This is a genomic window from Acholeplasma hippikon (assembly GCF_900660755.1).
Lineage (GTDB): Bacteria > Bacillota_I > Bacilli_A > Acholeplasmatales > Acholeplasmataceae > Acholeplasma > Acholeplasma hippikon.
This window is the reverse complement of record NZ_LR215050.1, coordinates 346,029-461,371: the sequence shown is the minus strand read 5'-3', so window position 1 is coordinate 461,371 and position 115,343 is coordinate 346,029. Positions and strand designations below refer to the sequence as shown.

Sequence of the window (115,343 nt, the reverse complement as noted above, 5' to 3'; positions counted from 1 at the left end):
AGAGAAGAGTTTAAATCTTCAAGTCAATAAAGAACCTATTGATGAGCAAAAAATAACTTATATAAATGACTTGAATTTCTCACAAGAAAAAGTTGTAGAAATGTTAAATGAAGAAAAGAAGGTAGTGATTTGGGGGCCACCTGGAACAGGTAAAAGTCAAACAATTACTTCATTAATTGCTTCTTCTGTATTAAAAGGAGAAAATGTATTAGTTGTTTCTGAGAAGAAGGTCGCTTTAGATGTGATTTACTCACGATTAAAAAAAGTCAGCAAATACGCAATGTTTATTGATGATGCTGAAAATAAGCAAGACTTTTATTATAAATTAAAGAGATTCTTAGAGCCGGAACCTCCTGTTAGAACACTTAACAATGATGTTTATGCTCTTGATCAAAAAATCAAATCAATAATAGCTGACATGGATCATTCATTAAAGTTATTATATGAATCAAAAATAGACGATGTGCCACTTCATAAATTGTTTGAAAGATATATTAAAGATAAAGATGTTATTTTAAATTTGACACCAAAAGTTGTACATCAAACTTTTATGAAGTATTATTCTAAATTAAGTTTTAAATTGATTGATTCTTTAGAGAAAGTCTTTGATACAGACCAGCACCTTAAAAAGTATCTAGAACTAGCAAAAGTCTATTTTAAGTATCCTTGGATATTGAAATTAGAGACTAAAATTTCAAGAAGCAGCAAGGTTGAATTTAAAAGTTTTGACGAACGCTACGAAAACTTTAAACATGAACTTCAATATAAAACCTTCTTTGGTAAGAAACGCTTCATAAAGTCATTTATAACTGAAAATAGAATGATTTTAAACTTCTTAACTAAAAAGAAATCATTGGATAATATATATTTAAAAACTTTAATTAAGGATGATAGTTTACATCAATATATTAAAGAAAACCTATCAAGTTTAGATAAGTACTTTTATCAATTTAATCTTTTAACATTTGAACAAAAAATGTTTTTAAAGATGATTATAAATGAACCAATGTTTAAAGAAATTGATGATATTACTAAACTAAGAAAATATATTTTCGATTCATTCTATTCAGGCTATTTAGAAAAATTTATTGCTGACAATCAAAAACATTTATATGTAATAAATGAGTATAAAGAAAAGGCTGAAGCATTAGAAGTATTAATGGAAGAAAAGCGTCAGTTATCTATTGAGTCTTTTGAGATGGAACTTTATAAACAAGCATTGGCATTTTCTAATACAAGACGTATTATGGATATAAAACGTATTTTAGAATCTAATCAAAAACCAAGTGTGAAAACATTTATTGATACCTATTTAGTTGAGGTGAAAAACCATATTCGTTTATGGATGATGACACCAGAGGTTGTATCAGCAGTTCTTCCTTTAGAACATGGTATGTTTGACTTAGTCATCTTTGATGAGGCAAGTCAAATGTATGTTGAAAAAGGAATTCCATCAATCTATCGCGCCAAAAAAGTTGTGGTTGCAGGTGATCCAAAACAATTAAGACCATCAAATTTAGGTGTTGGAAGGGTTGAAGATGAAGATGAACTTTTTGAGGATGATGTTTTAAAAGATGTATCCCTTGATGCCAAAAGTTTACTAGATTTAGCAAGATATCGTTTTAAAGAAACGTTATTAAATTACCATTATAGAAGTCAATATGAAGAATTGATAGCATTTAGTAATCATGCATTCTATGATGCAAAATTAATTGTTTCACCTAACCAAACACCAAGTAGTGAACCACCAATTGAGTATGTTTATGTAAAGAATGCTACTTTTGATGCTAGAAAGAATATGTCCGAAGCTAAAGCAGTAGTTGATTTAGTTAAAAAGATATTTAATGAAAGAAAGCATAATGAATCAATTGGAATTATTACTTTTAATAGCTCACAGCGTGATGCGATTGAAAATTTAATTGATAAAGAACTCTTTAAAAAAGGTATTTATCAAAAACAATTTGAACAAGAGATGTTTAGAAAAGATGATAATGAAGATACATCTTTATTTATTAAAAATATTGAAAATGTTCAAGGTGATGAAAGAGACATTATTATCTTTTCAATGGGTTATGCAAAAAGTAAAGATGGAAGATTGATGCGTCGATTTGGATGGTTGAACCATGAAGGCGGGCAAAATAGATTAAATGTTGCAATTACTCGTGCAAAAAAGAAGATATATTTTGTTTCAAGTTTATATCCAGAAGAATTTAAAGTTGATGATTTAACTTCAACTGGGCCAAAGCTTTTAAAAGACTTCATGCGATATTGTTATTTTGTATCAAATAGAAATCATGAGATGACAAAAGAAGTCTTAAACCAACTATATCAGACCGAAGTAAAAACCCAAGAAGCATTAAAAAACTTAATGTCTGAAGAAATCAAAAATAGAATTGAAAAAATAGGTTATAAAGTTGATAGTGAAGTTGGAATTGGTAAGCATAAAATAAACTTAGCAGTTAAAAGTAAACAAAATAATGGATATTTATTAGGTTTAGTATGTGATTTAAATGTAGATAGTCCAAATGCAAGACGTGATTTAATTCATCAAGATAAATTCTTAAAATCTAGAAATTGGAATTTATATCATGTTTTTGAATCAAATTGGTATACTAATTCAAATAAAGAAATAAAACAAATTAGAGAATTGATTAAACAAGCAGAAGTCAATGATAAATAAAGCCTAGCACTAGGCTTTATTTTATTTTTTATAGTTGATTATAATCATAATAAATTGAGGTTACTTATGTTTAAACCTTTGATAAAATGGTATAATTTCATTATAGAAAAACATTCATAGTGGGGAAAATAATGTTTGGAAAAAACAATAGAAAATTAACTAAATATGATGTAAATCATTTATATAATCAAAATAAAGACTCAATTCACGAATTTAATGTGCAATTTGTACCTAAGGCATTTACAATAGTCATTTTGGCACTTATATTAGGTATTCTTTTGTCTTTTTTTAGACCTACAATGAAACAAACATTACCCATCTATTTGATGGCACTATTGCTAAGTTCTATTTTATTAGCATTAACAAAACTTAAACAACTAAGAGATCGACCACTCATTGTTGCATATGCATTTGTATTTGAGATGTTTACTTTTGTTACGTATTTAAGTATATTTAAGTTTCCTGATAGAGCTGCATCAAGTGCGCTTATTTTCTTTGTTGTTGTTCCACTTCTCTATGTTGATAAATCATGGCGTGTGAATACATTTTTATTTTCTATGTATCTAGGTCATTTAGTAGTTAGTTTTATTTTTAAAGATATGTTTGTTGCGACTGCTGATTTTGTAAACACAACAGTGAGTGTTGTTTTAGGTATGTTATTTGGTAGAACATTTTACTTAAATAGACTAGAAACATTTGAGATAAAAAAACAACTTACAAAAGAAAAAGAAACAGACTTCTTAACTGGATTGTATAATAGAAGAAAACTTTATCATGATATAGAAGAACTTTCTATGCAGCCTAACCACAATGTAAACATTATGATGATTGATATTGATTTCTTTAAAGAATATAACGATAAATATGGTCATGTAAATGGTGATTTATGTCTAACTAATTTTTCAAATCTACTAAAAGATATGGCGGAAAAGTATCGAATAAAATTTTATCGTTTTGGTGGAGAAGAATTTGTTGGGGTTAATACAAATACTAATCAAGATTACTTCATTTCTATTGCTAAAGAAATAAGTGAAGAGGTTAAAGTAATGAAAGAACTAAAAGAAACACTAACCGTTAGTATTGGTATATCAAAAACATCATTAAGTAAAATAGATGATTTAGTTGATCAAGCAGATAAAGCACTATATAAAGCTAAAAAAATGGGCAGAAATAGAATTGAAATCATATAAACTGAACATAAAATTATATAGGAGTAAATATGGCTACTTCAAAAGAGTTTAAAACTTTCATTTTGGAACAACTTTCATTACTAGATAATATTAAATGTCGACCAATGATGGGAGGATATCTACTTTATTATAAAGATTGTTTATTTGGTGGATTATACCAAGAGCGCCTCATGGTAAAGAAAGTTGAAGAAAATAAAAAATTTAATCTAATTGAGGATAATCCTTATGAAGGTGCAAAACCTATGTACTTAATTGAAGAACTTGATAATCGAGAACATTTAAGAGACATCATCATATCAACTTATGAAGGACTTATCAATATAAAATAATGGAAATACTTATCAATTTCATTTGATAGGTATTTTTTTATATTTTCACATAATAAATTAGCTAAATTTGATCATTAATATAACATTTAGGGAATAAAAAGTGCCATTTACGACATTTGTTACATATCTATAATCAAATTTTGTATATTTTAAATTGTAAGAGTTTTATTAAATTAAAGGAAATCAGCCATGCTAAGTGACTGATTTACAATTGATTATTTATATAGTTAGTTATGTTCTAGCCAAATGTAACTAACTATGTATAATCAAAACTTTATACGAAAGGAAATTATCCTAGTGAAAAAAACAATCGCAATTTTTATCATCACACTTATTTTATGTATGGCATCACTTGGTGTAGCATATGCAGTTTTTGAACCAAAATCGAAAGAAAGTATTAATCATAATTTCACCACTAAAGCAGGTTTTCAACTATTTGATTATGGTCAATTTACAATTCAATCAGTAACTTATACAAATAATGAAAATATCTTAATATCTAGTAATCCAAGTATTTCATATGCAACAATCGTTTTTGAATATAAACAAGCATTAGTATCAGTTGGTATATTAGATACGATACAATTGACTACTGTATTTGAGAATGCATATTTTTCAAATGAATTATTAAATGAATATTTTAATATCAATTTAGTGTTAGTTAATTGGAGTAACCCCACAGAAATTGATCATAAATATCACCTCTTTACAGGGACTTATCAAGTAAAAATTACAACAAAGCCGATATTGGATGAATTAGATGAAGAAACATATGAAGAAATTCAAAGTTTAATTAACGAAGTTGAAGAAATAACTATAAATATTAAACCAAATTTATTAGGGGTGATTGAATGAAAAAATTACTCGTGTTATTTGCAACAGTAACTATATTAATCGCAACGATTACAGTTGCATATGCGGAATTTCAGTTCACAAATCGTAGTGAAAATTCAAAAATTAGAATTAATATTGAAGATTATCACGTAACTGATATGGGTGAGTTAAGTATATATCAGGTCACTTATTATGTGGATGGAAATATAAGTGCTACCAATGAATTTATTATTCCTGAACCACATCATAATGATAACTATATGGTGATTACTGTTGATCATTTAAGACCAGATGAATCACTATGGCCAGTTAATGGATATCAACAATCATGGACTAATAATTTTGATACAACAGAACTTAAAGATTATTTTAATATTGAAATTACTTTACTTGAAGCGCCTTATATTGTTTCAAATAATTTATATAGATCAACATATAAGGTTTCTATAAACTGGATTTTAGAAATGATTCCTCAATCAGTTGATTCTTACTATGAGCTCATAGGTAAAGATTTTAATATCAATGATGAACTCACATTAACACTTCATCTATCTGGTGTTGAATAATATAATAATTTATAGGAATGGTTTGATAGGTATCTATCGAACCTTTTTTGTTTGTCTTGTTGTGAAAAAAGTTTAAATAAATAGCGTTAGGAAAACTATAAAATCAGAAAATAGAGCCTTAAGAAAGTTTGAAGTTTATCTTTGACTCACTATACTATGCAATATATAATATGTCGTGTTGGGAGGTATGAAAGATGAAAGTTCAAATAAAAAAAGGTTTACTAGATTTTTGTGTGCTAGCCGCATTATTTAGTGAAGATAGTTATGGTTATAAACTTATTCAAGATACCAGTGATCTTATTGAAATTTCTGAATCAACGCTTTATCCAATTTTAAGAAGATTAGAAGAAAATAAGTATTTAGTATCATACACTAAAGAATATCAAGGTAGATTGAGGAAATACTACGGTATTACATCTAAAGGGAAACAACAAGTTCATCAATTTCTAAATGAATGGAAAGATATGAAAAAAATTTATGATTTTATTGTGGGGAAGGTAGAAAATGAATAAGCAAAAATTTATTAGAGAGTTACAGTTTAATCTAAGTAAGTTTGAACGATCAGAAGTAGAAGAAATTATAAATTATTATGAAGAACTAATTGCGGATAAAATGGAGAATGGTTTATCTGAAGAAGCGACAATTCGTTCATTAGGTAACATCACCGATATAATAAATGAAATGAAAATGAATATTGTGTCTAAAAGAATAGATACAAAGAAGTCAAATTCAACAAAAAACTTTTTAATAATTTTAGGTATTTGTTCAACTCCTATATTATTACCTTTAGGCATTACATTTGCGACATTATACTTTGTCATGTTTATTGTCTTATTAGCATTAATTCTAGCTTTTGGAGTATCCGGTATCGCAACAATTATTACGGTTGTTTTTCAAGGTGTATCTAGTTTATCAATTGGGGGTAACGTAGCACACACATCTGTACAAATAGGTTTAGGTTTTATTATTGGTTCAATTTTAGTTTTACTTTCTATATACCTAAACAAAATTACAAAATATTTATTGAACCAGACAAATAAATGGTTCACAAAAATCATTAAAAGGAAATCGATTAAGGGGGAAGAATTATGATTAAAAAATTATTTATGTTTATTTTACTTATTGGAGCATTATTTATTACCGTAGGAATTATTTCTGCTGGTGGCAATATCAAGAAGTTCCTAGAAGAATTTAGTAGTGATGATGACTTTGTTTATGGTGAAAAAATAGGTAGTGAAGAAGTTTTAGCGATAGATGTTGATCTTCAAAGTGCAAATCTAGTCATTCATCAATATGACAAAGCAGGTTATAAAGTAGATTATTATGAATCTGAATATAATACAAAAAATGTAACATATGATGACGGAAAACTTTATATTAAAAATGAAGTTAAACCAAGATTAAAATGGTTTAAATTTAACATGAACTCAAGAACATTAAATACGATTAACTTATATATACCAGAAGGATTTAATGGATTCGCGAATATTCAAACATTATCAGGCAATGTAACAATTGATAGTTTTAATTTTGATAAATTAGTCATTGATGTAACAAGCGGAAATATAAAAGTTTCTAATCTTGATGTTCTTACTGATACAAAATTAACAACAACTTCTGGAAATATTAGTGTAAGTACATTAAAGACAACTTCTTTAGAAGTAAAAGCAACTAGTGGGAAACTAAATTTAAGTCAAATTGAAACTGAAGCAGAACTGAAAATAACGACAACATCAGGTGATATCCAGTTAAATGATAGCAAGACACCATCACTTGTTGCACGTGCATCAAGTGGTAATATCCATATTATTGATGTAGATACAGATTCAATTAAGGCTAGTTTATCTAGTGGTAATGCAAAAATAAAAGTCTTTGGTTATATAGAGGATTATCAAATTGATGCAGAAACATCATCAGGTAATGTTTATTTCCAAGGTAGAAAAATTAATGGAAGTATAATTTCAACAAAGGGTCCAAAAATTTTAAAAGTAAATTGTTCATCAGGTAACATTAGAATTGACTAAAATTTAAAGAAGAAATGATGATGAAAATGATCGTTTCTTTTTTTTATACTAAGTCATTTAAAGTAACTAAAGTAAATATACTTGATATAATGAGGCTAATTAAAGGGGGATAGAATATTGGAATACACATGTGAAGTAACCATTGATTCAACACTTGAAAAAGTCTTTAAACTGTTTGAAGATAACATGTTAGTTGGTAAAAGAGCAGTTCCAGGGAATGTAAGTCAGATGGTTTTCACTTATGATGGTATAGAAAGAACAATGACAGAAACCATAGAGAGTGTGTATAAACCATATGAAATAGTCTCTGTTTATGAAGTTGAAGATACTTACAATCGATGTGTTATTAAATTCAAGGTAGATCATTTATCTGTTGTTTTTAGAATGGAAGTGGAGTTTAGGTTTAAAGAAGAGCTCAATCAGGATATTGAAAAATATGCTGAAAGTACTTTAAATCAAATGACTGAATTTAAAAAATTTGTAGAAAGCATCGAAGAAAATTATTAACGTAAGGTAAGTAAATTTATATGGCGGAATTAAAGACAAAAGTAAATGATAATGATGTATCAATGTTTATTGAAAACTCTGTAGAAAAAAAAGAGAAAAAAACAGATACATATGAATTATTGGATTTGTTTAGAAAAATAACAGGCTATGAACCGAAGATTTTGGGAAGCTCAATCATTGGATTTGGTTCATATTTTTATCAGTCTGAAAGAAGTAGTCAAAAAGGAAATTGGCCACTTGTGGGCTTTAGCCCAAGAAAAAGTGCTATTTCATTATATGTATATGTTGATACAAAAAAGAATAATGAATTGTTAAGCGATTTAGGCGAATTTACGATGGGAAAATCTTGTATATATGTTAAGAAGTTAACACAAATAAATTTAAAAGTTTTATCGCAAATGATTAAAGAAACTATGTCTTTTCTTCAAGAAAAATATAAATAAATTATACTTAATAAAAAATATGTGTATAATAGAATAAGTATAATGAAGGCGGTTTAGTCATGAAAGTTTTTAAAATTACTTGGATCATTTTATTTGTAATCGCAGCAGGATGTTTAGTTGTGAGTGTTGTCTATCCTCATGTTGTAATTAGAGTTACAGGAATTGTTGCTTTAGTATTAGCTGCGATTGCATCATTTGTTTTAAATTTTAAAGAAGAAAAAGCTAAACGTAAAAAATAATAAAGTTACAAAAAAAGACAATAAAAAAAAGACTTATTGAAATAGTAAGATGTTAGTAGACACAAAAAACTACTAGCATCTTTTTTTGTATAATTTATTTATCAGGAGGAACAATTAATGGGAAGACCTAAAGGTGTTAAGAATAAAACTGAATCACGTTACTGGAGTAAAGAAGCAAAATATGAATATGTTAAGCTGGTTCTATCGGGTGAATATAGTGCCATAGAACTAGGAAGAAAAAATAATGTATCTTATGGAATGATATCAAACTGGATTAGAAAATATAATGAAGGTGGAATAGAGGCATTAGAGAATAAAAGAAAACCAGGAAATCCACTAACTAAATTCAGTCGTAAGAAAAAACTCTCAGAATTAGAACAACTTCAATATGAAAATATGAAATTAAGAATAGAGAATGAACGTTTAAAAAAAGGATACACAACCGAGGAGGTGATGGAAATAAAATTAAAAAGACAATCCAAAGTGAATACGAAATCATAGATTTATTAAGTAAAGAAATGAATATTGAAAGCTTATGTCTATATATGAGTGTATCGCGTTCTGGATATTATAAATGGGTAAAAAGAAAAGGTATCATAAACAGATACCAAGCAAATAGATTATGGTTAATAGAAGAAATTAAAGAAACTTATGTTAAACATAAGATATGGGGATATAAACATAGAGCATCGTATATTAGAAATAAAACAAATCGATACTTTTCAGATCTTTTATGTCATAAGTGTTGTAAGTTATTAGGTATTCGTTCAAAAGCAAGAATAAAGCGACACAAGGCTGGAAAAGAACATGAGATTTATCCAAATTTACTACATGACTTTGATGCAAGTCGTCCATTTGAGAAAGTATGTACAGATACAACAATACTCACTCATAAAAGTGGTAAATATGACTGGAATCTATATATTGATTTATTCGATAATACAATTATAGCCTACGATATAAGACGCAGTAATTATGGTTTAAGTCCAATAAATCATTATAATGCTGCAAAAAACTTTATAGATGAAAAAGAAAAAAGAGGATATATGAACCTTGACACGATTGTGCACTCTGATCAAGGAGCAATATATACCTCAAGAGGCTTCAACTCTTTATTTAATCATACCATAAAAAGATCAATGTCGAGAATAGCAACCCCTACAGATAATCCAATTGTTGAATCACTTAATGGTTGGATTAAAGACGAACTTAAATATGAGTATGATTTTTATCATAGTGATAAACCATTAGAAATTATTAAAAAGTATGTAGCATATTTTAATAATGAAAGACTCGCATACTCATTAAAATATAAAACCCCAATACAGTATAGAACTGAATTAGGGTTTAGATAATTTTTTATGTCTACAAAGTATTGACTACTTCAGTTTCGTCCTTTTTTATTTATAAGTGTATATTTTATCAAGATGTAAGCGTTGACATTTTATTTCAATAAGCATAAAATATAGTTACAAAACAATTTGTAAAGTTACGAATTAATAGGGGTGGTGGATTAAAATGAAAAAACTCATGGCACTTATATTAGTCTTTTTTGGAAGTATTGTTTTGATATCATGTCAAAACAGTAAACCTTCGAATGAGTTTACAATTGCAACTTGGGCAGCTGGAACTGAGCTAGCTGAGTTTAATGCAATTGTTAAACAAGTGAATGAGGAAGCGGAGGGGAAGTATGTTATAAAAGTACAATCAATCCCATCTGATTACTACATCAAGTTATCAACACAAATTGCAGCAAGAAAAGCACCTGAATTTTTCTGGTTAACTCAAGAATTAATTGCTAAGTATGCGCATCTAGGTGCTATAACGGATTTAACGCCTTATCTAGATAAAAGTGAAAACTTAACAGTTGATGATTATTATGAGGGTGTTATTAAAAGTGCATATTTCAAGGAAAAATATTGGGGACTTCCTTGGATTGCAAATCCATTTATTGTGTACTATAACAAGACAATGTTTGAGGCACTAGAGGTTACACCTCCAAGTGCGACTGATGATTGGACTTGGGATGATTTTATTGCGGTTTCTCGTCAAATAGCTGGTAAGCAATATCGAAATAAAAGTGTGTTTGCAACAGTTATAGAAGGAAATCCAAATATTGAAACGTTTATCTGGAGTGGTGGAGGAGATATCCTTGCAGATGACGGTAAAACTGTGATTTTAGATTCTGTAGGAACAAAACGTGGGGTTGGTAATTTAGTTACGCTCTTTAGAGAAAATTTAATTCCTAGATATAATTCAATCTCATATGCTAGAAATGTTTACTTTGAAAGACAAGAAGTTGCAATGTATATGGGAGGTATTCAAGATGATTTTGAAAGAAAAATATCATTAATGCCTGAAAATGATAAGTTTGAATTAGGATACGCTCCAATTCCTTCAGATCCAACTGGTCAATCAAATCCATTCGACTGGACTGCATCAACTGTAATGAGTCAATCTGTAAAAGATAAAGATTTAGCATATGAGGCATTAGAAGCTTTAACGCTAGCATTCTTTAGATGGAAGATTGCACCTCCAATAAAAGGAACAATTGAAAATATACCTTTGATTGCACCTGATAAAGAAGCAGCATTACCAACAATTCAACATGCATTAGAACATGCTAGATCAGCGAAATACACAGAAGTATGGACTGAAATATCTGATTTATATTTATGGCGTGGGTTATATTTACCAATTTTACAAAATCCTGATGTTGACTATGAAGATTTAATTGATAAAGCAGCAGCTGGAATGCGTAACAAAATTGGAACTTAGCATATGAAAAATAAAGAACGAGTTGGTTTTTACTTTGTATTACCGTGGTTTATTGGATTAATTCTATTTACTTTATTTCCAATGATTGCGGCAATATTCATTGGATTTACCGACTGGTCGATTGTAGGTACTAACATTAATTGGGTTGGACTCCAAAATTACAGAGAGATATTTTCAGCAGATCAATTTTGGCACTCTTTATGGATTACATTTAGGTTTGCGATTATTTCCATTCCACTTGTCGTCTTTACATCATTTGTTATTTCTGTAATGTTAAGTAAAAACATTAGAGCAGTTGGAATTTATCGAATTTTATACTATATGCCTGCAATTGTTTCAGGGGTTGCAGTTTCGATTGTATTTAGATGGATTTTAGATCCGAATAATGGACTGATTAATTTAGCTTTATCCTGGATTGGTATTAAAGGTCCAAACTGGTTATATGATCCAGAATGGGTTTTACCATCCTACCTAATTATGGCAATTTGGGGTGCTGGAGGAGGTATTCTAACTTACTTATCAGCATTAAAAGATGTGCCTGCATCATTATATGAATCAGCAGAAATTGATGGGGCAACTCAACTACAGAAGACATGGTATATTACATTACCAATGATGACACCAATTATTTTCTATAACCTAATCATTGGTATTATTTCATCATTTAGAAAGTTTACAGATGCGTTTATTTTAGGTGGAGCTGGTGGTGAGGGTGAGTTCTATATGGTTTATTTATATGAACAAGCATTTAACCACTATAACATGGGATATGCAACTGCGCTTGCATGGGTATTATTTATCATCATTATGTTCTTTACAGTTATCGTGAATATTACACGTAAATACTGGGTACATACGAATTAAGGGGGCATATAATGACAGATACAGTTAAAACAATTAAACAAGCGCATTTTAGAAAAAAACTTATAAAAGAAGTAATCTTGCATATTTTCTTAATCTTAGGTTCGATTGCTATGCTCCTTCCATTCATGTGGATGATTTCAACATCATTTAAAACAGAAGCAGAAATTATTACATCGGAAATGACTTTCTTCCCACGACATTTCTTTTTCGGAAATTATGGTCGTGCATTAGAAACTATACCAATCTTTAGTTACATGTGGAATACAGTTGTTATTGCATTGCTAAAAATATTTGGTGAAGTCTTTGTCTCAGCATTAGTAGCATTTGGATTTGCAAGATTTAGATTTAAAGGTAAAAATATACTTTTTATGATTTTACTTGCAACTATGATGCTTCCTTATGAAGTGACAATGATCCCAACATTCATTATTTGGTCATTTTTTGGTTTAACTGACAACTATACACCACTGATTCTTCCTGCATATTTCGGAAGTGCTTCATTCATATTCTTCTTAAAAATGTATTTTGAAACTTTCCCGAGAGATTTCGAAGAATCAGCGGTGATAGATGGCGCAAACTATCTTCAAATCTTTACTTACATTTTTATTCCACTAGCAAAACCCGCATTAATTACCATCGCGTTATGGTCATTTATGGGAACGTGGAACGACTTGCTTGGTCAATTAATTTATATTAATGACCCAGCCAAGTATACGATTCAATTAGGATTGGCTTCATTCAACTCTATGACCGGTGAGATCATTTGGGGTCCGCTAATGGCAGCAAGTTTCATTGCCTTAGTTCCGATCATAGGCATCCTATTATACGCTCAAAAGTACTTTGTTGAGGGCGTTAAAATGTCTGGTATCAAAGGTTAAAATAAAAAAAGGAGAGAAAAAAATGAAAAAGATTTTAACTTTAGCAGTTGTTATGTTAGCGATGCTAACGTTGGTAGCTTGTGGTCAGGGGACACAAGATACATTAAAGGTAGTTGAGAAATTCTCAGCTAAGGATATTGGCACATGGACAGGATCAGTTACATCTGATGAGTCAGCATTTGGTACAGCAACTTATAATGCTGAAGGTGATTTCACTGTAGTTAAAGTTGGTGCAGAATCTTGGGGTGGAGTAGAGTCTCCTACAGTTAAACTAGATTTAACTAAACAAACTTATGTTGCAATTCGTATTAAAGAAGTAAACGATGCATTCAAATGGACAGTTAAATTTGTTCCAGACAATCCACTTGAAGGTCATGAATGGGGTTTATACGTATTTGAAGACAATGGAATGAAATGGAATAAGTTTGTCATGGCAGATATTAATGCACAATTCGGTCAAGATATTATTGATGCTTATAATGGAAAGATTGAAGGTAAATTCTGGATTTGGGCTGTTGGTGCTGCAGATGCGCAAGTAGAAGTGTTATCATTTACTATTTTCCAAGGCGAATTAAGTTAATAAAATGATCAAAAAGATCAGTTTGGTTATGCTTGTGGTGCTTACTTTGGTAAGCATCACAGCTTGCCAATCTTCTAATCTAGAGAAGATGGCTACCTATCAAAAATCAATATTTAGAATTGACCAATTTTCAAGTGAATTACCTCAAAATTATGAAATCATAGATTTTAAATCGCGTGCTCATCTTTATGATAGTTTTGTTTATGATTTTGAAAAAACAGGTACATTTTTACCACTCATTTGGGAAGATGAAACATTTGATACATATGGAATTGCTGCATATGTTGGTGATTATAGAAATGGTCAAGATGGAACGCAAGAAGCAGTAACTAGTATTGCTGCAGTTTTAAGTGCGTCCTTACTGGGTATTGATAAGTCCAATCAAAATGGATTTAATTTTGTGCATGCATTAAACGTCTTTTTCAATCAAGAAGAAAAAGTTGTTATTAATAATCCAAGCGGAAATAGTAGAAATATTTCAATGTGGTATATGATTTATCCCGCTATTTTATTTACACAAGTATCTTTATTATATGAAGATGAAGTTTTATTAAGAGAAAATGCTTTAACAACTATTGAATCTTGGTATCAAGCTTATACAGTCATGAATAATCAAAATAATTATGATTATACCGGGTTTAACTTTCAAACAATGCAACCTTATAAAAATAATATTTGGACAGAACCAGATAGTGCAGTTGGTATTTCATTATTAATGTATTATGGTTATCAGTTAACTGCTAATGAAAAATATAAAACAGCTGCAATTGATACAATGACTTATATTGATAAAAAGTATTCAGGTTCACCAATGTATGAAATTTTATTATATTTCGCACCTTATTTAGCTGCAAGATATAATCAAGAATTTGATACAAATTTTGATGTAAATCGATTATTTAATTTAGTATTTAATGGTAACTCAATTCCACGTGGTGGATGGGGGATGTTAAATGATAATTATAATGGATTTGCTGTTTCTGGCCTAATGGGATCTATTACAGACGGTGGTGGCTATGCGTTTAGCATGAATTCATTTGCCGCAGCATTTATCATGGCTAAAACAGTTAAATATGATACAAGATTTGCTTCAAGTGTTGGTAAATGGTTAAATCATTTAATTTCTAACTCAAGATATTTCTTCCCTGATTATGCAAAAGATGAAAATGAAACAATGTATCTTTCTGAATTTAGTGAAGATACGATTAAATTTAATGATTTAGCAAATAATATTTTTCCTTATGAAGGCATAAGAAAATCAGGTAGTGCAAAAACTCCATGGTTTGGTGGAGATCCAACGGTATATGGATGGGCTCAAACAGACTTTTCTATATATTCTGGTGCTTCAATAGGGATGCTAGGCTCTTTATACGAAAAGACAAATGTAGATGGTATCTTAAAAATTGACCTAAATCAAGGTGATTTCTTTAATGAAGAAGAAAAAACTTATCTACTTTATAATCCATATGAAACAAATCAAACTGTAAATTATATAGTTGACGGGACAAAAACTTTATATGATAAGGTGACAGATAAAATCATTTCAGAAAATGTGAGCGGCACTTATCAATTAGAGTTATCTCCTAAACAATCAGTAATTATTGTGGAATTACCTGTGAATGCGAATCTTACAAAAACTGATAAGTTAGTTATCTTTAATGATAGAGTAATTAACGCATATCAAGCAACATTAAGTGTTATCAGTCATGAAAATAATGCTGAAGTAAGTAAAAAATTTAAATTAAAACTTCAAACTGTCATCAATAATAAAAATGATACAGTTGATTATTATGAAGTTATTCTTGATGGGAAACTATTAACATTCAAAACAGATGAATTCCAATTGGAGACAACAAGTGGTTCAAAAACAATCACCATAAAGGTTTATACAAAGGGTGGATTATTTGATCAAACCACATTAAGAATAAGTGTATCGTAGGTGACTTTATGAGAAGGGCGAAACAAAATCCACTAATCACAATTAAAGATATAAAACCAACACATCCAAGTTTAAAAGTTGATGGTGTATTTAATTGTGGGGCAACTAAATATAATAATCAATATATATTGTTACTTAGAATTGCAGAAAGCGCAATTTCAGAGGACGGTTATATAAAAGTGCCTGTATTAGAAAATAAAAAGTTACAAATTAAATTAATTGATAAAAATGATAAGAATTTAGATTTTAGAGATTCAAGAACAATTAAAAATACAGAAAGTAAAGTTGAATACTTAACTTCGCTTTCGCATTTTAGAAGAGCATATTCAAACGACGGCATTCATTTTACAGTTGATAAAGAACCTTGGATTTATCCAGAGTCAGAAATGGAATCTTGGGGTATAGAAGACCCAAGAGTTACGCATGTATTAGATAAGTATTTAATTACATATACTGCAGTTTCAAAACATGGTGTTTCTGTGGGGTTAATTGAAACAAAAGATTTTATTTCCTATGAAAGAAAAGGAATTATTTTGCCTGTTGATAATAAAGATGTATCAATTTTGCCAGAGAAAATCAATGGAAAATATTTTATGTATCATCGCCCTGTGCCTAATGATATTGGGTATCCAAATATGTGGAGTGCCTCTTCTTTAGATTTAACACATTGGGGAGAGCATAAGATACTTTTAACAGTTGATGAAAATGATTGGGAAAATGGTAGGATTGGTGGTGGGGCACCGTCAGTGAAAACCAATCGTGGATGGTTGCATATTTATCATGCAGCAAATAAAGATTCTGTTTATAAATTAGGTGCATTTTTAACTTCACTTGATGATCCTACAAAAATACTTTATAAAACAAGTGAACCAATTTTATCACCTTTTGAAACGTATGAATTGCATGGTTTCTTTGGAAATGTAGTTTTCACTTGTGGCATCATCTTAGAGTCAGATGAAATTAAAATTTATTATGGTGCAGCGGATGATAAGATTTGTCTAGCGACAATTTCATTAGATGAAATCTATCAAAAACTAAAACCTTTTAGGGGTTAATAATGAAACAGACAATTACTGAATTATTAAAAGAATTTAAGAAAGATAAATCTCCAACCCATCCTAAGACAGTTAAATTTATAGGTGTAGATGGAAATGATGTTTATAATCCAAGTGCACCATTTTTATATCAAGGTAAAGAACTTATTTTAGGACGTGTAGAAAAAAGAGATTCGGAACTAAGTGAAGCAGTATTCTTTGAAAAAGTAGGAGAAGTTTATCAAAGAAGAAGTGATTTGAAACCGTTAAATCTTCAAGATCCTTGTGTTACTGTCATTCAAGGTGAGTTCATTATTGGAGGTACTTTTGTATCCTTTAAGGGAAAAAATGTTGAATGGTATACAAAGTTTTATAGAGGAAAAGACTTGAATCATTTAGTGCCATTCTTAGATGCGCCAATGGGAATGAAGGATGTGCGCTTATTAGAATTATCAGATCATAGAATTGCAGTCTTTTCTAGACCGCAAGGATTAAAAGGTGGACGCGGTAAAATTGGATTTGATATAGCAAATTCATTAGCGGATGTTACAACAGAGTTTATTGATCAAGTACCTTTATTTGATCAGTTTATAGATGATGAATGGGGTGGGGCAAATCACTTAACGTTAATTGATAAACATACGATTGGTGTTTTAGGTCATATTGCAAACTTTAGTGAAGATAATGTTAGACATTATTACGCAATGACTTTTAAGGTAGATATTAAAACCAAAAAAGCATCGCCAATGAAAATAATAGCTGTTAGGGATAACTTTAATCCTGGTCCTTCAAAACGACCTGATTTAGTAGATGTCTTATTTTCGGCAGCTTTAGTAAAAAAGAATGATGAAGTATATACTTTATTTGTTGGAGTATCAGATGCTGAAATACAGACAATTGAGGTAACTAACCCATTCTAAGGTTATTTTTTCATTAGAAACATGATAAAATGAGGGTAGAAATGTTTAGAAGAGGTCATCATGCGAAACAAAAATTTTAGTTTTATTACATTATCATTCATTGTCTTTTTAGTAAATGCGTTTGTCTTTTTATCGATGGGTCAATATGTCAATGAACATCCTGATTTTATGAATTTAGTTATGTATTATTTATCATTTGTCTTTATTATATGTTCAATAATTGTTTCGTTTATGGGTTACCGTCATTTGAATGGATTAACAAGTTCTAAAAAGATAATTGCACATATTATCTTTTGGACACATTTATTATTAGTTGGTATTTTTTTGGGAAGTTTTATATTCTCATTAAATAGCTAGGAGGAAACTATGTCGAAAAAAGTTTCGATGCAAGACATCGCTAATCGCTTAAATATTTCAAGAATGACTGTTTCTAAAGTCTTTAATGATGATAAAGATATCTCTAGTGAAATGAAAGATAAAGTTAGATTAATGGCACAGGAAATGGGATACCAATATAAAAAGAATGATCAGTTTAATTTAGTCGTTTTAGTACCTGAAGTATTCCTAGCTGCGACTGAAGACTTTTATACAACACTTTATAAAAGATTAAATGAAAATGCAGTTACAAAAAATGTAAGTTTAGTTTTAAAAATTGTAAATAAACAAGATGAAAATAATTTAAATTTGAATTTTAATGTACAAGGTAAAGACGGAATTTTAATGTTAGGTCAATTCAGTAAAGTATTTGTGAATGAAGTGAAAAAATTTGATTTACCAATTGTATGCATTGACTTTTACTATGATGATTTAGCATTAGATAGTATTGTTTCAAATAACTTTAATGCAGGATATATAGCAACAAAATATTTAATTAAAAAAGGTCATCATGATATAGGGTTTATTGGTAAAATTCCATCCACAAATTCAATTATTGACCGTTACTTAGGTTATTCCAAAGCATTATTAGAATATGGACTTGATTTAAAAGAAGCAAAAATTATTCCAGATAGAGATGAATTAGGTAATATGATTGATTTGAAATTACCAGAAAAATTGCCATCAGCATTTTTATGTAATAATGATCATATTGCATATTTACTTATTCAACAATTAGAAAAAATTAATATTAAGGTTCCAGAAGAAGTTTCAGTCATTGGATTTGATGATGTTATTTATTCAAAGATATCTAATCCTCAAATCACAACGATGAAAGTATCAAGAAAATATATGGCAGAACAAGCAATGTACTTAATGTTAAGACGTATTCATAATAAAAAAGCTAAATTAATTAATATGACTTTGGAGTGTCTCATGGTTGAAAGAGATTCTGTAAAATCATATGAAGGAGAAAAATGAAAAAACTTCTTTTATTTGTTTTAAACTTAATGTTATTCGTTATAGTAAGTTGTGGTAGTGAAAAAGATACCACAAAACCAATTATTCTTTTAAGTGGTGGTAAAACCGCAATCATTGTTGGTGATGATTTTATTGGTCCTCAAGTATCTGTTACAGATAATGCAGATGATTCAATTGAAGTTGTCATTAGTGGTGATACAATTGATACAACTAAACCAGGAACTTATACGCTTTATTATGATGCTACAGACAGTGCAGGAAATAAAGCGAATCAAAAATCATTTACGGTTACAGTCTATGCATATATATCAAACATGGATATTTTAAATGGTGGATTTGAAACTGGAAATTTAAGTGGGTGGACAATCGAATCAATCGATGGTAAATCAGACGCATTCAAAGATGAATATGTCATCTCAGCAAATAATAGAAAAGAAGGAACTTATTTCTTTGACGGTTCAAAAACTGATGATGATAAAGTAGGAGCAATTCGTTCTTCGAACTTTATTTTAGGCGGTAGTGGTTGGATTAATTTTAGGCTAGGTGGAGGAAATGACGTAGAACATTTATATTTAGCTATTTACCGCGCAAGTGATGATGTGATGATTGCGAAATTTGCGAATACAAATCCTCAAAAGTATGGAGGAAATGAAATTCTAGTGAGCTATAAATTCAATTTATTAACTATACCAAATGTTAAATTAGGTGATGAATTATATATACGTGTAGTTGATACAAAATTAGAAAATTGGGCAATTATTAAAATAGATGATATTAAGACTTTTAACATAGAAGAACCAAGCCAAACAACATACGAAACTGTATTAAATCAGCTTTAAACAATAACAGAGTCTAAAAGGCTCTGTTTTTTAAAATAAACATTATTTATTTATTAATACTCAAACAAAAACAAAATGAACTTTACTGTTAGTTAGAATTTTAAATTCACTTTTAATTTTCAAAGTTTTTTCTCCTTAATTTTTATAAAATAAGATTAAGCGAGGGATTTAGTATGGATGTTATTATAAGAAAGATTTCAAGTTTGGATGCAGATAAGTATATTGAGTTTTTTGATTACACAGCACATGATACAAAATTAGAAAAAGATAAATGTTATTGTGTTGGGTGGAACGATTCAAATGACAACTTAACTTATTCTGATAAAGACACAAGAAGAACATATGCACATAAGTATGTAATAGAAGAGAAGATTACAGGATATATTGCAGAATTAGATAACAAAATTATTGGTTGGGTAAATGTGAATCATAAAACTAACTGTAGCCAATGTGCCAATTGGAAGAATTATATGAGTTATGTACCCATGGATCAAAAGAAAGTATTATCAATATATTGTTTTGTTGTTAATGAGAAATATTATAGACAAGGTATTGCTAGTCAATTATTAAAAAAAGTAATTGAAGATGCAATTGTTGAAGATTATGATCTAATAGAATCTTATCCATATGAAGAAAAACTTCATGGATATAGTAATTTTGGAGGCTATGTATCCATGTATGAAAAGGAAGGATTTAAATTAACTTTAAAAACAGAATATGGCCTAGTGATGCAAAAAAAATTAAAGTGAGGTGCTTAAAATGATTGGAATGCAATATAGAATATCATTTGAATCAAATTTTGATATGAATAAAATAAGGGAAAGAGTTTTTAATAACGGATATAAAACAGATGATTTTCCTAATTTAATTTTCAAATTGTATCTGATTAAAGACGGTTTAGATAATAAATTATATGCACCATTATATTTGTTTGAGAGTGAAAAAGGGATGAATAAGTTTATTTTTGAAGGGTATTACAATAATATTCTAACTTCTTTTGGTTGGCAAAAGATTGATACTTTAGTTCCTTTAACTTATAACATTGAAAATATAAAAATTACGAAATTTGTCTTAGAAGATGTTTATCGAATAAAGCCATGTTTGGATTTGCGTTATCCAATTGTTGAGTATCGTAAAGATGCTATTGGCTTCATTAGTTATTATGATACAAAAACTTGGGAACAAAAAAACTATTATTTTTATGAAAAAAGACCATTATTAACAGAAAATGGTATTGTATTTGAGTGTTTACACGTCTCACAATCTACAAAATAATTAATTATTAAAGGCCTAAATATAGGTCTTTTCTTTAATATATAACTATAAGTAAAACTTATATAGGGGAAAATATATATTTACTTTATATAAAAACAGTGGGATAATATATATGAAGATAAGTAAATATAAAATATTTAGAGAAAAGGGATATTATGAATTTATATGAAAAACTAGGGGTAACATCAAATGTTGCCATCGTCATTCTATCAGTTGGTATCATGTTATCGCTAGGCTTCTTGATGACTAGACTAACAAAAAAATTAAAACTACCAAATGTAACGGCTTATATCGTAGTTGGAATCTTAATTGGGCCATTTGTGCTTAATTTAATTCCAAGAGAAGTCGTAAGTGGTATGGACTTTTTAGCAGATATCGCTTTAGCGTTTATTGCATTCTCAACAGGTGAGTTTTTCAAATTATCAATTTTAAAGAAAAATGGACTAAAAGTTGTTGTAATTACAATATTTGAAGCTTTGTTTGCATCAATTTTAATTTTCTTTGTCACATTTTATTTATTAAAAATGACATTAGCATTTTCAATCGTGTTAGCGGCTTTAGCAGCTGCAACAGCTCCTGCATCAACTGTCATGACAATTAGACAAACTGGTGCAAAAGGAGATTTTGTTGATACATTAATTCAAGTAGTTGCTTTAGATGATATTGTAGGATTAGTTGCATATTCAATTGCAATTTCTGTGGCGATCGCTTTAAACAGTGGTGGAAGTATTAGTTTTGGATCAATTTTACAACCAATTGCAATTAATATTGGGGTTGTTTTAATTGGTGGCTTATTTGGCTATTTTATGAAATTATTAATGACCGCTAAACGTTCTACAGATAATAGACTTATTATTGCACTTGCTTTAATCTTCTTATTCTGTGGTATTTGTGCATTATTAGACATTTCTCCATTACTTGGATGCATGTCAATGGGGACAGTTTATATTAATATTACAGATGATGACAAACTCTTTAAGCAATTAAATTACTTTAGTCCTCCAATTTTATTATTATTCTTTGTAAGATCTGGAGTAAATTTTAAATTAGATGCGTTACTAAGTACATCAACGTTAGTTGGAACAACACCACTTTTACTTATTGGTATTATCTATTTCATCGTAAGAATTATTGGTAAATATTTTGGGGCTTATTCAGGTTCTGCTGTAGTAGGTAAATCAAAAGAGGTTAAGAATTATTTAGGTTTAGCCTTAATTCCTCAAGCAGGAGTTGCTATCGGGTTAGCAGCACTAGGTGCTAGAGCACTTGGTGGTGAAAGTGGCCAAGCACTAGAAACGATTATTTTAGCATCAAGCGTTCTCTATGAATTGATTGGACCTGTTTGTGCTAAACTAGCATTATATCTATCTAAATCATATTCTAATAAGTTAGAAGATATTACTGAAGTCGTAGAAGTTAAAGCTGATGGTACGAAAAAGTCAGATGTCGAAATCTTAATTGAAAGAATTAATGAAATTAAAGAAAAAATACCTAAGCATGAAAAAGCATTAATGCAAGAAGAAATTGCGTTCACAGAAGAAGCTGAACAGTACTATCAAATGCAATCAAGAGTGGGACTCTTGAATAGAAAGAAATAGGGGGGATTAGATTATGATAAACGATCCAATTGGAAACTTATTAGGAAATTGGGCACTGGATACTAACTTATACAGTATTTTATTTAGATTAGTTATCTCTATTATCTTCTCAGCTATTGTTGGATGGGAACGATCAAGTAAGCGCCATGCAGCAGGTATTAGAACCTTTATGATTGTTACATTAAGTTCAACACTAGCCATGCTGCTGGATATTAAATTAATGAGAGAACAAGAAGGTGGCTTATGGTTAATTTCAACGGCATCGATTATTGCAATTGCAATTATTTCAACCAACACAATTCTCTATAGTTCTAAAAACCAAATTAAAGGGTTAACAACTTCAGTAAGTCTTTGGGCAAGCGGGATTATAGGACTTCTAATTGGTGCCGGAAACTATACAGTAGTTTTAATCGTAGGTACTGTATTTGTGATGTTATTATCACTGGTTCCGCCACTTGAAATATATTTAAAGAACCGTTCAAACCACTTTGAGTTTCAGTTAGAGTTAATTGATGCTATTTACTTAAAAGACTTTTCAACAATTATTCGTGAACTAGGTTTAAGAATTGATGGTTTAGAGTCAAATCCTGCTTATATAAACAGTGGTTTAAGTGTTTATTCAGTAAGTGTTTCAATTGTTAAAGAAGAATTAAAAAAGTTTAAAACTCACGTAGAAATCATTGAAGCATTACGTTCACTAGATTATGTTCATTATATTGAAGAAATGAAATAATAGAAAAAGACATCTTTTTATAAGATGTTTTTTTATTATAAAAAAATAATCAAAATTGATGTGTTAAAATAAAGTTAACAAGTCGCTAGGAGTAAATAAGTTAATGGAAAAATTACTAGAAAAACTAAACATTAAACATCAAGTAACTAAATTTATTGAAAGTAATGAAACAGTATTAGAAGGGCACACGCTTTATTATAAAAATATTCCAAGTGCGCTATATCTTTTGAATCATTATAATCATCATGGAACAATTGTTAAAGATGATGGATTTAAAGTTAAAGGAACAATGATTGATTTATCTAGAAATGCAGTCTTTAAATTAACATACTTTAAATCAGTTATATTAAGACAAGCACTTTTGGGATACAATGAGATTTGGTTATATATGGAAGATATCTATGAACTTGAAGACTATAAAAAATTTGGATATCTAAGAGGTAAGTATAGTTTAAAAGATATTCGTGAACTTGATCAATATGCGAGCGAATTAGGAGTAACTTTAGTTCCTTGTATTCAAACCCTAGGTCATATGGGACAATTTTTAAAATGGCCAGGTAGTGGTAAGTATCGCGATCAATCTGATGTCTTAATCATTTCTGATGATACGTATAAGTTTATTGAAGCAATGATTACTTTTTGTAAAAGTGCCTTTAAAACACCTAAAATCCATGTAGGCATGGATGAAACATTTGGATTTGCATTAGGAAGATACTATAAAGTCAATGGATATAAAAACCCAGAAGATTTATTCTTAAATCATCTACAAAATGTTTATAATATTGCTAAAAAGATGGGATATGGAGAAGTATGTATTTGGTCAGATATGTTTTTCCGTCATCGCTCAAAAGCAAATTATTATTATGATTTAGAAATTCAATTTGAAGATGATTTTATTAATCGCATTCCTAAAGATATAACACTAGTTTATTGGGATTATTATAGCAAAGATGAAAATATATATCGTGGTATGATTCAAAATCACCAAAAGATGAATCGTAAAGTGATTATGGCTAGTGGTACTTGGATTTGGACTAAACTTTTTTATGATCAAAATAAAACATTATCTACTGCAACGCATGCGATTAAAATGTCTCAAGAAAACAATGTACAGGAGATTATATTTACACAGTGGAATGATGATGGAGCGTATTGTGACTATGAGTCGTCATTCTTAGGATTGTTTGATGTAAATCAAGTAATTGATGAATCAATAAATGAAAACTATTTAGAAAAAATCAAGTGTAAATCATACTCGGTTTTAAAGACTGCATCCAACATCAATGCCTTGGGTTATGAACCAGTTTTATTATTATGGGATGATTTATTACTAGGAATTTACTTAAATAATCATGTTGGATATGACTATCATTTATTAACACCAATGCTTGAAAATACAATTGAGTTTATTAAAGAAGCGGAAAAAACAAATTATAACCATTTAATTTGTATAGCTAAACTATTAAAAAATAAACTTGCGTTAAGAAAGATTTTATTAGAAGGTTATTTTGAAACAAAAAATTTTGACGGTGCTAAAGAAGAATTAAATGAAATGAGAAAAAATTTAATCGATGTCGTAGAATCTTTTGAAAAGAACTGGAATGAACGTAATAAAATGTTTGGTTTAGAAGTTATTCAAAATCGATTATTTAGTCAACTTAGAAGGATTGACACTTATGAATCATTGGTGAACAACTACCATTTTGACGAAAAATTAGAATTTTTAGAAGAAAAACTAGAAAAAGATCCTTGGAATAATGTTAAATTTATTGATGTTGCTTTATCTAGTAAACAATAAATTTGTAGAGGTTAATCATGAATATAAAACTTGTTCGTTTAAATGAAAAGTATAAAATGCACTTATTTGAAATGATGGATGAATGGTATCAAAAGGAACCTAAACCTATTCCTTCGGCAATTAGAAAGGTAGATTATCATGATTTTGATAATTATATCAAACATATTGATAATGCCAATACAAATGGACTCATCCCAGATACAACTTATTTTTGTTTAGATTGTGATATAAATAAGTTTGTTGGAGCTGTTAATATCAGACATGACTTGAATGAGGCGTTATTAATGCATGGTGGTCATATTGGGTTTGGGGTTAGACCCTCTATGCGAAGTAAGGGTTATGGTAAAGCTATGTTGAAAGAGACACTTAAAAAATGCCAAAAATTAGGTATTTATCGTGTTTTAATGACTTGTGATAAGGAAAATATAGCATCTAGTAAAGTAATTCAATCAAATGGTGGTATTTTAGAAAATGAATTAGTTTTTTTAGATAAAATTATTCAAAGGTTTTGGATAGAAAACAAAAAGGAAAATATATGACAAATCGTGTAAAATTAGCATGCTTAATGTTACTACCTGTATGGGGCTGTTTTATTAATCTCTACCAATTTATGGTAAACAATCAAAAATATACTTATGAATATAAAAAGAAACCACTTGTCTTAATGACTTTGGTGATTTTGGTAAGTTATGTTTTATTAATTGGCTTGAATAATTATTTAATTAATTCAACGTTTAATGTTCCAGATTATAACTTTATTGGCTTAATTATTGTTGGATGGTTAGTGAATATTATTCATTATTTCCATTACACTTTAGTTTACCTAAAAAAGTAAATGATTTATGAATTTTGTATAATTTTAAAAGAGGTGCAATATGGTATTTGAAAGGTTAAGTGAAGCTTTCGACTTTGTGGGTACAATTGATGTTGATCGTTACTTAAAAAAGAAGTTTGATCATAATTTAGTTGGGTTTGAATCCGTTTTTGTTGTTGGACTTGCATATCCTAATAAATACTTAAGACACGAAAAAGATCGTTTAACTGCATCAATGTATACATATGGTTATGATTATCATGATGTATTAAAAGAGTTAATGCATGAATCATTAAAGGATATAGACGATGAGTTTAAGTTTTTAGTAGATAATCATACCATTGATGAGCGTAAATGTTTAGAAATGACTGGATTAGCATTTCGTGGAAAAAATAACTTGATGATTAATAAAGACTTTGGAAGTTTCTTCTTTATTGGATTGGTACTAACTAAAAAGAAATACCCTGAAGTGATTATTGAAAATACATTGTCATGTGGTGAATGTACAATTTGTATTAAATCTTGTCCAGTTAAAGCTTTAACAAATGGTTTTGATTGGGATAAATGTATGAGTGGTTATAACCAAGAAAAAAGAAGTTTAACAGATGAAGAAATTGACAAAAATCAATACTTATTAGGTTGTGATATATGTCAAAGAGTTTGTCCTTTTAATAAAGGGGTTAACTCAGAACGCATTGAGGCCTTTAGAGAAAAACCAACTTCATATGTTATCATTAATGATTTGTTTGACTTATCTAATAAAGCATTTTTAGAAAAATATGGGAAGCATGCATATACTTGGCGTGGAAAAACCATTCTGCTTAGAAATGCACTTACCATTCTATTAAGACAAAAAAATACGAAATACAATGATAAAATTAAAGAAACCATCAATGATGATAGATATCCAACTTGGTATAAAGATGATGCGAAAAAAATATTATCTAAATTAGAAAGTTTGGAGATAAAATAAATGAATGAAGCTAATCATAGATTAATGAAAATGAAATATAAAGATGTTTTTCCTATGTTACTTCAAAAAGCAATAAAGAAAAATAGAACTGCTGAAGAAGTATATGAAATAACGTCCTGGCTAACAGGCTATACAAAATCTGAGCTAATTTCGTTTCTAGAAACAGATTTACTTTATTACGATTTTTTTATGAAAAGTTCTAAATTAAATCCTAATCGTCATCTCATTACGGGCAAAGTCTGTGGTGTTAGCTTGGAAGAGATTATGGATCCTTATGTGAAAGAATTTAGATATTTAGATAAGTTAATTGATGAGCTTGCTAAGGGCAAGCCTTTAGAAAAAATTAAAAGGACGTAAATGTCCTTTTTCTTTCTGAAAAAATAAAGAGAGATAATTATTTTGATTGTGGTATAATTTTATTGGTGATTTTAATGGAAATATTGGCATATAAAGATTTTATGCTCTATGTTGGTAAAACAATTGAATATTGTCAGACCATTGAGCATGATATTAAATGGTTATATGCCTTGATGAAAAATGGTGACCCATTACAAAATATGAATGTGATTTCTAGTTGGACATTAGGTAATACAGTGTTTGAATTAGAATCATTAGATAACTCAGATAAGAATCCTTCTTTAGGAAAAAAAGAGTATGGCTTACTTAAGCAAATAACAGGTGAAAGAAATTATATTTGTCATCAAATATTTAGAGACTTTTTATATGAACCAAATTTCATGGAATCTAAAGCATATTATGATGCATGCTTAAGGTTACTTACCTTTTACAAAAAAATCGAAAAACTTCAAAAACAGATTGAAGATTTTAGATTGTTATATGCAAAAAAAAGAACTTAGTAATTTTTTAATTGAAAAATTGAAAATCAATATACCTTTTAAAAAACTCGAGTTTAAAATTTAGAGTTTTTTATGGTGCATTCAAATTAATTTATTGTATAATGAAACGGACACATTATGTCAAACATCACATAATTACACCGAGAATAATAGAGAGAAAATGGAATAAATATGAATAAACCCACTTACAAAGAACTATTAGGTTTGACTGAAAAGCAAATCAAACCTATGGATATGCAGATGAAGCCTAAAAAAGAGAAGTTTTATCTTACTCCAATTGCATGGGCATTATCTTTTTTAACAACAAAAGCAAGGAAATTAAAAGTTAATAAAGTGAATATGGATGGATTAAAACCACCATATTTATTACTATGTACACACCATTCATTTGATGATTTTAAAGTTCAAACACACGCAATTTTTCCGAACCGCTCAACATATGTTATAGCGGTTGATGGCTTTATTGGTCGTGAAGGACTACTTAGAAATGTTGGTGGAATTCCTAAACGCAAGTTCACACCTCAAGATTTACAATTATATAAAAGTATTCGATATAGTTTAGAAAAACTTAAGCGTATTACAACAATTTATCCTGAAGCTGCTTATTCAGTTATTGGAACAACAGCAGCATTACCAGATTCTTTAGCAAAAATGATTGTAAATTTAAAATATCCTGTAGTGACTTTAAATATGCACGGAAACTTCTTAAATCAACCAGTCTTCATGTCTAAACGTAAACGTAAAGTAAATTTAACGGCTGATTTAACACAAGTAATCTCTAAAGCGGATTATGATTCAATTACGGTTGAAGAAGCTAAAGAACGCGTAACGAATGCTTTAGCATATGATGAGTGGAAATATCAACTTGATCATAAGATTGTAATTGATGATCCTGATCGTGCTGAAGGATTAGAAAAAGTATTGTATCAATGTCAAAACTGTTTAACTGAACATGAGATGGAAGCTAAAGGAACGAAGATTTGGTGTAATCATTGTGGTGAAACCCATGAACTTGATGTTTATGGTCAATTAAACAACATTAATGGAAAAACACGTTTCAAACACGTTCCAGATTGGTATGAACAACAAAGAGCATTTGTTAGACAACAATTAATTGAAGGCACTTATCATTTTGAAGATGAAGTCTATATTGATTCCTTAAGAAACGCTAAGGGGTATATAAAACTACCTGATGGTAAGTTGGAACAAACTATTAACGGCATTAAATTAATTGGTACTGATTTAGAAGGTGAATTAAATGTTTTCCGTGAGGCTAAGTCTTTATATTCAATTCACATTGAATTTAATTATCATATGCGTTCTGATAAACAAAAAGCAGATGCAGTTGTTATCTCTACTTTAAATGATACATATTATTGTTATCCTAAAAATGCTAAAAATGTGATAACAAAGATTAGATTTGCAGTTGAAGAATCATATAAATTAATGAAAGCAAAAATCAAAGAGTAGTTTAAAGACTATTCTTTTTTTCTAAATTTTGTAAAAGTGTTGTCTGTGATGCAAAGTTAATTTTTTATAAATTACTTAGTGATATCATGGTTATATATGATTGTAGAAGAAAAGGAAGAAACATATGTTTGAAAATTATAAAATAGATAGCGTTCAAAAAGGTTTACTATATGTAGTGACAATTTTAGTTATCGCATTATTAATGTTTTTATCAAAGAAAAAAGTTAAATTTGGATTTAAAGTTTTAACTGGTATGGCATTAGGGGTATTAGTTGGGTTAATTTTTGGATCAACTAAAACCATAGTTGATAGTAAAGAAATTACAATTGTTGAAACAATAAGACCGATTGGACAATTATATTTGAAGTTAATTCAAATGATTGTCATACCTTTAGTATTAACATCAGTGATTAAGAGCTTCACATCAATTAATGATATGACTAAGCTAAAAAGAATTGGCTTTAAGTCATTATTCTGGTTATTATCAACAACAGCAATTGCAACTTTAATCGGATTTGGGTTTGCAACTTTATTTGGTTTAGGTAAAGGTATGCCAACCGAAGTACCTTATACACCAAGAGAAATTACAATGATTGAAGATGTTATCTTAGGGTTCTTCCCAAATAATATCGTTCAAGCTTTAACTGGTACAGCTGTCATTCCAGTCGTTGTATTTGGTTTATTTGTAGCAATTGCGATTTTAGGAGAATCTAAAAAGCATCCTGAAAGAGTTAAACCATTCTTAGACTTTAATGAATCATTCAATAGAATTATGATTCGTATCACAAAAATGGTAATGAAATTAACGCCATATGCTGTATTTACATTTATGGCATTTGCGGTTGCAAGAAATGAAGTCTCTGTATTAAAAGACTTATTGATTTATATTTTAGTGATTTATGGTGCAATGACATTCCACTTTATCGTTGTTCAAATGGGATTAATTACAACACACAAATTGAGTCCAAAACAATTCTTAAAGAATTTTGGTGAGGCAATGGCAGTTGCATTTACTACACAAAGCAGTTATGGTACATTACCTGTAACAAGCCGTGTATTAAAAGAAAAAGCAGGGATTACAGATACAGTAGTTGATTTTGTAGCACCAATTGGTGCAAATGTAGGAATGAATGCATGTGGAGGTATTTTCCCAGCTGTGGTTGCAGTAATGACTGCAAATGCATATGGTATTCAATTTACATTTGTACAAGTATTAGTATTAGTTTTAACTACAACAATTGCAAGTATCGGTATTGCTGGTGTTCCAGGAATTGCAACCATTGCTGCAACAGTCACTTTATCAGCACTTGGTTTACCAATTGAAGGTATTGCATTAGTAGTAGCTGTAGATGCATTAGTTGATATGGGTCGTACAATGATTAATGTCACTGGTGCAGGTGTAGTTGCGACAATCGTTGCTAAATCTGAAAACGAAATTGACTTGTCGGTGTATAATAATAGTAAGGAAACAGAAATTCATAGCGAGGTGTAAATATGTTTACATTTAAAGAAGATGAAATGTACTTACTTGATAATGATGGTCAAAAAATAGCTTTTATTAGCTATCCATTATTTAAGGATAATGTAAGAAACATTAGAAAAGTATTCGTAGATGAATCACTTAGAGGTCAAGGTATCGCAGGTAAAGCAATGCTTGCATTATATGACCATTTTAAAAAAGAAGGCATCAAAACAATTGCGACTTGTCCTTATGCAGTTGCATGGTTTGAAAAAAATAAGGATAAGACTGATATTTTAGTAAAATCAGACGAACCAGTTGCCTGCGCCTTATAGTTTTACAATAAAGATGACTTACAGAGTCATCTTTTTTTATATAAAGTTATAAAAACATCATGGTATTAATCTGAATAAAATGCTATCATAAATGTATATACAATTCAAGAGGATAAACTTATGGAACATAAAATTTTCGATATTCATACTGATGTTATTTATGATATTTATACACATGTAAAAGAGGGCAATTTAACCCGTTTTGAGGATATACATGCTAATCAATACAATCAAAGTATAGTCAAAGCTGCTGTTTGGACATTGTATAGTCCAAATGACTTTGATCTTTTGGATGCATACCAATCTGCTTTAAATCATATTGACTTTAAACTTATTAAAGACTTTAAGGTGATTTTAGGTTTAGAAGGATTAAGAAACTTAAAAGATTTAAATGAATTTAAAATGCTCTATAACTTAGGTGTTAGACATGCAATGTTAACATGGAATGAAGAAAATAAATATGCAACTGGAGTGTTTGGTAATCCGGACCGAGGGTTAACTAAAGCAGGTTTTGAAGTCTTAGACTTTATGATTGAGCATGATATGATTATTGATCTTTCACACCTTAGTGATAAATCTTTTTACGAAGTAGTGAATTACACAAGTAAAAATCTAGTTGTATCTCATAGTAATGTTAGAAATTTATGCAATCATCCGAGAAATTTAACGGATGATCAGTTAAAGTTATTAAAAGAAAAAGATGCACTTGTTGGACTAACCAATGTGCCAAAATTTATTGCTGAAGATATTAAAGATAGAAATCTAGATAAATTCATAGAACATATTAAATATGTAGTTAAAATCATGGGAATTGATAATGTATGTTTAGGTTTTGACTTTATGGATTACTTTAATCCAAATGTGATTTCAAACTTAAACGAAATACCTAATGTTACAAAAGCGCATGTTTTAATTAATGCATTAAAAGAAAATGAATTTAATGATGAAGACATTGAAAAAATAACATATAAAAATTTCTATAAACGTTACAACAAACATATACTAAAAAAATAAAAAGGGAAAAGGTTATGTTCATAAATTTTGAAAAAAAGTATCTTGATCAAATTATAGAAATTTGGAATCAAGATGTGTATAAGAAAACAATATACAATTCATTTACAAAAGAGTCATTCACAAACAAGTTTTTAATGAATCCCTTTTATGACAATAATCTATTCATATTATTTGTAAATGATGATGAATTAATAGGATTTGGACACGCAATGTATAAAGATAAATCTGATGAAACACCAGGTTTTATTACAATGATTGTTGTTAAAGAAAAGTACCAAAGACAAGGTATTGGTACAAAAATATTATTAGAACTGGAAAATAGATTAAAAGTCATAGCAAATAAAAATTATATTAGACAACTTTTTATGAGCCCAGTCAATTTAGAATGGTTAATTCCAAATAAAAAAGCATATCATCCTGGAGCGCCAGCAGTAGCATTTAATTCGCCATTTTATTTATTTTTGATTAATAATGGATTTATTAACAATGGACAACAACAAGATGCATTTTATCAAGATATTAGGCAATATGAAAAACCAAAAAAAATATTAGCTAATAACTTGAAAAATGAAACTGATGGTTACATAATTACGTTTTATGATAAAGAACAACATGATGGATTTGATGATTTGTTTACTGCCTTAAATAATCCTAACTGGCATCAGGTGGTAATAAATAATTTAAATAAGCATAAACCTAATCCGATGCTTGTTATTGTAAAGGATCGTAAGATTTTAGGGTGGACCGGTCCACTTTATACAGAGGAATCTAAACGAGGTTACTTTGCAGGAATTGGAGTACATCCAAAATGTCAAGGTAGAGGACTAGGTAAGTCGTTATTTGCAGAACTCATCTATCAATCAAGACTAAATGGAGCAGAGTATATGACGTTATTCACTGGGCATGAAAACTCAGCTCGTAATATATATTTAGACGCAGGATTTAAAATTGTTCAATCATTTGCAGTACTTAGAAAAGACATAAAATAGGAGAAAACGATGAATATAGCACTTATAGCACATGACAAGAAGAAAGAAAAAATGATAGACTTCGTTGTTAAGAATGAATCATACTTTAAAAAACATACACTGTTTGCAACAGGAACAACAGGTACTAAAATCATGGAAAATACTAATTTAACAATTAGTTTAAAGAAGTCTGGACCACTAGGTGGCGATCAAGAATTAGGCGCTATGGTTGCAAATCAACAACTTGATTTGATTATCTTTTTTAGAGATCCATTAACAGCTCAGCCACATGAACCTGATGTTAGTGCATTATTAAGGTTATGTGATGTGTATAATACACCACTTGCAACCAATGAAAGAACTGCAGAACTATTTATACACCATATAAAAAAAGATTAAGAAGTCTAAAGTGACTTCTTTTTTTTGTAAAAAAAAACACCCAAAGGGTGTTATTTTGCGTAAATCATGATTTCAAATGGTTTTTCTTGTATCTTACTGTATGAAGGGATAACTGTAATCTTGACTTTATTTTTATCATTGATATGATTGATAATGCTAGCAAGTAAATTTACATCAATAATATGGTTACAAGCGATTGAAGCAACAATGTGCTCGAATCTACCGATTTCATTAATAAAGTTTGTATCAAAGATTGACGCATAAGAATCGAATGTATAAGCTTTTACGAAAGTGGGGGTTGGGTAAAAGACTTTTTTGAGTTGTTCTAACTTAATAACAGTTGATCGATTGAAAGAAACTGTTAAATGATAGAGTAATCGATCGATGTCAGCCAGTTCTTTGTTTGATTCGTTAACGATTAATAACATTTGATTTTTATTAATAATCGTATCAATTAATAACTTAACACAATCAGTAACTGAATCAGCATATACAATAAACATAATATTTGTATTTTGATTTATGTTGCGCTTAGTCACTATCGTGTCAATGTATTTATTTAATTCGATTCGTCCAATATCGTTTGCTGATAGCTTATAAATATTTAATGGACTAAAACCATATTGAATAACTTTTTCGATAGATGAACTACCATAGTTATCTATATCCAATATGATTGGTGTTAGTTTATTTTTGTTTTTGTTTTCCTCCCAATAGAGATGTTCAAATTTATACAAACTGTGATCTTCATTTTGGAATTCAATCAAAGGTGCTAAAGCGTGAGGTGTGATTTCTTTTAGTGTGATTGTTGTATTTATCTTTTGATAATTTTTAGGAGAAACATTGAATGTTCTCTTAAAAGCTCTTGAGAAAGAATCATGACTATTATATCCGTATTTTAAATATAGGTCTTTGACAGATTCTATATTTGTTTTCAAGTCAAAGAGTGCATAAGTCATCTTTCTTTGTGTGATATACGGATGTATAGATACATTTGTTTGGTTTTTGAAAACCCTGCGAATATGTCTCTCGCTATAATTGAAGTTTGATTCTAAATTCTTTATGCTGAGATCTTCGAGAATGTTTTCTTCAATAAATTTTACTAAATTTTTTATAGTGTCTCCCACTAGTACCACCCATCCTATAATAACTGCCGACAATATCGGCCAAATATTTCCCAATTATCCCTATTAATCCTTGCAAAATATAGCCAAGTGTCTAAATGATATAACAAAATCGGCTATATTGTAAAGGGAAAAGACTGACATGAATGTCTTTATAAGGACATTTTACATTATCGATTTTCTCCTTTTACATAAATGTATTTAATTGTTTTACAAGTGTATCGAAAGTAAAAATAATACGATTTTCTCGCATTTTTTTAAATTAACATTGTTATTTAGTGAATATTTTGAAAAAGAATAGCAATTTAAATCGTGATTTAGTTTTTTTAATCGTGTTTACAACTATATTATATACTTTATTTTTAATGTTGTCGACTAAAAATAGGGAAACGTTTCTATATTCTAATATAAATTAAGACATTATAGTCAGGGGAATATCTTGTTAGTTATATTGCTAAATTAGTTCTATGAAGGTATCAAATGTCGTTCGAAAATAAAAAAATGTTACAATTTATTTGAGAGGAGATGCAAAAGATGAATTTTGAAAATATCTCTGGCATTTTAATAGCACTAATTAACAATGCTTTCATTATGTTGTCGCTTGTATTCTTTTATACAGCGAGTAATTATGATGTAAATGCTAAAAGTAAAAAATAACATATATTTGCCGGTATCGTTATTGGTTTAGCTTCAGTATTGATTATGGTTCAGCCTTTTAAATTTTCAGAAGGTCTTTTTATTGATACAAGAACAGTTTTATATGTTATTGTTGGTCATTTCTTTGGGCTTATTCCTACAATCATATCATCCATAATCGGAATTACTTATCGAATGATTATTGGTGGTGAAGGTGTCTTTTTAGGCGTTATTGCAATTATTATGAATGCACTAGTGGGTTTATCTTGGAATACGATTAGACAAAAATTGAAGTTTAGAAACATATATCTTGATTATTATCTTATGGGACTATTATCTCAAGTATTAACAATGTTGTTGTTTGCATCTTTACCAAATGCAACCAATATTTTTGGTCCAATTTTAGTAGCTTATATTGCTGCTTATCCACTAGTAACACTCATCTTGTCAATTATTGTTGTTCGTCAACGTGATAAACGATTAATGAATGAGTATATTAACAATCAAAAAACATTGCTAAAAAAATCAATAGATTCTACTGAAACCATAGAGATTTTTACAGTAGATAAGAATTATAATTATTTAACATATAATGCATTTCATCTTAAACAAATGCGTAAATATAACAGTTTAGAGGTTGGGAAAAATTCGAATTTTATCGAAGCAATTAAAGATCCATATATACAAGAAGTGATGAAGGACAAAATTAATAGAACTTTATTAGGTTTTTCAAGTATTAAAGTGCTTAATATGGGAGATCATTATTATGAATATACATTCACCCCGCTTGTTGATAAAAATCATGTGATTGGTGTTACATGTTTTGCTAAAGATGTTACCGAACAAAAGACTTATGAACAAACAATTATTCAACAAAGTTATCAAGATGCATTAACGGGATTAAGTAATCGTAGACATTTCATGATGAAAAAAGATGAACTACAAATTTATGAGAAAGTTACATTTGTTACTTGTGACGTGAATGGATTAAAAGTTATTAATGATGCCTTTGGACATGCTAAAGGGGATTTAGGATTAAAGATGTTTGCGGACATTTTAAAAGATATTTTTGATAGAGAAGGTTATATCTTTAGAATGGGAGGGGATGAATTTAGCATCATCGTTCCAAGTAAAGATAAAGTATATGTTACTAAATTGATGGAAGAGGTAAATTATCGATTAGAAAAACGTAATAATTCAATGTTAAGATTATCTGTTTCTTATGGTATAGCAACAGCTGATAAAAATACTTCAATTGATGTTGCAATTAGACAATCAGAAGAACAAATGTACAAACAAAAATTATTTGAAACAACATCTTATCGTTCAAAGTTCATTGAGACAATTCTACAAAGTTTATATGAAAAAAATCCTAATGTGGAGATTCATTCTGAAAGAGTATCTGTAATATGTGTTGAAATTGGTAAGAAGTTAAAAATGAATTCATATGAGTTAAAGCTGTTAAAAGTTATTTCATCCTTACATGATATTGGAAAGATTGCAATTGATGAAGGTATTTTAAATAAACCAGGTAAATTAACTGATGAAGAATGGATACAAATTAAACGACATCCAGAAATAGGATACAGAATCATTTCAAGTTCACCAGAATATCAAGAAATTGCATATGACATTCTTTGTCATCATGAACGTTACGATGGTAAGGGGTATCCTCAAGGATTAAGTGGCGAAAATATTCCAATTCGTGCAAGAATTATTAATCTAGCAGATTCATTTGATGCAATGACTTCAAACCGTTCATATCGTGAACCGATGAGTATAGATGATGCAATTTTGGAAGTTAAACGATGCAGTGGAACACAGTTTGACCCACGGATTGTTGATGTCTTCTTAGAACTTATCAAGGAAGGTTTTATAGAGACTTTAAAAAGCTAATGTTATTTAGCTTTTTCTTTTATTTAAATGTCTTTGTGATACAATGGTAGAAAGAGAAAAAAGGAGTACATTATGAAGAAACAATTACCAAAAAGAAGTGAGGTAGACGTTAAGTATACTTGGGACGTTTACACAATCTTTAAAAATGAAGAATCATTCAATCAAGCACTTATTGATTTAAAACAACAAGTTTTAATTTTTAAAGAAAAACACCAAGGCAAATTAAAAAATCCAGAAACTATCAATCAAGCGATTGATGAACTCAAGGATATTCAAGGAAAGTTAGTACGTATTAATGCGTTTAGTTCACTACAAGCAAGTGGTGAATCTACAGATGAAGTCAATCAAATGCGTGTTGGAAGAACTGGATTAGCATTCCAAGAAATTTCCAAAAATTTAACATTCGTTTCAATTGAATTAAAAGAAAATTCAGTTGAAACATTAAATGATGCAATTAAACTTAGCGAGGACAATAAATTATATATAGAAGATGTTATAGATGAAAAAAATCATGCATTACATCCTGAAGTGGAAAAAGCAATTCAATCATTAAGTGGGGTAATTAATGCACCTTATGGGACGTATAATCGTTTCAAATTAGCAGATATGAAATTTAATGATTTTGAAGTAAATGGTGTTAATTATCCTAATTCATTTACTTTATTTGAAAATGAGTATGAATATGATAATCATACTGAGGTAAGAAGAAAAGCATATGAGTGTTTCTATTCAAAACTAGGTGAGTACCAAAATGGTTTTGCGAGCAACTATTATGCACATCTTTTAAAAGAGAAAGCAATGTCAGAATTAAGAGGATACTCATCAGTTGTGGATTATCTACTTCATGATCAAAAAGTAACCAAAGATTTAATGGATCGTCAAATTGATGTGATTATGAGAGATTTATCACCAGTAATGAGAAAATATGCTCGCGTCTTAAAAGAGATTCATGGTTTAGATAAAATGACATATGCGGATTTAAAGATTGCAATTGACCCAGAATTTGAACCTAAAGTATCGATTGAATCATCAAAAGACATGCTTTTAGAAGGCTTATCAATTTTAGGTGATGAATATTTAGAAATAGTCAGACGTTCATTTGATGAAAGATGGATTGACTTCCCACAAAATGTAGGTAAATCTACAGGTGGATTCTGTTCTTCGCCTTATGGAGCTAACTCATTTATCCTCATTAACTGGAATGGACAAATGGATGAAGTGATGGTTTTAGCACATGAATTAGGACATGCTGGACACTTCCAATATGCAAATAAACACCAATCAATTTTTAATACACGACCTTCTTTATATTTTATTGAAGCTCCTTCTACAACAAATGAGTTAATTATGAGTAGAACATTAGATAAAAATGCAAAAGATTTAAGAACTAAACGTTGGATTAAGTCCGTTATGATTTCAAGAACTTATTATCATAACATGGTAACTCACTTACTGGAAGCTGCTTTCCAAAGAGAAGTTTATAAGAAAATTGATGCTAAAGAACCTATCTCAGCTAATGTTTTAAATAACATTAAATTAAACGTGATTAAAAATTTCTGGGGAGATGAAGTTGAAATTCCTGTTTATGCTGGACTAACATGGATGAGACAGCCTCATTACTTCATGGGATTATATCCGTATACTTATTCAGCTGGTTTAACAATTGGTACAGAGGTTTCTCGTAAAATCTTTGAAGGGGAATTAGATCCGACAAGATGGATTGATGTTTTAAAGGCTGGTGGAACTAAACGACCATTTGACTTAGCTCGTATGGTCGATGTAGATTTAAGTACCGAAGCGCCATTAGTAAATACAATTAAATTCATTGATGAGGCGGTTGAAGAAATCATAGCAATCACTAAATCACTAAAACAGCAATGATATTTCTCATTCTGTTATCATGTTTTTAAATAATAAAATATAATATACATATATAACTCTATATAGGGGGCCAAAATGAAATTTTTATTAGGATTCATATCGTTTTTAGGATTTATTGCACTTCTAGGCAGTGGTGCTTATCTTGGATATGGTTTAATTACAGAAAAAGTTCAAAATAAAATGGAAGAACAAAAAGAAGTATTACTAAGTGAATTATCTATTATTGAACAAGCGTTAGTTTCAGATGTTGTAATTGATGAATTATATTATGCAAAAAACTTCAAAGATGTTGTAATCAAAGTGACTTTTGAGAAGACACTGATTGAAGAAGAAGTATTTTATTCAGCGAGCATTTCTAACTTAGATGAATATACTGAACTAACTGATTTTGATTCAACTAAATATCATAATTTTTCAAGAGTATTAACAGATAATCCTGGTGAGGTGAAGGGGAATGCTATCACATTCTTAATCATTTCATTAAGTACTTGGCTTGGTTTTTGGATTTTAAAGAAACTTGCTTAAAGAACCTTAAACGGTTCTTTTTTTTAAACTAAAGACATAATATGTTTACCAAAAATAAACCATGTTAAGTTTAGGTAAGAATTATTCAATTTAAGTTCAGTAAATATCATTAATGATATAATGGATTTGAATAAATATTTGAACGGAGTTTTAAAAATGATTAATACGATTTTATTTGATTTAGACGGAACGATTTTAGATACCTTAATGGATTTAACAAATGCCGTTAATCATACTTTGAGAAAATTTGGATATAAAGAACGTACTGCGAAACAAGTTAGATCTTTTCTTGGCAATGGAGCAAAGCAATTAATTTTAAAGTCATTAGATGGTGATGAATCACAATTGGATGAAGTTTTATCATACTACATGCCATATTATGAGGCTAACAGTGAATGTTTGACAAAACCATATGAAGGAATTGAAGAGTTATTAAAAAAACTTAAACACAACTATAAATTAGGGGTTGTTAGTAATAAACATCAAAAAGCAGTTGAAAAAATAATTGAAAAATATTTTCCCAATATATTTGATGTTGTTATAGGTGAACAACAAGGCGTACCTAAAAAACCAGCACCAGATATGCTATTTAATGCTTTAAAAGGTTTAAATGCAAATATAGAAAACACAATTTTCATTGGCGACAGTGAAGTTGATATCCAAACTGGAAAAAATGCTGGTATGGATGTAATTGCTGTAGCATGGGGCTTTAGAGATAAAGATGAATTAATTGATCATGAACCAAATTATTTAATTGATGAAGTAAATGATATATTACTTTTATTAGAGGGGATAGATAAATAATGGCATTGATCAAACTAGAAAATGTATCAAAGTATTATAAATCTGGTGAAGGCGTATCAGTTGGTATGCAAAAAGTTTCACTTTCATTTGATGCAGGCGAATTTGTCGCAATAATAGGGGAATCTGGAAGTGGTAAATCCACATTACTTAACGTAATTTCAGGTTTAGATACTTATGAAGATGGTGAAGTATATTTAAATGATGAAGAAACTTCACATTATACGATTAAAGATTGGGAATCATATCGTGCAAAATACATTGGATTTATTTTCCAAAGTTATAACATTATTGATTCATATACAGTATTTCAAAATGTAATGTTAGCTTTAGAGGTCCAAAATTATCCAAAACATTTAAGAAAAAAACGTGCTTTAGAACTCATTGATAAAGTTGGACTTACTTCACACAAACATCATAAAGCTGCTAAGTTATCTGGAGGGCAAAAACAAAGAGCAGTAATTGCCCGTGCACTTGCTAAAGATTGTCCAATTATTGCCTGTGATGAACCTACAGGTAACTTGGATAGTGAATCTAGTAAACAAATTATCGAATTGTTACATGAGATTTCAAAAGATAAATTAATCATTATTGTGACACATAATTTTGATGAAGTGAAACAATATGCAACTAGAAAAATTAAAATTCATGATGGTGAAGTTGTTGAAGATAAAGTACTTAAACGTGATGTTGAAATCGTTAAAGTAGAAGAACCGAAAACTTCAAAAATGACAGTTGGAAGTGTTGCAAGATTTGCTATTCGTAATATTTTTTCAATTCCAAGAAGATTTTTATTATTCTTATTTTTACAACTAGCGATTATGGTTCTTTTCACCAATATATTTGCAAGTTTCATGCGAACTGCAAATTCATTTAATCCATTTGACTTATTTATTGGTGGAGATAGTATCAATAGCGTTTATAAAGATCATTTCTCTGATAATCGTTTTTTAATCTTGAGACAAGATAATCAACCACTCTCAGAAGCAGACTATGAAGCAATAAGTAGTGTTAGCGGTGATTTTGCCTTATATAAAGATGCTTTCGAACTAGATTTTGCTTCAAATTACACATTCATTTTTGGTGGAAGTTACTATGGTAATGCATTTTTTGATAGTGTATATACCATTAAAGATAATCCAAGTCTATTAATTGATGGAACCTTAAATTTAGCTGCAAATGAAATTGTTGTATCAAATGCTTTTACTGAAGCAGTAGTTGGCCAAAATCTTGAAGTAAGTAGCTTTGAATATTCAACACATAATACTGTATTAACGAATATTACTTCTGATTTACTGAATTATGATGCTAAGTTGTATGATTCATATGTAGAACTAGAAATTAATACAGATTTAAAATTTTATTATTCATTTGCTTCTAAAGATTTTCCAATTAGTTTAAGTTCATTTGATATCAATTATCAAGATGTTACTTCAATTATTGTGAGAGAATATGGCAGACATGAAGGGAAAACTTATAAAGTTGTTGGCATATATAATGATAACTTTAGCGAAAAAATATATTTTTCCGAAGCTGCTTTAGCAGTAGAAAATATAGGTAGTGGCTTCATGTTAGTTGCTAAAAATAAGAGTGATGCCACAAGAATTTTTAACAGAATTGATAAATCAGTCTATCGTGTCATTTATCCAGAATTAGAATTAGGAGAATTAGCTAGTATAACAGAACCAATTAAGTTGGTTGTTAAAGTATTCTTCTATGCATTAGCGTTTGCTATTGGCATATTCTTATATTTCTTATTAGCAACCGTTACAAAGAATATCATGCATTCAAGAATGAAAGACTTTGCAATCTATCGATCAATTGGTGCTAACCAACAAAAATTAGCATTATTAGTCATTTTTGAACAGCTATTTTTAATGTTAATAGCCTTTACGCTCTCAATGCTTATCCTGTTCTACATTACAAGAGTGGATTATTCAATATATTTAACATTTAGTTATTTAAGCAGAATGGACTATGTTGTCTTATTCGCATTATTTGCAATCTTAACATTCAGATTAGCTTCTAAGTTCAATAATAAAACATTTAAGATTTCAGTTATTGAAAATATCAGTGAAAGTAAGGAGATGGGATTATGATTAAAGTAAGTCATTTAGATAAAACATTTAACAAACGTAAAAAGAATAAAATCCATGTACTTAATGATATCTCCTTAGAATTTCCTGAGAAGGGCTTAATGGTCTTATTAGGTGCATCAGGTAGTGGGAAGACAACATTACTGAATGTTATTGGCGGGCTTGATAGAGTTGATAATGGAGAAATTCAGTTTTATGATAAGCACATTGAAAGATATAAATCAGGGTTATGGGATAGTTTAAGAAGAGAAGACATCGGCTTTATTTTCCAAAACTATTATTTAAAAAATGACTTGAGTGTATTCGAAAACGTAGCATTTGTTTTAAGATTAATTGGAATTCATGATGAAAAAGCAATTGAAGATAGAGTAAATTATATCTTAACGCAAGTTGGTATGTACAAATATCGTAAAAAATTAGCCAGTCAGCTTTCAGGGGGACAACAACAAAGAGTTGCTATTGCTCGTGCATTAGTTAAAAACCCAAAAGTTATTATTGCAGATGAACCTACAGGAAACCTAGACAGCAATAACACAGTTGAAATTATGAACATCATTAAAAATATTTCAATGAATAAATTAGTTGTCTTAGTTACGCATGAACAAGATTTAGCAGAGTTCTATGGTGATCGAATTATTGAAGTTAAAGATGGAAAAGTAATAAAAGATTATCAAAATGAAAGTCAAACTGATCATAATTTTGTGAATGATAATGCAATTTACTTAAAGGATCTATCAAAAATTTCAGATTTAAAAGACAAAAATTTAGAAGCAGCATTTTATTCGGATAATGATGAAATTGAACCTGCAAAAGTCAAATTAATCATAAAAAATAAAACACTTTATATCGATGTTGATACATCAATACAAAAAGTGAAGCTAAATGATAGTACGTTAAATCTTCAAATTAAAGATGAGCATTTCAAGAAAAAGACACGTGAAGAAATGCTTGAAACAACTTTTGATGTTGAAAGATTAAAGCATGATGATTTACATAAGATAAATAAATTAAATGTGTCATTCAAAACAAGTTTATGGATGGCATTTAAGAAATTTTTAAGATATGGTAGAAAAGGTAAATTAATGTTATTCTTATTTGCTATATCAGGTTTATTTATAGCCTATAGTGTAATGAATAACTATACAATTCTTACTGAAACGGTAGATAATAGACTAACCTTATCTAAAAATATAGTTGCTGTTGATACATCAATGACTTCACCAGCGGAACGAAATAAATTAATTGATGATATTATTTCGATAGAAGGAACAGAAGTTTATTTTGCTAAATTAAGTGGAAATTATCTGTCAATTGAGGTTCCTGGTAAACAATTTAGTATAAGTCCTGATTCTATTGAACATATCGCTATAACTGATGCCAAAATTTTATATGGTAGAGAACCTTTAAATAAATCAGAAGTCGTCATCAGTTATGGAATGTACAAAAGAACATCTGTAGGTTTAGGAGAAGCAGATTTTACAAGCATTGGTATTTGGGATGTTAGACAAATGCTTGGTCAAAAAATTACAGTTGGCAATCAAATTAAAGTTACCATTGTAGGTATTGTCAATGAAAATAAAAAGACAATTTATACTTACAATCATGAGGGATTATATGAGTTAACAGCCGGTAATGTTGTTAATACTACTTGGACAATTAAAGAAGCATATAATCAACTATTTATGGGGCTTGGAAATACAGTATACTTTAGCAGTCATAATCCTAAACAAGCAGCAAACCAATTAACTTCAGAAGGTTATGATGCTGTTAGATTTATTGATTCACTTGAACAGCAATTAAGTATTGATAAACAGCGATCTTTCTTACAAAGTATTTCTATTTCAATTGTTTTTGTCGCATTAGCACTTGTTGTATTCTATTTTGTGATGCGTTCATCAATGATTTCAAGAATATATGAAATAGCAGTTAATCGTGCATTAGGTGTTAAGAAATTTGAAATTATACTTTCATTTGTTGCTGAAATACTATTGATTGTTACAGTTAGTACCTTTATTGGATTCTTGGCAATGTCATATATTTTACATAGTGTGTCAAATACTTCATTAGCAAGTTTTGTTGTTTTTAGAGTAGATCTTGTATCACTTTTCATTGGTACGCTTGTGGTCTACGGATTAAATCTAATTGTTGGTGTATTACCTTTATTAACCTTACTAAGAAAAACACCATCACAAATTATTTCAACATACGATATGTAAGAAAAAGGGTAGAACAAACATGTTCTACCCTTGTTTTATTATTTAATGAATTGAGTCGTTTCTTTAGCTGATAATCTAACTGATTTGAAGCCTTCTTCATCAGCTTTACCTATAGAGATTAACAATGCTGGAATTAAGTTTTCTTTTATGCCTAGATTATCCATAATAGTTTTTTTATCAAAACCACCAATTGGATTTGTATCATATCCATGAATTTTGGCTGCTAACATGAAGTTCATTGCAACTAATCCGGCATCTAAAAATAATCTGTTTGTATGGCCGGGCTCTTCTAGTGTAGCATGTTTTTCAGCAATATGTTTTAATTGACGTTCCTTAACTTCAATTGGCATGATACCTTCTAAAACAGCACGATTAAAGATAATTTCAGCTTTTTCATGTCTCATAGGATCTAATGCTAATAAAATCATGTGAGAAGAAGTTTCTAATTGTGTTAAGTTATAAGTCATTGATTTTTTAAGTTTTTCTTTACCTTCAGGTGTTCCAATGACAAAGAACCTCCAAGGCTGTAAGTTTTGTGTTGACGGTGCTTTTTGAGCAAGATCAATAATATCTAAAATTTCTTCATCAGAAATCTTAAAATCTGTATATTTTCTAATTGATCTACGATTTAAAATAATCTCTTTCATGTTGTTTTCTCCTACATAGTATACCTAAGTTATGTTAACATTAATGAGATGAGATTTAAAAGATAACGCATAAAAGGACTTGAAATATGGAATATTTAAGATTATTTGAATGGTATCATGAAAATAAGAGGGATTTACCTTTTAGAAAAACAAAAAATCCCTATGATATTTGGGTAAGTGAAGTTATGCTACAGCAAACCCAAGTTGAGTCAATGTTACCTTATTTTGATAAATTTATGAAAAAGTATCCTACTATTCATGATTTGGCAAACGCAGAGTTAGAAGAAGTGCTTCATACAGTGCAAGGTATTGGATACTATAAAAGATTTAGAATGCTAAAACAAGGTGCTATTTATGTTGATCAAAACTTTAATGGTGAGTTACCAAATGATTATAAAGAACTATTAAAAATACCGGGAGTTGGTGCATATACAGCTGGTGCAATTGCGTCCATTGCATTTGACTTACCGCATGCAGCAACCGATGGTAATGTCATTCGTGTTTTATCAAGAGTTTATGGATTTGAAGATGATTTTAGATTAGAAAAAAATCGTAAGAAATTAAATGATTTTAATACGAAATTAATAGAAAAAGCACCAAATTATAATGATTACACACAAAGTGTCATGGAATTAGGAGCGAAGGTTTGTAGACCATTAAATCCTAAATGTGAAGTGTGTCCTTTAAAAGACATTTGTGTTGCTAATAAAGAGGATAAAATAGAAAAATATCCTTACTTAAGTCCATTAAAAAAACAAAAAGAAACATTATTCTATGCCTTTGTTGTTAAATACAAAGATAAATTTGTCTTACGAAAAAGAACAGAGGAATTATTAAATGGATTCTATGAATTTATTCAGGTTGAGGCAGATAGCTTAAATGGTGCTTTAAATCAAATGAATGAATTAGGATATGATATTGAAGTCGTTGAAGAACTGAAAGATGTAAAACATGTCTTTACACATTTAATTTGGCATATTAAACCAGTCATTGTTATTGCAAGTAAAATTCCAGATAATGTTGAAATATATAGTGATTTCAAAGGATTGCCAATTGCGACTGTACATCAAAAAATACTTAAACAATTATGAAAAATAAAAGACCCTATAGTTACATAACTATAAGGTCTATTTTTATTTAACTAATTCATTAAGTAGTTGATTTTTTTCAAACAATAATTTGAGTGGAATTCCAAGTACAGTAACAACTAATAATTCACCAAATGCAACATAGAATCCAAACACAACAAAGTTTTGCCATGTCGAAGTCATGAATGCATCAATTCCAGCTACGATTATCCCATTAAATAAGGCTGGGAAGATTAATAAACTAATTAACCAATTTCGTTTGCCAAGAAGGATGAATGATACACATACCAGTGTGGTTGCAACTGTTCCAAAGATTGCATCACTAATGCCATATGGACTATTTAGGTTGGCTACGAATGTTCCAACAATAATCCCGATTGCGTTCTTCTTATTGAAAAACACCAAAATTAGAAGTGCTTCAGCGATTCTTACTTGAAGGCTGGCACTGAAAGATATCCATGGCAGAAGTAAGACAAGTACTGTATAAATACTTGCGATCATCGCCTGAACTGCTAAATCTTTAACAGTAAATTTGTTATTCATTTTTAGTCTCCTTGTTTTTTTATAGCGGGTTAATCGAGGTACCGCTTTATTTTTAACGTATCTATTGTAACATTTTATGTTATAATTGCAAGGCGGAAGGTGATTTATTTGATAAAATATGAAGTCTTACACATTTGTAAGCAAAGTGGCGCAAGATTAGGTAGATTAACAACTCCTCATGGGGTTTTTGAAACACCTCTTTTTATGCCAGTTGGAACCTTGGCTACTGTAAAAACTTTAACTCCTGAAGAAATTAGAGAAGTTTCTGAAGGCTTAATTTTAGGTAATACTTATCATTTATGGCAACAACCAGGAAATGATATTGTTAAAGCACACGGTGGTATTAGAGGATTTATGAAATGGGATGGTGCACTTTTAACAGATAGTGGCGGATTCCAAGTTTTCTCTTTAGCTAAACTAAGAGATATTAAAGAAGAAGGTGTTACATTTAAACACCATAAATCAGGTGCTCCATTGTTCTTATCACCTGAAATTGCAATCAAAATACAAGAAGATTTAGGTGCAGATATCATCATGTCATTTGATGAATGTCCACCTCCATATGAAAGTTATGAATATCAAAAGAAATCTGTTGAAAGAACGATTCGTTGGGCTAAACGTGGCAAAGAAGCATTAACAACAGACCAAGCATTATTTGGTATCGTTCAAGGTGGATTAAATAAAGATTTAAGAGAATTTTGTGCTAAAGAATTAGCTAAACTTGATTTCCCTGGTTATTCAATTGGTGGATTATCAGTTGGTGAAACAAAAGCCGAAATGTATGAAATGACTAAGTTCTTAAATCCAATCTTACCATTTGATAAACCAAGATACTTAATGGGTGTTGGTGCGCCAGAAGATTTACTTGAAAATGTAATTAATGGCGTAGATATGTTTGACTGTGTCTTACCGACAAGAAATGCACGTCATGGTACGGCATTTACAACTTATGGAAAAGTTCAAGTTAAAGCTCAAAAGTTTGAACGCGATATGAATCCATTAGACCCTGGTCTAGAAACATCTATTTCAAAATACTCAAAGAGTTATATTAGACACTTATTTAAAGCAGAAGAAATTTTAGGTCAAAGAATGTTAACAATTCAAAATTTAGCCTACCTAAAGTATTTAATGAGTGAGATTAGACAAGCAATCAAGGAAGACCGATTATTAGACTTCAAAAAAGAGTTCTATGCGAAAACGAATTATCCTGAAGTAAAGTATTAAACACTTTATTTTTTAATAAAAATAGTTTACAATGAGAATGATAGGAGGGATATCTATGGTTTTTGGATATTCAGATGAATTTAATCAGAAACCGGTTATTAAAGTCATTGGTGTTGGTGGTGGAGGAAACTCTGCAATTAACAGAATGATTGAAAACGATGTTAAAGGGGTATCCTATGTAGCGATGAATACTGACGCACAAGTGCTCAAAGTTTCAAAAGCTGAAGAAAGAATTCAACTAGGAAAAAAATTAACTCGTGGACTTGGTGCAGGTGCAAAACCTGAAGTTGGTAAACAAGCAGCGCTTGAATCTGAAGAAGAAATTAGAGAAGTATTATCAAATGCTGATATGGTATTTATCACATGTGGTATGGGTGGCGGAACAGGAACTGGTGCAGCACCAGTTATTGCTAGAATTGCTAAAGAAATGGGTATTCTAACAATTGGGATTGTCACAAAACCTTTTAAATTTGAAGGGCCATTAAGAATGCAACATGCAATCATGGGTCTAGAAGAATTAAAACCAAATGTTGATACTTTAATTGTTATTCCTAATGAACGTCTGTTTACAATTGCTGACCATACAATGCAACTACTTGATGCGTTTAGAGAATCAGACAAGATTCTACGTCAAGGTGTACAAGGTATTGCTGAAATCATTTCAGTGCCTGGTATGATTAACGTTGACTTTGCTGACGTTAGAACAGTGATGGAAAACAAAGGTACTGCTTTAATGGGAATCGGTATTGCAAGTGGTGAAACACGTGCAGTAGAAGCTGCTAGAAAAGCAATTCATTCAAAATTATTAGAAGTTTCAATTGATGGTGCTACAGATGCTATTGTAAATATTACAACAGGACCATCTGTCTTACTATTTGAAATTGAAGAAGCATTAACTGAAATCAGAAACGCAACCGAATCTGATTTAAATGTTATTTATGGTCATACAGTGAACGTTGACTTAGATGATGAAATGATCGTTACAATTATTGCAACTGGTTATGAATTAAAATCTAAAGAAAATACTGTAGAGAACTTAGCTTCTGAAATCTTTAAAAAGAACACAGTTGAACAAGTAAAAGTTACTAAAACCGGACTTGAACCAGTTGAAAGTACAGAAGAAGAAACACCAAAAGGAAGAAGAATTCCAGACTGGTTAAAGAAAAAATTTTAAAAGGCGATAACGCCTTTTTTAACGGGAGAATATTATGTTAAGTATTGGAATTGTAGGTTTACCAAATGTTGGTAAATCAACACTATTTAATGCAATTACTAACTCAGGAGTATTAGCAGCAAACTATCCATTTGCAACTATCGATCCAAACGTTGGTGTTGTACAAGTTAATGATGATAGACTAGAAAATCTAGCTAAAATTTATAAATCTGCAAAGATTATTCCAACAGCAATCGAATTCATTGATATTGCTGGTTTAGTAAAAGGGGCTTCAAAAGGTGAAGGATTAGGTAACCAATTCTTATCACACATCCGTCAAGTTGATGCGATTGCACACGTTATTCGTTGTTTTGAAGATACAAACATTACACATGTTGAAGGTAGAGTTGATCCGATTCGTGACCTTGAAATCATTGAAATGGAATTAAGATTAGCTGATTTAGAATCAATCGAAAAGAGATTACCTAGATTAGAAAAAATGTTAAAAGTTAAAAACGCTGAAGCAATGGTAGAAGCGTCTGCATTAACAAAGGTAAAAACAATGATTGAAACAGACGGTAGACCAAGTGATTTAGATTTTTCTGATGAAGAAAAGAAAATTGTTAAAAATCTTAATTTACTGTCTTTAAAACAAAATTTATATATCGCAAATTTAGCTGATACTGATTTAGCAAATCCAACTGCTAATAATCACTTCAATGCATTAGTAGAAAAAGGTAAATCATTAGGAATTGATGTAATTCCGATTTCAGCTCAAGTAGAATACGAAATTTCTACCATTGAAGATAAAGAAGAACAAACTATTTTCTTAGAAAGTTATGGCTTAAAAGAATCTGGTTTAGATTCAGTAATTAAAAAAGGTTATGAAATCTTAGGCTTAAAAACTTACTTTACTTGTGGACCACAAGAAACAAGAGCGTGGACATTTGTTGCAGGGACAAAAGCCCCTCAAGCAGCAGGTATCATTCATACTGACTTTGAAAAAGGATTTATTAAAGCTGAAACATTATCATATGATGATTTAATGGCTTGTGGATCTCCAGTGGCAGCTAAAGAAAAAGGTAAAGTTCGTTTAGAAGGTAAAGATTATGTTGTGCAAGATGGTGACATTATGCACTTTAGATTTAATGTATAATGAACTTCTTAGATTATAAAGATAATATTGTATGTGCTTCTAAATATTTTACGGTAGAAGAAATGAATAAAATATATGAACTAGGTATTAGAAACTTTGGTGAAAATTATGTTCAAGATCTTCTATGCAAAAAAGAAGCAGTTAATCATAAAGATATTATTTGGCATTTAATAGGACATCTTCAAACGAATAAAGTGAAACAAGTAATTAATGAAATTGATTACCTTCATTCACTAGATTCTATTAAATTAGCTAAAGAGATTCAAAAATACCGTATAAATCCGTTAAACTGTTTTATTCAACTTAATATTTCACATGAAGAAAGTAAATCTGGGTTAATTGTCGAAAACTTAACCGACTTTATGGAAGAGATAAAAAAATATGATAAAATAAATATAATCGGGTTTATGGCCATGGGTGTAGATAATAATTTAGTTGCTACAGAAAATGTCTTTAAGACATTGAATGATTTAAAAAAGCAATATGGATTAGAAAAAACATCAATGGGTATGAGTCATGATTTTGAATTAGCACTTAAATATCAAAGTGATTATTTAAGAATTGGATCACTATTCAAAGGGGTAATCTAAATGGGTCTATTTGGTAAGAAGAAGCAAAATGAAATTGAAATCTTAACTGCTGAACGCATTTTGATGGAACAACTTCGTAATGATGATGATGCATATATTACTAAGTTAGCACGTCAAATGATGGAAGGCGCACCATTAATTTTAAACTTTGATCAATTACATATCGATCGAGCAAATAAAGTCATTTCATTTATGTCTGGTGTTGTTTATGCAATTTCTGGTCAAATTGTAGAAATTAATGAAACAACTTATCTTTTTGGAAATAAAGACCTTTATACAGATGGTTCTGTTGAAGCGTGGCTAAGAACTAATTTAAATTAAATATTGCGATGACTAGACCAAGGTAGTATTGTAAAGGTTTAAAGCGAGTAAGGAAATGGTGTAAGCCTTACAACAAACACAATAACTATTATCAGCTACGAGCAAAATCAACTTAAATAAGTGCGTATATAATATGTATACGAACTAAGGTGGTACCGCGGAATTTTTAATTCGTCCTTAGAATTGATTTTTAAGGACGATTTTTTTATTTATTGGAGGAAATAAGAATGGATTTTAAAGATACATTATTAATGCCTAAAACCGATTTTGAAATGAGAGGTAATTTAGGTGTTAGAGAACCATTAATCCAAGCAAAATGGGCTGAAATGGATCTCTACAAAAAAGTATTAGAAATGAATAAGGACAATGAGCCATTTGTTTTACACGATGGTCCTCCTTATGCAAACAATAATATTCACATTGGACATGCTTTCCAAAAAACTTTAAAAGACTTTGTATTACGTTATCAAACAATGTCTGGTAAATATGTACCCTATATTCCAGGATGGGATACACATGGTTTACCAATTGAAAATGAAGTAACTAAAAAAGGAGTTAATCGTAAAGAGTTATCACGTTCAGAATTTAGAAAAATCTGCCGTGAATACGCATTAAGCCAAGTAGAAGTTCAAAAAGCACAATTCAAACGCTTAGGTATTTTAGGTGATTGGGATCATCCTTATCTAACACTAGATAAGACTTTTGTTGCTGATCAAATTAGAGTATTTGGTCAAATGGTAGAAAATAGATTAATCTATAAGGGATTAAAACCAATTTATTGGTCACCATCTTCAGAATCTGCTTTAGCAGAAGCTGAAATTGAATATCATGACAAACAATCAAAATCAATTTATGTTGCATTTGATGTTGTTGATGAAAAATTCCCAAATACAAAATTATTAATTTGGACAACTACACCTTGGACTTTACCTGCAAATTTAGCAGTTTCAGCACATCCAAACTTAACTTATGTATTATTTGAATCAAATGGTACAAATTATATCTGTGCTAAAGACTTATTAGAAAAATTAACTTCACTATTAAAATTTGAAAATGTAAATATCATTAAAGAATTCAAAGGTGAAGCATTAGAATATGTTCAATATAAACACCCATTATTTGATCGTGTAAGCCCAGTAATCTTAGGTGAACATGTTACCAATGAAGATGGTACTGGTTTAGTACATACTGCACCAGGACATGGTGTAGATGACTATATGGTTGGTAAGAAATATAAATTAGATTTATTATCACCAGTTGATGCTCAAGGTCATATGACTGCTGAAGCATTCCAATATGAAGGCTTATTCTATGAAAAAGCAAATGATGCAATCATTGCTGATTTAGAAGCTAAAGGTGCATTATTAAATCTAACTGTAATCACTCACTCATATCCTCATGACTGGAGAACTAAAAAACCAGTAATCTTTAGAGCAACGCCTCAATGGTTTGCAAGTGTGGAAATGATTAGAGAAGAATTACTTGAATCAGTTAAAACAGTTAAATGGAATACTGTATGGGGTGAAGTGAGACTTTCAAACATGTTGAGAGACCGTGAAGACTGGGTAATTTCTCGTCAAAGAGCATGGGGAGTTCCAATTCCTGCATTCTATAAAGAAGATGGCACACCAATCTTAGACAGCAATGTAATTAATCATGTTGCTGATATCTTTGAAAAACATGGTTCAGATGTTTGGTATGAATGGGAACCTAAAGATTTATTACCTGAAGGATATGAATTTGAAGGAAAATTAACAAAAGAATTAGATATCATGGACGTTTGGTTTGACTCAGGTACTTCATACCGCGTGTTAGAACGTCGTGGATTACCATTCCCAGCTGATTTATACTTAGAAGGTTCTGACCAATATCGTGGATGGTTTAACTCATCATTAACTACATCAATTGCAACTAAGAAGATTGCTCCATATAAAGAAATCGTTTCTCATGGTTTCGTATTAGATGGTCAAGGCAGAAAAATGAGTAAATCATTAGGTAATGTTATTGACCCATTAGCAGTAATGAAAGAACAAGGTGCTGACGTATTAAGATTATGGGTAGCATCAGTTGACTATGAAGCAGATGTTAGAATTTCTAATGATTTAATGAAACAAGTTTCTGAATCATATAGAAAAATTAGAAACACATTTAGATTTATGTTAGGTGTTGTCAATGATTTTAATCCTGAAACAGATTATGTAGGTTGGTCAATGAGAGGTCAATTAAACCGTATTGTGACTGATAAGTATTATGAATTAGCATCTAAGACAAACGAAGCATATAAAAACTATAATTTTGCTGAAGTTACACGCTTAGTGATGCCATTTATTATTAATGAATTATCAGCATTCTACTTAGACTATACAAAAGATACATTATACTGTGATGATCAAAATGATTTTGAACGTCGTGCAATTCAATCAACAATTTATGATATCTTATTAGGTTTACTTGCAATCCTTACACCAATCATTCCACATACAACTTCTGAAGCATATAGCCACTTACCTTATAAAGCTGAAGAAGATATTTACTTAGAACGTATGCCAGTTGGTGGCAGAATGAAAGAGCCCAAATTACAAGAAAATTATGTTCATTTCGTAACCTTACGTGATGAAGTATTAAAACACTTAGAATTAGCTCGTGCATCTAAATTAATTGGTAAATCATTAGAAGCTAAAGTTACAATCAATGTGACAAAAGAAATGATGGACGCATTAACATACTTACAATTGACAGAAAACTTAAATAAAGTATTAATTGTTTCAAAAGTTAACTTAATCTTAAGCAATGAGTTCAGCGTATTAGTTGAAAAGGCTGATGGCGTTTTATGTGAACGTTGCTGGAACATTGTTGATGAAGTCAATGGTGATAAACTTTGTCACCGTTGTGAACATGTAATTGGAGGAAGAAGATGAATATTTTAGTCGTAAATGATGATGGTATTGAAGCAGAAGGTATTAAAATCTTAGTAAAGGCTGCTAGTCATTTTGGCTCTGTATTTGTCGCTGCGCCAAAATATCAACAAAGTGCAATGTCAGCTGCAATTTCATATAAAGGAACAATGGAAATTGAAGAAGTTGAACCTTTATTTGCATCAGCAAGATCAATTGCAGTCACTGGAACACCTGCAGACTGTATCAAAGCTGGTTTAAAATTATTTGATCAAGAATTTGATTTAGTTTTATCTGGTATTAATCATGGCGTAAATTTAGCAAAAGATATTCAATATTCTGGAACAGTTGCAGCAGCAATGGAAGCCTCAATTTATGGTATTCCTGCGATTGCTTTCTCTGCTCCAGATATTAAGGTTCCTTATTTATATGATGAAACAGTAAAATTATTAGATGAGTTAATTGAAACTGAATTGTATAAAAATACAGGAATCTTAAATGTAAACTTCCCGCACACTTCATTTAAAAAAGTACAGGGAATCCGTGTAACAAAATTAGGTCAACGCCTACAATATAGTGAATTAATGAAGACCGATAAACCTAATGTTTATAGACTTCACGCATCAGATGTTCATTTTAAAGAAGATGAAGATAGTGATATGACAGCTTACTATGAAGGCTATGTTTCTATCACACCAATGCAGTTTGATAGAACTGACTATAAAAAATTAAAAAATATCTTTAGTGAAGAGAACAAGTAACTCATGTTAAAATAGAAATAAAGGGGAGATTACGTTGAGTCAATTTTATCTACATTTTTTTAAAGAAAAATCAAGAACAATTGATATGGAACAAGTCATTGAGCATTTTGAATCCGAAGAAGGATTTGAAGTTGAGATGGATGATAAAGCCGTAAGATTTTTATATTCACATCCTAGATTAGGATATGTATGTGCTTTCTATATCACAAGAAAATCACAAGTTCCAAATATTCAAAGAGTATCTCCTAAATATTTAGAAGTGAATTTTCACTTAGAACTACCAATTTTAAGTCCAAATTACTTTGTAAAACATGTCATTCAACTTGTTAAAAAGGTTTGTGATAAGTTTGATTTATTCGTCTTATCAGAAATGTTTAACGATGTCTTAGAGTTTAATGCAGATAGAATCTTTAGAGTTTATCAAATGGTTAAAAAGGCATATTTAGAAAAATATCCTGAAGAACAAGATAAATATTACTTCTTTAGAGAAGAAAAATTAAACTCAGTATTAAGATATATGGATGAAATGGTTAGTTTACAAGCATATTATGATGATTTAGATACAATTGTTCCTAAGTATCACTTCATTAAAGATGAAGAAGATAATCCATATCTAGCTGTTGAGTGGAAGGAGAATTCGTTAACTGTATTCCCTCCATATGTTGATTATTTATTATATCGACAAGCAGATGATATGGTTAAAGTGATTGATTATAATGAATTCTTAAAGAAAACTGAAAAATTATTGCTAGATGTACCTGGTTTTTTACAAGGAACTAAAGTTGTTAGTAAAAAGGCAAACAAGAAACTTAATAAAATCGCAAGAAAAGGTAAGTTTACTCCAGTAGCTAAGAGTTTTTCTAGATATCATTTACATCAAGTGTTAGACGCTTAAAACAATCAGTTAATAAAATATCAATCTAAAGACATACGTCTATAAAGAATTAAAGGAGAAACAATATGTTATTAAATACATATATTGATCATACTAAATTAGGACCAATCGTAACAAAAGAACAAATTGACCAATTAATCGAAGAAGCAATCAAATATCAATTTAAGAGTGTTTGCGTAAGTCCAATTTGGGTAAAATATGCTAAAGAAAAACTTGAAGGAACAAACGTATTAGTATGTACTGTCATTGGATTTCCTCATGGAACTCATTTACCAAAGGTAAAAGCATATGAAACAAAAGAAGCCATTAAAGATGGTGCTGACGAAATTGATATGGTTATTAATGTTTCAGCAGTAAAAGAAGCTAATAGAAAAAATGTATTAGCAGATATTAAAGCAGTTGTTAAAGCTGCAAAAGGTAAAACTGTTAAAGTTATTATCGAAACAGCTTATTTAGAAAAGAAAGAAATTACTTTTGCATCTAAATTAGCGATCAAAGCTGGTGCTCAATTCGTTAAAACATCTACAGGTTATGCGTCTCGTGGTGCTTCATTAGAAGATGTTATTATTATGAAGAAAGCAATCAAAGATACAGGATTTATTAAAGCTTCAGGCGGCATTCGTACAAAAGAAGACGCTTTAAAAATGATCGAAGCAGGTGCTGATAGATTAGGCACATCTGGAGGGGTTAAATTAATGGAGGGGGAAACAAATGGCAACACCACATATTGAGTTAGAAGATAAAAGCAAAATTGCAAAAACTGTTCTAATGCCTGGAGATCCACTTAGAGCTAAGTTTATTGCAGAAACATATTTAGAAAACGTTGAACAAATCAACGGCGTAAGAAATATGTTTGGATATACAGGAACTTATAAAGGAAAGAAGATTTCTGTTATGGGTTCTGGCATGGGTATGCCTTCAATTGGTATTTACTCATATGAATTATTTAAATTCTACGATGTAGAAACAATCATTCGTATCGGTTCAGCGGGCGCTTATACTGATAAGTTAAACTTATACGATGTTGTATTATCTACAGCAGCATGGAGTGAATCTTCATACGCTAAAACAATGGGCGTATCTTCTAAGAAGAAACTAAATGCTACAAAATCAGTAAATAGCGCATTAAAGAGAAGTGCTAAAAAATTAGGCATTGAAATTCATGAAGGTGTTATTCACTCATCTGACGTATTCTACCGTATCAATGGTGATGAATTCAAAGATATTCATGAAAAACATGGTTGTCTATGTGTCGAAATGGAATCATTTGCATTATTCGCTAATGCATTAGCAACAGGTAAAAAAGCTGCTTGTTTATTAACAATTTCAGATTCACTTGTTACACATGAACTAACTTCTGCTAAAGAACGTCAAGAAGCATTTACTAGAATGATGGAGATTGCTCTTAACGCTAAAGTATGACCATTTTAAAAAATAGTCGATTTAAAACGATACATTTATCATTCTGTTTCATCGATAAAAATGAAAAAGATGCGTATTCGTATCGTTTTTTATTAGCCCGCATTTTAACAAGTTACTCAACTAAATATCCTACAAAAAAATCACTAATCAATGCATTTTCTAATCTTTATGGTTCATATGTGTCATCTAAATTGAATGTAATGGGGCAATATTCTATGCTCCGTTTTACAATGTCATTTGCGAGTCCAAAATTTATTGATGACTTAAATTATGAAGATGATATCATTGATTTAATTAAAGATATGCTTTTTGATCGAAAGTTATTCGATGAACAGATTTTTAATGAGACAAAAAGAAGATTAATTGAACAAATTGAAACATTACCTGAACGTAAATTTGAGTATGCTAGAGATATGTTTTTAACGCATAATTTTGGTAATCACTATATTGCGCATCCAAGTTATGGGACACTAGAAGAAGTAGAAAAAATAACAGTAAATGATTTATATCAGTATTATTTAGAACATTTCTTAACAAATGATATTAAAATTTATGCCACAGGTGATATTTCTGAATCGCTTCAATCAAAAATTGATAACCTAAAGTCATTTGAACGTGTAACCTTGAAAGAGCGCTTAATGATTGAAGACTTCAATAAGTCTTATACACACCATGAAACAAAGTTACCAATGGGACAATCATTTATATTCTTGGCATATAACTTGAATATTAATCGTTTAGATAAATTATATATACCTGCAATCTTAGCATCCTTAATGTTAAGTGGATATCCGGATAGTATTTTATTTAAAGAGTTTAGAGAAGAATTAGGTTTAGCTTATGAAGTAGATGCTAGATTTGAATATGATAAAAAGTACTTATTTATTTTTGCTGGTGTTAATAATGAAACGCGATTAGACAGTTTTCAAGCTTTAAAAGAAATTGTTGAGCGTTATATCCAAAATGGACCAAGTGAAGAAATGTTATTTAATGCCAAAAAGGCATTAATTAATCAAACAATTCTTGCAGAAGACTATCAACAAAGTTATATTCCTAAATTAATTGCAAATGAACTTTATCAAACAAACTCAACTTTAGAAAATGATATTGAAAATATCAAGCGTGTTACAGTTTCAGAAGTAAAAGAAGTTTTAAGTATGCTAAAACTAACAACATCATTTATTGTGGAGGGTGAAAATGAATCCGAAAGTATTTGAAAACCCTATTCACAAATTTAAATTAAATAATGGATTAAATGTTCATTTAATTCCAACAAATTCTCAAATTACATTTGTTCAATTGGATATACCAATTGGGGGAATTACCTTAAGATATGAAAAAGATGGCATTATAAATCAAGTGATACCGGGATCAGCACACTTTTTAGAACATAAGATATTTGCAACACCAGAGGGTGATGGTTTTCAAAAACTATCTACATTTGGTGTAAGTGCAAATGCCATGACAACTTATCAAACCACAAGTTATACCATTAATGGCCATGAAAATATCTTATTGTCAGTAATTTATTTAATTAAAATGTTAGATGAACCGTATTTCACTGATAAAAATGTAGCAAGTGAAAGAAAAATCATTAATGAAGAAATTCAAATGTATGATGATGATCCTGATACAATCATTGATAGAAAACTATTTAGTCAACTTTTATACAATCATCCATTATTAAATGATATTTTAGGTACTAAAGCTGATATAAAAGAAATATCAAAAGAAAGTTTATTAAAACTTCATCAAGATTTTTATTTAAATGAAAATCGCCAACTTTTAATTATTGGTCCAATTGATGTTTATGAATATGAAAAAGTATTAAAAGAAAACTTTAATACGTATAAGGAAACATCAAGCGTAATCATTAAAAAAACAGAAGAGCCAAAAGAAGTTAAACTTAAACAAGATAAGCTATATTTAGACGTTTTTATGCCAAGTATTTCGATTGGGTTTAAATATATCCATCAAAAATTAGATTATTTAAGCCGTTATAAAAATAGCATGATCATGAGTTTTTTAATGAGACTTTTATTTGGTAAGCAATCAAGTTTTAGTGACCAAATGATTAAAAAAGGTTATATGAATTCAAATTTTGACTTCGATATGACAAATGAAGAACAACTTTTACTCTATGTCATCGATGTTAATACGAAAAACTATGAAAAAATTAAAGAGGAATTTATTAATTACTTCTTTAATGAGGCGTTAAACGAATTAACGCATGAAAACTTTGAAATCATGAAACGTGGATATCTAGGTGGATATTTAATGGAACTTGATGATATTGAAACAAAACTATATCTTTATGGTAAGTTCAACTTAAATCAGATGACAATTGAAGATGCGATACAAACCATAAAAGATATTACACTAGATGATGTCATTGCGTTATATCAATCATTTAATGATGATATGATTTCATATTTATTTACTTTACCAAAAGACAAAAAATAATCTTTATTTTTAAAAAAAATCATAAAAGAATAGGTGATGGAAGATTCCATCACTTTTTTTATGAAAAAATATTTATATTACCCATTTTAAACATAAAAGTAGAATTTTTATTTAAAAAATGAACGTTTTATAATGATTGATGTAAAGGAAAGAGGTAATTAAAAATGACATTTGTTAATTTAATTGGAAGAGTTGTAAGTTTCGAAGCGAAACAAAGTGAAAATGGAGTGAATTATACAGACTTAAGAGTATCTGTGATGAGACCATATAAAAACTATCAAGGACAATATGAAACAGACTACTTTAGAATGAATTTATTTGATGCTTTACATAAAAAAGCTCAAGATTATTTATATAAAGGAATGGGGATTGCTATTAAAGGACGTTTAGAAACTTCTAAGTGGGTTGATGAACATGATCAAAATCGTTCAAGCATTAATATTATTTGTGAAAGATTGATTTTCTTACCTAAAGAAGGTGAAGAATTTAGTGCAAATTTGAATGAAGAATAACAAATAAATTATGTTATAATGATTACAATAAGGAGGAGAATATCATGGTATTATGGATTCTTTTAGGTTCAGCAATATTCCTCATGATTCTACTTTATTTAATCATTGGACCACATAAAGTTTATTTAACATCAGCAATTTATGGTGCAATTGCAATTGCAGCTGCGACATTATTAATTGTTTTCTATAAAGATTTATATATCTTTGATTTATTTGCATTATTAATGCCGTATATTATTTTAATGCCAGTACATATAACGATTAAATACTTTATTAATAGTTATGTCCTTCAAGACGATCAAAGAAGTCAAAATTATATTTCAGCTGTTTACAACAAAGTCAATAATGTTTTATGGATTATAGAAGCTTTCTTATTAGTGCTTTTAACATTTGCATTAGTTGACGCGATTTATGATGGATTTGACGGATTAAGTATTTCAATGATCTCAGTTGTTGGTGGGCTCATGATCATTATTTTATTTATCGTTATCTTCCAAGGATATAATAAAAAGTTTAATTACGTTATTGTTGTTGGTGATGATAAAAAGATTTATAAATTTAAAACAAATAAAAAACGCTTCTTCGTAAAACAAGTTCTAGGTAATGAAGTAAAAGTTTATCCAAGAGGTATTTACTTTGAAGAAGGTGAAATAACCTATTTGTTCTACATTAAAGATAATATTAAAGTTATAGAAACATTCTTTAAACCATATAAATCTGAACTATTCAGCTATTTAAAAAAATACATTGAATCAAGTCATGATTTGGAAATGGAATATAATAACTATATCGAAATGAAACAAAATAAGTCTAATTAGTTTAGACTTATTTTTTTATTATTGAAATTTACTCTATTTATAACATAGTTATAAAGAAAAAGTAAAAAAGGTAAGTATGTAGTTGTTTGAAAAATATTCATTTAGTGGTAAAATCTAAGGAAGGAGTGATGATTATGAATATCGATTTTAAAGCGTTAGTGCTTAAATATAAAGACCAAATGATTAAAGATACTCAGGACTTATTAAGAATTGATTCTGAATTAACTACATTTGATCCAGAAAGAATTGGTGCGCCTTTTGGAGAAGGAAATAAACAAGCACTTGATTTCATGCTAAATATGGCAAATAAAGATGGTTTTAGAACTGAAAATGTAGATGGGTATGCTGGTCACATTGAATTTGGTGATAGCGAAGATTACATTGGTTCAATTGGACACTTAGATGTTGTGCCTGCAGGAACTGGTTGGACTTATCCTCCATATGGTGCTGAAATTCATGATAATAAAATTTATGCTCGTGGTGCTGAAGATGATAAAGGACCTACAATGGCAGTTTATTATGCTATGAAGATTTTAAAAGAAGAAGGTATCAAGTTATCTAAACGTATTAAATTAATTTTAGGTATTGATGAAGAATCTGGATGGAGATGTGTGAACTATTACTTTAAAAAGTATCCTCAAGCTCCAGTAGCAGGATTTATTTCTGATGCTGACTTCCCATTAATCTATGCAGAAAAAGGTATTACATCTACAATTATTCGTGGGTCATTTGATAATTCAGTGGTTCGCAAAATTGAAGGTGGTTTACGTTCAAATATGGTTCCAGAATCAGCAAGAGCCTATATTGTTAAAGATTTAGCATATAAAGAAAAATTTGAAAATTATTTAAAAGAACATAATCTAGTTGGAAAAGTAAGTGTTGATGATGAAGAATTAATCTTAGAAGTAGAAGGTAAATCAGCACACGGTTCATTACCACAAGATGGAGTAAATGCAATTCACTTAATGTTCAATGCATTAAATTATATGGGTATTTCTAATGAATTCATTGAATTTGTTAATAAATACTTAAATAATGACTATCTTGGAGTTAAATTAGGTATCGCTTATACAGACAAAGAAATGGGCGAATTAACAGTTAACTGGGGTACATTAAAAACTGAAGGTAATCGATTTGAAATTGTCTTAAATCTTCGTTATCCAAATGGTGTAAATTACCAAAAAGATGTATTTGAACATATCGAAACACTATTAATTGAAGACTACAAAGTAACTGTAGAACATCATCAAAAATTATTATATAAAGATCCAAACTCTCACTTAATTAAAACATTAATGGGAATTTATAAGAAACATACTGGCGATGAATCACCTGCAATTTCAATTGGTGGCGGAACTTTCGCAAGAGCAACTGATAATGTTGTTGCTTTTGGTCCACATTTCCCAGGTAAGCCAACTTATATTCACCAAAAGGATGAATTTATTGACATTGATGATTTAATTACAGCGACAATCATTTATACAGAAAGTTTCTATGAACTAGCAAAATAAACTATGATAAGGGGATAAATTATGAAACAGTACTTAGATTTAGCAAGGCACATCATGGAACATGGCATTGAAAAGACTGATAGAACAGGTACTGGTACGAAATCAATTTTCGGATATCAGATGCGTTTTGACCTAAATGAAGGATTCCCGCTTGTTACAACTAAAAAAACATTTTTAAAAGGTATTATTCATGAATTATTATGGTTTATTAAAGGTGATACCAATATTCGTTATTTAGTTCGTCATGGTGTAAATATTTGGACAGATTGGCCATATAAAAAATATAAAGAATCAAATGAATATATGGGTGAAACCATGAAAGAATTCCAAGAAAAAATCATTAATAGTGATGAGTTTGCTGCTAAATGGGGCGATTTAGGTCCTGTTTATGGTTCTCAATGGCGCAATTTTAATGGTGTTGACCAACTCCAATATATTTTAGACCAACTTAAAAATAATCCGGATTCAAGAAGAATGGTCTTATCTGCATGGAATCCTGCTGATATTGATAAAATGACCCTACCACCATGTCATACGCTAATCCAAGTATATGTTGTTAATAATAAATTATCTCTACAACTTTATCAAAGAAGCGGTGATGTCTTCTTAGGCATTCCGTTTAATATAGCATCCTATGCATTATTTATGATGATGCTTACACAAGTTACAGGGTTAGAACTTGGTGAATTTGTTCATACAATTGGTGATGCGCATATTTATAAAAATCACTATGATCAAATTAACCTACAATTAACACGTACGCCTCGTCCATTACCGAAACTAAAGATTAATCCAGAAGTTAAAAGCCTTTTTGACTTCAAATATGAAGATTTTGAGCTCGAAGGGTATGACCCATATCCAGCAATTAAAGGTGAAGTAGCCGTATGATTAAGTCAATTTGGGCAATGGATGTTAACTGGTTAATTGGAAAAGACAACGAACTTCCATGGCATTATAAAGAAGATTTAGCATTTTTTAAAGAAAAAACACAAGGGAAAACTGTTTTAATGGGAGATGCAACTTACCGCTCATTAAAAAGTTACTATAAAACAAAACCATTACCTTACGGTAAAATTTATGTAGCTAACCTTGTAGATGAGGTTTATCCAGATGCAACATTAGTAAAAGATGTTGTAGATTTTGTTAAAAACTTCAAAGATGAACTTTGGATTATTGGTGGAAAAATGATATATCAGTTAACCTTACCGTATGCTGATATACTCTATATTACACATGTACTTAATTTTCATGAAGGTAATGTGTATTTTACAAAGTTCAATTTATCAGATTATAAACTAGTTGAGAAAAGAATGAGCAATGGCTTAATCTTTGCAACTTATAAAAAGTAGGTTTTTATGTTTATAGCATTATTTTTCATAACAATTTTAGCTTTTGCAGTTCCAATGTCACTATTTGTTTTAGGCGGCTGGTATATTGCATTATGGATAGCAATTGGTATCTTTTTAGGATATTTCATGCTTGCCTTTGGCTTAATTGCATCAACATACATCTTAGAGCGAGTATCTATTCATAATCGTTTTAAAAACTATGTGTTTAGATCAGCAGCATTTGCTATTGGCAGATTTTACTTTAATCTTCGTATTAAAGTCATAAATAAAGAAAAAATTCCTTTAACTGGTGGTATGGTTGTTTATGCTAACCATAAATCGGCATTAGATCCTGTGATTTTATTACAAATTATTAAACGTCCTACAGGTTACACACCGAAAGACTCACTATTTAAAATTCCCTTTTTACGACGTTTCATGTTAGGGATTGGTAGTATGCCAATTTATCGTGGAGATGACCGTAAGACGTTAAAAGGGTTATTAAAAGCCATTGAAAATGTCAAAGAAGGATTCGCAATGTGTGTATTTCCTGAAGGCGGCAGAAAAAATCGTGAAACTGATGAAGTAAAAGAAACCAAAGCAGGTTCATTTAAAATGGCATTAAAGTCACAAGCGACTATTTTACCAATGACAATTAATGGTAGCTCAAAAATTGCTAAACAAGCGCCATTTAGAAGAACTAAAATTACAGTAGTTGTTTCAGATCCTATTCCATATGAAGTCTATAAAGATATGACAACACAAGAAATTGGTGAAATGGTTCAACTAAAGCTCAATGAAGGTAAAATTTAAAAAGCACTTAGGTGCTTTTTTTCTTTAAGACTCTGTTTTAACAATGTTATAATGAAAGAAAGAGGTCTAATGATGAAGATAAAAGAATTATTTAATATATTAAATAAAAATGATTTACTGGTCTTAAATAATGCAATTAAAAATGAATTTATTGCGTATAAATCAACATATGAACTAAAAAATAGAAAAATACTTCCTTTTAAAGTGTTAGGCGAAAAGGACTTTTTAAATTATATTACCTTCAGTTGTGATGATGAAGTTATTTTAAATGCACTAGAATCATTAAACTTACCTATTTCTATTATTAATGAAATGTTGTCATTTATTCAATATGATATAAAAAATCATGAAGCATTAATGAAGTTTTATGAAGCAAATGAAAAATTCTTTAATAAACATCAAAAGTTTATGAACTATATCCAAGATAAAAAAATATATTTTATCGAAGAACCAATCTATTTAAAAGAAGTACTTAAGAAACTAAACATTTCATATGAAGTAATCCATTTGACTTATGAAAACGAAGTAAATGTAAAAAAATTCACCTCAAAACAACATGAATTACTTCATTTGTTTGAAGATATCCTAAAAGAACTATCAAATGGGACTAGATTAGGTGATCTTTATCTATCGAATGTAACAGAAGCTGATCTTAAAGAAATTAAAAAATATGCATCAATTTATCAAATTCCAATTAACCTGAATGAAAAAGTTAATCTTTTTGACTATAAACTAACAAAGGAACTTGCTAAACTTAGCATAAGTGAATTAAGAATATTATTAAACGATGAATTAACATTAAAAAAGAAATATGAAGACTATATTAACTTTGATGAGAATTTATTTAATCAAATTATTGATCATTTTATAGAAATTATTAATAAATATCCAAATGATTATGAAGAGAAACTCTTACATCAAGTTTTATTGTATGAATTAAAATCAAGGAATATTCAACTAGATTCAATCAAAGATGCAATCAATGTTGTTTCTCTTGATAGCATTCCATATTTGGTTGATAAAAAAGTATATATCATTCATGCTGTTTATGAAGTTTTCCCTTCAATTTATAAAGATAACGCATATCTTTCAGATAAAGAAAAAAAACTTATTGGGTATCCAACAAGCCAAGAACTCAATCTACATACCTATAATTATTTAAGTAATTTAATCAAGCATGAAAATATTAAGTATATTTCATTTTCAATTAAAGATAAGTACACGACTTATGCTCCAAGTGACATCATCTTACCATATGTAAAAAAAGATTTTGATGATTTAAATATAAATGATTTAACATCAAATAGAGCAATTAGTATATATAAAGACTTATTTAAAAATAATGAATCTGGTAAAAATTTGGTTATGTTTACTCCTGGTTTTAAATTGAATCCGGATGAAAAGCGTAGGATGGATTTATATCTAAAACAAAGTATAATTAAGTTTACTCCAACACAATTAATTGAATACATCAAAAGTCCATTTATGTTTTACATAAAACACATATTATTGTTAAGTAATTATAAAATTGATGTTTCAACTAAGATTGGTAATTTTTTCCATACATTAGTTGAAGTGATGTATCTGATAAACTTCAAAGATGTTGTTGAAGTAGAAAAATCATCGTTAAATGATCCGGAATTAATTATTTATATTGAAAAGCATATCAATCTTGATGTTGATTCAAATAAACTTTTTGAGGATGTTAAAACAATTTATTTTAAACACGAAATAAATTTAGTGAATAAAATAGTCTATGAAAATGACTTTATCTCGTTAGATAAAAAGTTAGCTATTGAGACATTATTCTTTGTCGATAAAAATAAAGAACGTATGATTCGAGCCTTAACATTACTTTTAGAGTTAGAATCAGATGAACCATCATATAAACTTTATGTAGAAAAAGAAATAAGCTATCAAAACTATAAAGGTCGCGCTGATTTAATTAAAGTACATCCTGATGAAAGGTCATTTAGTATTATGGACTTCAAATCAAGCGCAAAAGAATCATTTAGTAAGGATAAAATTATTGAGTTATTAACAATATTAGATGAAAACTATGATGCTAAAATAAACCTCAAACAACTTAGTTTACTTCAATTAATTATTTATGCTTATTTGTTAAGTGTAAACGATGAAAAATTAATCTTTAGAGATGTCTCGTTCTTTAGTTTCTTAGAAAGTGATTTGAAATTAAATTCGCTTCAAACAACTGATTTAAATACGAAATATTACATATCAAGGGACAATAGAAAAATAGAATCATATGAATTAACTGATTTATATCAAAAACTAGAATCACTATTAGGTGAAGTCGCATATCGCATTAAAAACTTATTGTTTGAAAACGAAGTAAGAAAATCAACTGACTATAAGCATAATTTAAAAAATGAAGACTATAAAGCATTTCAAGCAATTACTTTCTATTCTAAATATAGTTTAGAACAATTGGAGGATTCACTTGAAGACGATTGAACAATTAATTAAAGAAGGGTCTAATCCTTTCCAAGCAGAAGTTATTAATAATCGCAGTAAAGAGTTAATCGTTCCTGCAGGGGCAGGTAGTGGTAAAACGAAAACACTGGTTACTAAAATGATAGAAATCATTTATGATGGCGCGTCATTAGATGATTTTTTAGTGTTAACATTTACTAAAAAAGCAGCAAATGAAATGAAGGAAAGAATTAAGAAAATATTACTTCAAGGTCCTTATAAAGATTTAGCAAATCGTGTGGATAGTGCATATGTTTCAACCTTTGACTCATATGCATATAACTTTGTAAAACAACACGCTTCAAAAATAAATTTGGATTCAAACTTAGAATTACTTGATCAAGCAGTATTTAACATCACGAAACAAGAAATAATGGAAGAACTGATGCTTCACTATATGATTCATGGTGATAATGCTGCTAAAGATTTCTTATACAATTTCACTGATAAGAAATCAAGTCAGACATTAATTGAGAATTTAATCAATTTACATGATAAATTAAGTAGTGATATAAGTTTAGAAAATATAAACATTGAAACACTCATACTAAACATACCTTTAATTGATTTATCTAATTTTAAACAAAAATTATTAGATATTGATGAAACTTTTGTTGAAGACGAAAAGAATGAAGAAATACTAATTTCTTACTATGAATATATTCGTTATTTAAATGGTGAAAGAACAGAAGATTGTGATTTAAGCAAAAAACGTTTAAATTGGACGATGTTTGATGAATCTGTTAAAGAACTTTATCAAGATAAAATTAATAAAGTTTTAAAGAAAGTTAAAGATTTAAAGAAAAACTTCACCAAAAGAGATGATGTCATTTTTTATCACCAAATTCGTTTGACATATACAGAAGTTTTAGTCAAAATATTAAAAGACTTTGATCAAAGATTAAATCAATTTAAAAAAGAAACAAATAAGTATGAATTTAAAGATATTTCTAATTTCTTAAATAAAATATTAAGAGAAAATATTGATGTAAGAAACCGATTAAAAGAACAATTTAAATATATCTTCGTTGATGAATACCAAGATACCTCTCAAGTTCAATCTGACTTTTTAGACATGTTAATTGAAAATAATGATCATATTCATGTGATGTACGTTGGGGATATTAAACAAAGTATTTATAAATTTAGAAATGCCAAGCCTGAAACATTTATTCGTAAACAAGAAGAGGCATCAGTGATTTCTTTAAACACAAACTACAGAAGTCATAAAAAAATTATTGATTTTGTAAATCAAATATTTATGCGTATTTTAAATGATAAGCATAAATACGACATTAACTATAATGAAAACCATGCGATGTTAAGTGGCTCGACTAAGTTTAACAACGACCCATTAACCGGGGTATACTTAGAAGAATTACATAAAGATTTAGAATTAAAAACAGATATTGCTGAAGAAGCGTTTGTTGTAGGTAACAAAATAAAAGACCTCATGGCTAAAGGACTAATTAAAAATTATAAAGAAGTAGCTGTGCTTGCACGTAATACAACTAATTTTAAAGCGTTTATTGACGTTTTTAACTATTTAGGCATTCCACTTCAAGTCCAGGTCTCTTTAGACTTAAATGAGACATATTTGCTTAAATTAATGGCAAATATCCTCATGCTTGCTAAACTACTGAACACATTTGATAGAGAATCACAAGATATTAAGCGCTTTGCCTATGCAAGTATTTCCCGTAGTGAGCTATTTAATTTAAGTGACTACGAAATATTTAATGACTTAATTGATAGTGATCTAAATTCAACAAGGACTAAACGTCTAGAAATTCATCCTTTAATCTTTGAAAAACTGAATAATTTAAACAAGTTTATCTATACACGATCAAATACTGAGATTGTTTTTTACATGCTTGAAACATTTGAAATAGAAAAAAATATTGTTGAGACTGTTGATAGTTCATTAAAACAATTCCAAATTGATTATCTAGTAAAACTTTGTCAACCAATGAGTGATTTAGGTATTATTGGTGATGAGTTTGTAGAATATTTTTATAAGATTGCTTATGATGACAAGAAATTAGAATTATCTATCTTACAAGAATCAAGTGAAAATAGTGTGAAGATGACGAACATTCACCAATCTAAAGGGTTAGAATATGAAGTATTATTCTTAGTTGGTTTAAACAAATCGTTTGGTGTAAAGAAAACACCTAATTTAAAATATTCATCAGATAACTTATTAGAAATTTATCCTTCATTTGAAACACACGAGAAAAAAGAAGTACTAAAACAAATTGGTCAAACCTATAAAGATGAATTAAAGTCTCGTGAGGAAGTTAGTCAACTAAAAGAGGAATTAAGATTACTCTATGTTGCCTTTACAAGAGCTGAAAAAGCATTGTTTTTAGTGACAACAAAAGAAGATGATCATTCAAATTTAAAGAGTTTTGCTGATTATTTATATGAAAATGACTTTACTGATTTCATTGAAAGTGAAAATATAACCCGACGTAGTGTATTTGAAACACAAGCTGACTTTAGGGATTATTTAAAAGAAAAGAATTATTATTATCCAATTGAAATTGATTTATTAAAGGATGATCAAATTATTTTTGAAAAAGAGGTCATTAAAGACTTAAAGGCATCACGTCATATACAGAGTATACTAAGTGAGGAAGAAAAAAAGAATCTGAAACAAGGGACCAAACTACATGAAAGTTTTGAGTTCTTTACAAGCGAAACAAATGAAACACTAGTAAAAAGATTTATCACGAAAAAATTCGGTCAAAAATCGATTTTAAACGCATCTTTCTTACATCATGAGTATGAATTCATCTATTTTGAAGAAACAAATAAAATAAACGGAATAATTGATTTACTTGCCATTTATGAAGGTGAAATTCATGTGATTGATTATAAAACAACAGATATTGACCCTGATAAGTACAAGAACCAATTATTAACCTATAAAAAATACTTAGAAAATATATTTACATTGCCAGTTAAGACATACCTTTATAGTATTACTCAAGATAAAGTATTAGAGGTTAAACATGATTAGAATTGTTGACATACATGATATTGAGTATAGTCTTGCAGTTAAATATGTAAGAGATGAAATAAAAACAATCGGTAAGAAAATATTAGTGATTATTCACGGATATGGTTCAAGTGGTAGTGAGGCCACATATAAAAAGTTAATTGAAGTTAGAAACATTGGTAAGTCAAGAGTTAAAAAAGGTGAATTAACACTTTCTATTTCTGGACCAGATTTAAATGATCCTAAGTATCGTGCATTGTTCAGTGTAGAAGAAATGAGTAAATTAAATCAATATATTGTTAATAGTGGTGTAACCATTATGAAAAAATAAGAGAGTTCCTCTGAACTCTCTTTTTCTTATAAATCGATTTGTTTAATAACTTCAACTTTATCAGCTGTTACATCAAAGTAAACAATACTTGAATTGCCTACATAATGATTTGTATAAGTGTATTTAGACTTATCTGAACAAATTAATAAAGCTTTAATCACGTGAGCATGTGCAACAAATAAAACTTTTTTATCTTGGTACTTTAAGAATAAATTGTGTGTTGCTTCACGTATTCTTTTTTCTAATGAAGGATTATCTTCAAACTTTTCTTCTCTAAATTCATCTTTAGTAACAACCGGTAAAGCAATATCAATTGACATGCCTTCGTAATTACCAAAATCTCGTTCCATAAAATTTGAATCTAAGAATGAAACTTCCATTCCTAATGTTTTTCCAACGATTTGAGCTGTTTCATGGGCTCTAACGAGCGGAGAAGCACCTAAAATGTCAAATGAATCACCTAAATCCTTTAATAGATTTCCAAGTGTACTTGCTTGATTTCTTCCTGTATCATTTAATGGATTATCTATTCTTCCTTGAACTAAACGTCTATAGTTGTAGTCAGTTTGTCCGTGTCTAATCATTGCTAATATCATATATTTCACCCGGAAGCAATTATAACATCTGAAACACTTTAAAACAACCTTATAATTTGGTAAAATATTTATGAAGGTTGGTGAACGAAGTGGAAAACGCAAAAGAAATATTAGCAAGCATTTGGTCTACAATCGTTAGCTGGTTCCAAACAGCTACAGGATGGTTAGACCCAATTATCAAACCAACAACAGACAACTGGTGGCAAAGCGCATATGATTTATTCATGGGCTTCCCTGCATTACTACAAGTTTTATTAGTTGGCTTCTTAATTTTATTGGTTGTCATGGGATTAATTAGTTTAATCAAAAAATCTATGAAATTAGTCGTTGTAGTAGGTCTGATTGTAGTTATATTCTTAGTACTTCAAAAATAGGCTACTTACAATAGCCTTTTTATATCTATAAAGGAGATTTTTTAAAAATGGAAATCGTCGATTTAATTAACAAGAAAAAATATGGTGGAGTTTTAACAAACGAAGAAATTAACTTTGTTATTGAAAATTACACTAATGGTAATATTCCTGATTACCAAATGTCAGCATTTCTAATGGCTGTTTATTTCCAAGGAATGAATTCTGATGAATCAACAGCATTAGCATTAGCAATGCGTGATAGTGGTGAAGTTGTTGATCTACATGACATCCATGGTGTAAAGGTAGATAAACACTCAACCGGTGGTGTTGGAGACAAAGTAACTTTAGTACTTGCTCCACTCGTAGCGTATTTAGGCGCTAAACTAGCTAAAATGTCAGGACGAGGTTTAGGTCATACTGGAGGAACAATCGATAAATTAGAGTCAATTCCAGGCTTTAACGTTGTTTTACCGTTAGATCAGTTCAAACAACAAGTAAATGAAATTGGATGCGCAGTTGTAGGACAATCTGGAGATATCGCTCCAGCTGATAAAAAGATTTATGCTTTACGTGATGTGACAGCAACGGTTGATTCAATTCCATTAATTGCATCATCAATTATGAGTAAGAAATTAGCATCAGGTGCTGATGCGATTGTCTTAGATGTTAAAGTTGGTTCTGGTGCATTCATGAAGACTAAAGAAGAAGCAATTGAACTTTCTAGATTGATGGTTCAAATTGGTCAAAAAGCTAATAAGAAAGTTACAGCCATTTTAACTTCAATGGATGAACCATTAGGACATAAGATTGGTAACTCACTTGAAGTTTATGAAGCGATTGAAACATTAGAAGGAAATGGACCTGAAGATTTAACAGAAGTTGTATCAGTTATCACAGGACACTTATTAGCACACGCTGGAGTTTCAAAAACTTCTGAAGAAGGATATTTATTAGCGAAAGATACATTAAAGAAAGGTAAAGCATTACCGAACTTCTATCAACTTGTTGAAGCACAAGGTGGCGATGTTGACTTTGTAAAAGACAAGAATAATTTATTAGGACATACAAAACAATTTGTAATCACTGCTGAAAAAGATGGTTACTTAGAAACCGTTGATGCATTAAATTTTGGTATCGCTGCAATGAAGCTTGGTGCAGGCAGAATGAAGAAAGATGACAAACTTGATTTATATGTTGGTTTAGACCTTCATAAAAAGATTGGTGATGAAGTTAAGAAGGGCGATGCTATCGTAACTTTATATCACAATGAAAAAGGCTTAAAAGATGCTATTAAATTGATTAGTGAATCATATGTGATTGGAAATACAAAACGTACATTAAAACTTATTGAAGAGACAATTACTGAATGAGAATTGTAGGTGGTAAAAACCGTAGCAGAATCATTAAGATGGTTCCAAGTGATGATACCAGAGAAACCTCTGATAAAGTGAGACAAGCGGTTTTTAATACATTAGATAATGATATCATCGATGCTCAAGTACTTGATTTATTTGCAGGTTCTGGAGCATACGGATTAGAAGCATTATCTAGAGGCGCAAAGTTTTGTACGTTTAACGATGCTAAACCTTTAGCTATCAAAATAATCAAAGAAAATATTAGTACGTTAAAAGAAGAAAGTAACACTTTAGTCATTCAAAAAGACTATAATGATGCCATTGATAAAATCATTAGAGAGAGCATGAAATTAGATATCATATTTTTAGATCCTCCCTATAAATTAGATATTTATGAGGATGTTATGAATCGATTAATTCCTGCATTAAATGAAGGGGCAATCATCGTAGCAGAGATGATTAAAGAACGAGTTATTGAATTAGAAAGAATTCCAGAATTCGAATTTAGTAAAGAAAGAATTTATGGAACAAAGAAGATAAATTACTTTATCAAAAAATAGAATTGTATTTTAGAAATAAATGAAGTAAAATTAAACTATCAAGTGAAGGAGATAGATGCATTATGGAATGGTACTTTGTGTTATTGATCGCGATTGGTGCATTATTAGTTGGGGGCGTTGCAGGATTCTTTATTGCAAGAGCATGGTTCAAAAAATACTTAGAAAAGAACCCACCAATTGATGAAAGATCAATTAGAGAAATGTTTAGACAAATGGGAAGAACTCCGTCAGAAAAACAAGTAAGACAAGTTCTAGCTTCAATGAAACAAAACAAATAATCAGATAATAAATTATGCGCAGAGATGCGCATTTTTTATTTATAGAAATTTAGGACACATTAACAAATTAAAAAAGTATGTTTACCAAATGTAAACTTAGTATAATAAAAATAAACATAAGAAAAAGACATAATGTTTAAATTTAATAAACAAAAACAAGAATATGAGGGTAGCGAAATTTTAATCATATAGATCATAAGTGTTACCGCACGAGTTTTTAATTACTTCTCCACCAGAGTAGTATTAAAACTCGTTTTTTTATATGATCATTACATTTAAATAAAATAATGTGTACTAGTAAAATTAAAACTCATTAAAAAAAGCATATACACATAGGTTAAAAGAAGTAGAGGTTTTAATTATAGAAAATTCTCTTAAAACGAGCTCATAACGTTTGAGAGCCTAAGACACACATTTGGTCGATGTAATAAGCGTCGAACGCTAATTCACTTATCTCGAAATCATTAATCATACTCATTTATATAAAACGATACAATTAAATACTAAAATAGACTTAATTTCACTGAATTAAATATAATCATCGTGATTATAATATACCCATTTTTATAAATAGAACATACCTTTTTATTTATCAATTACTTCCTATAATGTATATTATGTTAACCATATATTGTTAGCCTAGTGGAGCCAACAAATTGATTTGTGTGGAAAAGTTGATTCTTTATTTCTGTTAAATTTCAGACTGCTGTGGTCGTATAGTGTCTGAATCATATAAAAATGATGATAATTCGATGATTATATTATGAACACTTCATATAACACATTATTTAAATGTAATGTATAATAATATACGGTGATGAATATGAATAAAAAACGAATTTTAATGGTTTTTACAGGTGGAACAATTGCAATGCATAATGATGTGAAGTCTATGCGCGCTATCGTTTCATCGAATAATACTAACTTAATAAACATGATCGAGGATTCATTTAAAGCGTTCGAAATTGATTATGTCGAACATTCCTCTTTCCCAAGTCCTTATATTAAACCTATAGATATGTTTAAAATGGCTAAACTTATTGAATCTCATTTAGAACATAAAAAATATGATGGGGTTGTTATTACACATGGTACAGACACCATGGAGGAGTCAGCTTATTTCTTTGATTTGTACTTTAATATTGAAACTCCAATCGTTTTTACTGGTGCTATGAGAAATCTTTCAGAACTTGGTTATGATGGTCTTTCAAATATATTTTCATCAATCTTAGTTGCTGCATCTTTAGAGTCTAGAGGACGCGGTGTGTTACTAGTTATGAATGATGAAATTAATTCAGCAGCTGAGGTGATGAAGACTCACACGGTTGCTCTTGATACTTTCAAATCTTTAGAGTTTGGACCTCTTGGAATCGTCGATTCTCAAGATGTTATCTATTATCGTTCTAATACAAATACTAAACCGAATCTTACAATTAGTAAACTTACAAAAAGGGTAGAAATTATCAAAGTTGCTTCAGGAAGTGACTCATTATTATTGGATTTCTTGGTAGATCAAAAGGTGGATGGAATTGTTCTAGAAGCCTTAGGTCGAGGTAATGTTCCACCAATGATGGTTCCTGGAATTACTAGAGCAATCGAAAATCATATACCTATTGTATTAACTTCTAGATGTCCTAAAGGTAGAGTATTTGATACCTATGCATATGAAGGAGGAGGACATCATTTGAAAGAACTAGGTGTCTTATTTAGTGGCAATTTATCTAGTCAAAAAGCGAGAATTAAACTTCTGCTTGCTTTAGAAAAAATTAGTAATTTAGACGAATTACATCAATATTTTGACAATTAAAAAAGGGTGCGAAAGGCACCCTTTTATTTATATTTACTAAACTCATTTTATTTTAAATCGTTTAAGAAACTCTTACCAAATTTTGGTTTTTCTGTGTTGAATATTTTATTGATTGTATATCCAATATCAGAGAACGTTTTTAATACTGGTAAATTTCCACCAGATTTAAATTGTTTGCTGAATGCAATTAATGGAACGTATTCTCTTGTGTGATCTGTACCAGCATAAGTTGGATCATTACCATGATCTGCAGTGATTAATAGTAAATCATCTTCGTTTAATTTTTCCATTAATAAAGGCAATTGACTATCAAACTCTTCGATTGCTTTCCCGTATCCTTCTACGTCTCTTCTGTGTCCAAATAAAGCATCAAAGTCTACTAAATTTAAGAAACATAAACCTCTGAATTCTTTCTCAGCCCATTCGGTAATTTGCTTCATACCATCCGCATTTGAGACAGTTTTAGAGAATTTATTAATCCCATAACCGTCAAAAATATCGTTTATTTTACCTAATGCAATAACATCAAATCCAGCTTCATCTAGGAAGTTTAATGTTGTTTTATCGCTTGGTTTTAATGCATAATCGTGTCTGTTTGAAGTACGTTTAAAGTTATCTTTATTACTTCCTAAGAACGGTCTAGCAATAACTCTGCCAACTTTCCACTCAGGTTTCATAGTAATTTCACGAGCGATCTCACAGATTCTATACTGTTCTTTAATCGGAATAATTTCTTCGTGCATTGCAATTTGTAGCACGCTATCTGCTGAAGTATAGACAATTAAATCACCAGTTTTCATATGGTGTTCACCGAAATCTTTGATGATTTCAGTACCAGAAGCTGAGATATTTCCAACAACTCTTCTGCCTGTTTTTTCTTCTAATTCTTTAATTAATTCTACTGGGAATCCTGTGTCAGTGAATGTTTGGAAAGGCTTAGTAATATATAAACCCATCATTTCCCAGTGGCCAGTCATTGTGTCTTTTCCTAATGATTGTTCACTAATTTTTGTCACGTATGATGCTAATTTCGGATTAGGATTAATGCCTCTTAATGGGGCAATATTTGCGATTCCTAATTTTTCTAATGTAGGAATTTTAAGATCCATACGCTCTGCAATATGGCCAAATGTATTCGCATTTACATCAGGTACACCAGCATTAAAATAATTGTTTGCATCTGGTGAAGCACCAATTCCTAGTGAATCCATAACAATTAAAAACACACGTTTAAATTTCATTTTCTTCCTCCTTAGCTCTTGGATGAGCGTTATTATAAACTTCTCTTAATCTCTTCTGAGAGATGTGTGTGTAGATTTGTGTAGTTGATATATCTTCATGTCCTAAGAGACTTTGAAGACTTCTTAAATCCATTCCATTCTCCAATAAATGGGTTGCGAATGAATGCCTTAAGGTATGTGGTGAAATTTTTGATGCATCCAAATTAGCATCATTTGCTAATTTTTTTAACACTTTAAAGAATCCAACTCGTGATAATGTTTCACCATTTAAATTTAAAAATAAATAATTTGTAGGCTCTTTTAACAATTGTTCTCTGCCTTTGGTTAGGTAATTTCTAATTGCTAAAGTGGCCATATCAGATATCGGAACCATTCTTTCTTTGTTTCCTTTACCTAAAACAATAATATATGATTGAGCCATATGAATATCTGAAATTTTGATATTTAAGAGTTCGCTAACGCGTAATCCAGAACCATAAATCAGTTCTAATAACGCTACATTTCTTAATCCAAGAGGTGTTGTTTTATCAATTGCCTCTAGTAATTGAACAACCTCTTCAACACTTAATACAGAAGGCAAATTCTTGCTGATTTTAGGGCTTTTAATTCGCTTTGCAATATTCGAATCAACTTCCTTCTCTAAGAATAAAAATTCATGAAAAGATTTGATTGAGGTTAATTTTCTGGCCTGTGTTTTCGCATCCATTCCCTTATTTTTAAGGCTCTTTAAATAACTTTCCAAATGCTTTAATTCTATTTGATCGACTTTTGTAATTTGATGATATTTATTTAAAAATTCCGTATAAAACTGAACATCTTTTAAATATGCACTTATCGTGTTTTTAGATAAGCCTTTTTCATTTTTTAAATAGAAATTATAGTCATTAATTAGGTATTTCATATAAATAACATGAACACTTGATTACCAAGCATCATACCCTTTCTTGTTAATTTGAAATAATCATTTTCAATCTTAACTAATCCTAATTCTATTTTATCTTGTATTTGAGGGTATTTTTCTAATAATTTTATATTATATTTTTGTTCTACATACGGAATATAAATGCCTTTAGTCAATCTTAAACCAAAGATTAATTCATCTTGAAGCTTATCATCTTCTGTTTGAAGTACTTTTTCTTTCGTAAAGTGTTCTAAATATTGAGGTAATCCACGTTCATTATAAGTTCTATAATTATTAATAAAGCCGTGAGCTCCCATGCCAACACCGATATATTCACCTAACGTCCAGTAAATACTATTATGTAATGAGTAATGCCCGTTTTTGGCATAGTTACTTACTTCATACTGTTCAAAGCCCATTTGACTTAATTTATCCATAATGTATTCATACATAATTGCTTCATCGTCTTCATCCATCGGTTTAAAGTTTCCTTTTAGATATTGATGATAAAAGTATGTTTTATCTTCTAATATTAATGAATAATATGAAACATGTGTAATATCTAATTCTTCTAATTTTTTAAGATCATAATCGATTAACTGTAAATTTTGACCAGGAATTGCGAAGATTAAATCAATAGAGATATATTGAATGCCTAGTGATTTTAAATCATCAACAATCCATTTAACATCCTCTTCTTTATGCCCTCTATTCATATATTTAAGTAAATCGTTATTAAATGTTTGTACACCCATTGAAACTCTATTTATGCCGTATTTTTTAAATAATAAACCCTTTTCATGTGTGTAACTTTCAGGATTTAGCTCAATTGAATATTCAATGGGCTTAATTGCCTGAAGTGAGTCAAATAAATAAGTCATTTGATCTACTGTTAACATTGACGGTGTACCACCACCAATAAAAATTGTTTCAATAGAATCAAAGTGTTCTTTATAAGTATTAATTTCATTCCTTAAGCGAATTAAATATTCATCAACCATTTCTTTATTTTTTGGGACTCTTTTAACGAAGTCACAATAATGACAAATATATTCGCAAAATGGAATATGAACATATAAACCTTTCATATTATGTTAACCATTCCTTCTAAGACTATTATACCAAAAAAAAGAGGTATCCAATCCAACTTTGGATACCTCTTTACAAGAGAGGAGAATTTTTCACTTGAATGTGAAAAAAAATAAAAATTAATAAATAAAAGTGTTTTTTTGTGTACTCAACAGTTAATCTTATATAGAAAAAGACCTACTACTTAAAAAGAAATCAACTAGGTGCTTTTTCTAGATTAAATTTTTTGGGTGCTACCCCTAAACCCTATGACAACCCCTTGTCCAATATTATGATATCATGTAAGCGCATTCATGTCAATCAAAATTAGAAGGAAATAATAGACAAAAATAAAACTCCCCGATTATAGGGGAGTTAATTTTCTTATTCGTCAGAGTTTGATAAGATCGCCATGAATGCAGATTGAGGAATCTCAACTCTACCAAATTGTTTCATACGTTTCTTACCTTCTTTTTGTTTCTCTAATAACTTTTTCTTACGAGAAACGTCACCACCATAACATTTAGCTAGAACGTCTTTTCTCATTGCTTTAATTGTTTCTCTAGCAATAATTTTTCCGCCTAAAGCTGCTTGTACTGGAATTTCAAACATTTGACGTGGAATTAATTCCTTTAGCTTTTCTACGATTGCTTTACCGCGTTGATAAGCAAAATCTCTATGTACGATAACTGATAAAGCATCGACAACTTCACCATTTAACATAATATCCATCTTACGTAATTCTGAAGGTTTGTATCCAGCCATTTCATAGTCAAATGATGCGTAACCTTTAGTAGATGATTTTAATTTATCAAAGAAATCATATACGATTTCAGCTAAAGGAATTGTGTAAGTTAACATGACTCTCGTTGGGTCGACATATTTCATATCACCAAAAATACCACGTTTCTTTTGACAAATATCCATTACAGCTCCCACATAGTCTTTAGGTGACATGATGGTTGCTTTTACATATGGTTCTTCAATAAAATCAATTTTTTGAACATCCGGTAAAAATGATGGGTTATCAACTAAAATCATTTCACCATTTGTTTGATGCACGCGATAAATTACAGATGGTGCTGTAGCAATTAATTCAATATTGAATTCTCTTGAAATTCTTTCTTGAATAATATCCATGTGTAATAATCCAAGGAAACCAGTTCTGAAACCAAAGCCTAATGCTTGTGATGTTTCTGGTTCATAGATTAATGATGCGTCATTTAATTTTAATTTTTCTAAAGCTTCTTTCAAATCCTCATATTGATCAGGGTCAATTGGATATAAGCCACAGAATACTACAGGGTTTAATGTTCTATAACCAGGAAGTGCTGTTTTTGCTTGTTTATCAACTTTAGTGATTGTGTCACCGACACGAACATCACCAATTGTTTTAATTGCTGCTGATAAATAACCAACATCACCAGGTCCGAGAACATCGACTTGTTTTTGGCTTGGTGTATAAACTCCAACTTCAACAACTTCAAATTCAGCGCCTGAAGCCATGAACTTGATTGTTTCACCTTTTCTAATTGATCCATTCACCACTCTAATCGTAGGAATAACGCCACGATATTGATCGAAGAATGAGTCGAAAATCAAGGCTTGAAGTGGTTCGTTTTCATCTCCTGTTGGAGCTGGAATATCAGTGACGATTCTTTCTAAAATCTCATCAATACCCAATCCAGATTTACCTGATGCTTTAACAGCTGTTGAAGCATCAATTCCAATTACTTCTTCAATTTCTTGTCTTACTTTTTCAGGTTCTGCTGAAGGTAAGTCTATCTTATTTAATACAGGGATAATTTCTAAATCATTATCTAATGCTAAATATACGTTAGCGAGTGTTTGTGCTTGAATACCTTGTGCAGCATCGACTACTAAAATAGCACCTTCACAAGCAGCTAATGAACGTGAAACTTCATATGTGAAGTCTACGTGACCCGGAGTATCAATTAAATGAAGAATATATTCTTGATTGTCTTTAGCTTTATAAGTTAATTGTACGGCATTTAATTTGATGGTAATACCGCGTTCGCGCTCTAGATCCATTGAGTCTAGAAGTTGTTCTTTCATCTCTCTTTTCTGTACTGCAGATGTCATTTCTAAAATACGGTCAGCCAATGTTGACTTACCGTGGTCAATATGCGCAATAATAGAAAAGTTTCTGATGAATTTTTGTCGTTCGTTTAATGTTTTATATTTCAAGTTCATTCATACCTTTCAATAACGATACTATTGTATCATATTACATATCATGTAAACAATGATAAATTTTTCATTTACTTACAAACACATAAAAAATATTATACTATATCTTTTTTGAATTACTAAATGATTTTATAAAGTGTGAAAAAAAACATACAATTTCATGTATTTTTTTTCAATGAATTTTCTTTTATAACTTTCTTTGACATTTCAAAAATACTAAATTATAATAAGGCTGTAATCAAACGATAAACACAAATTAAGAGGAGGAAATCATATGAAAAAAGTGTTTTTTGCTATGTTCGTATTTGTTGCATCACTAGTATTAGTGGGATGTAACGCAAAAGAAAAAGAGGGGACTGGATACGGTTTAGTACATGGTCACTACGTTGGTGAAGTCAACGTTAAAATGTCAGGTAAGAAAATTAAAGAAATGTCAATTGAAGAATATTTCTTACCATATAATGCAGGTCAAATCGCTGCTAAAGACGAATGGAAAGAAGTTAACGGAGATGAAATCATTGATAAAGCTCCTGCAAACGTAGTTGTTAAAGTGAATGCAAATACAGGTGCTAGAACTTATTATGCTAAATTCTTCTATGTAAACGGTGAAGTTTATGAAGGTTCATTAGATAATTCAAACAATATCCAATACCTAAAAGGTGGAGTTAACATCGAAGCTGAAGTTAAAGATGAAGCTAAAGCTAAAGCTTATGTTGAAGCAGTTAAAGCTGGTAAAGTATTCATCGTTGATAGCGCTACTGCTGCTACTAAATCAACTGAATTAGTTGTAACAGGTAATGCTGCTAAAGCTATGACTAAATCTGAATCAGGTTACTGGAGCGGTGCTAACTATCCATTAGGATGGAAAGGTAACATGGAAGAAGTTATTAAAGCAATGATTGCAGATTATGAAGGTACATTCGCATTAAATGCTGATAAGAAATGGGCTTCAGCTGATTTCGTTTCAGGTGCTACACTATCAGATTTCAAAGATTACCAAGCAGTTACTCAAAGAGCAGTTGCAAACGCTAAATAATAAAATACGATATAGTGTAACGAAATAGGGGTTATCTTAATCCCTATTTTTTATTACAAATTTTCACAAATTATGAAATATTATTTTATATAATTGCTTTACTTACAAGTATAATAAATATATAATTGAAATGTTGAAAAAATAACGATTCACACATGGAGGTAAATATGAAAAAGTTATTATTAATCTTACTAACAATTATTTCTGTGATTACATTGGCAGGATGTTCTCAAAATAATTATACTTACTACTTCGCAACGGCTGAAACTAATCAAGATTCTGCATGGGTTTACTACGTTGTTGTTACTAAGAAGGGTAACAAAATCGTTGATGCTGAATGGAATGGATATCATATCGCTGGAGATACATTAGCAACTAAAGGTTTATCAAAATATGATGCATCAAAAGCCGGTTTATACAATATGTCTTCTGATCCAACTAAATTAAAATGGCATGAACAAGCTGATTTAATTACTGCTAAATTAATTGAAACACAAAATTACAATGATAGAATTCCAGTTCCTGCTGGCGCAACAATCGGTACTGGTGATTTCTATGCTTTAGTAGAAAAAGCATTAGCTAATGGGCCAATTGCTAAAGGTAAATACCAAGATGGCTACTACTTCTTCTCTAATAAAGAAAATGGAACAGAAAAAACTAGCAATAACTTCTATGATCCAGTTAAAGATGTAGTTATTATGGGTGAAGCATTTAACCAATATACATTTGGTACATTCATTGTTGTTAATGGTTCAATTGTATTAGCTAACTATAATACAACTCAAGTTGGTTATCGTTTAAAAATGAATGAATTAAATAAAATTGAAAAATATGCTTGGGATCACGATGGTAATCCGGAAACAGCTCCTAAATCAGTAAGTATTATTGCTCCATATAATGGACAAAATCCTACTAAATACTTAACTAAAAATCAATTAGGATATTCATATGGATTAAAAACTCCAAACGGTTCTTCAGGGTTAGAATACTTTGAACATGCTGCACGTATTGGAGAATACTTAGTTGAAAACCAAACATTACCAACATTAAATAATGATGGAAAATTTGATGATTTAGCTGGTGTTACAATTACAGTTTCTGAATATGTTCAATTATTAAATCAAATTCCATTAAAATAACATATAAATAATAAAATCGCCTATTAAAGGCGATTTTTTATTATATTTGATTACTTTAAGGTTGTGCCACTTGGAATTACTTTAGTATCAAATTTTGCTGATCTAAAAATTCGTACGTTCTTTCCAATAACAAGGTTTGATGGAATGATTGCACTTTTTTCAATCACTGTAATACCACATGATAATACATCTGGTTTTTCAATATTTGGTATATTTTCTTCACCAAACCCAATCTTAGTTTCTCTACCGACAACAACGTGTTTATCAATGATACAACGTTCAATTTCTACATTTTCACTAATGATTGTATCATTTAATATAATTGAATCTCTAACAACACTTCCTTTACCTACTCTAACCCCCGGAGATAAAACAGAGTTTATAACTGTACCTTCAATGACACAGCCATTTGATATAAGTGAACTTTGAATCTTAGCTGTATCACTTACTTTTACTGGGGGCCTTTCTTCTGATTTAGTAAATACTTTCCAATTAGGATCGTATAAATCTAAATCATTATGTTCTTTAATCATATCTAAATTGGTGTTTAAATATGATTCATATGTTCCAACATCTTGCCAATAATCATTAAATCGATATGCATAAACCTTTTTTTCGGTATTTTGGATCAAATATGGAATGATGTGATTACCAAAATCCAAGTCCTCATTTGGTAATTTTAATAAGATTTCTTTTAATAAATCTAAATCAAAAAGATAAATTCCCATACTTGCTAAGCGTGATTTAGATTCTTTCGGTTTTTCTTGGAATTCAATAATTTCATCTTCTCTATTGGTTGTCATGATACCAAAACGAGATACTTCAGTTGGGTCTACTTCTTGACATGCGATTGTTAATTTCGCTTTAGTTTCTTTATGTACATTAATCATCTTGCGATAATCCATCTTATAAATATGGTCACCTGATAGAATTAGTACATATTTTGGATTTTTCTTTAAAATATAGTCTAAATTTTTAACGACAGAATCAGCCGTACCGTTATACCACATCGTATGTGGTTGAAGTAATGTAACTGCTGAGTTATTTCTATCTAAATCCCATGGCTTACCGGAACCAATATGTTCATTTAAAGATAATGGTAAGTATTGTGTAAGAATCGCAATATCATATATTCCTGATTGACTACAATTCGATAAAGCAAAGTCAATAATTCTATATTTACCAGCAAAAGGCATTGCTGGTTTTGAGCGTTTATTTGATAGGATATCTAATCTTGATCCCTTACCACCCGCTAATATAAGTCCTAATGTTTCCATTTTATCCCCCTAAAATGTTTTTATATAATTCTATATATGTTAATGCCATTTTATCATTAGTGTAATCTTTATGCATGGCTTGTTGTATAAGTTTATTAAAATCATCCGGATTTTCTTCATATAGATGAATCGCTTCTAACAGCTTAGACTTAAATTCATTTGATGAAAGGTTAGCGAAACTAAACCCTGTACCACTTTTAGTAAACATATTGTAGGGTTCAACAGTATCTTTTAATCCTCCTGTTTCACGTACAACAGGTAAAGAGCCATACTTCATCGCAATCATCTGACCTAAACCACAAGGTTCAAATTCACTAGGCATCATAAATATATCTGATGCTGCATAAATCAAGTGTGCAAGCGATTCGTTATACCCAGCATAGTTACCTACCCTATCTGGATATTTATCAGTTAAGTATTTAAAATAGTTTTCATAATATGGATCTCCACTACCCAATAAAAAGAAATTAGCATCAGTAGTTTGAATAATTTCTTCTAAAGTATCTTTAATCATCCATACACCCTTTTGATTTGCATAACGTCCTACATAAGCTACTAATGGCTTATTAAGGTCATGATTTAAATTATGAAGTTCATATAATTGACGTTTGTTTTCAAATTTTCCTTTTTTATAGGTTTTAATATCATATTTGTAAATATAATCATCTACTTTTGGATTAAATGTATCTTCATCTATACCGTTTAAAATACCAACTAAATCATTAGATCGATTACGGAGTGAGCCATCTAATGAAAAACCATACTGTTGGGTTAATATCTCATTTTTATAGTTTGGAGAGACGGTATTAATCTTAGTTGCACGATCAATACCAGCTTTCAAGAAGTTCACGCGTTCAAAATGAATATATGAATAATTAAAATCACTATTGAAAAATCTTGAAACATACGGGTCAAATGTACCTTGATATTCTAGGTTGTGAATGGTCAATAATGTATGTAATTTATAATAATTGAGATTTCTATGACGATAATGTGTGTCTAGTAGATATGGAATCATTCCGGTTTGCCAATCATTCAAATGTAAAATGTTTGGAAAATTTTTTAATAATTGAAGCACTTCTAATGCTGCATATGAAAAACATGTAAATCTTTCTGCATCATCATTGTATCCATAAAATCTATCACGTTCAAAATAATGCATATTTTGAATAAAAACAATATCTAAGTCATCTTTCTTTAAGATAAAGAAATTTACAATTGTTTCGATACCTCCCATGATGATATTCTTTCTACCTAAAAATTCCATATCGTGATGATACTTACTAATCGATTTATAGTAGGGCGTAATCAATGTAACTTGATTTCCATGTTTAATTAAACCTTTAGGTAAAAAATGAGCGATATCTGCTAATCCACCTGTCTTAGAATAAGGAAATACTTCACTTGAAACAAATGCTATATTCATATAATCACCTCTAATTAAATTGTAACATTTTATTAAGAAAAAAAGTAGATGAGGTTAATCCTCATCTACTGTATTATTTTCTACTGGTTGAATTCTAGTAACTTTGACTTTTTCGATTACTCTATCTTGATATTCTAATACTTCAAAGCGATAGTTGTTATATACAATAACAATCGCTTCTCCTTCTTCAGGGAATCTACCTAATTGACCTAAGATGAAACCAGATAAAGTATCATATTCTTCAACAGGTAATTGAGCATTTAAAATATCTTCCACATCATCAATATTTGTTAATCCTTCAATTAAATATTCATCATCTTTAATTTCGGAAATTTCTTGTTCTTCATCATCATATTCATCAAAGATATTACCAACAATTTCTTCAATTAAATCTTCAAATGTAACAATACCAGCTGTTCCGCCGTATTCATCAATAACAATTGCAATATGAACTTTAGAAGTTTGCATATCTCTAAATAATTGTCTTGTGTTTTTTGAAGATGGAACGAATAAAGGATCTCTTAATAATGATTTTAAATCGAATGATTCATCGTTTTTATTCTCAATATATCTTAATAAGTCTTTAACATGTAAGATACCGATAATATGATCAATTGAATCTTCATAAACTGGGAAACGTGTGTATTTTTCAGAAGTTACATAACTAATAATCTCTTCTTTTGTGCTTCCTAATTCAATAGCAGATACTTCAGTTCTATGTGTCATCACCTCAGAAACTGTCGTTGTATCGAATTCAAAGATATTTTGAATCATTTCATTTTCAGACTTATCAATAACACCTTTCAATTCTGATGCATTAAGTTCAAGTCTTAATTCATCTTCAGTTAATGTGTCATCATTATCATTTGGATTAATACCAAATAATTTGCCAATTAAGTTAGCTGTTCCTGTTAATAATGAAACAAACGGTCTCATAATTAAGGCAATCCAACTTAAAAAACCAATGAAAGCATAGGCAACTTTTTCTGGTGCTTTCATAGCTAAGCGTTTAGGAACCAATTCACCTAAAACAACTTGGAAAAATGTTAGTATTAAAGTAATTAATACTGATACGATTGCTGACATTAAAGTTAAACTTACACCAAACTTTTCAGAAAGTACTGATGAAATTTGTGCAGAGAATGTACTTGATGCTACAGCACCGTTAATAAATCCGAACATAGTAATTCCAATTTGAATTGTTGATAGGAATCTAGTCGGTTGTTCCATAAATGGTAATAGTTTTTTTGCTCGTTTATTGCCTTCTTCAGCATCTAATTCTACTCTTTTTCTATTTGCTGAAACGATAGCCATTTCACTTGATGCAAAAATACCATTTAGAACGATGACAAGAACAATTAGTAAAATATTAACCATTAGATTGTTCTCCAATCTAAAGGCTCTTCAATCGTCCTCTGTCCACTACTTGTATCATCCATATGTTTGTTTTTTCCTCCATTGCATACTATATGTATAACGATTATTATTTTATCAAAAAAGCCCGCTAAAGTCAAATTAGCGAGCAATTAATGGCTTCATTATTATTTGATTATAGTATCTTTACTACAAATTTTTCAATCTCTTCAGGTGTAACTTGTGGACTAAATCTATATAATATGGTGCCATCTCTATCTATTAAAAATTTGGTGAAATTCCATTTAATTTCCTTGGTTTTTAGTTTTTTTGATTGTAAAACTTCTGTTTGACCTGGACCAAATTCTTGAGGTGAATTGGACTTAAGATAACGATATAACGGATGCGCAAAAAATCCATTAACTTTGATTTTATCAAATAAAGGAAATGTCGTATGATAATTTAGTTCACAAAAACTTTTTATATCAGCAACTGAACCTGGCGCTTGCATCAAAAATTGGTTACATGGGAAATCTAATATTACAAATCCTTTATCTTCGTATTTTTCATAAAGTAACTGTAAACCTTCATACTGTTTTGTAAAACCACATTTTGTTGCAGTATTCACTATAAGCATAACTTTCCCCTTATAAGTTTCTAAGGAACTCATCATATAGTTTGAATCTTTAACTTTGATATTGTAAATCATAGTCCACCTCTTTTACTTATATTATATAAAAAAAAGAGTAACCCTCTTGCATGATTACTCTTTAATTTATTTAGATTATTTTTTTGCTAACTTATTTGGATCGATTACTAATCTGTTTTCAGATACTGGATCGAAGAAATGAATCTTGTTTAAGTCTAATCCTAACTTAATCTTGTCACCAATTCTTACATTTGTTCTTGCATTAACTTTAGCAATAACAGTTGCATCATTGATTACTGTGTAGATGTTTGTTTCAGCACCTAATAATTCTGAAACATCAACAACTACATCGATAATTCCATTTGGATGAGCTTGCATAACGATTTCATCATCATGAATATCTTCTGCACGGATACCAAGAACTACTGGTTTGTCGATAAATCCATTTTCAGTGATGATTTCGAATTTATCTGCAGGTAAAGTAATCTTGTATGTACCGGCATGGAATACACCTTTAGCGTCAACTACACCATTGATGAAGTTCATTGGAGGTGTTCCCATGAAACCAGCTACGAACATGTTGTTTGGTTTGTCATAAATTTCTTTTGGCTCACCAACTTGCATGATGTAACCTTTGTTCATAACTACGATTCTAGTTGCCATTGTCATGGCTTCGATTTGATCGTGTGTTACGTAAATTGTAGTAGTATTTAATTGTTTGTGTAATTTAATTAATTCTCCACGCATTACGACACGTAATTTAGCGTCTAAGTTTGATAATGGTTCGTCCATTAAGAAGACTTTTGCATCACGAACAATTGAACGGCCTAATGCGACACGTTGTCTTTGTCCACCAGATAAAGCTTTAGGTTTACGATCTAAGTAAGGTAATAAACCTAGGATTTCCGCTGCGGCATGTACTTTTTCTTTGATTACTGCTTTAGGAACTTTACGTAATTTTAAACCAAAAGCAATGTTATCATACACAGTCATATGTGGATATAACGCATAGCTTTGGAATACCATTGCGATATCTCTATCTTTTGGTGCTGTATCGTTCTTATATTCATTATCAATGTATAATTCGCCTGAACTAATGTCCTCAAGGCCCGCGATCATACGGAGGGTAGTTGATTTCCCACAACCAGATGGTCCAACAAATACGATGAATTCTTTGTCTTTGATGTCTAAATTGAAATCAAAAACGGCTTGTACACCATTAGAATACACCTTGTTGATGTTTTTTAATTGTAATGTTGCCATTATATTCTCCCTAAAAATTATATTGAATTGGATAGACGCAAGATTTCTATCAAAAATATTATATAATAATATATCTTAGATTGCAAACGTTTACACCAATTTACCATTATTTAAAATTTCTTTCAAGAAAATAAGGCACCTATTTTTAGGTGCCTCTTTTCAATTAAAAGTTATTTTTTAATTGCTGCTAAACCGTGATGGTTATTAGCGTATTGAACATAAACGATGTAATAAGTACCAGCTTCCATAACTACTGGGTTTCCGTTCCAGTCACCAGCACCATTTTCGTTAGCTTCTTGGAATGGAGGAAGGTATAATGTTGCAGGAGTTAAGTTATCAAACTTACCTGATTCTGGGTTTTGTCCCCACCAGTTTGGAGCTTCAGCATCTTTGTTAACTTGTAAGATTTTAACTGTTAAGTTACCGTCAAATGTCTTTTCAGTTCCATCGATTGTATATTTAACATCCCAACCAGCAGCTTCTGCTGAGAAAGTTGCTTCAATTACATATACGAATTTTGCATCTTTTAAATCATCAACGATTGATGATATACGTGAATCCCCTCTGTTTGTTGCAGCCATTGTAAATTCAGCTTTACCTACTGCATCACCCCATCCTGCTAATTGACCAGTAACAAAGTAATTATGTTCTGCATCTTCTAATTTAGTGTCCATATCTACTTTTGGACCACAAGCTACTAAAACAATAGTAGCAACAATAGCAACTGCTAATGTTAAAAACTTTTTCATATTCTTCTCCTTTAATTTACGCACTATTGTGCTATTTTTATGAACTATTTTAAAATGACTGATGTTAAACCACTAATTTTTAATGTTTTACCATCAGAAGATAATTCAGCAGTACCTCTACCAGCATATCCGCGTAGGATGCTTAACTGAATATCTGTATATTTTGATAAATCAATTTCTAATTCTTTAATGCCTGTATTGTGGAAAACAACAACTGTGCTTCCTTCATATGAACTTATAAAGCCACCAAATGTATCTTTTTCTTGGTATGTAATTGGCGTATAAGTTCCTCTTGCAATTTCAGGATTAGCTTTTCTTAACATAATCAATTTCTTATAGTGATTATAGAGACTATCTTTATCACTAAGCTGCGTTTTAACAGTACCGTTTACTTGAAATGAACTATCATATGTTGTTCCTGTTGGATCTTTAACTTTATCTCCATCTCCCCACAACATTGCCAATCTTCTATTTGCATCTGTATTTGCAGTACCTCTATATCCCTTCATTCCAATTTCTTCTCCATAATAAATATATGGATTTCCTGGACCAAGAATGTATAGGTTTGCTGCCATACCCATGATTCCATCTTCAACATTTAAGTATCCAGCCGCGCGGTCCATATCATGATTTGATATAAATGGAGATAGAATCGCTTCGTTGTTGATTGCAAGTACTTTATCATAGTATGTTTTCACATTTGAAACAAAGCTTTTGACTGATGAAGTGACTCTAGCAGCTTGTGCAATTTCACCATCAAGTTGTGAGAATGAGAAATCAAAATTGTTAAAGTTTTGATAGTACGGTAACATTTCATTTTCTGATGACCATGTTTCACCTACAACGTAAATATCACTTTTATAAGATTTTACAGTTGTCATAAACCAGTCCCAAAATGATAAGTTTTTCTCAGTATTATTAAAATAAACATATTTTGCGGCATCTAATCTAAAACCTGATACACCTAAATCTATCCAAAATTTTGCTATGTCAGCTATTTCTTCTTTTACTTTAGGATTATCAAAATTCAATTCCGGCATACTAGATGAAAAGTTACCTTCATAGTAATAGTCGCTACCACTATATATTGGATAATATTTGCTATTTAAATCTAAGTTATCCTTATGTTTTACTGTGTAGTAATCGCGATAAGGATTTGTTAAATCATTTTCTTGATAAGACTTTTTAAATTCTCTGAACCATGGATGCCAATCTGAAGTATGATTAATCACTAAATCTATAATGATTTTAACATCACGTTCATTAGCTATTTTGATTAAAGCTTCAAAATCATCCAATGTTCCCAATTTACTATCAATATTTTTATAATTTGTTACATCATATTTATGATAACTCGGTGAAGGCATCATTGGAGATAACCAAATCCCATCAATACCTAGACTTTGACCCGAGTTTGGATCACCATCATTTAAGTAATCAAATCGATTTATAATCCCCTTTAAATCACCTATGCCATCATTATTTGAATCACTAAATGATCCAATAAAGATTTCATAGTAAACTCTGTAATTATCACTAATCATAGCTGCCTTTAAATTATCATCTACTGGTATTTTATATTCTTTTGTACGGTTACAACTAATAACTATAAAACTTAAAATGAATACTAAGAGTAGATATGTTTTTTTCATTAGCCTTTAACCGCTCCTGAAGTAACACCAGATACATAATATTTTTGCATTGAAAGGAATAATGTAACAATTGGAATTGATACAAGTAGACATCCCGCAACGAATGTAGTAAATAGGTTACCATCAGAGAATTGACCATTCATCATAGAATATAAGCCCACTGAAACTGTAAATCTTTCTTGATTTTGTGCACCAAGAATGGCCTTAGCAAAGACGAAATCTGTCCAAGGACCTAAAAATGAAGTTAATGCAGTATAGATAATGATTGGTTTTGATAAAGGTAATACAATTTGTGCAAGAATTTGTAAATTAGTTGCACCATCTAATTTTGCTGATTCAATTAATGAATCTGGGATAATATCAAAGAATCCCTTCGCAACGTAGAATCCTAAACCTGCGCCACCTGAATAACATAAGATTAATGCTATCATTGATCCAGCATAAGTATTTAAGAATCCGAATGTTTGTAAAATATGATAAATAGCAATGATTGACATGAAACCTGGGAATAATCCAAGAATCAATGCAACGTTTAAGAATGGTTTTCTTGCTTTAAATTTCATCTTACTCATTACGTATGCTACAGATAATGTGAAAATTGTAGATAACACGAATGTGAAGACTGAAACAATTAATGTATTTAAGAACCATCTAGGGAACCAACCAGTACTATAGTGAGCACTTTCAGCATTACCAAATAGTAATCTTCTAAAGTTTTCAAATCCAAATCCTGATGGAATGTATTTTCCTGATACGATACCTATTAGGTTTCCTAAATCATTGTATTCTTCTCTAAATGCAGTTAATACCATCCATAAAACTGGGTATAACCAGATGATAGAAAGTACAACTAAGGTTATATATAAGAATACCTTTGTAATTCTTCTTTTTGCTTTTACGCCAAGGGTTTTTTTAACTTTAGCTTCACTCATTATTGGAAAGCCCCCTCTTCTTTATAAGCTTTACTTCTTCTATAAGAGATTAATGTACCAATAGCCATGATAATGAAAGTTAAGATTGAAATTACAGCACCTAAACTGTAATTTGATTGATCAACCGTTAATCTAAATAACCATGTAACTAATAAGTCAGTATCCCCTGGATTAGAACCTGCACTAGCATTTGGTCCGCCTCCGGTTAATAAGAAGATAATGTTAAAGCTTGTAATATTCCCCATAAATGTTGTAATTAAATATGGAGTGGTTACGAAAATAACATATGGTAATGTAATTTTTCTGAATATTTGAGGTTTTGTTGCACCATCAATTTCAGCAGCTTCATATAAATCTGTAGGTACATTCATTAAGATACCTGATGTCATTAACATCGTGTATGGGATACCAACCCATAAGTTAATGATAATAACCATAATCTTCGGTATTAATGCGTTTGAAGCGTTTCCTAAGAAGTTCATTCTAGTGGTAATAATACCTAAATTTAATAACAATTCATTTATTGGACCATACTCAGCAAATAAGTACTTAATAAGTAGTAAGGAAACGAATTGAGGAATTGCAATCGTTAAAACAAAAACTGTTCTCCAAAATTTTTGACCCTTAATTAACTTATTATTGATTAATAATGCAAGTAAGATACCAAAAATATAGTTTGTAAATGTTGCAAAGAATGCCCAAATTAATGTCCATCCAAGTACGCCCCAGAATCCTGATAAACCACTTGAACCGTCAAACAATGAGGCAAAATTTGCAAATCCAACCCAATCAAATAATTGTCCTGGAGGTTGGTGTTCTTGGTCAAAATTTGTAAATGCTACTAAAATCATGAATACGTTAGGAATAATTGTTAAAATAAATACTCCCATAATGGCAGGTGCCAATAACGTAACATGGAATTTTGAATCTGTTAATTCGAATAAATCTTCTTTAAAGCTACTAATTTTCTTACCATTTATAACGGCTTGATCAACTCTGTATGAACTTCCAACTTGGTGGAAATATACAATCATAAATAAGAAAATCAATGCTAATGTGAATACACCGTAAAGTAACATATATAGCGAATTATCCCCTAATTGCCATACAGTTCCTTCTTTTGTACCAAGCGTTGCTAAATTAACTAAAGCTTTGAATCCAAGAGGTGTATTTTTATCTGCTGGTATAATTGGTGAAATTATCATAAAAGCAAGGAAGGAGATTTGTGTAAATAAATACACCAATCCCTTTCCGATTTGTTTTCTTGATAAGTTACCAAACCCCATAATTAAATATGATAGTCTAGTAAAGATACTTCCCTTTCGCATTGGTTCAGAAATTTTTAAACCAAAGTTCTTGAAGAAGTTTCCAATTTTATTTAGTTGCTTTAAGAACCAATTTTGATTTGGTTTCATAAATTACAACTCCTTACTCTTCTTTTCCTGTTTTCCAGATATTTTCAACTTTCTTCATCACTTCTAAAATCTTAGCGTCAGTTTGGAAGTTTTCTTGACCTCTAGCGTTATCTAATAAGTCCATAATTTTTTCAGGAGCATTTTTAGAGTAGTAATAGAAGTTAAAGTTCACATGGTGACCAAATGGTTGAGGTCTACCATATTGGAACATATCTAATTGAGCGCTAGCTAATTCTAATGCTAATTTTCCATCTGGTGTTGTTGCATTTTCAGGTTTTAAAGAATCAAATTCAGCAGTTGCATTTTTATATGCTGGTAAGTTGTTAGCTACCACAAATGATTCTTCTTGAACTTCTTTACTTGAGAAGTATGCTAAGATGTCATCTAAGTACTCAGAGTATTTAGAAACTTTATTCTTAACAAACATTTTAACGTCAGCAAATGTACCTGATCTAAATGTTTTGCCAACTAATTCTGAATTGTTTGCAACATCATATACAGTTTCTTCAGTTAAAGTGAATGAAGGTAAAATTGCAATACCTAAATTAGCACCTAATGCTGCTTTAGCTGAGTTAAAGTGCCATGCTCCACCAACTACTGATAATGAAACACCTTGTTGAAGTTCTACTTGCCAACCTGAATCAGTTGGACGTTTAGCACCATTTGGAGTTGTAAATAACATTTGGCCATATTTCAAGAAAGATAATACGTCAGCGCCAGTTGCATAGTTATTTTCGAATGATGCATCATCATATAATTGTAATGAACTTGTTTTAGTTTCCTCATCAACTGCTAATAATAGGAATGAATTGTTAAATCCATCTGTACCAGTAATTGATAAAGCTTGTTTATTTGCTGCTTTTGCAGCTTCTAAAATACCTTCCCATGATTGAACTTGTTCAGCTGAGATGTATTGTTTGTTGTAGTAAAGGATTAAAGCTTGTCCGATGTATGGAACACCAAAGTAGTATTCTTCGCCTTGAACTTTACCTTTGATCGCATTTACATATACTTCATGATTATCGTTGTTAATTTGATTAATTAATGATTCTGATTGAATTGGTGCAATTGCAGATGATCCTGCAATCAATCTACCTAAGTTATCATGAGCAACTGTGATGATATCACCTGCTGTAGTTGGGTCGTTTAGGAAAACCCCGCCAGCTGTACCAGTATCTACTGCTTTAACTGAAATATTAACCGGGAAATCTTTACCAGTTTTTTCTTTGTAAATTTCTTTGTATTCGTTTGCTTTTTCTTGGTAGAACGCTTGAGACTCAATACCAACCCAAATTTCTAATGGTTTCTTTTGAGTACAAGCAACTAATGCTAAAGCAAGAATTGGTAACATAATCGCAATGATTAAACTTTTTCTCATTTCTTTCTTTCCTCCTGAGTAAGAATGTAATCGCATTCATTTTTCTCACACCTACATTTTCTTATATTTCAGTAAGTTAATCAAGTCATATGGATATAAAATGATACCGTTTTCACTTTATTACTCGTTTTTTATGATGATATAATCAAGTTGTAATGAAAGGGGTTTCACGATGAGAAGAAAATTATATATATTTATTTTGTTTTTAATGGCTTTTTTATCGGTAGGTAGTGTATATGCAGCCGATACTGTAGAAGGAAAGGTATATCTTCACTACTACAGATTTGACCAAAACTACACAAACTGGGATGCTTGGGTATGGCAAAATGAACCAGTCTCAGGAGAAGGCAGTGCACATCAATTTGTTGATGATACTACCCCAAATGAGTTCAATTTCGGTGGAAAAGTGGCTATTTTAGATAAAAACACCCAATTAAATGGTTCAACTAAAATTGGAATAATTATCCGAAAAGGCAACTGGGAACAAAAAGATGTTGATGCTGACAGATTTATTACATTAGATCCTGCTAAATCAGATGAACACTTCTATTTTGTTGAAGGTGATTTTGCAATTGGTATATCTTTAAATGATCCAAACGGACCTTCGAGATATGCAAAATTTAAGACAGCAACATTTACAAATACAACAACAATTTCGTTTACTACTACACATGAAGTTACAGCAAATGAACTTAAAATTATGGAAAATAATGTCGAATTGTCGATAAATATTGAAGGAATTGAATTATCAGATGACAAGAAAAGTGGGAAAATTACTTTAGCTAATCCAATTGATTTAGGAAAATCATATGTACTTTCACATCAGTTCTCTGATAACAGTGAACAAGCTAAGATCGATATCTCATTTGATGGTTTATATAATTCGGATGAATTTAATGACCAATTTGCATATGATGGTGACTTAGGAGCTATTTATAGTGCTTCTTCTACAACATTTAAAGTATGGGCACCAATTTCTACAAATGTGGTCTTAAATGTTTATGATAGTGGCACACCTCAATCATTAGGTGGTTCAAATGTTAAACAAACTTATCAAATGATAAAAAAAGATAAAGGTATTTTTGAAGTTACAGTTGCTGGTGATTTACACGGTAAATACTATACTTATGATGTGACAAATGGTTCAAGAATTAACCAAGATATTGTTGATCCATATGCGAAGAGCGTTGGTATTAACGGTTTAAGAGGAATGATTGTTGATTTTACAAGAACAAACCCAGAAGGTTGGAATAATGTAAACACAACGCCTAATATCACAAACAAAACTGATGCGATTATTTATGAATTACACGTTCGCGACCTTACAACACATAGTTCTTGGAATGGTACTGAAGCTAACCGTGGTAAATGGTTAGGTTTAATTGAAACAGGAACTAAATACGAAGGGTTAAGCACGGGTTTTGATCATATTAAAGAATTAGGTATTACACATTTACAAATTTTACCTTTCTTTGATTATGGCAATGCAATTGACGAAACTAAACAAAATGATCCAACATATAATTCGTTCAACTGGGGTTATATGCCGTTAAACTTTAATGCTATTGAAGGTAATTACTCAGCCAACCCATATGATGGCTTAGTAAGAATTAATGAACTAAAACAAGTTGTTAAGGCATACGATGAAGCTGGTATCAAAATTAATATGGACGTTGTCTATAATCATACTGGTCTATCTGCAGATTCTAACTTTAACTTAATCGTCCCTGGATATTATCATAGATTTACTTCTACTGGTGCATATTCCAACGGTTCTGGAACTGGTAATGAAACAGCATCGGAAAGATATATGGTTAGAAAGTTTATCGTTGACTCAGTAATGTTCTGGGCTGAAGAATATAAATTAGGTGGATTTAGATTCGACCTCATGGCATTACATGACGTAGAAACTATGAATGAATTGTCAGAAAAACTTCATCAATTAAATCCAAACATACTAATTTATGGAGAGCCTTGGACTGGAGGTACTTCTACACTTCCTGAATCAGAACAAGCAGGTAAACAAAATATTGTTAATCTAGATCGTGTTGGCGCATTCAATGATGATACACGTGATGGTATTAAAGGTTCTGTCTTCTCAAGTTGGATGGGTGGATTTGTTCAGGGTGATTTCACAACAAAAAATAAAGTTAAATATGGAATTACTGGTGGTATTTCACACGTAGATAATGCAGGTTATAATGTATGGCATGGTAATCCGGGTAAGATTATTAACTATGTTACTGCTCACGATAATAATACTTTACACGACAAATTATATTTATCTTTAGAGCCAATTAACAGATTAGAAGATTTAGAGAAAATTTCTCTTCAAGCACATGGATTAATCTTGACGTCACAAGGTATTCCATTCATTCATGCAGGTGATGAATTCTTAAGAAGTAAAGAACTTCCAGATGGTAAATTTGATCACAACTCATACCAATCACCTGATTCAGTTAACCAAATTCAATGGAATTGGAAGAAAGAATATCAAGACCATTACAAAAAATTTAAAAAAATATTAGATATAAGAAATGAACATGCTGAATTACGCATGGCATCTAATGAAACGATCAACCAAAACTTAAGATTTGTGTTCAACAATCAAAAAGGTGTTATCTCATATATCATCAAGAATCCAAATCAAAATACAACATTATTAGTGATTGCGAATGCGAACACAACTGATTTAACTGCTAAACTTCCAGCAGGCAATTGGAAAGTTGAACTAGATACAGTAGGAAACTTAACTACTGCCTCAAAAGAAATCAAACTAGAAGCTACTGGTTTCTATATTTTAAGTATTGATAAAGTATTAGATCATACTGATTTTGAATCAACGATGAAAGAATCTAAAAACAATTTAGTTCCAGTAGTTGTTGCATCAACAACATCAGTGGTAGCAATTGGATTAGGCGTTGTAGCCTTCTTCGTGATTAAAAAGAAAAAAGGACAATAAAAATGGCTAGAGACACAAATTTTGAATTAAGAAATGCATCAATCTATCAAATCTTCACAAGACAATATAGTGATAATGGTGATTTTAAAGGCATAATTGAAAATTTGGGGACGATAAGGGATTTGGGGGTAGATTATATCTACCTTCTTCCGTTTTATCCTATCGGTATAAAGGATAGAAAAGGTGATATTGGCTCACCATATGCAATCTATGATTATGTGAAGATTGATGAGTCGCATGGAACTATTGAAGATTTTAAATTATTAGTCAATAAAGCACATGAACATGGACTTAAGGTGATGATTGATATTGTCTTCAATCATACATCTAGAGATTCTGTTTTAACGGTTGAACATCCCGAATGGTTTTTTAGAAAATCAAATGGTGAACTTGCAAATCGTGTTGGCGATTGGACTGATATTGCAGATTTAAAAACTGATTTACCTGAAGTTCAAGACTACTTAATTAGTGTGTTAAAGTACTGGGGTGAAATTGTTGATGGATTTAGATGTGATGTTGCAAGTTTATTACCACTAGATTTTTGGCTAAAAGCGAGATTAGAAGTAAAAAAAATAAATCCAAACTTAATTTGGCTAGCTGAATCTGTTGATAAAGGATTTGTTAAATATCTACGTGATATAGGGTATGATGCTTTAAGTGACTCTGAAGTCTTCCAAGCATTCGATATTGCATATGATTATGACAATTTTGATTATTTAAATGGCCTTATTAACGGAAATGTTACGCTAGAAATGTTTCTTAAAGAAACTTGGAAACAAGAGGCGATATTTCCAAAAAATTATGTCAAACTACGTTTTTTAGAAAACCACGATCAAGATAGAATCGCTTATAAAGTTCAAGATGAAGTTAAATTGAAACACATAACTGCATTAAACTTCTTCTTACGTGGAGCAATGATGATTTATGCTGGTCAAGAAAATAAAAATATCCATAAACCAGATTTATTCACAATCGATAAAGTTGAATTTATTCCCTCAAACTATAGAGAATTTATAAGAAGACTTATTGAAATTAAAAAACATCCTATCTTTGCATTTGGTAGTTTTGAGTATATTGTTCATAATCAAGTTGCAACAATTACATATACATTAAAAAATGAAAAAATATACGGTATATTTAATTTGACTAATGAACGATTCACTCCTACTGATTTACCGGATGGTTTATATATGAATTTAATCAATAACGAAATTATTCCAATTGTAAATCATGTGATTAATCTAACATCTGAACCAATTATCATTTTAGTAAATAAAAAGTAAGCGTTGTCATATATTCATTTAAAAAAATATTTGTTAAGATTGAGTTAATGAAATGAGGAATTAACATGAAAAAATGGTGGATGGAATCAGTAGGTTATCAAATCTACATAAAAAGTTTTTTCGATTCCAACAATGATGGCATTGGCGATTTAAATGGGATATATGAAAAATTAGATTATCTACATCTTTTAGGGATTAATTTAATTTGGATAACGCCTTTCTATGATTCACCGATGGATGATAATGGATACGATGTTAGAGATTACTTAAGTATTGCTAATGCATACGGCACAATTGATGATTTTAAAAAAGTACTAGATAAAGCACATAGTCTTGGCATTAAGGTTATCTTAGATTTCGTATTAAATCATACTTCTGATGAACATGAATGGTTCTTAGAATCAAGAAAATCAGTAGATAACCCATATAGGGACTACTATATTTGGCAGCCTCCCAAATATGTAAACGGAGTTAAACGTGAACCAACGAACTGGGGATCATTCTTTGGTAGTTCTGCATGGAAATATGATGAACAAACCAATCAATATTTCATGAAGATTTTCTCAGATAAAATGCCTGATTTAAATTGGGAAAATCCAAAAGTTAAAGAGGCAATGGTTAATGTCGGTAAATGGTGGTTAGACTTAGGTGTTGATGGTTTTAGAATTGATGCAGTTTCACATTTAGAAAAAGCTCCATTTGAAGATTCTAAAATGGGTGAGGGTATTGTTCTAGATTGGTTTAAATTCAGTAATTTACCAAAAGTACATGATTACTTGCATTATTTATACGAAAATCTATTTAAACAATATGATGCATTCACAATTGGTGAAGTTGGTGGAGAAGCCGGAATCGACCAAGCAACTAGATACGCTCGTTTCGGTAGTGAAGAATTATCAATGGTTTTCAATTTTGACCATAACTGGTGTAACAACATACATGACATTACTGATTTAAAAGATTTAAAAGTAAGAGTGCTCGATTTAAAAAAAGCCATTGGAAAATGGCAAAATAGTTTTAAAGACAATGGTTGGTTACCACTCAACTGGTTAAACCATGACCAACCTCGTGTTGTGTCACACTATGGAAACTTAGCGTACCATGAAAAGAGCGCTAAGATGCTCGCAAACTTAATGTATCTTGGACGTGGAACACCATTTATTTATCAAGGTGAAGAAATTGGAATGACAAGTTATCCATTTACTTCTCCGACTGAGTTTAATGATATTTCAACAATTACTGGATACAACAACTGGGTCAAAAATGAACCAGATAAAAAAGATTATATTTTAAAGAAAATGGGATTAACATCAAGAGACAATCCTAGAACGATGATGCAATGGAGTTCAGAAGAATTCGCAGGTTTCTCGAAAGTAAAACCTTGGTTCTTAGTCAACCCAAATTATAAAGAAATCAATGTGTTTGATCAGATTAATGATGAAAACTCAATTTTCTCTTATTATCAAAAATTAATTTCTTTACGTCGCTTTTCTAAATACAAAGACTTAATTACATACGGCTCATACGATATGTTGATTGAAAATGATCCAATAATCTTCGCTTATGAAAGAACGTTAAATCAAGAGAAAATGATTGTCATTAACTCATTTAGTACAAATGAGGAATCATTTGATTTAACCGGATATGAAATTGAAGATATCATCATTCATAATTATGACAAGCTAACAATTGATAATAATAAAATTATTTTAAAACCTTATGAAGCTATAGCTATCAAGGTTAAGGAGACAAAATGAGAACAAGTGGAATATTATTACATATTTCATCACTACCATCTAATTATGGTATTGGTACTTTTGGGAAAGAAGCTTATAACTTTGTTGACTTCTTAAAAGACACTAATCAAACCTATTGGCAAATTTTACCATTAGGTCCTACTTCGTATGGAGATTCTCCATACCAAACATTTAGTGCTTTTGCACTAAATCCATACTTCATCGACTTAGATTTTTTAGTTGAGGAAGGTTTATTAACAAAGAAAGATATTATTGATTCAACCGTAAATCCATCTTATGTTGACTATGCTAAAGTATATGATGATCGTTTCGTAACTTTAAGAAAAGCGTATGCAAAATTTGATAAATCAAATGGTGAGTATATTAATTTCTTAATAAATAATTCATATTGGTTACCTGATTATGCATTATTTATGGCTGTTAAAGGTAAACATAACGGTATTTCTTGGATTGAATGGCCAGAAGATATTAGATTTAGAAAACCTGAATCTGTTGAAGCACATCATATTGAATTACAACAAGAAGTTGAATTCCAATATTTTATGCAATTTAAAGCCTTCCAACAATGGTATAACTTAAAAAACTATGCTAATAGTAATGGAGTTAAATTTATTGGCGATATGCCAATTTATGTTGCTTATGATTCATCAGATGTATGGACAAAACCTCAATACTTCCAATTAGATGAAAATAGAAAACCTATATTAGTTGCTGGTGTTCCACCAGATAACTTCTCTGCAGATGGTCAATTGTGGGGTAACCCATTATATAACTGGCCAGTGCTAGAAAACGAATACTTCTCTTGGTGGATTGATCGTGTGCGTTCAAACACAAGCATGTTTGATATGGTACGTATTGACCACTTCATTGGCTTTGTCAACTTCTTTGGTATTCCATTTGGAGATACAACTGCTAGAAATGGTCAATGGTATAAAGGTCCAGCTCACAAGTTATTTGATGCAATCAAATGGCAATTAGGAGATCGAGCAATTATCGCTGAAGATTTAGGGGTTTTAACTGATGAAGTACGTAACTTATTATCTTATACTGGTTTCCCAGGTATGAAGTTATTACAATTTGGTTTTGATGCAAGTGGTGAATCAGACTACTTACCACATCACTATAAGAAAAATTCAATTGCTTATACTGGCACACATGATAACATGACGACTAAAGAATGGTTTGACACATTAAATAAAAATGATGAGAAATTTGCTTTAGCATATTTAAACTATCAATCAGGAAGCAAAGTTGAACATTTAATTCGTGCGACACTAGCTACTGTATCTGATACAGCAATCATTCCTGTTCAAGATTACTTAGAATTAGGACCAGAAGGAAGATTTAACATTCCTTCTACTTTAGGTGGTAACTGGACATGGAGATTAACTTCTAAACAAATTACTAAAGAAGTTAAAGATAAAGTTAAAGTATTTACTAAATTATACGGTAGAGCTTCTAAATAAAGATAAAACGCTCCTGAAATGGAGCGTTTTTTTATTCAAAATATTTTACACAATCAGCATAACCCTCTTCAACTAACTTTTCATAAGGTATAAATCTCAATGAAGCGGAGTTAATACAGTATCTTAATCCACCAAGTCTTTGTGGTCCATCCGGGAAAACATGTCCTAAATGACTATCGGCTTCTTTACTGCTTATTTCAGTTCTAATCATTCCATGTGATAAATCTCTCTTCTCAATAACTTTAGAACTTTCGATTGGTTTACTAAAAGATGGCCATCCACATCCTGCATCAAACTTATCAATTGATAAGAATAAAGGAGTTCCATCCACTATATCAACGTATAATCCTTTTTCAAAATGATCATTATATTCATTGTGAAATGGTCTTTCAGTAAAGTTTTCTTGTGTAACCTTTCTTTGAAGTTCAGTTAATTTGGATAAATCTTTTTTCATTTTATCACCTTCTATAGCTTAATTATAGCGTAATATTTGAATATCAAAATAAATATAGCATATAATATGTATAATTATATAAAAGAGAGGGATAAGATGGACTTAAAGAAAAATGGGATATTCGTTCCAATCATGGCTGTGGGAATTTATTTTATTCTTAGAATTTTTGAATGGATTGGTTTAAATGCCACCCAAGGCTATATTTTACAATTGATGCTAATTTTCTATTCTATTGTCTATGTGAAAGATCACGATAAGAAAACTTCACATAAAATATTAATTATATTAGGTGGTGTTTTTTGTTTAATTGGAGATATGTTTTTAGCAAGTGCATTCCGCCCGTTATTAGAAAAGTTAAATTTAACTGGATTTAGAATGCCGTTTGGCATGTTAGGATTTTTTATCGGTAATATCTTATGGTTTATTAGTTTATGCCAGCATCATGATAATATAAGTATGAAACGTTTTTACAAAGTATTTTTATTGGTTGCAGCTTCTCTAATTTTATTATGGTTTGTTACCATCTTTAACACGGATAATTTATTATTATCAATCCTTGCATTAGTATATTGTTTTGGGTTAGGGTTAAACCTAACTTATGCCATTGCTAATTTAAAACAAGATAAGTTATACAAAGTTTTATTAGTCGGATATATCGTATTTATTTTCTCAGACTTATGGATTGGTATTAACGATATTAAAGGATTTGACACAAATCCATATGTATTAGGTCAAGATGCTGTTGTCATATGGTTGAGTTATGTCATCGCACTTGCGTGTATCTTCTACTTCCATGCAAGTTATCAAAGGAGAAAAAATGACAGTTGATGAATATATTTATTCATTCGATGAGAACACAAGTTCCAGATTAAAAGCAATACATTCACTTATTTTAAATCATTTTCCTGATATCACTTATCGATATTCTTATCAGATGATTGGATATTTTTATCATAAGAAAAGAATCTATATTGGTGCATTTAAAACACATATTGGCATTTACGGTGGATTTGATCCTAAATTAGCAGAATCAATACCTCAAATTAAACATAAAAATAGTACTTTTTATCTATCGTTAGAAGGTGAAATACCATTCGATGAAATTCTTCATATTTTTAGCAATTATTTAAAATAAAAAAAGACTTCAATCGAAGTCTTTTATTTTGTATGGGCTATTTTTTCAATGAAATTAAAGATGATTGCCCCAACACCATTACCTAAAATCATCACAATCAGTGCGATTACAACATCAAAGCTTACGTATCCTGCAGCAGCAAAATAGTACATATTTGCTACACTATGTTCAAACCCAGCTAGAATAAAGATTGCAACAGCAAATATAACTGCTAGTACTTTTGCAAATTCATTCTTAAAGCGTTTAAAGCCTTCAACGCCAAGATACATCATAATCCCGCATAAAATTGCTTGAGCAAACATTTGAATGTACGTTTTATCTAGTTTAACATCCGCAACATGTTTAGCTGTGTTAATAATTGAAGTATATCCAGATAATTTAACAATTAAAGCAACTACTACTGTCCCCATTAAATTTCCTAAAATAATTAATAAGATATCAATTAAATAATCAGGTTTATTATCAATAATATATGCAACTCTGCCTGTGTATAGTTTATAATCTAATGCACAAATTGTAAGTAGTCCAAAACTAAATAAAAAGGCTCCAACGATTGCATTTGTATTTTTTAATGCTAAATAAACTGTTCCAGCTAACCCGATCATTAAACCAGCTAGAATAGCTCTTAAAAGAATTTCACTATATTTTTTCATAATCTCGCCAACTTTCCAAAAATATTATACTGAAAGTAAATATATTTGCAAGTAAAGTTATAATAAAAAAATCAAGCATTAAGCTTGATTTCTTATAATGGTAAAACTTGTTTTCCTAATTGTTCATTTACAACTTGTGCAACTGCACCATACATTGCTAATAAACCACAAACAATACCTTCAAATCCTGCAATATTAGTGATAATTGAGCTATTAGCAAAATCACCAATTGAAAGAAGGATGAATAATAAAGTTAGTGATCCAAATACTAGTTTATTAGTTGTAGATTGTTTTAATGTGCCGATTGTCATAAAGAATGTGAAGATTCCCCATAATAGAAGGTAGAATCCCATGTCAGTTTTATTTACTGAGATAAAACTTTCATATTCATATGGCATTACCCAAATCATAACTAATGATAACCAGAATAGTCCGTATGCTGTAAATGCTGTTCCACCAAATGTATTGTTAGCTTTGAATTCTAAGATTCCTGCGATAACTTGCGCAAGTCCACCTAATGCGATACCCATTGCAATGATTGTTAAGTTTAACTCAGTGATACCTGCATTATGAAGGTTTAGTAAGATTGTTGTCATACCAAATCCTAGTAAGCCTAATGGTGCTGGATTAGCGTTTTTATGCATATTTTTCTCTCCTTTTTAATGTGCCGTTATTATCTTATCGTAAAGATGTTAACTTGTAAAGATTTTTAATCATGATTATTTGATAAATGTCTATTTCATGCTATTTTAAATACTTATTATTGAATAAAACATGAATAAAAGGTAAAATAATTTGCGAGGTAATTTTATGAATTTTGCAAAACAATATAAAATTAAAAATGAAGGCTCTTTAAAACTTAATCATGAAGAACGTGAAACCATTAGATTAAATAAATATATTTCTGATGCTGGTGTTGCATCCCGCCGAGAAGCAGATAAAATGATTGAAGTAAAAAGAGTTAAAGTCAATGGGAAGATTGCTGAAGTCGGCACGCGTATATATCCTGATGATATTGTGATGGTTGATAATAAAGTAATCTCTCCTAAACAAGACAAAGTATATATTGCACTTCATAAACCAATTGGAATTATTTCTACAACGGACACTGCAATTAAGGGTAATATGATTACATTTATGAATTATAAAGAAAAGATTTTTCCAGTCGGTCGTTTAGATAAAGATTCAAGTGGGCTTATTCTACTTTCAAATGATGGAGATATTGTGAATAAGATCTTACGTGTTGAAAATGGACATGATAAGGAATATTTTGTTAAAGTAGATAAAAAAATTACAAAAGACTTTGTTACTCAAATGGAATCAGGTGTGATTATCTATAATCCTGTTCAACATAAGAATCAAAGAACCCTCCCATGTGAAATTATACAAGTGGATGAGTATTCATTCAGGATCACCTTGAAACAAGGCTTAAATCGTCAAATTCGACGCATGTGTGAGGCTTTAGGGTATCATGTTGAAGTTTTACGTCGTGATCGTATTATGACGATCCATTTAAATGACTTACCTGAAGGTTATTGGCGCTATTTAACAGAAAAAGAATTAAACGAGCTTAATGAGTTTATTAATAAAAAATAAAACCAGATCTAGAGTTAGTTCCCTTAAAACGGACAATTAAATAAAAAACCTAGAGAGAGCTTGTTTTCGATATTGAATCGGAGCGAGCTCTTTTATTTTCTTTTGTAATCTTTCTTCATTGTAATACTTAATATAATCCTCAACTTTTAAAATCATTTCAGATTCGCTCATTTTATCGTTCAAATACGCACATTCACTCTTTAATGAACTAAACCAAGATTCTATTGGACTATTATCCACACAGCTTCCTTTAAATGATGCACTCTGTTTAATGTTATTTTCTTTTAATAAATTTGAATACACTTGTGATGTGAATTGTGCCCCTTGATTAGAGTGAATAATTAATCCTAATCTTTGATGCTGCGGGACATCACTAATCGCCATTTTTACTGTATTTAACACGAAATCATGGCTCATAAATCTAGATATTTTATAACTTACTATACTTTTGTCATACATATCTTTTATTGCACATAGATAGAGTATGCGCTCTTTACAGAAAAGATAACTAATATCTATACTCCATTTTTCATTTGGGCGTTCTGTGGTAAAATCTCTCTTGAGGAGATTAGGTATCTTGATGTGTGGTCTAGCGCCCCATCTAAACTTTTTCTTCCTAATGATTGACTGAACTTGATTCAGTCTCATATAACGGTACACGGAATATCTTGTCAGGATGAGGCCGTGTACTTTTTTTATATTCATTTGGAGCCGCTCGATTCCTTGTCTTTTATCCTTAAAATATTGGTCTAATATAGTTTTGTTTATTGCTTCATTGTAGGATTTATATTTTGGCTTACCTAGGGCGATCCAATCATAATAACCGCTTCGTGAACACTTTAACCTTTGGCATAAATTCTTGATTGAATACCTACACTTTAATTTATCAATTATTTGATACTTTTCTTTTGATTCCTTAAGTAAGCTATCTGCTTTTTTATATCTTCATATACCTTTAACTCTTCAATTAATTATTCTTTACTCATATCTTCATACTTGATTGGTTGTTTAGGTCTACCTTTGTTTGGTGTTGTTTCTTTGGTTGCTATACCACGTCTATCTACTGTTGTTCCAAATGTTTGATATTGTTTAACCCATCTTCGAACCACAGATGAATCTACATCTAATTGTTTTGCTAAAGTAGTATAACCACTTGATTTACCAGTTAGATAATTAATTACCATTTCATTTTTTTCTTCAATTGTATATTGTCTATGTTTGATTGTTTTTCTTTCTCTCATTTTCTTTCCTCCTTTAAAAACTATCTTAAACAAAAAATGGAGCTACATGCATTAGTTGGAACTGACCCAATATAATGGGACACAATAAAAAAAGAATGCTTCTATTCAAATCATTGTAAGATGAAATGAATGGAGGCATTTTATTTATGAAAGAGAAAAACAAATTTTACGCAGAAGAGATTAAACTCAAAGCAATCGAAATGAAATCAGCTGGCGTGCCAGTAAAAGAGATCATGGAGAAATTAGGTATAAAAAGCGAAAGCCAAGTATACACTTGGTGGTATTGGTTTAAAAATGGTGATTTACAAAGGTTAAAACAACCGATTGGGAAACAATATAGTTATGGCCATGGACCAAAAGCAACATCTGATGAAGAGCGTATTAAACAACTTGAGATTCAAAATGACATCTTAAAAAAGTATATAAAAATGAAGGGCAGGCCGATAGGAAAATAATCTTAGAACTCGTAGACTCTTATAAAGAGAGGCTATCAGTTACAACCATATTATCAGTTTTAGGAGTATCTAAAAGTAATTACTACAGATGGCTTAAAGTATCACCTAACGAGAGACCTGAACACAAACTGAAAGATGAAATAACGCGTTTATGTCAGCTATACAAATACAAGTATGGTTATCGAAAGATACATAGCAAATTACTTAAAACGACAAAAACAAGTAAAAATACAGTTCAAAAGGTGATGCAAAGATACAATTTACAGTGTAAGGTGAAACCAATGAAACGTAAGAAAACAGGCCAACCATTAAATGTGGTGGATAACATTCTAAACCGCGATTTTACCGCAAAAAGACCGCTAGAAAAATTAGTAACAGATATTACATATTTACCATTCGGAAGTAAAATGCAGTATCTATCAACCATTATTGATTTATATAATGGGGAGATTATAGCTTATAAAATAGATGACAAACAGGACGTTCATTTAGTTTTAGAAACACTAAGACAAATACCAACGTTAACGGATGACTGTATACTTCATAGTGATCAGGGATCCGTATACACATCGGATGCATTTCAAGAAAACGTAAAACAAAAAGGCATTACCATGAGTATGTCCCGTAAAGGAACACCTGCTGATAATGCCTCTATCGAATGTTTTCATAGCAACCTAAAGCATGAAACATTCTATTTAGAACCCCATCTCAAAAGTTCTAATGAAATTGTAGCACAAACTGTGATAGAATATATAAAATATTACAATGAAACACGAATACAAGCAAAATTAGGTTATCTATCTCCTGTGGAGTTTAGAAAATTAAACCGATTATAACTTTTTTTATAAAGTTCCATTTCTATTGGTCAGTTCCGTTTGCATATAACTCTAGGTTTTTTTTATTATTGTCCGTTTTAATTAAATAGTTTCCTATGTCTGGTTTTTTTTAGAAATCTGATTTAGATTCAAAGAATAACATTTTACCATCTCTAAAATGTTTAAAGCCAATTTTTCTAAAGTGCAGCATCAACCTTATTTTTTCGTGTCCATAAATCTTATCACCTACAACAGGATGACCAATTGAAGCTAAATGTACACGAATTTGATGTGTACGTCCACTTTTAATTGACACATCTAAAACTGTTTCATCTAGTAAATTTCTAACAACAACATATTTAGATTCTGCTTCTTTACCGTATTTAGAAATAACCATTTTATTTTGTTTATTATCAAATAATAATTTAGAAGCAATTTTTCCTTCTTTATTTTCCATTCTACCTTCAACAATACAGCGGTAAATTTTATGGATACTATTATTTTCAAAGAGATTAGAAAAATATGCGAGTGCAACAAAATGTTTAGCAAATAAAACCATACCTGATGTATCTTTATCAATTCGATGTGCAGGTAATACAGGATGTTTATAACCTTTTTCTTGATAGTAGTTTCCTACACGATCAGTTAAAGTATCATATTCATTACCATCCGTATGAACTAATAAATCAATTGGTTTTTCAACTAATACGATATCATCATCTTCATAGATGATTGTGATTGGTTCATTTGTAAAATAAGTAGTATCTTTTTCTTCAAGTAAAATTTCAATTTGATCATCTTCTTTTAAACGATACTCTGAATTTACATTTTTATCATTTACAAATATCCATTTATTTGAAGAATATTTATAAATAACTGCTTTCCCAACAAATAAACTTTGCAGATATTCTCTAATTGTTTTTCCTACAAATTCTATTGATGGATTAAATTTAATCATATTCATATAACAACCTAGTTTTCTTTAAAATAATTTTTAATTGCATACCTTAATGTTGTAAATAAAAACGTGAAGGCTTCATTTGCAATAACCGTATTAGAGTTTAACATATCAAACGAGTGATAACAACCCTCATAAAGTTGAAAATATACTTCATTTGAAGATTTAAGTAATTTATCAACATAATCCATTGTTTCATCTTTAAAAACTTCTAAAGACCCTACATATGTTAATGTAGGTGGTAAATTAGAAAAATCAATTTCACGCATCGGACTTGCATACGGTGGAACATCATCAGTTCCAAATAAGTCTCCTAAATAAACTTTCCAAGCTTCTTTATTTGATTTAGAATCCCATACTGGATCATTATTATCAATTGTTGAAGGGAAAATCATTCGATCATCAAGCATTGGATAAAGCGGCATTTGAAAAGAAATATTAACTTCTTTTTTATCTCTTGCGATAATACTTAGTGCAGCAGTTAACCCACCACCAGCTGATTCTCCACCAATCATAATTTGATTAGGTTTAATATTTAGTAGAGAGGCATTATCTTTAGTAAATTTTAAAGCTAAATAACAATCATTGATCGCTGCAGGATAAGGTTTTTCAAATGATAATGTGTAATCAGGTGAAACTATGACTACATTTGTTTCATCAATCATGCGCTTAAAGAACTTTTCATTTTGTTCTGGAATACCTAATCCATAGCCACCACCGTGCATCCACACGACAACTGGCAATGGTTCATTCATTGTATTTGGTTTATAAATACATACTCTTAAGTCAGTACCGTCCTCACGTTTAATATAGATTTGTTCATATGATAAATCTACTTTACAACTCCCTTTAATTAAATTCATTAATGATCTAGCAATCGGTAGTTTATTTTGACTGAATGATGGTACAAATGTTTGAATAAGCCTCCCAGTCAATGCTAATTCTCTATTAACTTCACCTTTATTTACTTTCATACTTACCCCTTATTATTGTTAATTATTTAACTTTATCTTTTCTTAACATGAAGTAATTGAAAATTGCAAAGAAAATCATCATTAGTAGTACTGATCCCCATAACCAATACCATTCTGGTCTATATATCACTGCAGTGATTAATAAGATTGGTGCACCAAACATAATAGCTGTTGATGAACCTGTTACTAAATCATCTGCTGCCGGTGTTTCAAAATTTGGGTCTATTTCTCTAAGTAACGCAATACCATTTGAAGCCGTTCCAGTTAAATTACCAAACAATGAAGCGAAAGCTTGATTTTGATAATCTGGATAAACTCTTTTTGTTACAAATAATAAATAGAAATAAGTTATTAAACCACAAACTGTGGTCATTACAAGTAATGTAACCCATAACCCAGTATCATTAAATGTCTCTAATTTTATTGACATAATAGATGCAACAATCATAAAGTCAAATACAACACCTGTAATACGATTTAATAAATATTCATTCGTATATTTACGTTTCATTAATCTTGTTTTTCTTAAGAAATTTAAGATGGATTTAAATACCATCGCAAATAACATACCAAAAATAAAGTTGAATCCCCAAATTAATCTACTGATATCAGACGAAGGTCCAATTAAATTTGTGATGAAATTAATAAAGATAAATGTCATTGCATATACAGCCATGACGAAGATCAATTGGATACTCATCTTATCAATTGCTTCACTTACCGGAATTTCATCTGATGATTCAATATCCGAATTTTTAAGTACTTGAACTTTTTCTTCAGAACTTCTCTTTAATTTACCTTCTTTGGCGCGACGGTTAATATAGAAAATACCCGCTACACATGCCCAAAGCGTACCAAGGGTTGCTATTGCTAAACCAAATGTTTGACCATTAATAAAGCCATTTGACTCAAAAATTAAGCCAATATTATTTGCTTGTCCAGGGCCCTGACCAAATCCCATTGGTAATAGTAAGCCACCATAAGGTGCAATATTACTATATATTAATGAGAATCCAACAGTTATTAAAATCCCAATAATACCTTGAAGTAGATATGTATTGACAATTAAAAGTCCTGTTTTAAATGGTCTCCCTTTTAATTTATTGGTTGATTCCTGTTTAACAGATTTTAACCCCATTGCAATAAATCCTAATGCAATTGTATGATATGTGATTGCCTCAAGTAATCCATTGGTAAGGATATGTTGGCCAGAAATCTTAATATCAAATTGATAAATTAAAAATTTTAAAAATAATCCAATAAAACCTGCAATAATTGAAGTTGGAAATAACATATCTCTTAAAAATTTAACTTTTCTTCTCAGTATATTACCGAGAATTAGTGTAAAAGCGATAATACCAAATTCAACAACTAGACTCCAACTACTGTAATCCGAATTTATAAAATTCTCCATTTTCTCTTCCCTCTTTTTGACTTAGATAATTTTGATATGTTAATAAGTATTTATATGGACTCACATTCTTATTGAAAGTCAGCAGATAATTTTTATCTTTTGTATAAATAATTAGTTTTCGTTTTCCTTGAATCGCAAGATTAATAATTTGATTAAATGTTAGTTCTATCTCTTTCTTAGAAATTAATAGTAACTTATGTTTATACAGATGAACAATATGATTATTTAATCTTTTTCGTCTTTTTTCTCTAAAATCATACACCTTTGCACGATCAAGTGTTATAAAATCTTCCTTCGTTTGTTTTAGGAATCTTAAATAACTCTTGATAACTTCTTGATTTAACTCAATCAAATTAGTCGTATTCTCATTATACTTAATAAATCCATTTGATTGATAAGTTAAACATAAATCACTTGATTTAGATAATAATTTATTTTTCTTTGTATAAGTGACGAATGGTGTATCGTTTGTAAAATCAATGAAAATTAATCGTTCTAAGCCAAGTGCAAGTTTTATACCTTTGTATTCATATGTTTGAAGGAATTGATCTTCATATGCATTTACATATAATGATTTTTTAATAACTTCGTATAGTTCATCATCATCCATTTTTTCATAGTCATTAGGGTATAAAATATTTTCTATATAACTTTCGGTATAACCTCTTTTTACTTTTAAAGTCCATCTTGGGTTAGATAAGTAAAACCCTTTAGTTTTATAAAAAATTACCGGAATACGTAACAATCTAACGAGTTTAACGATACTTGGATTGATATGACTTGTTTGTCCATCATAAGTTACATTCCCTTCTGGGAATACTGCAACAGAACCGCCTTCTTGTACAATTTTCTTCGCTTTTCTAATTGCAGATAAATCAGATAATGATTTTGATTTTTTAATTGGATTAACCGCAAATATTAATAATTTAGATAATAATCCTAAATTAAAGATTTGTTCTGTTGCGAAATAGTATAAATGAAATGGGAAATTCAACCCCATTAAAATTGGGTCAACCGGTACTGTGTGATTACCTAAAACCAAAAAAGGACCTTTATTTTTAAGTTCCTTGTGGTTTCTATAATGATATTTATATTTAATTTTTAACACAATTATTACGAATGGTTTAGCAATTCTTCCAATAATAAAGTGTCTTATCTTTACTTCTTTTTGTTTTTTCATGTTATATCCGTTACTGTAAATTTTTTGAATTTCACTTTGTTTTTGCCGTCATTTTTTGCGTTATATAGTAAATTATCAGCTTCAGAAAACAAGTTGATGTCTTTAAATAAATCCTTCGGTTTGAATACTGCACCAACTGAAATAGTTACCGGAATGTTTAAATTAAACTTATTTGACTGTATTGTTTTTCTAATAGATTCCGCATATTTATAAACTGTTTCAGCAGAGTTCGTATGGATCAATACTGTAAATTCTTCGCCACCAATTCTAGATGGGAAACATTCATTATTTTCGTATTTTTTTAAAAGCGATCCAATTTTAACTAAAATTTCATCACCAACAGTATGACCATATTGATCATTGATTTGTTTAAAATTATCAACGTCAATCATCAAGATACCAACACCTTCACTTCTATTCTTAGCAATAAGACTAAATTTATACTCAAAACTTGTTCTATTTGCTAATCCTGTTAGACTGTCTGTTGATGCTAATTCAACTAATTTCTGATGTGCATTCTTACTAATTTTTACATAAAAATTAGCTGAGTTTGCAACACCAATAACATTCATCACTAAATTAATTGAGAAATAAAATATAAACCAGTTTTGATTTAACATTACACCTGGAATTAAAATACCTTCAATTAATACATATAAAGATGCAACTAAAAAAATGGCTACTTCTATCATAATCCAAATTTGTTTAGTTTTATCTTCCCATTTTGTAAAAATAATTAATGCGCAAATATTAAAGACATAAAATACAAACCCTGATTCAAATCCTAAATATAGATGATGAAAGAGTGCATTTATACTAATCGTTAAGATAAACACTGTAGATGCAAGTGCATACTTTTGTTTTCTATTTAAAGCATACGTAATTATTCCCGTAATTAACGTAAATGAAGAAGCTACGATTAAGAATATGTCCTTTGAAAACGTCAATATAAGTAAGATAATCGTTGTTAAAACGATCGAACTTAAATAGACAATATTTGCTTGATTACTATACTGCTTGATTTCCCACTCTTCAGAGTACTTTAATCTGTACAAAAAAATCTCCCCTATTCTTAGAATAGATTATACTATATTTAAGTCGGAGATTTTAATAAAACACATTTATTTAATAAGGCAAAATTGTGATTAAGATGTCAATTGCTGAACTGTCTCCATGAGATTCATGATACCCTATAATGATATGTTCAAAATCATAGTTAATAAGTGTACCTTGATGACTATCGCTTGTGTTTGTTAGTTCATAACCTAAGATAGACATTCTTTCAATAAATGCGTTTAGTTCTTTTTGAACATCCTCTATACCGAAAAGTTTGTATGTATATTTCGTATAACTTTCAGGATTTGATTCAATGATGATTCTATCAAAGCCTTCAAAGTTAGCTAGGTTAATTTCATAAGTTTTTTTAAAATAACTTTGAATATTTTTCCAAGTTTTAGACATTTCATCTACCCAAATATCAAGTTGATTATCATTAATTGTTATCGTTATAAATGCTTCTTCATGAT

110 protein-coding genes and 1 pseudogene (2 of these 111 cut by a window edge) are annotated in these 115,343 nt (G+C 30.1%); 82 read left to right on the top strand and 29 right to left on the bottom strand.

Annotated features, from left to right (window positions below):
• The 39 genes from EXC59_RS02240 to EXC59_RS02050 form a co-directional block, all read left to right on the top strand.
• Positions 1-2,680, top strand: the 3' portion of a protein-coding gene (locus EXC59_RS02240; protein ID WP_035368071.1) for an AAA domain-containing protein. 1,043 nt of this gene lie to the left of the window's left edge; the window shows 2,680 of its 3,723 coding nt (coding positions 1,044-3,723); its start codon lies off the left edge, out of view; its stop codon occupies positions 2,678-2,680.
• A 131-nt stretch (positions 2,681-2,811) separates the two neighbouring features.
• Entirely contained in the window at positions 2,812-3,870 is a 1,059-nt protein-coding gene (locus EXC59_RS02235; RefSeq protein WP_035368072.1) for a GGDEF domain-containing protein, read from the top strand.
• 29 nt (positions 3,871-3,899) lie between these two features.
• A complete protein-coding gene (locus EXC59_RS02230; RefSeq protein WP_035368073.1) occupies positions 3,900-4,199 on the top strand; it encodes a TfoX/Sxy family protein in 300 nt (99 codons plus the stop codon).
• A gap of 297 nt (positions 4,200-4,496) precedes the next feature.
• Positions 4,497-5,054 carry a hypothetical protein gene (locus EXC59_RS02225; RefSeq protein ID WP_162163857.1) on the top strand — a complete coding sequence of 186 codons (558 nt, stop codon included), beginning with the start codon at positions 4,497-4,499 and terminating at the stop codon, positions 5,052-5,054.
• Positions 5,051-5,599 carry a hypothetical protein gene (locus EXC59_RS02220; protein WP_035368077.1) on the top strand — a complete coding sequence of 183 codons (549 nt, stop codon included), beginning with the start codon at positions 5,051-5,053 and terminating at the stop codon, positions 5,597-5,599. Before EXC59_RS02225 ends, EXC59_RS02220 begins: the two co-directional genes overlap by 4 nt.
• A gap of 194 nt (positions 5,600-5,793) precedes the next feature.
• Positions 5,794-6,111 carry a PadR family transcriptional regulator gene (locus EXC59_RS02215; RefSeq protein WP_035368078.1) on the top strand — a complete coding sequence of 106 codons (318 nt, stop codon included), beginning with the start codon at positions 5,794-5,796 and terminating at the stop codon, positions 6,109-6,111.
• Positions 6,104-6,691 carry a DUF1700 domain-containing protein gene (locus EXC59_RS02210; RefSeq protein WP_162163858.1) on the top strand — a complete coding sequence of 196 codons (588 nt, stop codon included), beginning with the start codon at positions 6,104-6,106 and terminating at the stop codon, positions 6,689-6,691. Before EXC59_RS02215 ends, EXC59_RS02210 begins: the two co-directional genes overlap by 8 nt.
• A complete protein-coding gene (locus EXC59_RS02205; protein WP_035368081.1) occupies positions 6,688-7,623 on the top strand; it encodes a DUF4097 family beta strand repeat-containing protein in 936 nt (311 codons plus the stop codon). Before EXC59_RS02210 ends, EXC59_RS02205 begins: the two co-directional genes overlap by 4 nt.
• A gap of 117 nt (positions 7,624-7,740) precedes the next feature.
• A complete protein-coding gene (locus tag EXC59_RS02200) occupies positions 7,741-8,130 on the top strand; it encodes a hypothetical protein (protein ID WP_035368084.1) in 390 nt (129 codons plus the stop codon).
• Between the two features lie 20 nt (positions 8,131-8,150).
• Positions 8,151-8,573 (top strand): DUF1801 domain-containing protein, encoded by a 423-nt coding sequence (locus tag EXC59_RS02195; protein ID WP_035368088.1) that lies wholly within the window; start codon positions 8,151-8,153, stop codon positions 8,571-8,573.
• Between the two features lie 59 nt (positions 8,574-8,632).
• Complete coding sequence (locus EXC59_RS02190) at positions 8,633-8,812, top strand: hypothetical protein (RefSeq protein ID WP_035368090.1); 180 nt, start codon at positions 8,633-8,635, stop codon at positions 8,810-8,812.
• A 117-nt stretch (positions 8,813-8,929) separates the two neighbouring features.
• Positions 8,930-9,313: a helix-turn-helix domain-containing protein gene (locus EXC59_RS02185; RefSeq protein WP_129614240.1), complete on the top strand. Its 384-nt coding sequence runs from the start codon at positions 8,930-8,932 to the stop codon at positions 9,311-9,313.
• A gap of 17 nt (positions 9,314-9,330) precedes the next feature.
• Positions 9,331-10,167, top strand: a complete 837-nt coding sequence (locus EXC59_RS02180) for an integrase core domain-containing protein (RefSeq protein ID WP_129614239.1) — start codon at positions 9,331-9,333, stop codon at positions 10,165-10,167.
• Between the two features lie 163 nt (positions 10,168-10,330).
• Positions 10,331-11,590, top strand: coding sequence for an extracellular solute-binding protein (locus tag EXC59_RS02175; protein WP_035369487.1), 1,260 nt, complete (start codon positions 10,331-10,333; stop codon positions 11,588-11,590).
• Positions 11,591-11,593: 3 nt separating this feature from the next.
• Complete coding sequence (locus tag EXC59_RS02170) at positions 11,594-12,454, top strand: carbohydrate ABC transporter permease (protein WP_035369489.1); 861 nt, start codon at positions 11,594-11,596, stop codon at positions 12,452-12,454.
• Between the two features lie 11 nt (positions 12,455-12,465).
• Positions 12,466-13,332 carry a carbohydrate ABC transporter permease gene (locus EXC59_RS02165; RefSeq protein WP_051659032.1) on the top strand — a complete coding sequence of 289 codons (867 nt, stop codon included), beginning with the start codon at positions 12,466-12,468 and terminating at the stop codon, positions 13,330-13,332.
• Positions 13,333-13,354: 22 nt separating this feature from the next.
• Positions 13,355-13,912 carry an LptM family lipoprotein gene (locus tag EXC59_RS02160; RefSeq protein ID WP_035369491.1) on the top strand — a complete coding sequence of 186 codons (558 nt, stop codon included), beginning with the start codon at positions 13,355-13,357 and terminating at the stop codon, positions 13,910-13,912.
• A gap of 88 nt (positions 13,913-14,000) precedes the next feature.
• Positions 14,001-15,851 carry a hypothetical protein gene (locus EXC59_RS02155; RefSeq protein ID WP_035369493.1) on the top strand — a complete coding sequence of 617 codons (1,851 nt, stop codon included), beginning with the start codon at positions 14,001-14,003 and terminating at the stop codon, positions 15,849-15,851.
• Between the two features lie 8 nt (positions 15,852-15,859).
• Entirely contained in the window at positions 15,860-16,906 is a 1,047-nt protein-coding gene (locus tag EXC59_RS02150; protein WP_084145216.1) for a glycoside hydrolase family 130 protein, read from the top strand.
• Positions 16,907-16,908: 2 nt separating this feature from the next.
• Positions 16,909-17,805, top strand: coding sequence for a DUF1861 family protein (locus EXC59_RS02145; protein ID WP_035369497.1), 897 nt, complete (start codon positions 16,909-16,911; stop codon positions 17,803-17,805).
• A 60-nt stretch (positions 17,806-17,865) separates the two neighbouring features.
• Complete coding sequence (locus EXC59_RS02140; RefSeq protein ID WP_035369498.1) at positions 17,866-18,162, top strand: hypothetical protein; 297 nt, start codon at positions 17,866-17,868, stop codon at positions 18,160-18,162.
• A 9-nt stretch (positions 18,163-18,171) separates the two neighbouring features.
• Positions 18,172-19,161 carry a LacI family DNA-binding transcriptional regulator gene (locus EXC59_RS02135; protein ID WP_162164032.1) on the top strand — a complete coding sequence of 330 codons (990 nt, stop codon included), beginning with the start codon at positions 18,172-18,174 and terminating at the stop codon, positions 19,159-19,161.
• Positions 19,158-20,000, top strand: coding sequence for an immunoglobulin-like domain-containing protein (locus tag EXC59_RS02130; RefSeq protein WP_035369501.1), 843 nt, complete (start codon positions 19,158-19,160; stop codon positions 19,998-20,000). Before EXC59_RS02135 ends, EXC59_RS02130 begins: the two co-directional genes overlap by 4 nt.
• 173 nt (positions 20,001-20,173) lie before the next feature.
• Positions 20,174-20,749: a GNAT family N-acetyltransferase gene (locus EXC59_RS02125; protein WP_162164033.1), complete on the top strand. Its 576-nt coding sequence runs from the start codon at positions 20,174-20,176 to the stop codon at positions 20,747-20,749.
• 10 nt (positions 20,750-20,759) lie between these two features.
• A complete protein-coding gene (locus tag EXC59_RS02120) occupies positions 20,760-21,275 on the top strand; it encodes a DUF4865 family protein (protein WP_035369503.1) in 516 nt (171 codons plus the stop codon).
• A gap of 155 nt (positions 21,276-21,430) precedes the next feature.
• On the top strand, positions 21,431-22,873 hold the full coding sequence (locus tag EXC59_RS02115) for a cation:proton antiporter (RefSeq protein ID WP_084145218.1): 1,443 nt from the start codon (positions 21,431-21,433) through the stop codon (positions 22,871-22,873).
• 13 nt (positions 22,874-22,886) lie between these two features.
• On the top strand, positions 22,887-23,606 hold the full coding sequence (locus EXC59_RS02110; protein ID WP_035369504.1) for an MgtC/SapB family protein: 720 nt from the start codon (positions 22,887-22,889) through the stop codon (positions 23,604-23,606).
• A gap of 103 nt (positions 23,607-23,709) precedes the next feature.
• Positions 23,710-25,404, top strand: a complete 1,695-nt coding sequence (locus EXC59_RS02105) for a beta-N-acetylhexosaminidase (protein ID WP_035369506.1) — start codon at positions 23,710-23,712, stop codon at positions 25,402-25,404.
• Between the two features lie 17 nt (positions 25,405-25,421).
• Positions 25,422-25,943, top strand: coding sequence for a GNAT family N-acetyltransferase (locus tag EXC59_RS02100; RefSeq protein ID WP_162164034.1), 522 nt, complete (start codon positions 25,422-25,424; stop codon positions 25,941-25,943).
• On the top strand, positions 25,940-26,239 hold the full coding sequence (locus EXC59_RS02095) for a hypothetical protein (RefSeq protein ID WP_035369508.1): 300 nt from the start codon (positions 25,940-25,942) through the stop codon (positions 26,237-26,239). The genes EXC59_RS02100 and EXC59_RS02095 overlap by 4 nt, the downstream gene beginning before the upstream one ends.
• Positions 26,240-26,279: 40 nt before the next feature.
• A complete protein-coding gene (locus EXC59_RS02090; protein WP_035369509.1) occupies positions 26,280-27,191 on the top strand; it encodes an epoxyqueuosine reductase in 912 nt (303 codons plus the stop codon).
• Positions 27,192-27,548 carry a DUF2200 family protein gene (locus EXC59_RS02085; protein WP_035369511.1) on the top strand — a complete coding sequence of 119 codons (357 nt, stop codon included), beginning with the start codon at positions 27,192-27,194 and terminating at the stop codon, positions 27,546-27,548.
• Between the two features lie 74 nt (positions 27,549-27,622).
• Positions 27,623-28,048, top strand: a complete 426-nt coding sequence (locus EXC59_RS02080) for a hypothetical protein (RefSeq protein ID WP_035369512.1) — start codon at positions 27,623-27,625, stop codon at positions 28,046-28,048.
• Between the two features lie 171 nt (positions 28,049-28,219).
• Entirely contained in the window at positions 28,220-29,518 is a 1,299-nt protein-coding gene (locus EXC59_RS02075; protein ID WP_051659033.1) for a lysophospholipid acyltransferase family protein, read from the top strand.
• 124 nt (positions 29,519-29,642) lie between these two features.
• On the top strand, positions 29,643-31,010 hold the full coding sequence (locus EXC59_RS02070; RefSeq protein WP_051659034.1) for a dicarboxylate/amino acid:cation symporter: 1,368 nt from the start codon (positions 29,643-29,645) through the stop codon (positions 31,008-31,010).
• Between the two features lie 2 nt (positions 31,011-31,012).
• Positions 31,013-31,312 (top strand): GNAT family N-acetyltransferase, encoded by a 300-nt coding sequence (locus EXC59_RS02065; protein WP_035369513.1) that lies wholly within the window; start codon positions 31,013-31,015, stop codon positions 31,310-31,312.
• A gap of 120 nt (positions 31,313-31,432) precedes the next feature.
• Positions 31,433-32,326, top strand: a complete 894-nt coding sequence (locus EXC59_RS02060; RefSeq protein WP_051659035.1) for a dipeptidase — start codon at positions 31,433-31,435, stop codon at positions 32,324-32,326.
• 14 nt (positions 32,327-32,340) lie between these two features.
• Positions 32,341-33,315, top strand: a complete 975-nt coding sequence (locus tag EXC59_RS02055; RefSeq protein ID WP_035369515.1) for a GNAT family N-acetyltransferase — start codon at positions 32,341-32,343, stop codon at positions 33,313-33,315.
• Between the two features lie 9 nt (positions 33,316-33,324).
• Positions 33,325-33,693, top strand: coding sequence for a methylglyoxal synthase (locus tag EXC59_RS02050; RefSeq protein WP_035369517.1), 369 nt, complete (start codon positions 33,325-33,327; stop codon positions 33,691-33,693).
• 50 nt (positions 33,694-33,743) lie between these two features.
• Here EXC59_RS02050 and EXC59_RS02045 read toward each other — a convergent pair whose 3' ends face one another.
• Complete coding sequence (locus tag EXC59_RS02045; protein WP_051659036.1) at positions 33,744-34,820, bottom strand: helix-turn-helix transcriptional regulator; 1,077 nt, start codon at positions 34,818-34,820, stop codon at positions 33,744-33,746.
• A gap of 657 nt (positions 34,821-35,477) precedes the next feature.
• Here EXC59_RS02045 and EXC59_RS02040 point away from each other — a divergent pair.
• From EXC59_RS02040 to EXC59_RS02015, 6 genes are all read left to right on the top strand, one after another.
• Positions 35,478-37,349 (top strand): HD domain-containing phosphohydrolase, encoded by a 1,872-nt coding sequence (locus EXC59_RS02040; protein ID WP_331865026.1) that lies wholly within the window; start codon positions 35,478-35,480, stop codon positions 37,347-37,349.
• Positions 37,350-37,421: 72 nt separating this feature from the next.
• Positions 37,422-39,230, top strand: a complete 1,809-nt coding sequence (pepF, locus tag EXC59_RS02035) for an oligoendopeptidase F (protein WP_162164035.1) — start codon at positions 37,422-37,424, stop codon at positions 39,228-39,230.
• Positions 39,231-39,305: 75 nt separating this feature from the next.
• Positions 39,306-39,755 (top strand): hypothetical protein, encoded by a 450-nt coding sequence (locus EXC59_RS02030; protein WP_035369518.1) that lies wholly within the window; start codon positions 39,306-39,308, stop codon positions 39,753-39,755.
• 120 nt (positions 39,756-39,875) lie between these two features.
• Positions 39,876-40,559: an HAD family hydrolase gene (locus EXC59_RS02025; RefSeq protein ID WP_084145220.1), complete on the top strand. Its 684-nt coding sequence runs from the start codon at positions 39,876-39,878 to the stop codon at positions 40,557-40,559.
• Positions 40,559-42,655 carry an ABC transporter ATP-binding protein/permease gene (locus tag EXC59_RS02020; protein ID WP_162164036.1) on the top strand — a complete coding sequence of 699 codons (2,097 nt, stop codon included), beginning with the start codon at positions 40,559-40,561 and terminating at the stop codon, positions 42,653-42,655. The genes EXC59_RS02025 and EXC59_RS02020 overlap by 1 nt, the downstream gene beginning before the upstream one ends.
• Entirely contained in the window at positions 42,652-44,868 is a 2,217-nt protein-coding gene (locus tag EXC59_RS02015) for an ABC transporter ATP-binding protein/permease (protein ID WP_051659040.1), read from the top strand. Before EXC59_RS02020 ends, EXC59_RS02015 begins: the two co-directional genes overlap by 4 nt.
• 38 nt (positions 44,869-44,906) lie before the next feature.
• On the opposite strand, the gene EXC59_RS02010 is transcribed toward EXC59_RS02015, so the two are convergent.
• Positions 44,907-45,515 carry a nitroreductase family protein gene (locus tag EXC59_RS02010; RefSeq protein ID WP_035369520.1) on the bottom strand — a complete coding sequence of 203 codons (609 nt, stop codon included), beginning with the start codon at positions 45,513-45,515 and terminating at the stop codon, positions 44,907-44,909.
• A gap of 86 nt (positions 45,516-45,601) precedes the next feature.
• Between EXC59_RS02010 and mutY the strand changes: the two genes are divergently transcribed.
• Entirely contained in the window at positions 45,602-46,606 is a 1,005-nt protein-coding gene (gene mutY, locus EXC59_RS02005) for an A/G-specific adenine glycosylase (RefSeq protein WP_162164037.1), read from the top strand.
• A 42-nt stretch (positions 46,607-46,648) separates the two neighbouring features.
• Here mutY and EXC59_RS02000 read toward each other — a convergent pair whose 3' ends face one another.
• Positions 46,649-47,146 (bottom strand): QueT transporter family protein, encoded by a 498-nt coding sequence (locus tag EXC59_RS02000; protein ID WP_051659042.1) that lies wholly within the window; start codon positions 47,144-47,146, stop codon positions 46,649-46,651.
• Between the two features lie 102 nt (positions 47,147-47,248).
• Here EXC59_RS02000 and tgt point away from each other — a divergent pair, with 102 nt between their 5' ends.
• The 21 genes from tgt to EXC59_RS01895 all read left to right on the top strand — a co-directional run bounded on the left by tgt (position 47,249) and on the right by EXC59_RS01895 (position 70,835).
• Entirely contained in the window at positions 47,249-48,370 is a 1,122-nt protein-coding gene (gene tgt, locus EXC59_RS01995; protein WP_035369622.1) for a tRNA guanosine(34) transglycosylase Tgt, read from the top strand.
• A gap of 55 nt (positions 48,371-48,425) precedes the next feature.
• On the top strand, positions 48,426-49,544 hold the full coding sequence (gene ftsZ / locus EXC59_RS01990) for a cell division protein FtsZ (RefSeq protein ID WP_035369521.1): 1,119 nt from the start codon (positions 48,426-48,428) through the stop codon (positions 49,542-49,544).
• 31 nt (positions 49,545-49,575) lie between these two features.
• Positions 49,576-50,679: a redox-regulated ATPase YchF gene (ychF, locus tag EXC59_RS01985; RefSeq protein WP_035369524.1), complete on the top strand. Its 1,104-nt coding sequence runs from the start codon at positions 49,576-49,578 to the stop codon at positions 50,677-50,679.
• Positions 50,679-51,269 carry a YggS family pyridoxal phosphate-dependent enzyme gene (locus EXC59_RS01980; RefSeq protein ID WP_051659043.1) on the top strand — a complete coding sequence of 197 codons (591 nt, stop codon included), beginning with the start codon at positions 50,679-50,681 and terminating at the stop codon, positions 51,267-51,269. Before ychF ends, EXC59_RS01980 begins: the two co-directional genes overlap by 1 nt.
• Positions 51,270-51,590 carry a cell division protein SepF gene (gene sepF / locus EXC59_RS01975; protein WP_035369525.1) on the top strand — a complete coding sequence of 107 codons (321 nt, stop codon included), beginning with the start codon at positions 51,270-51,272 and terminating at the stop codon, positions 51,588-51,590.
• A gap of 227 nt (positions 51,591-51,817) precedes the next feature.
• Positions 51,818-54,508: an isoleucine--tRNA ligase gene (gene ileS / locus EXC59_RS01970; RefSeq protein ID WP_162164038.1), complete on the top strand. Its 2,691-nt coding sequence runs from the start codon at positions 51,818-51,820 to the stop codon at positions 54,506-54,508.
• Complete coding sequence (gene surE / locus EXC59_RS01965; RefSeq protein ID WP_035369527.1) at positions 54,505-55,245, top strand: 5'/3'-nucleotidase SurE; 741 nt, start codon at positions 54,505-54,507, stop codon at positions 55,243-55,245. The genes ileS and surE overlap by 4 nt, the downstream gene beginning before the upstream one ends.
• A 34-nt stretch (positions 55,246-55,279) precedes the next feature.
• On the top strand, positions 55,280-56,140 hold the full coding sequence (locus EXC59_RS01960) for a hypothetical protein (RefSeq protein WP_035369528.1): 861 nt from the start codon (positions 55,280-55,282) through the stop codon (positions 56,138-56,140).
• 65 nt (positions 56,141-56,205) lie between these two features.
• The gene (gene deoC, locus EXC59_RS01955) at positions 56,206-56,871 is read left to right on the top strand and encodes a deoxyribose-phosphate aldolase (protein WP_162164039.1); all 666 of its coding nucleotides are present in this window, start codon (positions 56,206-56,208) and stop codon (positions 56,869-56,871) included.
• Positions 56,852-57,562: a purine-nucleoside phosphorylase gene (deoD, locus tag EXC59_RS01950; protein ID WP_162164040.1), complete on the top strand. Its 711-nt coding sequence runs from the start codon at positions 56,852-56,854 to the stop codon at positions 57,560-57,562. Before deoC ends, deoD begins: the two co-directional genes overlap by 20 nt.
• Complete coding sequence (locus EXC59_RS01945) at positions 57,559-58,779, top strand: M16 family metallopeptidase (RefSeq protein WP_162164041.1); 1,221 nt, start codon at positions 57,559-57,561, stop codon at positions 58,777-58,779. Before deoD ends, EXC59_RS01945 begins: the two co-directional genes overlap by 4 nt.
• Positions 58,760-60,025 (top strand): EF-P 5-aminopentanol modification-associated protein YfmH, encoded by a 1,266-nt coding sequence (gene yfmH, locus EXC59_RS01940; protein WP_035369533.1) that lies wholly within the window; start codon positions 58,760-58,762, stop codon positions 60,023-60,025. Before EXC59_RS01945 ends, yfmH begins: the two co-directional genes overlap by 20 nt.
• A 164-nt stretch (positions 60,026-60,189) precedes the next feature.
• Entirely contained in the window at positions 60,190-60,537 is a 348-nt protein-coding gene (locus tag EXC59_RS01935; RefSeq protein ID WP_035369535.1) for a single-stranded DNA-binding protein, read from the top strand.
• A gap of 44 nt (positions 60,538-60,581) precedes the next feature.
• A complete protein-coding gene (locus EXC59_RS01930) occupies positions 60,582-61,355 on the top strand; it encodes a hypothetical protein (protein ID WP_035369537.1) in 774 nt (257 codons plus the stop codon).
• A gap of 134 nt (positions 61,356-61,489) precedes the next feature.
• Positions 61,490-62,866: a dipeptidase PepV gene (gene pepV, locus EXC59_RS01925; protein WP_035369538.1), complete on the top strand. Its 1,377-nt coding sequence runs from the start codon at positions 61,490-61,492 to the stop codon at positions 62,864-62,866.
• Positions 62,867-62,887: 21 nt separating this feature from the next.
• Complete coding sequence (gene thyA, locus EXC59_RS01920; RefSeq protein WP_035369625.1) at positions 62,888-63,754, top strand: thymidylate synthase; 867 nt, start codon at positions 62,888-62,890, stop codon at positions 63,752-63,754.
• The gene (locus EXC59_RS01915; protein WP_035369539.1) at positions 63,751-64,215 is read left to right on the top strand and encodes a dihydrofolate reductase; all 465 of its coding nucleotides are present in this window, start codon (positions 63,751-63,753) and stop codon (positions 64,213-64,215) included. The genes thyA and EXC59_RS01915 overlap by 4 nt, the downstream gene beginning before the upstream one ends.
• A gap of 6 nt (positions 64,216-64,221) precedes the next feature.
• Positions 64,222-65,007, top strand: a complete 786-nt coding sequence (locus EXC59_RS01910) for a lysophospholipid acyltransferase family protein (protein WP_035369541.1) — start codon at positions 64,222-64,224, stop codon at positions 65,005-65,007.
• A gap of 69 nt (positions 65,008-65,076) precedes the next feature.
• On the top strand, positions 65,077-67,482 hold the full coding sequence (locus tag EXC59_RS01905; RefSeq protein WP_162849167.1) for a PD-(D/E)XK nuclease family protein: 2,406 nt from the start codon (positions 65,077-65,079) through the stop codon (positions 67,480-67,482).
• On the top strand, positions 67,469-70,525 hold the full coding sequence (locus EXC59_RS01900; RefSeq protein ID WP_035369544.1) for a UvrD-helicase domain-containing protein: 3,057 nt from the start codon (positions 67,469-67,471) through the stop codon (positions 70,523-70,525). The genes EXC59_RS01905 and EXC59_RS01900 overlap by 14 nt, the downstream gene beginning before the upstream one ends.
• Complete coding sequence (locus EXC59_RS01895) at positions 70,518-70,835, top strand: hypothetical protein (protein WP_035369545.1); 318 nt, start codon at positions 70,518-70,520, stop codon at positions 70,833-70,835. The genes EXC59_RS01900 and EXC59_RS01895 overlap by 8 nt, the downstream gene beginning before the upstream one ends.
• Before the next feature lie 26 nt (positions 70,836-70,861).
• Here the strand turns inward: EXC59_RS01895 and EXC59_RS01890 are convergent, their stop codons facing one another.
• Positions 70,862-71,431, bottom strand: coding sequence for a histidine phosphatase family protein (locus tag EXC59_RS01890; protein WP_051659045.1), 570 nt, complete (start codon positions 71,429-71,431; stop codon positions 70,862-70,864).
• A gap of 80 nt (positions 71,432-71,511) precedes the next feature.
• Here EXC59_RS01890 and EXC59_RS01885 point away from each other — a divergent pair, with 80 nt between their 5' ends.
• The 5 genes from EXC59_RS01885 to EXC59_RS01865 all read left to right on the top strand — a co-directional run bounded on the left by EXC59_RS01885 (position 71,512) and on the right by EXC59_RS01865 (position 75,784).
• The gene (locus EXC59_RS01885) at positions 71,512-71,805 is read left to right on the top strand and encodes a hypothetical protein (protein WP_129614237.1); all 294 of its coding nucleotides are present in this window, start codon (positions 71,512-71,514) and stop codon (positions 71,803-71,805) included.
• 47 nt (positions 71,806-71,852) lie between these two features.
• The gene (locus EXC59_RS01880) at positions 71,853-73,154 is read left to right on the top strand and encodes a pyrimidine-nucleoside phosphorylase (protein ID WP_162164043.1); all 1,302 of its coding nucleotides are present in this window, start codon (positions 71,853-71,855) and stop codon (positions 73,152-73,154) included.
• Positions 73,151-73,699: a 16S rRNA (guanine(966)-N(2))-methyltransferase RsmD gene (gene rsmD / locus EXC59_RS01875; RefSeq protein ID WP_035369550.1), complete on the top strand. Its 549-nt coding sequence runs from the start codon at positions 73,151-73,153 to the stop codon at positions 73,697-73,699. The genes EXC59_RS01880 and rsmD overlap by 4 nt, the downstream gene beginning before the upstream one ends.
• Before the next feature lie 62 nt (positions 73,700-73,761).
• On the top strand, positions 73,762-73,977 hold the full coding sequence (locus EXC59_RS01870; RefSeq protein WP_035369552.1) for a YneF family protein: 216 nt from the start codon (positions 73,762-73,764) through the stop codon (positions 73,975-73,977).
• An 823-nt stretch (positions 73,978-74,800) separates the two neighbouring features.
• Positions 74,801-75,784, top strand: coding sequence for an asparaginase (locus tag EXC59_RS01865; RefSeq protein ID WP_035369556.1), 984 nt, complete (start codon positions 74,801-74,803; stop codon positions 75,782-75,784).
• Positions 75,785-75,831: 47 nt separating this feature from the next.
• On the opposite strand, the gene deoB is transcribed toward EXC59_RS01865, so the two are convergent.
• The 4 genes from deoB to lepA form a co-directional block, all read right to left on the bottom strand.
• The gene (deoB, locus tag EXC59_RS01860) at positions 75,832-77,025 is read right to left on the bottom strand and encodes a phosphopentomutase (protein ID WP_035369558.1); all 1,194 of its coding nucleotides are present in this window, start codon (positions 77,023-77,025) and stop codon (positions 75,832-75,834) included.
• Positions 77,015-77,926, bottom strand: a complete 912-nt coding sequence (gene xerD / locus EXC59_RS01855; protein WP_035369560.1) for a site-specific tyrosine recombinase XerD — start codon at positions 77,924-77,926, stop codon at positions 77,015-77,017. Before xerD ends, deoB begins: the two co-directional genes overlap by 11 nt.
• Positions 77,923-79,014 (bottom strand): radical SAM family heme chaperone HemW, encoded by a 1,092-nt coding sequence (gene hemW, locus EXC59_RS01850; protein WP_162164044.1) that lies wholly within the window; start codon positions 79,012-79,014, stop codon positions 77,923-77,925. Before hemW ends, xerD begins: the two co-directional genes overlap by 4 nt.
• A gap of 364 nt (positions 79,015-79,378) precedes the next feature.
• Positions 79,379-81,208 (bottom strand): translation elongation factor 4, encoded by a 1,830-nt coding sequence (gene lepA, locus EXC59_RS01845; RefSeq protein WP_035369568.1) that lies wholly within the window; start codon positions 81,206-81,208, stop codon positions 79,379-79,381.
• Between the two features lie 271 nt (positions 81,209-81,479).
• Here lepA and EXC59_RS01840 point away from each other — a divergent pair, with 271 nt between their 5' ends.
• Positions 81,480-82,241 carry a hypothetical protein gene (locus EXC59_RS01840; protein WP_035369569.1) on the top strand — a complete coding sequence of 254 codons (762 nt, stop codon included), beginning with the start codon at positions 81,480-81,482 and terminating at the stop codon, positions 82,239-82,241.
• A gap of 167 nt (positions 82,242-82,408) precedes the next feature.
• Positions 82,409-83,380: a hypothetical protein gene (locus EXC59_RS01835; RefSeq protein WP_035369570.1), complete on the top strand. Its 972-nt coding sequence runs from the start codon at positions 82,409-82,411 to the stop codon at positions 83,378-83,380.
• 50 nt (positions 83,381-83,430) lie between these two features.
• Here EXC59_RS01835 and EXC59_RS01830 read toward each other — a convergent pair whose 3' ends face one another.
• From EXC59_RS01830 to EXC59_RS01785, 10 genes are all read right to left on the bottom strand, one after another.
• Positions 83,431-84,657 carry a glucose-1-phosphate adenylyltransferase gene (locus EXC59_RS01830; protein WP_035369571.1) on the bottom strand — a complete coding sequence of 409 codons (1,227 nt, stop codon included), beginning with the start codon at positions 84,655-84,657 and terminating at the stop codon, positions 83,431-83,433.
• A gap of 1 nt (position 84,658) precedes the next feature.
• A complete protein-coding gene (locus EXC59_RS01825) occupies positions 84,659-86,083 on the bottom strand; it encodes a glycogen synthase (protein ID WP_035369572.1) in 1,425 nt (474 codons plus the stop codon).
• A 54-nt stretch (positions 86,084-86,137) separates the two neighbouring features.
• Complete coding sequence (locus EXC59_RS01820; RefSeq protein WP_035369574.1) at positions 86,138-87,460, bottom strand: hemolysin family protein; 1,323 nt, start codon at positions 87,458-87,460, stop codon at positions 86,138-86,140.
• 172 nt (positions 87,461-87,632) lie between these two features.
• Positions 87,633-88,145: a glutathione peroxidase gene (locus EXC59_RS01815; protein ID WP_035369577.1), complete on the bottom strand. Its 513-nt coding sequence runs from the start codon at positions 88,143-88,145 to the stop codon at positions 87,633-87,635.
• Between the two features lie 75 nt (positions 88,146-88,220).
• Entirely contained in the window at positions 88,221-89,348 is a 1,128-nt protein-coding gene (locus EXC59_RS01810) for an ABC transporter ATP-binding protein (RefSeq protein WP_035369579.1), read from the bottom strand.
• A 170-nt stretch (positions 89,349-89,518) separates the two neighbouring features.
• Positions 89,519-90,097 carry a hypothetical protein gene (locus tag EXC59_RS01805; RefSeq protein ID WP_035369580.1) on the bottom strand — a complete coding sequence of 193 codons (579 nt, stop codon included), beginning with the start codon at positions 90,095-90,097 and terminating at the stop codon, positions 89,519-89,521.
• Between the two features lie 44 nt (positions 90,098-90,141).
• Positions 90,142-91,749, bottom strand: a complete 1,608-nt coding sequence (locus tag EXC59_RS01800) for an alpha-amylase family glycosyl hydrolase (RefSeq protein ID WP_051659046.1) — start codon at positions 91,747-91,749, stop codon at positions 90,142-90,144.
• On the bottom strand, positions 91,749-92,681 hold the full coding sequence (locus EXC59_RS01795) for a sugar ABC transporter permease (RefSeq protein WP_035369583.1): 933 nt from the start codon (positions 92,679-92,681) through the stop codon (positions 91,749-91,751). Before EXC59_RS01795 ends, EXC59_RS01800 begins: the two co-directional genes overlap by 1 nt.
• Positions 92,681-94,009: a carbohydrate ABC transporter permease gene (locus EXC59_RS01790; protein ID WP_035369628.1), complete on the bottom strand. Its 1,329-nt coding sequence runs from the start codon at positions 94,007-94,009 to the stop codon at positions 92,681-92,683. The genes EXC59_RS01795 and EXC59_RS01790 overlap by 1 nt, the downstream gene beginning before the upstream one ends.
• A gap of 100 nt (positions 94,010-94,109) precedes the next feature.
• Positions 94,110-95,474, bottom strand: coding sequence for a sugar ABC transporter substrate-binding protein (locus EXC59_RS01785; protein WP_035369586.1), 1,365 nt, complete (start codon positions 95,472-95,474; stop codon positions 94,110-94,112).
• 172 nt (positions 95,475-95,646) lie between these two features.
• Here EXC59_RS01785 and pulA point away from each other — a divergent pair, with 172 nt between their 5' ends.
• The 4 genes from pulA (at position 95,647) to malQ (ending at position 102,942) form a co-directional block, all read left to right on the top strand.
• The gene (pulA, locus tag EXC59_RS01780; RefSeq protein WP_051659048.1) at positions 95,647-98,436 is read left to right on the top strand and encodes a type I pullulanase; all 2,790 of its coding nucleotides are present in this window, start codon (positions 95,647-95,649) and stop codon (positions 98,434-98,436) included.
• Between the two features lie 2 nt (positions 98,437-98,438).
• A complete protein-coding gene (locus tag EXC59_RS01775; RefSeq protein ID WP_035369588.1) occupies positions 98,439-99,719 on the top strand; it encodes an alpha-amylase family glycosyl hydrolase in 1,281 nt (426 codons plus the stop codon).
• 65 nt (positions 99,720-99,784) lie between these two features.
• Positions 99,785-101,476 carry a glycoside hydrolase family 13 protein gene (locus EXC59_RS01770; protein ID WP_162164046.1) on the top strand — a complete coding sequence of 564 codons (1,692 nt, stop codon included), beginning with the start codon at positions 99,785-99,787 and terminating at the stop codon, positions 101,474-101,476.
• On the top strand, positions 101,473-102,942 hold the full coding sequence (gene malQ, locus EXC59_RS01765; RefSeq protein WP_035369590.1) for a 4-alpha-glucanotransferase: 1,470 nt from the start codon (positions 101,473-101,475) through the stop codon (positions 102,940-102,942). Before EXC59_RS01770 ends, malQ begins: the two co-directional genes overlap by 4 nt.
• Before the next feature lie 31 nt (positions 102,943-102,973).
• Here malQ and msrB read toward each other — a convergent pair whose 3' ends face one another.
• Positions 102,974-103,411, bottom strand: coding sequence for a peptide-methionine (R)-S-oxide reductase MsrB (gene msrB / locus EXC59_RS01760; RefSeq protein ID WP_408608874.1), 438 nt, complete (start codon positions 103,409-103,411; stop codon positions 102,974-102,976).
• Positions 103,412-103,492: 81 nt separating this feature from the next.
• On the opposite strand from msrB, the gene EXC59_RS01755 reads away from it, so the two are divergent.
• A complete protein-coding gene (locus EXC59_RS01755) occupies positions 103,493-104,224 on the top strand; it encodes a lysoplasmalogenase family protein (RefSeq protein ID WP_162164047.1) in 732 nt (243 codons plus the stop codon).
• Positions 104,214-104,531, top strand: a complete 318-nt coding sequence (locus EXC59_RS07065; protein ID WP_162164048.1) for a DUF1801 domain-containing protein — start codon at positions 104,214-104,216, stop codon at positions 104,529-104,531. Before EXC59_RS01755 ends, EXC59_RS07065 begins: the two co-directional genes overlap by 11 nt.
• Before the next feature lie 23 nt (positions 104,532-104,554).
• Here EXC59_RS07065 and EXC59_RS01745 read toward each other — a convergent pair whose 3' ends face one another.
• Positions 104,555-105,184, bottom strand: a complete 630-nt coding sequence (locus EXC59_RS01745) for a formate/nitrite transporter family protein (protein ID WP_051659049.1) — start codon at positions 105,182-105,184, stop codon at positions 104,555-104,557.
• Positions 105,185-105,276: 92 nt separating this feature from the next.
• Positions 105,277-105,828, bottom strand: a complete 552-nt coding sequence (locus tag EXC59_RS01740) for an acetate uptake transporter (protein ID WP_035369597.1) — start codon at positions 105,826-105,828, stop codon at positions 105,277-105,279.
• A gap of 166 nt (positions 105,829-105,994) precedes the next feature.
• Between EXC59_RS01740 and EXC59_RS01735 the strand changes: the two genes are divergently transcribed.
• Positions 105,995-106,780: a pseudouridine synthase gene (locus tag EXC59_RS01735; protein ID WP_051659050.1), complete on the top strand. Its 786-nt coding sequence runs from the start codon at positions 105,995-105,997 to the stop codon at positions 106,778-106,780.
• Positions 106,781-106,816: 36 nt separating this feature from the next.
• Here the strand turns inward: EXC59_RS01735 and EXC59_RS01730 are convergent.
• A pseudogene (locus EXC59_RS01730) lies at positions 106,817-107,707 on the bottom strand (IS3 family transposase); the annotation flags it as partial.
• Between the two features lie 44 nt (positions 107,708-107,751).
• On the bottom strand, positions 107,752-108,021 hold the full coding sequence (locus tag EXC59_RS01725) for a transposase (RefSeq protein WP_129614235.1): 270 nt from the start codon (positions 108,019-108,021) through the stop codon (positions 107,752-107,754).
• A 146-nt stretch (positions 108,022-108,167) separates the two neighbouring features.
• On the opposite strand from EXC59_RS01725, the gene EXC59_RS01720 reads away from it, so the two are divergent.
• Positions 108,168-109,312 (top strand): IS3 family transposase gene (locus EXC59_RS01720; RefSeq protein WP_408608868.1). Its coding sequence is split into 2 segments (ribosomal slippage): positions 108,168-108,468 and positions 108,468-109,312, totalling 1,146 coding nucleotides; the frame shifts between segments, so codons are not numbered across the junction.
• Between the two features lie 109 nt (positions 109,313-109,421).
• Here EXC59_RS01720 and EXC59_RS01715 read toward each other — a convergent pair.
• The 6 genes from EXC59_RS01715 to EXC59_RS01690 form a co-directional block, all read right to left on the bottom strand.
• The gene (locus EXC59_RS01715; RefSeq protein ID WP_035369778.1) at positions 109,422-110,255 is read right to left on the bottom strand and encodes an RluA family pseudouridine synthase; all 834 of its coding nucleotides are present in this window, start codon (positions 110,253-110,255) and stop codon (positions 109,422-109,424) included.
• Positions 110,256-110,263: 8 nt separating this feature from the next.
• Positions 110,264-111,223 carry an alpha/beta hydrolase gene (locus EXC59_RS01710; RefSeq protein ID WP_035369776.1) on the bottom strand — a complete coding sequence of 320 codons (960 nt, stop codon included), beginning with the start codon at positions 111,221-111,223 and terminating at the stop codon, positions 110,264-110,266.
• A gap of 22 nt (positions 111,224-111,245) precedes the next feature.
• Positions 111,246-112,637: a sodium/glutamate symporter gene (locus EXC59_RS01705; protein ID WP_035369774.1), complete on the bottom strand. Its 1,392-nt coding sequence runs from the start codon at positions 112,635-112,637 to the stop codon at positions 111,246-111,248.
• Entirely contained in the window at positions 112,606-113,817 is a 1,212-nt protein-coding gene (locus EXC59_RS01700) for a lysophospholipid acyltransferase family protein (RefSeq protein WP_035369772.1), read from the bottom strand. The genes EXC59_RS01705 and EXC59_RS01700 overlap by 32 nt, the downstream gene beginning before the upstream one ends.
• Positions 113,814-114,872, bottom strand: coding sequence for a GGDEF domain-containing protein (locus tag EXC59_RS01695; RefSeq protein ID WP_162164063.1), 1,059 nt, complete (start codon positions 114,870-114,872; stop codon positions 113,814-113,816). Before EXC59_RS01695 ends, EXC59_RS01700 begins: the two co-directional genes overlap by 4 nt.
• Before the next feature lie 70 nt (positions 114,873-114,942).
• Positions 114,943-115,343, bottom strand: the 3' portion of a protein-coding gene (locus EXC59_RS01690) for a hypothetical protein (RefSeq protein WP_035369767.1). It continues 757 nt past the right edge of the window; the window shows 401 of its 1,158 coding nt (coding positions 758-1,158); its start codon lies beyond the right edge, outside the window — the gene reads right to left on this strand; the stop codon is at positions 114,943-114,945.

Bases quoted from the DNA above. Each gene is read 5' to 3' on its own strand.
- EXC59_RS02235 (WP_035368072.1), top strand. From the start codon at position 2,812: ATGTTTGGAAAAAACAATAGAAAATTAACTAAATATGATGTAAATCAT.
- EXC59_RS02230 (WP_035368073.1), top strand. From the start codon at position 3,900: ATGGCTACTTCAAAAGAGTTTAAAACTTTCATTTTGGAACAACTTTCA.
- EXC59_RS02220 (WP_035368077.1), top strand. From the start codon at position 5,051: ATGAAAAAATTACTCGTGTTATTTGCAACAGTAACTATATTAATCGCA.
- EXC59_RS02215 (WP_035368078.1), top strand. From the start codon at position 5,794: ATGAAAGTTCAAATAAAAAAAGGTTTACTAGATTTTTGTGTGCTAGCC.
- EXC59_RS02210 (WP_162163858.1), top strand. From the start codon at position 6,104: ATGAATAAGCAAAAATTTATTAGAGAGTTACAGTTTAATCTAAGTAAG.
- EXC59_RS02205 (WP_035368081.1), top strand. From the start codon at position 6,688: ATGATTAAAAAATTATTTATGTTTATTTTACTTATTGGAGCATTATTT.
- EXC59_RS02195 (WP_035368088.1), top strand. From the start codon at position 8,151: ATGGCGGAATTAAAGACAAAAGTAAATGATAATGATGTATCAATGTTT.
- EXC59_RS02190 (WP_035368090.1), top strand. From the start codon at position 8,633: ATGAAAGTTTTTAAAATTACTTGGATCATTTTATTTGTAATCGCAGCA.
- EXC59_RS02185 (WP_129614240.1), top strand. From the start codon at position 8,930: ATGGGAAGACCTAAAGGTGTTAAGAATAAAACTGAATCACGTTACTGG.
- EXC59_RS02180 (WP_129614239.1), top strand. From the start codon at position 9,331: ATGAATATTGAAAGCTTATGTCTATATATGAGTGTATCGCGTTCTGGA.
- EXC59_RS02175 (WP_035369487.1), top strand. From the start codon at position 10,331: ATGAAAAAACTCATGGCACTTATATTAGTCTTTTTTGGAAGTATTGTT.
- EXC59_RS02170 (WP_035369489.1), top strand. From the start codon at position 11,594: ATGAAAAATAAAGAACGAGTTGGTTTTTACTTTGTATTACCGTGGTTT.
- EXC59_RS02165 (WP_051659032.1), top strand. From the start codon at position 12,466: ATGACAGATACAGTTAAAACAATTAAACAAGCGCATTTTAGAAAAAAA.
- EXC59_RS02160 (WP_035369491.1), top strand. From the start codon at position 13,355: ATGAAAAAGATTTTAACTTTAGCAGTTGTTATGTTAGCGATGCTAACG.
- EXC59_RS02155 (WP_035369493.1), top strand. From the start codon at position 14,001: ATGGCTACCTATCAAAAATCAATATTTAGAATTGACCAATTTTCAAGT.
- EXC59_RS02150 (WP_084145216.1), top strand. From the start codon at position 15,860: ATGAGAAGGGCGAAACAAAATCCACTAATCACAATTAAAGATATAAAA.
- EXC59_RS02145 (WP_035369497.1), top strand. From the start codon at position 16,909: ATGAAACAGACAATTACTGAATTATTAAAAGAATTTAAGAAAGATAAA.
- EXC59_RS02140 (WP_035369498.1), top strand. From the start codon at position 17,866: ATGCGAAACAAAAATTTTAGTTTTATTACATTATCATTCATTGTCTTT.
- EXC59_RS02135 (WP_162164032.1), top strand. From the start codon at position 18,172: ATGTCGAAAAAAGTTTCGATGCAAGACATCGCTAATCGCTTAAATATT.
- EXC59_RS02130 (WP_035369501.1), top strand. From the start codon at position 19,158: ATGAAAAAACTTCTTTTATTTGTTTTAAACTTAATGTTATTCGTTATA.
- EXC59_RS02125 (WP_162164033.1), top strand. From the start codon at position 20,174: ATGGATGTTATTATAAGAAAGATTTCAAGTTTGGATGCAGATAAGTAT.
- EXC59_RS02120 (WP_035369503.1), top strand. From the start codon at position 20,760: ATGATTGGAATGCAATATAGAATATCATTTGAATCAAATTTTGATATG.
- EXC59_RS02115 (WP_084145218.1), top strand. From the start codon at position 21,431: ATGAATTTATATGAAAAACTAGGGGTAACATCAAATGTTGCCATCGTC.
- EXC59_RS02110 (WP_035369504.1), top strand. From the start codon at position 22,887: ATGATAAACGATCCAATTGGAAACTTATTAGGAAATTGGGCACTGGAT.
- EXC59_RS02105 (WP_035369506.1), top strand. From the start codon at position 23,710: ATGGAAAAATTACTAGAAAAACTAAACATTAAACATCAAGTAACTAAA.
- EXC59_RS02100 (WP_162164034.1), top strand. From the start codon at position 25,422: ATGAATATAAAACTTGTTCGTTTAAATGAAAAGTATAAAATGCACTTA.
- EXC59_RS02095 (WP_035369508.1), top strand. From the start codon at position 25,940: ATGACAAATCGTGTAAAATTAGCATGCTTAATGTTACTACCTGTATGG.
- EXC59_RS02090 (WP_035369509.1), top strand. From the start codon at position 26,280: ATGGTATTTGAAAGGTTAAGTGAAGCTTTCGACTTTGTGGGTACAATT.
- EXC59_RS02085 (WP_035369511.1), top strand. From the start codon at position 27,192: ATGAATGAAGCTAATCATAGATTAATGAAAATGAAATATAAAGATGTT.
- EXC59_RS02080 (WP_035369512.1), top strand. From the start codon at position 27,623: ATGGAAATATTGGCATATAAAGATTTTATGCTCTATGTTGGTAAAACA.
- EXC59_RS02075 (WP_051659033.1), top strand. From the start codon at position 28,220: ATGAATAAACCCACTTACAAAGAACTATTAGGTTTGACTGAAAAGCAA.
- EXC59_RS02070 (WP_051659034.1), top strand. From the start codon at position 29,643: ATGTTTGAAAATTATAAAATAGATAGCGTTCAAAAAGGTTTACTATAT.
- EXC59_RS02065 (WP_035369513.1), top strand. From the start codon at position 31,013: ATGTTTACATTTAAAGAAGATGAAATGTACTTACTTGATAATGATGGT.
- EXC59_RS02060 (WP_051659035.1), top strand. From the start codon at position 31,433: ATGGAACATAAAATTTTCGATATTCATACTGATGTTATTTATGATATT.
- EXC59_RS02055 (WP_035369515.1), top strand. From the start codon at position 32,341: ATGTTCATAAATTTTGAAAAAAAGTATCTTGATCAAATTATAGAAATT.
- EXC59_RS02050 (WP_035369517.1), top strand. From the start codon at position 33,325: ATGAATATAGCACTTATAGCACATGACAAGAAGAAAGAAAAAATGATA.
- pepF (WP_162164035.1), top strand. From the start codon at position 37,422: ATGAAGAAACAATTACCAAAAAGAAGTGAGGTAGACGTTAAGTATACT.
- EXC59_RS02030 (WP_035369518.1), top strand. From the start codon at position 39,306: ATGAAATTTTTATTAGGATTCATATCGTTTTTAGGATTTATTGCACTT.
- EXC59_RS02025 (WP_084145220.1), top strand. From the start codon at position 39,876: ATGGATTTGAATAAATATTTGAACGGAGTTTTAAAAATGATTAATACG.
- EXC59_RS02020 (WP_162164036.1), top strand. From the start codon at position 40,559: ATGGCATTGATCAAACTAGAAAATGTATCAAAGTATTATAAATCTGGT.
- EXC59_RS02015 (WP_051659040.1), top strand. From the start codon at position 42,652: ATGATTAAAGTAAGTCATTTAGATAAAACATTTAACAAACGTAAAAAG.
- EXC59_RS02010 (WP_035369520.1), bottom strand. From the start codon at position 45,515: ATGAAAGAGATTATTTTAAATCGTAGATCAATTAGAAAATATACAGAT.
- mutY (WP_162164037.1), top strand. From the start codon at position 45,602: ATGGAATATTTAAGATTATTTGAATGGTATCATGAAAATAAGAGGGAT.
- EXC59_RS02000 (WP_051659042.1), bottom strand. From the start codon at position 47,146: ATGAATAACAAATTTACTGTTAAAGATTTAGCAGTTCAGGCGATGATC.
- ftsZ (WP_035369521.1), top strand. From the start codon at position 48,426: ATGGTTTTTGGATATTCAGATGAATTTAATCAGAAACCGGTTATTAAA.
- EXC59_RS01980 (WP_051659043.1), top strand. From the start codon at position 50,679: ATGAACTTCTTAGATTATAAAGATAATATTGTATGTGCTTCTAAATAT.
- sepF (WP_035369525.1), top strand. From the start codon at position 51,270: ATGGGTCTATTTGGTAAGAAGAAGCAAAATGAAATTGAAATCTTAACT.
- ileS (WP_162164038.1), top strand. From the start codon at position 51,818: ATGGATTTTAAAGATACATTATTAATGCCTAAAACCGATTTTGAAATG.
- surE (WP_035369527.1), top strand. From the start codon at position 54,505: ATGAATATTTTAGTCGTAAATGATGATGGTATTGAAGCAGAAGGTATT.
- deoC (WP_162164039.1), top strand. From the start codon at position 56,206: ATGTTATTAAATACATATATTGATCATACTAAATTAGGACCAATCGTA.
- deoD (WP_162164040.1), top strand. From the start codon at position 56,852: ATGGCAACACCACATATTGAGTTAGAAGATAAAAGCAAAATTGCAAAA.
- EXC59_RS01945 (WP_162164041.1), top strand. From the start codon at position 57,559: ATGACCATTTTAAAAAATAGTCGATTTAAAACGATACATTTATCATTC.
- yfmH (WP_035369533.1), top strand. From the start codon at position 58,760: ATGAATCCGAAAGTATTTGAAAACCCTATTCACAAATTTAAATTAAAT.
- EXC59_RS01935 (WP_035369535.1), top strand. From the start codon at position 60,190: ATGACATTTGTTAATTTAATTGGAAGAGTTGTAAGTTTCGAAGCGAAA.
- EXC59_RS01930 (WP_035369537.1), top strand. From the start codon at position 60,582: ATGGTATTATGGATTCTTTTAGGTTCAGCAATATTCCTCATGATTCTA.
- pepV (WP_035369538.1), top strand. From the start codon at position 61,490: ATGAATATCGATTTTAAAGCGTTAGTGCTTAAATATAAAGACCAAATG.
- thyA (WP_035369625.1), top strand. From the start codon at position 62,888: ATGAAACAGTACTTAGATTTAGCAAGGCACATCATGGAACATGGCATT.
- EXC59_RS01915 (WP_035369539.1), top strand. From the start codon at position 63,751: ATGATTAAGTCAATTTGGGCAATGGATGTTAACTGGTTAATTGGAAAA.
- EXC59_RS01910 (WP_035369541.1), top strand. From the start codon at position 64,222: ATGTTTATAGCATTATTTTTCATAACAATTTTAGCTTTTGCAGTTCCA.
- EXC59_RS01905 (WP_162849167.1), top strand. From the start codon at position 65,077: ATGATGAAGATAAAAGAATTATTTAATATATTAAATAAAAATGATTTA.
- EXC59_RS01895 (WP_035369545.1), top strand. From the start codon at position 70,518: ATGATTAGAATTGTTGACATACATGATATTGAGTATAGTCTTGCAGTT.
- EXC59_RS01890 (WP_051659045.1), bottom strand. From the start codon at position 71,431: ATGATATTAGCAATGATTAGACACGGACAAACTGACTACAACTATAGA.
- EXC59_RS01880 (WP_162164043.1), top strand. From the start codon at position 71,853: ATGGAAATCGTCGATTTAATTAACAAGAAAAAATATGGTGGAGTTTTA.
- rsmD (WP_035369550.1), top strand. From the start codon at position 73,151: ATGAGAATTGTAGGTGGTAAAAACCGTAGCAGAATCATTAAGATGGTT.
- EXC59_RS01870 (WP_035369552.1), top strand. From the start codon at position 73,762: ATGGAATGGTACTTTGTGTTATTGATCGCGATTGGTGCATTATTAGTT.
- EXC59_RS01865 (WP_035369556.1), top strand. From the start codon at position 74,801: ATGAATAAAAAACGAATTTTAATGGTTTTTACAGGTGGAACAATTGCA.
- deoB (WP_035369558.1), bottom strand. From the start codon at position 77,025: ATGAAATTTAAACGTGTGTTTTTAATTGTTATGGATTCACTAGGAATT.
- xerD (WP_035369560.1), bottom strand. From the start codon at position 77,926: ATGAAATACCTAATTAATGACTATAATTTCTATTTAAAAAATGAAAAA.
- hemW (WP_162164044.1), bottom strand. From the start codon at position 79,014: ATGAAAGGTTTATATGTTCATATTCCATTTTGCGAATATATTTGTCAT.
- lepA (WP_035369568.1), bottom strand. From the start codon at position 81,208: ATGAACTTGAAATATAAAACATTAAACGAACGACAAAAATTCATCAGA.
- EXC59_RS01840 (WP_035369569.1), top strand. From the start codon at position 81,480: ATGAAAAAAGTGTTTTTTGCTATGTTCGTATTTGTTGCATCACTAGTA.
- EXC59_RS01835 (WP_035369570.1), top strand. From the start codon at position 82,409: ATGAAAAAGTTATTATTAATCTTACTAACAATTATTTCTGTGATTACA.
- EXC59_RS01830 (WP_035369571.1), bottom strand. From the start codon at position 84,657: ATGGAAACATTAGGACTTATATTAGCGGGTGGTAAGGGATCAAGATTA.
- EXC59_RS01825 (WP_035369572.1), bottom strand. From the start codon at position 86,083: ATGAATATAGCATTTGTTTCAAGTGAAGTATTTCCTTATTCTAAGACA.
- EXC59_RS01820 (WP_035369574.1), bottom strand. From the start codon at position 87,460: ATGGTTAATATTTTACTAATTGTTCTTGTCATCGTTCTAAATGGTATT.
- EXC59_RS01815 (WP_035369577.1), bottom strand. From the start codon at position 88,145: ATGATTTACAATATCAAAGTTAAAGATTCAAACTATATGATGAGTTCC.
- EXC59_RS01810 (WP_035369579.1), bottom strand. From the start codon at position 89,348: ATGGCAACATTACAATTAAAAAACATCAACAAGGTGTATTCTAATGGT.
- EXC59_RS01805 (WP_035369580.1), bottom strand. From the start codon at position 90,097: ATGAAAAAGTTTTTAACATTAGCAGTTGCTATTGTTGCTACTATTGTT.
- EXC59_RS01800 (WP_051659046.1), bottom strand. From the start codon at position 91,749: ATGAAAAAAACATATCTACTCTTAGTATTCATTTTAAGTTTTATAGTT.
- EXC59_RS01795 (WP_035369583.1), bottom strand. From the start codon at position 92,681: ATGAGTGAAGCTAAAGTTAAAAAAACCCTTGGCGTAAAAGCAAAAAGA.
- EXC59_RS01790 (WP_035369628.1), bottom strand. From the start codon at position 94,009: ATGCGAAAGGGAAGTATCTTTACTAGACTATCATATTTAATTATGGGG.
- EXC59_RS01785 (WP_035369586.1), bottom strand. From the start codon at position 95,474: ATGAGAAAAAGTTTAATCATTGCGATTATGTTACCAATTCTTGCTTTA.
- pulA (WP_051659048.1), top strand. From the start codon at position 95,647: ATGAGAAGAAAATTATATATATTTATTTTGTTTTTAATGGCTTTTTTA.
- EXC59_RS01775 (WP_035369588.1), top strand. From the start codon at position 98,439: ATGGCTAGAGACACAAATTTTGAATTAAGAAATGCATCAATCTATCAA.
- EXC59_RS01770 (WP_162164046.1), top strand. From the start codon at position 99,785: ATGAAAAAATGGTGGATGGAATCAGTAGGTTATCAAATCTACATAAAA.
- malQ (WP_035369590.1), top strand. From the start codon at position 101,473: ATGAGAACAAGTGGAATATTATTACATATTTCATCACTACCATCTAAT.
- EXC59_RS01755 (WP_162164047.1), top strand. From the start codon at position 103,493: ATGGACTTAAAGAAAAATGGGATATTCGTTCCAATCATGGCTGTGGGA.
- EXC59_RS07065 (WP_162164048.1), top strand. From the start codon at position 104,214: ATGACAGTTGATGAATATATTTATTCATTCGATGAGAACACAAGTTCC.
- EXC59_RS01745 (WP_051659049.1), bottom strand. From the start codon at position 105,184: ATGAAAAAATATAGTGAAATTCTTTTAAGAGCTATTCTAGCTGGTTTA.
- EXC59_RS01740 (WP_035369597.1), bottom strand. From the start codon at position 105,828: ATGCATAAAAACGCTAATCCAGCACCATTAGGCTTACTAGGATTTGGT.
- EXC59_RS01735 (WP_051659050.1), top strand. From the start codon at position 105,995: ATGAATTTTGCAAAACAATATAAAATTAAAAATGAAGGCTCTTTAAAA.
- EXC59_RS01725 (WP_129614235.1), bottom strand. From the start codon at position 108,021: ATGAGAGAAAGAAAAACAATCAAACATAGACAATATACAATTGAAGAA.
- EXC59_RS01715 (WP_035369778.1), bottom strand. From the start codon at position 110,255: ATGAATATGATTAAATTTAATCCATCAATAGAATTTGTAGGAAAAACA.
- EXC59_RS01710 (WP_035369776.1), bottom strand. From the start codon at position 111,223: ATGAAAGTAAATAAAGGTGAAGTTAATAGAGAATTAGCATTGACTGGG.
- EXC59_RS01705 (WP_035369774.1), bottom strand. From the start codon at position 112,637: ATGGAGAATTTTATAAATTCGGATTACAGTAGTTGGAGTCTAGTTGTT.
- EXC59_RS01700 (WP_035369772.1), bottom strand. From the start codon at position 113,817: ATGAAAAAACAAAAAGAAGTAAAGATAAGACACTTTATTATTGGAAGA.